The sequence below is a fragment of the Nonomuraea sp. NPDC049607 genome (assembly GCF_040675375.1).
Classification (GTDB): Bacteria; Actinomycetota; Actinomycetes; order Streptosporangiales; family Streptosporangiaceae; genus Nonomuraea.
The window spans coordinates 1-112372 of sequence record NZ_JBFAOV010000019.1 but is presented as its reverse complement, the minus strand read 5'-3'; the positions used below and the strand labels follow the sequence as shown (position 1 = coordinate 112372).

At 71.9% G+C, this 112372-nt stretch carries 109 protein-coding genes (1 of these 109 cut by a window edge); 54 read left to right on the top strand and 55 right to left on the bottom strand.

Annotated features, from left to right (window positions below; all coding sequences use genetic code 11):
* Positions 1–59, top strand: partial view of a DUF3027 domain-containing protein gene (locus tag AB0J97_RS31695; RefSeq protein WP_357696587.1) — the 3' portion only. It extends 742 nt beyond the left edge of the window; the window shows 59 of its 801 coding nt (coding positions 743–801); the start codon falls outside the window, past its left edge; it ends in the stop codon at positions 57–59.
* Between the two features lie 87 nt (positions 60–146).
* Positions 147–3179: a hypothetical protein gene (locus AB0J97_RS31690; protein ID WP_364095397.1), complete on the top strand. Its 3033-nt coding sequence runs from the start codon at positions 147–149 to the stop codon at positions 3177–3179.
* 84 nt (positions 3180–3263) lie between these two features.
* On the opposite strand, the gene AB0J97_RS31685 is transcribed toward AB0J97_RS31690, so the two are convergent.
* Together AB0J97_RS31685 and AB0J97_RS31680 are read right to left on the bottom strand one after the other, a co-directional pair.
* Positions 3264–4712 (bottom strand): alpha/beta hydrolase, encoded by a 1449-nt coding sequence (locus AB0J97_RS31685; protein WP_364095394.1) that lies wholly within the window; start codon positions 4710–4712, stop codon positions 3264–3266.
* A 104-nt stretch (positions 4713–4816) separates the two neighbouring features.
* Positions 4817–5029 carry a DUF2530 domain-containing protein gene (locus AB0J97_RS31680; RefSeq protein WP_364095392.1) on the bottom strand — a complete coding sequence of 71 codons (213 nt, stop codon included), beginning with the start codon at positions 5027–5029 and terminating at the stop codon, positions 4817–4819.
* A gap of 154 nt (positions 5030–5183) precedes the next feature.
* On the opposite strand from AB0J97_RS31680, the gene AB0J97_RS31675 reads away from it, so the two are divergent.
* The 4 genes from AB0J97_RS31675 to thpR all read left to right on the top strand — a co-directional run bounded on the left by AB0J97_RS31675 (position 5184) and on the right by thpR (position 8983).
* Entirely contained in the window at positions 5184–6557 is a 1374-nt protein-coding gene (locus AB0J97_RS31675) for an NCS2 family permease (RefSeq protein WP_364095389.1), read from the top strand.
* A gap of 126 nt (positions 6558–6683) precedes the next feature.
* Positions 6684–7130, top strand: coding sequence for a MarR family transcriptional regulator (locus tag AB0J97_RS31670; RefSeq protein WP_357696577.1), 447 nt, complete (start codon positions 6684–6686; stop codon positions 7128–7130).
* A 56-nt stretch (positions 7131–7186) separates the two neighbouring features.
* On the top strand, positions 7187–8395 hold the full coding sequence (locus AB0J97_RS31665) for an MFS transporter (protein ID WP_364095385.1): 1209 nt from the start codon (positions 7187–7189) through the stop codon (positions 8393–8395).
* Between the two features lie 30 nt (positions 8396–8425).
* Positions 8426–8983 carry an RNA 2',3'-cyclic phosphodiesterase gene (gene thpR / locus AB0J97_RS31660; RefSeq protein ID WP_357696573.1) on the top strand — a complete coding sequence of 186 codons (558 nt, stop codon included), beginning with the start codon at positions 8426–8428 and terminating at the stop codon, positions 8981–8983.
* 145 nt (positions 8984–9128) lie between these two features.
* Here thpR and AB0J97_RS31655 read toward each other — a convergent pair whose 3' ends face one another.
* On the bottom strand, positions 9129–10097 hold the full coding sequence (locus AB0J97_RS31655; protein ID WP_357696571.1) for an aldo/keto reductase: 969 nt from the start codon (positions 10095–10097) through the stop codon (positions 9129–9131).
* A 70-nt stretch (positions 10098–10167) separates the two neighbouring features.
* Between AB0J97_RS31655 and AB0J97_RS31650 the strand changes: the two genes are divergently transcribed.
* On the top strand, positions 10168–11439 hold the full coding sequence (locus AB0J97_RS31650) for an MATE family efflux transporter (protein ID WP_364095379.1): 1272 nt from the start codon (positions 10168–10170) through the stop codon (positions 11437–11439).
* 35 nt (positions 11440–11474) lie between these two features.
* Complete coding sequence (locus AB0J97_RS31645) at positions 11475–12467, top strand: hypothetical protein (protein WP_364095376.1); 993 nt, start codon at positions 11475–11477, stop codon at positions 12465–12467.
* 4 nt (positions 12468–12471) lie between these two features.
* Here the strand turns inward: AB0J97_RS31645 and AB0J97_RS31640 are convergent, their stop codons facing one another.
* Positions 12472–12843 (bottom strand): hypothetical protein, encoded by a 372-nt coding sequence (locus AB0J97_RS31640; RefSeq protein WP_357696567.1) that lies wholly within the window; start codon positions 12841–12843, stop codon positions 12472–12474.
* A gap of 72 nt (positions 12844–12915) precedes the next feature.
* Here AB0J97_RS31640 and lhgO point away from each other — a divergent pair, with 72 nt between their 5' ends.
* The 6 genes from lhgO (at position 12916) to AB0J97_RS31610 (ending at position 20560) form a co-directional block, all read left to right on the top strand.
* Complete coding sequence (lhgO, locus tag AB0J97_RS31635) at positions 12916–14106, top strand: L-2-hydroxyglutarate oxidase (RefSeq protein WP_364095372.1); 1191 nt, start codon at positions 12916–12918, stop codon at positions 14104–14106.
* A gap of 17 nt (positions 14107–14123) precedes the next feature.
* Complete coding sequence (locus AB0J97_RS31630) at positions 14124–14816, top strand: response regulator transcription factor (protein ID WP_357696563.1); 693 nt, start codon at positions 14124–14126, stop codon at positions 14814–14816.
* Entirely contained in the window at positions 14816–16228 is a 1413-nt protein-coding gene (locus tag AB0J97_RS31625) for a HAMP domain-containing sensor histidine kinase (RefSeq protein WP_364095369.1), read from the top strand. The genes AB0J97_RS31630 and AB0J97_RS31625 overlap by 1 nt, the downstream gene beginning before the upstream one ends.
* Positions 16229–16302: 74 nt before the next feature.
* The gene (locus AB0J97_RS31620; RefSeq protein WP_357696674.1) at positions 16303–16962 is read left to right on the top strand and encodes a response regulator transcription factor; all 660 of its coding nucleotides are present in this window, start codon (positions 16303–16305) and stop codon (positions 16960–16962) included.
* A 110-nt stretch (positions 16963–17072) separates the two neighbouring features.
* Positions 17073–18956 carry an ABC transporter gene (locus AB0J97_RS31615; RefSeq protein WP_364095366.1) on the top strand — a complete coding sequence of 628 codons (1884 nt, stop codon included), beginning with the start codon at positions 17073–17075 and terminating at the stop codon, positions 18954–18956.
* On the top strand, positions 18953–20560 hold the full coding sequence (locus AB0J97_RS31610) for a YfjP family GTPase (protein WP_364095363.1): 1608 nt from the start codon (positions 18953–18955) through the stop codon (positions 20558–20560). Before AB0J97_RS31615 ends, AB0J97_RS31610 begins: the two co-directional genes overlap by 4 nt.
* Positions 20561–20566: 6 nt before the next feature.
* On the opposite strand, the gene AB0J97_RS31605 is transcribed toward AB0J97_RS31610, so the two are convergent.
* From AB0J97_RS31605 to tdh, 4 genes are all read right to left on the bottom strand, one after another.
* The gene (locus tag AB0J97_RS31605; RefSeq protein WP_364095360.1) at positions 20567–21724 is read right to left on the bottom strand and encodes an MFS transporter; all 1158 of its coding nucleotides are present in this window, start codon (positions 21722–21724) and stop codon (positions 20567–20569) included.
* 123 nt (positions 21725–21847) lie between these two features.
* Positions 21848–22750, bottom strand: coding sequence for a LysR family transcriptional regulator (locus AB0J97_RS31600; RefSeq protein ID WP_364095357.1), 903 nt, complete (start codon positions 22748–22750; stop codon positions 21848–21850).
* Between the two features lie 13 nt (positions 22751–22763).
* Positions 22764–23936 carry a glycine C-acetyltransferase gene (locus tag AB0J97_RS31595; RefSeq protein WP_357696551.1) on the bottom strand — a complete coding sequence of 391 codons (1173 nt, stop codon included), beginning with the start codon at positions 23934–23936 and terminating at the stop codon, positions 22764–22766.
* Complete coding sequence (gene tdh, locus AB0J97_RS31590) at positions 23936–24964, bottom strand: L-threonine 3-dehydrogenase (protein ID WP_357696549.1); 1029 nt, start codon at positions 24962–24964, stop codon at positions 23936–23938. Before tdh ends, AB0J97_RS31595 begins: the two co-directional genes overlap by 1 nt.
* Before the next feature lie 170 nt (positions 24965–25134).
* Here tdh and AB0J97_RS31585 point away from each other — a divergent pair, with 170 nt between their 5' ends.
* From AB0J97_RS31585 to AB0J97_RS31565, 5 genes are all read left to right on the top strand, one after another.
* Positions 25135–26268, top strand: a complete 1134-nt coding sequence (locus tag AB0J97_RS31585; RefSeq protein ID WP_357696547.1) for an ROK family protein — start codon at positions 25135–25137, stop codon at positions 26266–26268.
* A gap of 154 nt (positions 26269–26422) precedes the next feature.
* On the top strand, positions 26423–27334 hold the full coding sequence (locus AB0J97_RS31580; protein ID WP_352325034.1) for an ABC transporter permease subunit: 912 nt from the start codon (positions 26423–26425) through the stop codon (positions 27332–27334).
* On the top strand, positions 27331–28212 hold the full coding sequence (locus AB0J97_RS31575; protein WP_357696545.1) for a carbohydrate ABC transporter permease: 882 nt from the start codon (positions 27331–27333) through the stop codon (positions 28210–28212). The genes AB0J97_RS31580 and AB0J97_RS31575 overlap by 4 nt, the downstream gene beginning before the upstream one ends.
* A 28-nt stretch (positions 28213–28240) precedes the next feature.
* A complete protein-coding gene (locus AB0J97_RS31570) occupies positions 28241–29851 on the top strand; it encodes a hypothetical protein (protein ID WP_364095349.1) in 1611 nt (536 codons plus the stop codon).
* 26 nt (positions 29852–29877) lie between these two features.
* Positions 29878–31047, top strand: coding sequence for a Gfo/Idh/MocA family oxidoreductase (locus AB0J97_RS31565; RefSeq protein WP_357696541.1), 1170 nt, complete (start codon positions 29878–29880; stop codon positions 31045–31047).
* A gap of 33 nt (positions 31048–31080) precedes the next feature.
* On the opposite strand, the gene AB0J97_RS31560 is transcribed toward AB0J97_RS31565, so the two are convergent.
* The 7 genes from AB0J97_RS31560 to AB0J97_RS31530 form a co-directional block, all read right to left on the bottom strand.
* The gene (locus AB0J97_RS31560; protein ID WP_364095345.1) at positions 31081–32172 is read right to left on the bottom strand and encodes an SPFH domain-containing protein; all 1092 of its coding nucleotides are present in this window, start codon (positions 32170–32172) and stop codon (positions 31081–31083) included.
* Between the two features lie 4 nt (positions 32173–32176).
* Positions 32177–32608 (bottom strand): NfeD family protein, encoded by a 432-nt coding sequence (locus AB0J97_RS31555; protein ID WP_364095342.1) that lies wholly within the window; start codon positions 32606–32608, stop codon positions 32177–32179.
* A gap of 89 nt (positions 32609–32697) precedes the next feature.
* Complete coding sequence (locus AB0J97_RS31550) at positions 32698–33849, bottom strand: Ig-like domain-containing protein (RefSeq protein ID WP_364095339.1); 1152 nt, start codon at positions 33847–33849, stop codon at positions 32698–32700.
* Positions 33850–33927: 78 nt separating this feature from the next.
* A complete protein-coding gene (gene fahA / locus AB0J97_RS31545; protein ID WP_364095337.1) occupies positions 33928–35031 on the bottom strand; it encodes a fumarylacetoacetase in 1104 nt (367 codons plus the stop codon).
* Positions 35028–35801: a hypothetical protein gene (locus tag AB0J97_RS31540; protein ID WP_364095334.1), complete on the bottom strand. Its 774-nt coding sequence runs from the start codon at positions 35799–35801 to the stop codon at positions 35028–35030. Before AB0J97_RS31540 ends, fahA begins: the two co-directional genes overlap by 4 nt.
* Complete coding sequence (locus AB0J97_RS31535; protein WP_357696529.1) at positions 35783–36952, bottom strand: homogentisate 1,2-dioxygenase domain-containing protein; 1170 nt, start codon at positions 36950–36952, stop codon at positions 35783–35785. Before AB0J97_RS31535 ends, AB0J97_RS31540 begins: the two co-directional genes overlap by 19 nt.
* Positions 36953–37029: 77 nt before the next feature.
* Complete coding sequence (locus AB0J97_RS31530; RefSeq protein WP_357696527.1) at positions 37030–37659, bottom strand: helix-turn-helix domain-containing protein; 630 nt, start codon at positions 37657–37659, stop codon at positions 37030–37032.
* Positions 37660–37750: 91 nt separating this feature from the next.
* Between AB0J97_RS31530 and AB0J97_RS31525 the strand changes: the two genes are divergently transcribed.
* From AB0J97_RS31525 to AB0J97_RS31515, 3 genes are read left to right on the top strand one after another with little or no spacing between them, the layout of a single operon-like run.
* Positions 37751–38386: a hypothetical protein gene (locus AB0J97_RS31525; protein WP_364095330.1), complete on the top strand. Its 636-nt coding sequence runs from the start codon at positions 37751–37753 to the stop codon at positions 38384–38386.
* Positions 38387–38425: 39 nt separating this feature from the next.
* A complete protein-coding gene (locus AB0J97_RS31520) occupies positions 38426–39580 on the top strand; it encodes an FAD-dependent oxidoreductase (protein WP_364095327.1) in 1155 nt (384 codons plus the stop codon).
* Between the two features lie 58 nt (positions 39581–39638).
* Positions 39639–40118 (top strand): hypothetical protein, encoded by a 480-nt coding sequence (locus AB0J97_RS31515; RefSeq protein ID WP_364095324.1) that lies wholly within the window; start codon positions 39639–39641, stop codon positions 40116–40118.
* Here AB0J97_RS31515 and AB0J97_RS31510 read toward each other — a convergent pair.
* The gene (locus AB0J97_RS31510) at positions 40110–41354 is read right to left on the bottom strand and encodes an MFS transporter (protein ID WP_364095321.1); all 1245 of its coding nucleotides are present in this window, start codon (positions 41352–41354) and stop codon (positions 40110–40112) included. The two genes, AB0J97_RS31515 and AB0J97_RS31510, sit on opposite strands and share 9 nt — an antisense overlap.
* Positions 41355–41581: 227 nt before the next feature.
* Here AB0J97_RS31510 and AB0J97_RS31505 point away from each other — a divergent pair, with 227 nt between their 5' ends.
* Positions 41582–42868, top strand: coding sequence for a hypothetical protein (locus tag AB0J97_RS31505; protein ID WP_364095318.1), 1287 nt, complete (start codon positions 41582–41584; stop codon positions 42866–42868).
* An 81-nt stretch (positions 42869–42949) separates the two neighbouring features.
* Here the strand turns inward: AB0J97_RS31505 and AB0J97_RS31500 are convergent, their stop codons facing one another.
* Together AB0J97_RS31500 and AB0J97_RS31495 are read right to left on the bottom strand one after the other, a co-directional pair.
* Positions 42950–43150: an EF-hand domain-containing protein gene (locus tag AB0J97_RS31500; RefSeq protein ID WP_364095315.1), complete on the bottom strand. Its 201-nt coding sequence runs from the start codon at positions 43148–43150 to the stop codon at positions 42950–42952.
* A 287-nt stretch (positions 43151–43437) separates the two neighbouring features.
* Complete coding sequence (locus tag AB0J97_RS31495) at positions 43438–44316, bottom strand: LysR family transcriptional regulator (protein ID WP_364095312.1); 879 nt, start codon at positions 44314–44316, stop codon at positions 43438–43440.
* 62 nt (positions 44317–44378) lie between these two features.
* Here AB0J97_RS31495 and AB0J97_RS31490 point away from each other — a divergent pair, with 62 nt between their 5' ends.
* Positions 44379–45362, top strand: a complete 984-nt coding sequence (locus tag AB0J97_RS31490) for an aldo/keto reductase (RefSeq protein WP_364095309.1) — start codon at positions 44379–44381, stop codon at positions 45360–45362.
* 4 nt (positions 45363–45366) lie between these two features.
* Here the strand turns inward: AB0J97_RS31490 and AB0J97_RS31485 are convergent, their stop codons facing one another.
* From AB0J97_RS31485 to AB0J97_RS31475, 3 genes are all read right to left on the bottom strand, one after another.
* A complete protein-coding gene (locus AB0J97_RS31485; RefSeq protein WP_364095306.1) occupies positions 45367–46770 on the bottom strand; it encodes an MFS transporter in 1404 nt (467 codons plus the stop codon).
* Positions 46771–46831: 61 nt separating this feature from the next.
* Positions 46832–47809, bottom strand: coding sequence for a sigma-70 family RNA polymerase sigma factor (locus AB0J97_RS31480; protein WP_357696505.1), 978 nt, complete (start codon positions 47807–47809; stop codon positions 46832–46834).
* Between the two features lie 35 nt (positions 47810–47844).
* Positions 47845–48252 carry an SgcJ/EcaC family oxidoreductase gene (locus AB0J97_RS31475; RefSeq protein WP_364095302.1) on the bottom strand — a complete coding sequence of 136 codons (408 nt, stop codon included), beginning with the start codon at positions 48250–48252 and terminating at the stop codon, positions 47845–47847.
* Between the two features lie 161 nt (positions 48253–48413).
* Between AB0J97_RS31475 and AB0J97_RS31470 the strand changes: the two genes are divergently transcribed.
* A complete protein-coding gene (locus tag AB0J97_RS31470; protein WP_364095299.1) occupies positions 48414–49526 on the top strand; it encodes an FAD-dependent oxidoreductase in 1113 nt (370 codons plus the stop codon).
* A gap of 13 nt (positions 49527–49539) precedes the next feature.
* On the opposite strand, the gene AB0J97_RS31465 is transcribed toward AB0J97_RS31470, so the two are convergent.
* Positions 49540–50004 carry a MarR family transcriptional regulator gene (locus AB0J97_RS31465; protein ID WP_364095294.1) on the bottom strand — a complete coding sequence of 155 codons (465 nt, stop codon included), beginning with the start codon at positions 50002–50004 and terminating at the stop codon, positions 49540–49542.
* A 192-nt stretch (positions 50005–50196) separates the two neighbouring features.
* Between AB0J97_RS31465 and AB0J97_RS31460 the strand changes: the two genes are divergently transcribed.
* On the top strand, positions 50197–51861 hold the full coding sequence (locus tag AB0J97_RS31460; RefSeq protein ID WP_364095289.1) for an alpha-amylase family protein: 1665 nt from the start codon (positions 50197–50199) through the stop codon (positions 51859–51861).
* Positions 51862–51996: 135 nt separating this feature from the next.
* Here AB0J97_RS31460 and AB0J97_RS31455 read toward each other — a convergent pair whose 3' ends face one another.
* Positions 51997–52590 carry a TetR/AcrR family transcriptional regulator gene (locus tag AB0J97_RS31455; protein WP_357696495.1) on the bottom strand — a complete coding sequence of 198 codons (594 nt, stop codon included), beginning with the start codon at positions 52588–52590 and terminating at the stop codon, positions 51997–51999.
* Between the two features lie 68 nt (positions 52591–52658).
* Between AB0J97_RS31455 and AB0J97_RS31450 the strand changes: the two genes are divergently transcribed.
* Genes AB0J97_RS31450 through AB0J97_RS31440 form a run of 3 tightly spaced genes read left to right on the top strand, consistent with a single transcriptional unit; the run spans position 52659 to position 55942 of the window.
* Positions 52659–53381, top strand: a complete 723-nt coding sequence (locus tag AB0J97_RS31450; protein WP_364095284.1) for an SDR family oxidoreductase — start codon at positions 52659–52661, stop codon at positions 53379–53381.
* Positions 53382–53391: 10 nt separating this feature from the next.
* Positions 53392–54165, top strand: coding sequence for an alpha/beta hydrolase (locus AB0J97_RS31445; protein ID WP_364095281.1), 774 nt, complete (start codon positions 53392–53394; stop codon positions 54163–54165).
* A gap of 25 nt (positions 54166–54190) precedes the next feature.
* A complete protein-coding gene (locus AB0J97_RS31440; RefSeq protein WP_364095278.1) occupies positions 54191–55942 on the top strand; it encodes a 5'-nucleotidase C-terminal domain-containing protein in 1752 nt (583 codons plus the stop codon).
* A gap of 85 nt (positions 55943–56027) precedes the next feature.
* Here the strand turns inward: AB0J97_RS31440 and AB0J97_RS31435 are convergent, their stop codons facing one another.
* The 4 genes from AB0J97_RS31435 to AB0J97_RS31420 all read right to left on the bottom strand — a co-directional run bounded on the left by AB0J97_RS31435 (position 56028) and on the right by AB0J97_RS31420 (position 59970).
* Positions 56028–56768 (bottom strand): cytochrome d ubiquinol oxidase subunit II, encoded by a 741-nt coding sequence (locus AB0J97_RS31435; protein WP_364095275.1) that lies wholly within the window; start codon positions 56766–56768, stop codon positions 56028–56030.
* Between the two features lie 66 nt (positions 56769–56834).
* Positions 56835–58085 carry a cytochrome ubiquinol oxidase subunit I gene (locus AB0J97_RS31430; RefSeq protein ID WP_364095272.1) on the bottom strand — a complete coding sequence of 417 codons (1251 nt, stop codon included), beginning with the start codon at positions 58083–58085 and terminating at the stop codon, positions 56835–56837.
* A 98-nt stretch (positions 58086–58183) separates the two neighbouring features.
* Positions 58184–58852 (bottom strand): response regulator transcription factor, encoded by a 669-nt coding sequence (locus AB0J97_RS31425; RefSeq protein ID WP_357696484.1) that lies wholly within the window; start codon positions 58850–58852, stop codon positions 58184–58186.
* Positions 58849–59970, bottom strand: a complete 1122-nt coding sequence (locus AB0J97_RS31420) for a sensor histidine kinase (protein ID WP_357696482.1) — start codon at positions 59968–59970, stop codon at positions 58849–58851. Before AB0J97_RS31420 ends, AB0J97_RS31425 begins: the two co-directional genes overlap by 4 nt.
* 47 nt (positions 59971–60017) lie before the next feature.
* Between AB0J97_RS31420 and AB0J97_RS31415 the strand changes: the two genes are divergently transcribed.
* Positions 60018–60233: a hypothetical protein gene (locus tag AB0J97_RS31415; protein ID WP_357696480.1), complete on the top strand. Its 216-nt coding sequence runs from the start codon at positions 60018–60020 to the stop codon at positions 60231–60233.
* A gap of 3 nt (positions 60234–60236) precedes the next feature.
* Here the strand turns inward: AB0J97_RS31415 and AB0J97_RS31410 are convergent, their stop codons facing one another.
* The 7 genes from AB0J97_RS31410 to AB0J97_RS31380 form a co-directional block, all read right to left on the bottom strand.
* Positions 60237–61253, bottom strand: coding sequence for an acyl-CoA desaturase (locus AB0J97_RS31410; RefSeq protein ID WP_364095262.1), 1017 nt, complete (start codon positions 61251–61253; stop codon positions 60237–60239).
* 172 nt (positions 61254–61425) lie between these two features.
* Positions 61426–64305 (bottom strand): BTAD domain-containing putative transcriptional regulator, encoded by a 2880-nt coding sequence (locus tag AB0J97_RS31405; RefSeq protein WP_364095259.1) that lies wholly within the window; start codon positions 64303–64305, stop codon positions 61426–61428.
* A 48-nt stretch (positions 64306–64353) separates the two neighbouring features.
* On the bottom strand, positions 64354–64566 hold the full coding sequence (locus AB0J97_RS31400) for a hypothetical protein (protein ID WP_357696476.1): 213 nt from the start codon (positions 64564–64566) through the stop codon (positions 64354–64356).
* An 81-nt stretch (positions 64567–64647) separates the two neighbouring features.
* Complete coding sequence (locus AB0J97_RS31395; RefSeq protein WP_357696474.1) at positions 64648–64965, bottom strand: DUF3140 domain-containing protein; 318 nt, start codon at positions 64963–64965, stop codon at positions 64648–64650.
* A 29-nt stretch (positions 64966–64994) separates the two neighbouring features.
* Positions 64995–65651 (bottom strand): response regulator transcription factor, encoded by a 657-nt coding sequence (locus AB0J97_RS31390; protein ID WP_357696472.1) that lies wholly within the window; start codon positions 65649–65651, stop codon positions 64995–64997.
* The gene (locus tag AB0J97_RS31385) at positions 65648–66817 is read right to left on the bottom strand and encodes a histidine kinase (RefSeq protein ID WP_364095252.1); all 1170 of its coding nucleotides are present in this window, start codon (positions 66815–66817) and stop codon (positions 65648–65650) included. Before AB0J97_RS31385 ends, AB0J97_RS31390 begins: the two co-directional genes overlap by 4 nt.
* A 16-nt stretch (positions 66818–66833) precedes the next feature.
* A complete protein-coding gene (locus AB0J97_RS31380) occupies positions 66834–67421 on the bottom strand; it encodes a hypothetical protein (protein ID WP_364095248.1) in 588 nt (195 codons plus the stop codon).
* Positions 67422–67667: 246 nt separating this feature from the next.
* Between AB0J97_RS31380 and AB0J97_RS31375 the strand changes: the two genes are divergently transcribed.
* On the top strand, positions 67668–68414 hold the full coding sequence (locus AB0J97_RS31375; protein ID WP_364095245.1) for an SRPBCC domain-containing protein: 747 nt from the start codon (positions 67668–67670) through the stop codon (positions 68412–68414).
* A 45-nt stretch (positions 68415–68459) separates the two neighbouring features.
* On the opposite strand, the gene AB0J97_RS31370 is transcribed toward AB0J97_RS31375, so the two are convergent.
* Positions 68460–69257, bottom strand: a complete 798-nt coding sequence (locus AB0J97_RS31370; protein WP_364095242.1) for an alpha/beta hydrolase — start codon at positions 69255–69257, stop codon at positions 68460–68462.
* 294 nt (positions 69258–69551) lie between these two features.
* Positions 69552–70745 carry an MFS transporter gene (locus AB0J97_RS31365; protein WP_364095239.1) on the bottom strand — a complete coding sequence of 398 codons (1194 nt, stop codon included), beginning with the start codon at positions 70743–70745 and terminating at the stop codon, positions 69552–69554.
* Positions 70746–70817: 72 nt separating this feature from the next.
* Between AB0J97_RS31365 and AB0J97_RS31360 the strand changes: the two genes are divergently transcribed.
* Positions 70818–71789, top strand: a complete 972-nt coding sequence (locus AB0J97_RS31360) for a helix-turn-helix domain-containing protein (protein WP_364095236.1) — start codon at positions 70818–70820, stop codon at positions 71787–71789.
* Between the two features lie 23 nt (positions 71790–71812).
* Here the strand turns inward: AB0J97_RS31360 and AB0J97_RS31355 are convergent, their stop codons facing one another.
* Positions 71813–72088 carry a sulfurtransferase TusA family protein gene (locus tag AB0J97_RS31355; RefSeq protein WP_357696458.1) on the bottom strand — a complete coding sequence of 92 codons (276 nt, stop codon included), beginning with the start codon at positions 72086–72088 and terminating at the stop codon, positions 71813–71815.
* Positions 72089–72250: 162 nt separating this feature from the next.
* On the opposite strand from AB0J97_RS31355, the gene AB0J97_RS31350 reads away from it, so the two are divergent.
* Positions 72251–74359, top strand: coding sequence for a histidine kinase (locus AB0J97_RS31350; protein WP_364095232.1), 2109 nt, complete (start codon positions 72251–72253; stop codon positions 74357–74359).
* A gap of 110 nt (positions 74360–74469) precedes the next feature.
* Positions 74470–75264, top strand: coding sequence for a hypothetical protein (locus AB0J97_RS31345; RefSeq protein WP_364095229.1), 795 nt, complete (start codon positions 74470–74472; stop codon positions 75262–75264).
* A gap of 33 nt (positions 75265–75297) precedes the next feature.
* On the opposite strand, the gene AB0J97_RS31340 is transcribed toward AB0J97_RS31345, so the two are convergent.
* The gene (locus AB0J97_RS31340; protein ID WP_357696452.1) at positions 75298–76497 is read right to left on the bottom strand and encodes a hypothetical protein; all 1200 of its coding nucleotides are present in this window, start codon (positions 76495–76497) and stop codon (positions 75298–75300) included.
* Positions 76498–76639: 142 nt separating this feature from the next.
* Between AB0J97_RS31340 and AB0J97_RS31335 the strand changes: the two genes are divergently transcribed.
* Together AB0J97_RS31335 and AB0J97_RS31330 are read left to right on the top strand one after the other, a co-directional pair.
* The gene (locus tag AB0J97_RS31335) at positions 76640–78457 is read left to right on the top strand and encodes an ABC transporter ATP-binding protein (protein ID WP_364095225.1); all 1818 of its coding nucleotides are present in this window, start codon (positions 76640–76642) and stop codon (positions 78455–78457) included.
* Positions 78457–80280 (top strand): ABC transporter ATP-binding protein, encoded by a 1824-nt coding sequence (locus AB0J97_RS31330; protein WP_364095222.1) that lies wholly within the window; start codon positions 78457–78459, stop codon positions 80278–80280. Before AB0J97_RS31335 ends, AB0J97_RS31330 begins: the two co-directional genes overlap by 1 nt.
* Positions 80281–80285: 5 nt before the next feature.
* Here AB0J97_RS31330 and AB0J97_RS31325 read toward each other — a convergent pair whose 3' ends face one another.
* Together AB0J97_RS31325 and AB0J97_RS31320 are read right to left on the bottom strand one after the other, a co-directional pair.
* The gene (locus AB0J97_RS31325; RefSeq protein WP_364095219.1) at positions 80286–81485 is read right to left on the bottom strand and encodes a PP2C family protein-serine/threonine phosphatase; all 1200 of its coding nucleotides are present in this window, start codon (positions 81483–81485) and stop codon (positions 80286–80288) included.
* Between the two features lie 164 nt (positions 81486–81649).
* Positions 81650–82774: a hypothetical protein gene (locus AB0J97_RS31320; protein ID WP_357696442.1), complete on the bottom strand. Its 1125-nt coding sequence runs from the start codon at positions 82772–82774 to the stop codon at positions 81650–81652.
* Positions 82775–83374: 600 nt separating this feature from the next.
* On the opposite strand from AB0J97_RS31320, the gene AB0J97_RS31315 reads away from it, so the two are divergent.
* Positions 83375–83671, top strand: coding sequence for a hypothetical protein (locus tag AB0J97_RS31315; RefSeq protein WP_357696440.1), 297 nt, complete (start codon positions 83375–83377; stop codon positions 83669–83671).
* A 195-nt stretch (positions 83672–83866) separates the two neighbouring features.
* Positions 83867–84181 (top strand): hypothetical protein, encoded by a 315-nt coding sequence (locus AB0J97_RS31310; protein ID WP_357696438.1) that lies wholly within the window; start codon positions 83867–83869, stop codon positions 84179–84181.
* Here the strand turns inward: AB0J97_RS31310 and AB0J97_RS31305 are convergent.
* The 3 genes from AB0J97_RS31305 to AB0J97_RS31295 are packed head-to-tail and all read right to left on the bottom strand — an operon-like array spanning position 84178 to position 86036.
* Entirely contained in the window at positions 84178–84699 is a 522-nt protein-coding gene (locus AB0J97_RS31305) for a hypothetical protein (protein WP_357696437.1), read from the bottom strand. The genes AB0J97_RS31310 and AB0J97_RS31305 overlap by 4 nt on opposite strands.
* The gene (locus AB0J97_RS31300; RefSeq protein ID WP_364095214.1) at positions 84699–85499 is read right to left on the bottom strand and encodes an alpha/beta hydrolase; all 801 of its coding nucleotides are present in this window, start codon (positions 85497–85499) and stop codon (positions 84699–84701) included. The genes AB0J97_RS31305 and AB0J97_RS31300 overlap by 1 nt, the downstream gene beginning before the upstream one ends.
* 33 nt (positions 85500–85532) lie before the next feature.
* Positions 85533–86036 carry a hypothetical protein gene (locus AB0J97_RS31295; RefSeq protein WP_364095211.1) on the bottom strand — a complete coding sequence of 168 codons (504 nt, stop codon included), beginning with the start codon at positions 86034–86036 and terminating at the stop codon, positions 85533–85535.
* Positions 86037–86072: 36 nt separating this feature from the next.
* Between AB0J97_RS31295 and AB0J97_RS31290 the strand changes: the two genes are divergently transcribed.
* Entirely contained in the window at positions 86073–86396 is a 324-nt protein-coding gene (locus AB0J97_RS31290) for a putative quinol monooxygenase (RefSeq protein WP_364095208.1), read from the top strand.
* On the opposite strand, the gene AB0J97_RS31285 is transcribed toward AB0J97_RS31290, so the two are convergent.
* The gene (locus tag AB0J97_RS31285; protein WP_364095205.1) at positions 86377–86610 is read right to left on the bottom strand and encodes a hypothetical protein; all 234 of its coding nucleotides are present in this window, start codon (positions 86608–86610) and stop codon (positions 86377–86379) included. The genes AB0J97_RS31290 and AB0J97_RS31285 overlap by 20 nt on opposite strands.
* Positions 86611–86631: 21 nt before the next feature.
* The gene (locus AB0J97_RS31280; RefSeq protein ID WP_364095202.1) at positions 86632–87543 is read right to left on the bottom strand and encodes a hypothetical protein; all 912 of its coding nucleotides are present in this window, start codon (positions 87541–87543) and stop codon (positions 86632–86634) included.
* A gap of 343 nt (positions 87544–87886) precedes the next feature.
* On the opposite strand from AB0J97_RS31280, the gene AB0J97_RS31275 reads away from it, so the two are divergent.
* The 5 genes from AB0J97_RS31275 to AB0J97_RS31255 are packed head-to-tail and all read left to right on the top strand — an operon-like array spanning position 87887 to position 92558.
* A complete protein-coding gene (locus tag AB0J97_RS31275) occupies positions 87887–88630 on the top strand; it encodes a trypsin-like peptidase domain-containing protein (RefSeq protein ID WP_364095199.1) in 744 nt (247 codons plus the stop codon).
* A gap of 35 nt (positions 88631–88665) precedes the next feature.
* The gene (locus tag AB0J97_RS31270) at positions 88666–89643 is read left to right on the top strand and encodes a MoxR family ATPase (RefSeq protein ID WP_357696421.1); all 978 of its coding nucleotides are present in this window, start codon (positions 88666–88668) and stop codon (positions 89641–89643) included.
* A 6-nt stretch (positions 89644–89649) separates the two neighbouring features.
* Complete coding sequence (locus tag AB0J97_RS31265; protein WP_357696419.1) at positions 89650–90534, top strand: DUF58 domain-containing protein; 885 nt, start codon at positions 89650–89652, stop codon at positions 90532–90534.
* The gene (locus AB0J97_RS31260; protein WP_364095194.1) at positions 90531–91505 is read left to right on the top strand and encodes a VWA domain-containing protein; all 975 of its coding nucleotides are present in this window, start codon (positions 90531–90533) and stop codon (positions 91503–91505) included. The genes AB0J97_RS31265 and AB0J97_RS31260 overlap by 4 nt, the downstream gene beginning before the upstream one ends.
* Positions 91506–92558: a VWA domain-containing protein gene (locus AB0J97_RS31255; RefSeq protein WP_364095191.1), complete on the top strand. Its 1053-nt coding sequence runs from the start codon at positions 91506–91508 to the stop codon at positions 92556–92558.
* 8 nt (positions 92559–92566) lie between these two features.
* On the opposite strand, the gene AB0J97_RS31250 is transcribed toward AB0J97_RS31255, so the two are convergent.
* Positions 92567–92995 (bottom strand): DNA-binding protein, encoded by a 429-nt coding sequence (locus tag AB0J97_RS31250; protein WP_357696413.1) that lies wholly within the window; start codon positions 92993–92995, stop codon positions 92567–92569.
* A 153-nt stretch (positions 92996–93148) separates the two neighbouring features.
* On the opposite strand from AB0J97_RS31250, the gene AB0J97_RS31245 reads away from it, so the two are divergent.
* Positions 93149–94315 (top strand): erythromycin esterase family protein, encoded by a 1167-nt coding sequence (locus tag AB0J97_RS31245; protein ID WP_364095188.1) that lies wholly within the window; start codon positions 93149–93151, stop codon positions 94313–94315.
* Positions 94316–94395: 80 nt separating this feature from the next.
* Here AB0J97_RS31245 and AB0J97_RS31240 read toward each other — a convergent pair whose 3' ends face one another.
* Positions 94396–96759: a hypothetical protein gene (locus AB0J97_RS31240; RefSeq protein WP_364095185.1), complete on the bottom strand. Its 2364-nt coding sequence runs from the start codon at positions 96757–96759 to the stop codon at positions 94396–94398.
* A 312-nt stretch (positions 96760–97071) separates the two neighbouring features.
* Between AB0J97_RS31240 and AB0J97_RS31235 the strand changes: the two genes are divergently transcribed.
* Positions 97072–98217 carry a PQQ-binding-like beta-propeller repeat protein gene (locus AB0J97_RS31235; protein ID WP_364095182.1) on the top strand — a complete coding sequence of 382 codons (1146 nt, stop codon included), beginning with the start codon at positions 97072–97074 and terminating at the stop codon, positions 98215–98217.
* A 154-nt stretch (positions 98218–98371) separates the two neighbouring features.
* On the opposite strand, the gene prfH is transcribed toward AB0J97_RS31235, so the two are convergent.
* The 3 genes from prfH to AB0J97_RS31220 all read right to left on the bottom strand — a co-directional run bounded on the left by prfH (position 98372) and on the right by AB0J97_RS31220 (position 101777).
* Positions 98372–99001, bottom strand: a complete 630-nt coding sequence (prfH, locus tag AB0J97_RS31230; RefSeq protein WP_364095179.1) for a peptide chain release factor H — start codon at positions 98999–99001, stop codon at positions 98372–98374.
* A complete protein-coding gene (locus AB0J97_RS31225) occupies positions 98998–100149 on the bottom strand; it encodes an RNA ligase RtcB family protein (protein ID WP_364095176.1) in 1152 nt (383 codons plus the stop codon). Before AB0J97_RS31225 ends, prfH begins: the two co-directional genes overlap by 4 nt.
* A 134-nt stretch (positions 100150–100283) precedes the next feature.
* Entirely contained in the window at positions 100284–101777 is a 1494-nt protein-coding gene (locus AB0J97_RS31220; RefSeq protein ID WP_364095174.1) for a carboxylesterase family protein, read from the bottom strand.
* 81 nt (positions 101778–101858) lie between these two features.
* Here AB0J97_RS31220 and AB0J97_RS31215 point away from each other — a divergent pair, with 81 nt between their 5' ends.
* Positions 101859–102455, top strand: coding sequence for a TetR family transcriptional regulator C-terminal domain-containing protein (locus AB0J97_RS31215; RefSeq protein WP_357696398.1), 597 nt, complete (start codon positions 101859–101861; stop codon positions 102453–102455).
* Here AB0J97_RS31215 and AB0J97_RS31210 read toward each other — a convergent pair.
* The 4 genes from AB0J97_RS31210 to AB0J97_RS31195 all read right to left on the bottom strand — a co-directional run bounded on the left by AB0J97_RS31210 (position 102450) and on the right by AB0J97_RS31195 (position 105476).
* Positions 102450–103658: a hypothetical protein gene (locus AB0J97_RS31210; RefSeq protein ID WP_364095170.1), complete on the bottom strand. Its 1209-nt coding sequence runs from the start codon at positions 103656–103658 to the stop codon at positions 102450–102452. The two genes, AB0J97_RS31215 and AB0J97_RS31210, sit on opposite strands and share 6 nt — an antisense overlap.
* Positions 103659–103743: 85 nt before the next feature.
* On the bottom strand, positions 103744–104442 hold the full coding sequence (locus AB0J97_RS31205) for a DivIVA domain-containing protein (protein ID WP_364095167.1): 699 nt from the start codon (positions 104440–104442) through the stop codon (positions 103744–103746).
* Between the two features lie 151 nt (positions 104443–104593).
* Positions 104594–104779: a hypothetical protein gene (locus tag AB0J97_RS31200; RefSeq protein WP_364095164.1), complete on the bottom strand. Its 186-nt coding sequence runs from the start codon at positions 104777–104779 to the stop codon at positions 104594–104596.
* Positions 104780–104858: 79 nt separating this feature from the next.
* The gene (locus tag AB0J97_RS31195) at positions 104859–105476 is read right to left on the bottom strand and encodes an SH3 domain-containing protein (protein ID WP_364095161.1); all 618 of its coding nucleotides are present in this window, start codon (positions 105474–105476) and stop codon (positions 104859–104861) included.
* 361 nt (positions 105477–105837) lie between these two features.
* Here AB0J97_RS31195 and AB0J97_RS31190 point away from each other — a divergent pair, with 361 nt between their 5' ends.
* The 7 genes from AB0J97_RS31190 (at position 105838) to AB0J97_RS31160 (ending at position 111446) form a co-directional block, all read left to right on the top strand.
* Positions 105838–106947, top strand: a complete 1110-nt coding sequence (locus tag AB0J97_RS31190) for a cation diffusion facilitator family transporter (protein ID WP_364095156.1) — start codon at positions 105838–105840, stop codon at positions 106945–106947.
* Positions 106948–107032: 85 nt separating this feature from the next.
* Complete coding sequence (locus tag AB0J97_RS31185) at positions 107033–108052, top strand: hypothetical protein (protein WP_364095154.1); 1020 nt, start codon at positions 107033–107035, stop codon at positions 108050–108052.
* A gap of 101 nt (positions 108053–108153) precedes the next feature.
* Entirely contained in the window at positions 108154–108510 is a 357-nt protein-coding gene (locus AB0J97_RS31180) for a BlaI/MecI/CopY family transcriptional regulator (protein WP_364095152.1), read from the top strand.
* Positions 108507–109442, top strand: coding sequence for a M56 family metallopeptidase (locus AB0J97_RS31175; protein ID WP_364095149.1), 936 nt, complete (start codon positions 108507–108509; stop codon positions 109440–109442). Before AB0J97_RS31180 ends, AB0J97_RS31175 begins: the two co-directional genes overlap by 4 nt.
* Positions 109443–109649: 207 nt before the next feature.
* Entirely contained in the window at positions 109650–110261 is a 612-nt protein-coding gene (locus AB0J97_RS31170; protein WP_364095146.1) for a DUF3105 domain-containing protein, read from the top strand.
* Positions 110258–110905 (top strand): DUF305 domain-containing protein, encoded by a 648-nt coding sequence (locus AB0J97_RS31165; protein WP_364095143.1) that lies wholly within the window; start codon positions 110258–110260, stop codon positions 110903–110905. Before AB0J97_RS31170 ends, AB0J97_RS31165 begins: the two co-directional genes overlap by 4 nt.
* Before the next feature lie 118 nt (positions 110906–111023).
* Positions 111024–111446, top strand: a complete 423-nt coding sequence (locus tag AB0J97_RS31160; protein ID WP_364095518.1) for a redoxin family protein — start codon at positions 111024–111026, stop codon at positions 111444–111446.
* 99 nt (positions 111447–111545) lie between these two features.
* On the opposite strand, the gene AB0J97_RS31155 is transcribed toward AB0J97_RS31160, so the two are convergent.
* The coding region (locus AB0J97_RS31155) for a cation diffusion facilitator family transporter (protein ID WP_364095140.1) at positions 111546–112372 on the bottom strand (827 nt) is incomplete at its 5' end.

The following is a 112372-nucleotide window of genomic DNA, read 5'->3' as shown; positions in this document are numbered from 1 at the left end:
TCGAGGAGGAAGAGGGCTCGGTGGACGAATCCGCCACCGAGGAGCTCGGCCACTCCTGACCGGGGCGCGAGCGCGGAACGGCGGTTTCGTCGGTCAGGGGGGCTAACCTACCCTGGCCCCCCTTCACTCGACCAGGATCGTGATCGATGACCGACACCTTTGGCACTGACCGGATGCGAGCCGCCGTCCTCTCCGCCTGGACGGCCTCGCCCGCCCGCTTCCGCGAGGACGCCAACGCCGAGGAGGACTTCGCGCTCGGCGGCTACCGCGACCGGCTGATCGTCGAACTCGCCCAGAACGCCGCCGACGCGGCGCTGCGCGCGGGGGTGCCAGGGGTGTTGCGGCTGACGTTGCGCGGCGACGTCCTGACGGCCGCCAACACCGGCGCCCCCCTCGACGCGACCGGCGTGGAGGGCCTGTCCACGCTGCGCGTGTCGGGCAAACGCGACGAGATCGGCGCGGCCGGCCGGTTCGGCGTGGGCTTCGCGGCCGTCGTCTCCGTCTGCGACGAGCCGGCCATCGGCTCGCGCGGCGGCGGCTCGGTGCGCTGGTCGCGGGCCGGCACGTCCGAGCTGGTCGCCGGCGTTCCCGTGCTGGCGGGGGAGCTGGCCGACCGGGCGGGCCACGTGCCGCTGCTCAGGCTGCCGTTCGACGCGCCGCCGATGGAGGTGCCCGACGGGTTCGACACGATCGTCCGGCTGCCGCTGCGCGACGCCGCGGCGGTCGACGCCGTCCGCGTGATGCTCGCCGAGACCAGCCCGGCGCTGCTGCTCGGCCTGCCCGCGCTGGAGGCCATCGAGATCGACCTCGACGGCGCCACCCGCACGGTCGTGGCCGACGGCTGGCACGTCGTGTCGGAGTCCGGCGAGTTCACCCCCGACGAGGTCGCCAGGCTGTTCGCCGACCGGCCGACCGAGGAGCGGGCGCGGCCCTTCTGGTCGCTGCGCTGGGCGGTGCCCGTCACCGGCACCGGCGAGCCCGGCCCGCTGCCCGCCGCCGTGCCGCCCGTCGTGCACGCCCCGACGCCCAGCGACGAGCCGATCGACCTGCCCGCGCTGCTGATCGCGTCCTTCCCCATGGCCACCGACCGGCGGCACGTCGCCAAGGGGCCGCTCACCGACTTCCTGGTCGAGCGGGTGGCCGACGCCTACGTCCGGCTGCTGGGCGAGTTGCCCCGCACGTCCAGGCTGCTCGACCTGGTGCCGTCCCTCATGGGCAAGGGCGAGCTCGACGCCCGCGTCCGGCGGGCCGTGCTCGAACGCCTGCCGTCCGCGCCGCTGCTGCCCGCGTTGTCGGCGCCCGCGCCCGCGGTCCAGACGCCGTCCTTCGCCGAGGCCGAGGTCTACGAGCCCGACGCCGAGTGGCGGGTCGAGCATCCGGCGCGCGAGCCCGAGGGCGACGGCTGGGTGGTCGCGGGCCGGGAGGCGGCCGTCGTGGCCGGCGCCACCGCCGAGCTGCTCGACACCGTGGCCGACTTCGTGCCGGGGCTGCTGCCCGCCGGGTGGCCCGCCAGGCATCCTGCCATGGTGGCCCTGGGCGTGCGCCGGGTGGAGCTGGCCGACGTGGTCGACCTGCTGTCCGGCGAGGCCGTGGAGGCGCGTGAGCCGTCCTGGTGGCGTTCCCTGTACGCGGTGCTGCCCGCCGACGACCCCGAGTCGCTGGGCGCGCTGCCGGTGCCGCTGACCGACGGCCGCGTGGTGCGCGGCCCGCGCGGCACGCTCATCCTGACCGACGGCGGGGCCGACCTGGACCTCACCCCGCTCGGGCTGCGCATCGTGCATCCGGAGGCGGCCCATCCGGCGCTGCTCAGGCTGGGCGCGGCCGAGGCGACCCCGCGTACCGTGCTGGAAGACCCGCTGACCAAGGCCGCCGTCGCGCAGTCGCTCGACAGCTCCGACCCCGAGCCGGTCGCGCGGGCCGTGTTGTCGCTGGTGGCGGCGTCCGGGCTGGTTCCCGGCGAGGCGCCGTGGCTGGCCGAGCTGGCGCTGCGCGGGGCCGACGGCGAGCTCTACCCGGCCGGTGAGCTGATGCTCGCCGACGGGGCGCTGGCCGGGCTGCTCGCCGCCGACACCCATCTCGGCGTGGCCGCGCCCGAGCTGGAGGAGACCTACGGGCCGCGGGTGCTGGCGGCGGCGGGCGTGCTCGACGGGTTCGCCGTCGCGCACGACTCCGACGTGCTGCTCGACCACGACGACTGCGACCACGACCTCGACGGCGAGGCCGACTGGCTCGACCACGTGCTCGACCTGCTGCCCGACCTCGCGGTGCCGCCGGTGGTGGCCGAGTTCGCGGCGGTGCGCGACCTTGAGCTGGTGGCCGACTGGGAGGCCGCGCTCCCGCTGCTGACCCGGCCGCCGCTGCGGGCCGCGCTGCACCCGCTGCGGGTCGAGGGCGTGGAGGTGCCCTCCTACACCGCGTGGTGGCTGGCCCACCGTCCCGTGCTCGGCGGCCGGAAGCCGCTTGAGCTGCGGCTGCCCGGCGCCGACCCGCTCCTGCAGGGCCTCTACGCCGACGCCCCGGCCGGGCTCGACGAAGCGGCGCTGTCGATGCTCGGCGTGCGCACCACGCTCACCGACCTGCTGGCCGCCCACGGCGGGCCGGAAGAACTGCTGGAGCTGATGGCCGACCCGGCGATCGAGGTCGACCGGGCCCAGCTGCGGGCGTTGTGGATCGCGCTGGCCGCCGTCGACCCGGCCCGGGTCGAGCCGCCCGCGCGGGTGCGCGCGGTGCTCGGCGGCGACATCGTGGTGGCCGCCGCCGAGGACGCGGTGGTGGTCGAGGCCCCCGACCTGCTGCAGCTCGTCACCGACCGGCCGCTGGTGCTGGCCTCCTACGACCTGGCCGAGGCGCTGTCGGAGCTGCTCGACCTGCCGCTGGCCGGTGAGCTGGCCACCGGCGAGGTGACCTCGCAGGGCGAGGTGCGCGACGTGCCGCCGCAGGTGCGCTCCCTGCTGCCGACGGCGCCCGAGACGTACGTGGAGCACGAGAAGCTGCTGGTCGACGGGGTCGCCTGCACGTGGCGGTTCTTCGAGGGCGCGGTCCACTGCACCGGCGTCGACGGGCTGGCCCGCGGGCTGGCCTGGGCCACGGGCCAGTGGAACGACCGGCTGGCCGTGGCCGCGATGTTGCGCGACCCGGAGGCGGTGCCGCTGCTGCTGGCCGAGGCCGACCTGTCCTGAGACCGGCGGGCCGCCTCCCCGTCGCGGAGGCGGCCCGCCGCTGTCAGACCGTGCGGGCGGTCCCGGCCGCGGGCATCTTCCCGTTCAGGCTGCGCAGGTGGTGCCCGCCGCGGGCACCTTCCCGGTCAGCAGGTATGTGTCCACCGTGCGCGTCACGCACCTGTCGCCGCTGAGGTAGGCGCCGTGCCCCTCGCCCTCGTACGTCATGAGCACGCCGGTCCTGAGCTTGGCGTTGAGCGCGGTGGCCCACTCGTACGGCGTGGCCGGGTCGCCCTTGCCGCCGATGACCACGATGGGCGCCGAGCCGGTGGCGTCGATGCGCTTGGCCGCGTCGTCGCCGGGCGTGGGCCAGTGGCCGCAGGCGGTGGCGGCGCCGTCCGCCGCCAGGATGGGGAAGATCTTCTTGATCCGGTCGTCGCCCCGGGCCATGTCGGCGGCGCTCGGGCGTTCGGTGGTGTCGGCGCAGGTGATGGCCTGCAGGCTGGTCATCATGGTGGAGTAGGTGCCGTCGGGGCGCCGTCCGGTGTAGGCGTCGGCCAGGGCGAGCAGGGTGGCGCCGTCGCCCCTGATCCCGGCCGCGGCGGCCTGCTCCAGCACCGGCCAGGCGGCCTTGGCGTACAGCGGGGTGATGACGGCGAGCTGGGCCAGGCCGTAGGTGAGCTGCCGGTCGCCGACCTTGAGCGGCCTGGTCCTGAGGCCGTCGAGCAGCCTCTCGACGGCGCTCTTGACGGCGGCCGGGTCCTGGCCGAGGTCGCAGGTCTGCGCCACGCAGTCCTTCGCGAACGCCTCGAAGGCGCGGGCGAAGCCGGTGGCCTGGGTGACGGCGCGCTCCTCGAACGTGACCGTGGGGTCGAAGGCGCCGTCGAGGACGAAGCGGCCGACGTTCGCGGGGAAGCGGGTGGCGTAGACGGCGCCGAGGTGGGTGCCGTAGGAGAAGCCGAAGTAGTTGAGCCGCCGGTCGCCGAGGGCGGCCCTGATGCGGTCGAGGTCTTCGGCGGCGTCCACGGTGCCCACGTGGGGCAGGATCTGGCCGGAGTCCTTCTCGCAGGCCGCGGCGAACTTCTTCGACGTCGCGTCGCCGTCGGCGCCGGTGGGCGCGGCGAGGAGGGCGTCGAGTTCGCCGCCGCACTTGACGCCGGCGCTGCGATCGACGCCGCGGGGGTCGAAGCTGACGAGGTCGTAGCGGCCGCCCAGGCTGCCGAACGCCTTCGCGACCTGGGCCAGCGTGTCGACGCCGGACGCCCCGGGCCCGCCGAAGTTGAAGACCAGCGAGCCGAGGGGCTCGCCGGTGGCCTTCACCCGGATCAACGCCAGGTCGATCTTCTGGCCGTCGGGATCGCCGTAGTCGAGGGGCACCCGCACGGCCCCGCACTGGACGGACGCGTCGGCGGGCAGCGGCTTGCCGTCGGGCCCGGTCAGCCCGGCGCACGGGCTCCAGGCGACGGCGCTCCCGGCGGGACCGGGCTGCTTCGCGGGCCCACCCGTGGTGCCGCAGCCCGCGAGAACGGCGGCTCCCACGAGCAGTGCCGACATCGCCTTCTTCATGCCGGCCGGCCTGCGGACACGGCATCGGTCCAGGTGGTGGGGAGAGACATGGGTTCCTGACGACTTCGAGGATGTGCGGAGGACGACGAACGTCACCCCCGGCGCGGACGGCTGACGAACCACATGCCGAAGAGGCCGAACCCGACCCCGGTGACGCAGGTCCAGATCCACCACGTGTTCTCGGGCGCCGGGCGGAAGATCAGCAGGACGATCAGCGCGACGGCCCACAGGGCGGTGCCGACCCCGACGGCGGCCGTGTCGTTGGTCTTGATCGGCTCGGGATCGGGGTGCCACTGCTGCTTCACGTGTCCAGCCTAGCTTCCAATCGGGTCTCGATCCGATTGCGGACACTTTTCCCAGTTCACCACTACTGTCACTCTTCGGCGCGTGAGTGACATGCGTAATGCAATAGACCGTTTCTTCGCAATCTCTGAACGAGGCTCGACGATCTCCCGTGAGGTGCGCGGCGGCCTGGCCACGTTCTTCACGATGGCCTACATCGTGGTGCTGAACCCGATCATCCTCGCCTACGGCAAGGACATCGAAGGCCAGGTCATCGGCGACGGCACGACCCCGCAGGTGCCGCTGGTCGCCGCGGGTACGGCGTTCGTGGCCGGCGTGCTGACGATCATCATGGGCGTGGTCGGCCGGGTGCCGTTCGCGATGGCCGCCGGGCTCGGGCTGAACGCGTTCGTGACCTTCAACATCGCCACGATGATGACCTGGGAGGAGGCCATGGGCCTGGTCTTCCTCGAAGGCGTCATCATCGCGATCCTGGTGCTGACCGGCCTGCGGACGGCGGTGTTCCGCGCCATCCCGGCCCAGCTCAAGACCGCCATCAGCGTCGGCATCGGCCTGTTCATCGCGCTGATCGGCTTCGTGGACGCCGGTTTCGTGCGCAAGGCCGCCGGCACGCCGCTGGAGCTGGGCATCGGCGGCCAGCTCACGTCCTGGCCGGTCCTGGTGTTCATCGTCGGCCTGCTGGCCACGGCGGCCATGGTGGCGCGGAAGGTCAAGGGCGCGATCCTGATCGGCATCGTCGTCTCGACCGTGCTGGCGGTCGTCGTCCAGGTGCTGACCAAGCTGGAGCGGGCCACGCCGGAGAGCCCCGGCGGCTGGCAGCTCAACGTTCCCGCCATCCCCGAGGCCGGCGAGATCTTCGGCTTCCACAACCCGCTGACGCTGTTCACGGAGTTCGACCCGATCGGCGCCTTCAGCCGGATCTCCGTGCTGCTGGCCGTGCTGTTCGTGTTCACCCTGCTCATCACGGACTTCTTCGACACGATGGGCACGATCGTCGGCGTCGGCCGCCAGGCGGGCCTGGTCCAGGCCGACGGCACGCTGCCGCGCACCAAGGAGATCCTGCTCGTCGACTCGATCGCCGCGGCGGCGGGCGGCGCCGGCTCGGTCTCGTCGAACACCACCTACATCGAGTCGGCCGCCGGCGTCGGGGAGGGCGCGCGGACCGGTCTGGCCAGCGTGGTCACCGGCGTGCTGTTCCTGGTGGCCATCTTCTTCGCGCCGCTGGTCGCCGTCGTGCCCTACGAGGCCGCCACGCCCGCGCTGGTCGTCGTCGGCTTCCTCATGATGACCGCCATCCGCGACATCGACTGGGACGACTACGAGATCGCCATCCCGGCCTTCCTCACCATCGTGGTCATGCCGTTCACCTACTCCATCTCGAACGGCATCGGCGCCGGCTTCATCAGCTACGTGCTGGTCAAGGTCGTACGGGGCAAGGCGCGCGAGGTGCACCCGCTGCTGTGGGGCGTCACCGCGCTGTTCGTGCTCTACTTCGCCATCGGCCCGATCCGGGCCGCGATCGGGATCTGACCTCGACATTCTCGGAGCCGCCCCGCGCATGCGGGGCGGCTTCGGGGTATCAAGGGGTGAGACGAATCTGACCTAGGGAAATATCTTGCCTTCGCATATAGTTAGCAAAGGTAATGAGACGTGCTAATGAACAACCAGCCCAAGATGGACCTGCGCAGCGACGCGGGCCTGGCCTCAGCCCTGCGCGTGTCGATGGCAAGGCTGACCAGGCGACTCCGGCGTCAGGCGGCGGCGCACTCGCTGACGCCCACCCAGTTCGCGACGCTCGCCGCCGTGGAACGGCATTCCGGGATAACCCCCGGCGAATTGGCCGAGCTAGAGAAGGTGCAACCGCCCTCGATGACGCGCGTGATCGCCGCGCTAGAGGAACGCGGCCTGGTCGCACGCACCCCGCACCCGACCGACCGGCGTCAGGTGACCGTGACCGTGACCGAGGCCGCCCAGACGTTGCTGAAGGAGGAACGCCGCCGCAAGGAGGCGTGGCTGACACAGCGGCTGAAGGAGCTCTCGCCGGAGGAGCGGTCGATCCTGCGGCAGGCGGCGCCGATCCTGGAGAAGCTCAGCAAGATATAGAACCCGAGCAACCCAAGACCGGGATGTTCCGGTCGCTCAAGGTTCGCAACTATCGCATGTTCGCGGCAGGTGGCGCCGTCTCCAACGTCGGCACCTGGCTGCAGCGCACCGCCCAGGACTGGCTGGTGCTCGACCTGACCAAGGGCCCGCACGGCGCGGGAGGCAGCGCGGCGGCCCTCGGCCTGGCGACCGCGCTGCAGTTCCTGCCGATGTTGCTGTTCGGGCTCTTCGGCGGCGTGCTCGCCGACCGCTACCCCAAGCGGCCCATCCTCATCGCCGCCCAGTCGATGATGGCGGTGCTCGCGCTCACCATCGGCGTGCTGACCATGACCGGCACCGCGCAGGTCTGGCACGTGTTCGTGATGGCTTTCCTGCTCGGCATGATCTCCTGTGTCGAGGTGCCGACCAGGCAGGCGTTCGTGGTCGAGATGGTCGGACGGCAGGACCTGCCCAACGCCATCGCCCTGAACAGCTCCATCTTCAACCTCGCCCGCGTGGTCGGCCCGGCGCTGGCCGGCATCCTGATCTCCTTGCTGGGCGGCACGGGACCGATCTTCCTGATCAACGCGCTCACCTTCGGCGCGGTGATCTCCAGTCTGATCTTCATGCGCAGCTCCGAGCTCAACCTGTCCGAGCCGGTGCCGAGGGCCAAGGGCCAGCTCCGGGAGGGGCTGCGGTACGTCCTGGGGCGCCAGGAACTGCTCATGCCGATCCTGCTGATCGCCTTCGTGTCGATGTTCTCGCAGTCGTTCTCGATGTCGATAGCGCTGATGGCCCGCGAGGTGTTCGGCGCGGGGGCGTCGTCGTTCGGGCTGGCCTCCAGCATGTTCGCGGTGGGCGCGCTGGGCGGCGCGCTGCTGGCGGCGCGGCGGGCCAGGCTCTCGCGCAAGGTGCTCTTCTCCGGGGCGATCGGGTTCGGGCTGTTCCAGGTGCTGACCGGGCTGGCCCCCTTCTACCCGGTCTATCTGCTGCTACTCATCCCGACCGGCATCGCGTTGATCACCATCAACACGGCCGCGAACGCCAGCGTGCAGATCGCCACGTCCCCTGAGATGCGGGGCCGCGTCATGGGCATCTACATGCTCGTCTTCACCGGTGGCGCGCCCGTCGGGGCGCCGCTGATCGGGTGGCTGTCGGAGCTGGGCGGGCCGCGTGCGGGGGTGCTGCTGTCGGGCGTGCTCGTCCTGGTGGGCACCGGGCTCGCGGTGCTGGTGACCAAGCTGATCGGCAACCGGATGGCCAGACCGGCGCTGGCGATGGCGTGAGCCGTCCCGGGCCGGGGACAATCGCATGACATGAGGCTCTTCGCGGCCGTGGTCCCGCCTGAGGAGGCGCTCGACGAGGTCGAGCGCGCCGTGGCGCCGTACGTCGGGCAGGTGCCGGGGCTGCGCTGGGCCGGCCGCCCCACCTGGCACATCACGCTGGCCTTCTACGGCGAGGTGCCCGAGCGGGCGCTGCCCGACCTGGAGACGCGCCTGGCGCGGGCCGCCCACCGGCACACGGTGCTCGACCTGGCCCTCGCCGGGGCCGGGGCGTTCTCCTCGGCGCGGCGGGCCAGGGTGTTGTGGGCCGGGGTCGCGGGCGACCCCCTGACCCGGCTGGCCGACTCGGCCCGCGCGGCCGGCCGTCGCGCGGGGGCCGTGCAGACCGACGAGAAACGGTTCCACCCCCACCTCACCCTGGCCAGGGCCCGGACCGACACGGACCTCAGGGAGCTGGTGGAGTCGCTGGCGGCGTTCGCCGGGACGCCCTGGCGGGCCGAGCGGCTGCACCTGTTCCGCAGCCACGGCGGCCCCCAGGTGAGGCACGAGTCACTCGGCGATTGGGCGCTCGCACCGGTGAAGCAGGGCTAGGCTCCAGGGCGTGGACCGTCCTCGCCCCTGGCTGCTGCCCCTCGTGCTGGGCCTGCTGTTCCTCATCGTCATCCTCGGCGCCCTGCTGACCTGAGCCGCCCCGAGCGGCCGGGCGTGGTCGTGCCGGGCCCGGCCGGTCGCGCTCTCACCAGGCGTAGTCCTCCGGCGCGGTGCGGTGGCCGGGGAAGATCTCGTCCAGGCGGGCCAGGGTGGCGTCGTCCAGCTCGATCTCCAGCGTGCGCATGCTGCCTTCGAGCTGCTCCAGCGTGCGCGGGCCGATGATCGGGGCGGTGACCGCGCGCTGCCTGAGCAGCCACGCCAGCGCCACGTACGCCGGGTCCTCGCCCAGCTCGTCGCAGAGCTTCTCGTACGCCTCGATCTTGTCCCGGTGCTTGTCCAGCTCCCTGACCATGGTGTCGGAGGCCGACCGGCCCTTGTCGATCTTGCGCAGGACGCCGCCGAGCAGGCCGCCGGCCAGCGGGCTCCACGGGATCACGCCGATGCCGTAGTCCTCGCAGGCGGGCAGCACCTCCAGCTCCACCGTCCGGGTGAGCAGGTTGTAGTGGCTCTGCTCGCTGGTCAGCCCGAACGTGCCGCGCCGCGCCGCCGTCTCCTGGGCCTTGGCGATGTGCCAGCCCGCGAAGTTGGACGAGCCCACGTAGATGATCTTGCCCTGCTGGCGCAGGATCTCCATGGCCTCCCAGAACTCGTCGAAAGGCGTGTTCCGGTCGACGTGGTGGGCCTGGTAGACGTCGATGTAGTCGGTCTGCATGCGCTTGAGCGAGGCGTCGCAGGCCCGGCGGATGTTCAGCGCCGACAGGCGCCGCTCGTTGGGCCAGTCGCCCATGTCGCCGTAGAGCTTGGTCGCGATGACCGTGCGCTCGCGGCGGCCACCACCCTGGGCGAACCAGCGGCCCAGGATGTTCTCCGTGATGCCCTCGCCCCTCTTCCAGCCGTAGACGTTCGCGGTGTCGAAGAAGTTGATGCCCAGGTCGTGGGCCTTGTCCATGATCGCGAAGGAGTCTTCCTCCGAGGTCAGCGGGCCGAAGTTCATCGTGCCGAGGCAGAGCGGGCTCACCTGGAGGCCGCTGCGTCCGAGGTTGACATAGTCCATGGGGTCCACACTAAATACCTGGAGTGCGCTCCAGGCCATAGGCTGAGTTCATGATCTGCGCGGAGTCGTCGTGATCGTTCTCCTCCGCGCCGCGTTGCCGATCTTCCTGGCGATGGTCACGGGCATGGTGGGCACGCTGGTGGTCACGTCCGTGCTCGGCAACCACGAGACGGTCGCGCTGGCGGCCTTCGCGGTGATGACGGCGGTGCTCAATCCCGCCACCGCCGCCGTGCAGGGCGCGTTGCGGGGGCTCGGGCCGTTCGTGGCGCCGTACCGGGACGATCCGGGCGCGGCGGTGCCCGTCGTCCGGGACGCGCGCTGGCTCAGCCTGGCCACCGGCACGCTGGGAGCGGTGGCGGTGCTCTGCGTGCCGGCGCTCGCGCGGGTGAGCGGGGTGCCCGGCGAGGTGGTCGGCGAGCTGGGCCTGCTGCCCTGGCTCCTCGCCGCCTACCTGCTGGTCTTCGCCTCCACCGGCGGCGCGAGCACGATCCTGGTGGCGCTCGGCCGCAGCCGCGACGTGTTGTGGGCGAACCTGGCCTTCGGCCTGGTGCTGAGCGCGCTGACCGCGCTGCTGGCGCCGCGGCTCGGGCTCGACGGCGTGGGCCTGGCCTGGGTGGCGGCCGGGGTGGCGGCCGCGGTCGTGGCGAGCCTCAACCTGCGCCGCACGCTCGGGCGGCCGATCGGGCAGGCGCGGCCCCGGACGGCCGAGATCGTCCGGCTGGCCAGGGTCAGCGTGCCGCTGGCGGCGACCGTGCTGATCAAGTTCGGGGTGCTCGGCGTGGTCACGTTCGCCGCGAGCACCACCGGCGCCCGCGACACCGCCGCGCACGCGGTGCTGACCACGCTCACCGGCCTCATCATGATGGCCTCGCTGTCGGTGGCGCAGGCGTCGGTGCCCGAGGTGGCCCGTGCCGGAGACCCGGCCGGGGCTCGCCGGGCCAACCGCACCGCCGCGCTGCTCGCCGTCGCCGGCACGCTGACCGCCGCCCTGGCGCTGCTGCTGTTCGGCGAGGAGGTGCTCGGGCTGTTCACCGGCGACGTGGCCGTACGCGAGCGGGCGCTCGGGCTGCTGCCGCTGATGCTGCTGTCGTCGCTGGCCGACGCCGCGCAGGCCGTGCAGGGTGTCGGGCTGACCGCGCTGAAGAGGTCCGGGGCGAGCCTGGCCTACTTCGTCCTCGGCTACGGCGCGCTCCTGGCGGCGGCCGTGCCGGTGGCGCGGACGTGGGGGATCACCGGGCTCTGGGTGGCCATGGCGGCGGCCAACGGCCTGCTGCTGGTGCTCCAAGGGGCCGGGTTCCGCCGCCACAGCGCCCGCGTGGGCACGGCCGAGGCGGTGGCCTGAGCGTCCCGGGCCGAGTCGTGGGGCATGATGGCGAGGTGGGGGTTGTCGTGTTCCGGGTGCTGGCCGCCGTGGCGGCGACGTTCGCGCTGTCGGCGGCTCCGGCGTGGGCGGACGACGACGGGCCGGAGAAGCTGTTCACGTTCAAGGACCGGAACATCACCGAGTCGAGCGGCCTGGCCGTGTCGCCCACGCACCAGAACGTCTTCTACACCCACAACGACAGCTCCGCCGCCCCCGTCTTCTACGCGGTCGGCCCCGACGGGCGTACGAAGGCCACCTTCCACCTGCGCGGCGCCGAGGCCCGGGACTGGGAGGCCATGGCCGCGACCAAGGACCCCGTCACCGGGCAGGGCACGCTCTGGTTCGCCGACATCGGCGACAACCTCGACGGCGCCTGGCCCGACGTGTCGATCTACAAGGTCGCCGAGCCGCGCACGCTCCGGGACGCCACGCTGCCGGCCACCCGCTACCGCTTCCGCTACGCCGGCGGCGGCCGCAACGCCGAGGGCATCATGATCAACCCGCGCACCGGCCGCCTCTACGTCGTGTCCAAGGAGTTCTCCGGGTCCGTCTACGCCGCGCCGAAGAAGCTCCGCACCGACAAGGTCAACGTGCTGCGCCGGGTCGCCGCGGCCCCGATCATGGCCACGGACGCCGCCTACGCCCCCGACGGCTCCTCCTACGTCATCCGCACGTACTTCTCGGCGACCCTCTACCGGCCCTCGGGGGAGACCCTCGCCAGGGTCACCATGCCGGAGCTGCGGCAGGCCGAGTCGGTCGCCTACACCGCCGACGGCAAGGCCCTGCTGGTCGGCTCCGAGGGCCCGAACAGCCCGGTCTACCGGGTGCCGCTCCCCGAGCGCGCCCAGGCCACGCCCACGCCGAAGCCCGTCGCCGCGCAGGAGAGCGCGCGCCCGTCCGACGCCGCGGAGCCGAGCGGCCTGACGGCCAAGGACGTGCTGATCTGGCTGGCCGCGGCCGCGGGGGCGACCGGCGTGATCACCTTCATCGCGCGCCGCACCCGCTGAGCCGTCAGGGGTTGCGCATGGTGGCGGTGAACATGTCGCCGCGCAGCGCGCGCTCGACCACCTCGATCGAGCGCGACAGGCGCACCAGCCGCGGCCCCTCCTGGCGGTAGGTGTCGAGCACGGCCTCGACGGCGTGCGGCGGCAGGTGGCCCTTGAGATCGACGGCCGCGCCGCGATAGCCCGCGCGGGCGGCCTCGACCGCCGCCCGGACGTGGTGCCTGGCCATGAAGGCCAGGGCCACCGGGTGCCGCCTCAGCACTTCGTAGGCCCGGTAGTCGGGCGGCACCGCGTCGAGCAGCCAGGCCACCGCCGAGGTCTCCCAGTCGGGGACGCTGGGCGGGCGGACCTCGGCGGGCCACTCTGGCGGGACGTACATGAGGTCATCGTACTCATGTTCGATTCGCCCAGGTATGGCGGCAGGGCGGCCTCTGGCAGGAAAATCGAGTGTGTGACGGAAAAGATCGGTGTCGTCGGGGCGGGGATCGTCGGGCTGGCCGTGGCGCGCGAGCTGGCCGCCGCCCGGGGCGCCGAGGTGACCGTGCTGGACAAGGAGCCGCGCGTCGGCGCCCATCAGACCGGGCACAACAGCGGCGTCGTGCACGCCGGGATCTACTACCCGCCGGGCTCGCTCAAGGCCAGGTTGTGCCGGGAGGGCGTGGCGCTGCTCAAGGCGTACTGCGCCGAGCACGGGCTGCCCTACCGCGAGGTCGGCAAGCTGGTCGTGGCCAGTACGCGGGCCGAGCGGGCGCCGCTGCGGGCGCTGGCCGAGCGGGCGCGGGCCAACGGCGTGCCCGGCCTCGCCGAGCTGGACGCCCTCGGCCTGCGCGAGATCGAGCCGCACGCGGTCGGCGTCGCCGCGATCCACTCGCCGCACACCGCCATCGCCGACTTCCCCGCCGTCGCCCGCGCGCTGGCGCTCGACGTGGCGCGGATGGGCGGCTCGGTACGCCTGTCGCACCCCGTACGGGCGATCCGCGAGACGTCGAAGGGCGTCCAGGTGCTGGCCGGCGGCCGGCGGTTCACCTTCGACCGGCTGGTGGTCTGCGGCGGGCTCGGCACGGACGCGGTCGCCAGGATGGCCGGGGCGCCGGGGGACGTGCGGATCGTGCCGTTCCGGGGCGAGTACTACGCGCTGGCCGGGGCGGCCAAGGAGCTGGTGCGCGGGCTGATCTACCCGGTGCCCGACCCGCGTTACCCGTTCCTGGGCGTGCACCTGACCAGGCACATCGACGACGAGGTGCTGGTGGGGCCGAACGCGGTGCTGGCCCTGGCCTACGAAGGCTACAGATGGCGAGATGTACGAAATTTCGGTCAAATTATGCGTTGGCCGGGAACGCTTCGCCTGGCTCGCGCCCATTGGCGTACCGGGATCAAAGAGGTCTACGGCTCCGTCGTCAAGAGCGCCTTCGTCAGGGCCGCCCGCCGGTACGTGCCCGAGCTCACCGCCGCCGACCTCGTCAGGACCGGTGGCGGCGTCCGGGCCCAGGCCGTCGCCAGGGACGGGCGGCTGGTGGACGACTTCGTGGTCGACGTCCAGGGCGGCGTGGTCCTGGTCCGCAACGCCCCTTCGCCCGCGGCGACGTCGAGTCTGGCAATTGCCCGGCATATTGCCGGAATTGTTCCAGCACTGTCCCGATGAGGGCATCCTTGGATGTGATGGAATCACGCCTGCTGATAGTCGAGGACGACCCCAACATCCTCGAACTCCTCGCCGCGAGCCTGAGGTTCGCGGGCTTCGACGTGACCACGGCCAAGAGCGGCCTCGACGCCGTCAGCGCCGTGCAACGGCACCGGCCCGACCTCGTCGTGCTCGACGTCATGCTGCCCGACCTGGACGGCTTCGAGATCGTCCGGCGGATGCGGAGCGGCGGGCTGCACACGCCCGTGGTGTTCCTGACCGCCCGCGACGAGACCGAGGACAAGATCCGCGGGCTCACGATCGGCGGCGACGACTACGTCACCAAGCCGTTCAGCCTGGAGGAGGTCGTGGCCAGGATCCACGCGGTGCTCCGGCGCACGAGCGGGGACGCGCAGGCCGCGCCGCCCAGGCTGACCTTCGCCGACATCGAGCTGGACGAGGAGAGCCACGAGGTCTGGCGCGGCGGCCACGCCGTCTCGCTCTCGCCGACCGAGTTCAAGCTGCTGCGCTACTTCATGACGAACGCCGGCCGCGTGCTGTCCAAGCCCCAGATCCTCGACCACGTATGGGACTACGACTTCAGGGGCGAGGTGGGCATCGTGGAGTCGTACGTGTCCGTCCTGCGCAGGAAGATCGACAACCGTAGCCCCCGGCTCATCCACACCCTGCGGGGTGTCGGATACGTGCTGCGCCTGCCACCGAGCCCCTGATGAGAGCCCTGCCGCTGAGGGTCAAGCTGATCGCGGTGATGCTGGCGCTGCTCGGCTGCGGCATGACCTTCGTCGGCCTGGTCAGCGTCTCGGTGCTGCACGGCTACCTCATGGACCGGGTGGACAGCCAGCTCAACCTGCTCAGCGTGCGCATGCACAAGAAGGTCATGAGTGACTGGCGTCGGGACAGGGAGACCCCCGACCGCCCGATCCTCATCGAGTCCGACGCGATCGCGCTGGTCAAGGAGCCGGGCGAGGAGTTCGTCCCGATGTTGCGCGACCGCGACGTGGACGCCAAGCCCAAGCCCGTCCTGCGCGGATCGCCCGGCGGCGACGCCTACACCGCGCCCGCCGTCGGCGGCGACGGAGAGTGGCGGGTGCTGCAGAGCGTGCTCCAGCGGCGCACGCTGGTCGTCGCCGTGGACCTGGAGGAGGTGGACGCCATCACCCGGCGGCTCGTGCTGATCGAGCTGCTCGGCGGCGGCGGCATCCTGCTCATCCTGGCGGTCGCGGGCGTCACCATCGTCCGCCGCAGCATGCGGCCGCTCGGGCAGATCGAGCGCACGGCCGAGGCCATCGCGGGTGGGGAGCTCGGCCGCCGGGTGCCGGACGCCGACCCCCGTACCGAGGTGGGCCGCCTGGCCAAGTCGCTCAACGGCATGCTGGCGCAGATCGAGACCGCCTTCGCCGCGCGCTCGGCGTCCGAGGCGGCGGCCCGCCGCTCCGAGGACCGCATGCGCCAGTTCGTCGGCGACGCGTCCCACGAGCTGCGCACCCCGCTGACCTCGATCCGCGGCTTCGCCGAGTACGCCCGCCAGAACCCCGGCGCCGACCCCGCCGAGCTGATGCAGCGCGTGGAGAAGGCCGCCGGGCGCATGAGCCTGCTGGTCGACGACCTGCTGCTGCTGGCCAGGGTGGACCAGCAGCGCCCGCTGCAGATGCGCCCGGTGGACATGCTGGCCCTGGTCGCCGATGCCGTGCACGACGCCCGGATCCTCGCGCCCGACCGTACGGTGAAGCTGGACGTGGTCGGCGGCGCGGCCCTCATCGTCTCCGGTGACGAAGTGCGCCTGCGGCAGGTCATCAGCAACCTCATGACCAACGCCATCGTGCACACCGAGCCCGGCACGCCCATCGTGGTACGCGCCGGGGCGACCGACGACACGGTCTTCACCGAGGTCGCCGACAGCGGCCCCGGCCTGCCCCCCGAGCAGGTCGAGCGGGTCTTCGAACGCTTCTACCGCGCCGACTCCGCGCGCAGCCGCCGCCGCTCCTCCGAGGACCGCGGCAGCGGGCTGGGCCTGGCCATCGTGCAGGCGCTCGTCCGGGCCCACAGCGGGACCGTGACGCTGACCAGCTCGCCGGAGGAGGGATCGACCTTCAGGGTCGAACTCCCACTCGCCTTGGAGTGAGCCTTCAGCTAACCCTCAGGTGCCTGAGCCACCCTGGAATCGTGACAAAACCCGAGGTCCGCGAGGCGTTGATCATGGTGGTGGACGACGAGCCCAGCATCAGGGACCTGCTCTCCGCCAGCCTGCGCTTCTCCGGGTTCGAGGTGCTGACCGCCGCCGACGGGCAGGAGGCCGTGGAGGTCGCCGAACGCGCCGCGCCCGACCTGGTGGTGCTCGACGTCATGCTGCCCGACCTGGACGGGTTCGAGGTGGCCAGACGGATCGACGCGCCCGTGCTGTTCCTCACCGCCCGGGACGCCACCGAGGACAAGATCGCCGGTCTCCGGGTGGGCGACGACTACGTCACCAAGCCGTTCAGCCTGGAGGAGGTGCAGGCCAGGATCCGGGCGGTGCTGCGGCGTACCAGGACCGAGGGGGCGCCGGTCAGCCGGCTCAAGGTGGCCGACCTGGAGCTGGACGAGGACGCCCGCGAGGTCTGGCGGGCCGGCCGCCAGGTCCGGCTGTCCCCGACCGAGTTCAAGCTGCTGCACTACTTCATGGTCAACGCCGGACGGGTGTTGTCGAAGGCGCAGATCCTCGACCACGTGTGGAACTACGACTTCGGCGGCGACGCCGGCGTCGTCGAGTCGTACGTCTCCTACCTGCGGCGCAAGGTGGACGACGTCGAGCCCCGCCTGATCCACACCCTGCGCAGCGTCGGGTACGTGCTCAGGGAGCCGCCGCCCGCCGGTTGATCCCCGGCCCGCGGCCACGCGCTGTGGACCGTCCCGGCGCGCTCACCGTAGCGTGGACCTGCGGGCGCGAGGTGTCGAGCGGCGTACCGCGGGAAGCGGGGTTGGCACCTATGGAGCTGCTGGGGGCGTTGGAGTCGTTGCGCCGCCCGCTCGATCGCGAGCTGTTCCCGCTGGCGATCGGCGAGGCCGCGGCGGACCGGCGTGCCCTGCGCGAGCTGACCGGCCAGCTCGACGACTACCTGCTGCCGCGGCTGCGGGCGATCGACGCGCCGCTGCTGGCCGTCGTCGGCGGGTCCACCGGGGCGGGCAAGTCCACGCTGGTCAACTCGCTGGTCGGAGCCGACGTGGCCGAGCCGGGCGTGCTGCGGCCCACCACGCTGGTGCCCACGCTCGTCGTCAGCCCGGCCGACCGCGACTGGTTCACGGGCCAGAACGTGCTGCCCGGCCTGTCCCGCGCCACCGGCGGCCCCGGGAGGCCCGGTGGTGCCAGTGGTGCCAGTGCTGCCGGCGGTGCCGGCTCGCTGCGCGTGGTCGTGTCCGACGCGCTCGGCGCCGGGCTGGCGCTGCTCGACGCCCCCGACATCGACTCCGTGGTGACCTCCAACCGGGAGCTCGCCGCGCAGCTCCTCGCCGCCGCCGACCTGTGGCTGTTCGTCACCACCGCCGCCCGGTACGCCGACGAGGTGCCCTGGAGCTTCCTGCGCTCGGCCCGCGAACGCAGCACGGCCCTGGCCGTCGTCCTCGACCGGATCGCGCCCGAGGCCGTCGAGCCCGTCTCCCGCGACCTCGACCGCCTCCTGGCGGAGAACGGCCTGTCGGGCACCCGGCTGTTCACCGTGCCGGAGGCCGCGCTGCCCGACGAGAAGGCGCGGCTGCCGGAGGAGTCGGTGCGGCCCATCGTCTCCTGGCTCACGGGGCTGGCCGCCGACGCCGCCGAACGGTCCCGGGTCGTACGCCAGACGTTGTCGGGCGCCCTGGACAGCCTGGACACCCGCGTCCCCGCGCTGGCCACGGCCGTCGAGCGCCAGCAGGCCGCCTTCGACGGGCTGCGGACGATCGTGACCGGCGCGTACGCGGGCGGCATGGCCGACTTCGACGAGGGCATGCGCGACGGCTCCCTGCTGCGCGGCGAGGTGCTGGCCCGCTGGCAGGACTTCATCGGCACCGGCGACCTCATGCGGTCCCTGGAGAGCCGGGTCGGGTGGCTGCGTGACCGGATCGTCGGCTTCTTCACCGGCCGCGCCCCCGCCGTCGAGCTCAAGGACGCCCTGGAGAGCGGCGTCGAGTCGCTGATCAGGGGCGCGGCCGACGGCGCGGCTGAACGCGCGCTCGAAGGGTGGTCGGCCGCGCCCGGCGGGGGCGGGCTGCTCGACCGGCTCGGCGCCATGGAGGCCGCGCGGCTCGGCCGGGCCTCTCCCGACCTGGGCAGGCGGGCCGAGGCGGCGGTGCGCGGCTGGCAGGAGTTCGTCCTCGACCTCGTACGGGAGGAGGGGGCGGAGAAGCGGACCACGGCGCGGCTCGCGTCGTTCGGGGTCAACGGGGCGGGGCTGCTGCTCATGCTGGCCGTGTTCGCCTCGACCGGCGGGCTCACCGGGATCGAGGTCGGCATCGCGGGCGGGACGAGCGTGTTGTCGCAGAAGCTGCTGGAGGCCGTCTTCGGCGACCAGGCCGTGCGCTCGCTGACCACGCGGGCCCGCGAGGATCTGCGGGAACGGGTGCGCGTGCTGCTGGCGGAGGAGGCCGCCCGCTTCACCGCCCGGCTGGAGACCGTCGAACCGCCCAGGGGCACGGCCGACGCGTTGCGCGCGGCGGCCCGCGCGATCCACGACCACCGCGCCGAACTCCCCACCCCCACCGCCCGCACGGCCGAACTCCCCGCCCCTGAGGCCCCGACAGCCGAGCTGCCCGCTCCCGACGGTCCGACGGCCGAGCTGCCCGCTCCCGACGGTCCCACGGCCGAGTCGCCCGCTCCCGACCGTGCGGAGGGGCCGTGAAGCTGCTGCGCCGCAAGGAGGGGCCCTCGCTCGACGCCCGGCTGGCCGCCCTGCTGGAGGCCGCCGAACTGGCCGAGGGACGCCTCCCCGAGCAGGACGTGTCCGCCGCGCGGGCCGTCGCGGAACGGGCCGGCGCACGCCGCAGCCTCTCGGTCGACCACACCGTGGCCGCGCTCGCCGGCGCGACGGGCAGCGGCAAGTCCTCCCTCTACAACGCCCTGGCCGGCGAGGAACTGGCCGCCGTGGGCGTCACCAGGCCCACGACCTCCACCGCCCAGGCCGCCCTGTGGGACGGCGAGGGCGCCGGTCCGCTGCTGGACTGGCTCGACGTCCCGCGCCGCCACTCCGCCGCCGAGGCGCCGGGGACGTCCGGTCTCGTCCTCCTCGACCTGCCCGACCACGACTCGATCCGGCTCTCCCACCGCCTTGAGGTGGACCGCCTGGTGGCGCTGGTGGACCTCCTCGTCTGGGTCGTCGACCCCCAGAAGTACGCCGACGCCGCGCTGCACGAGCGCTACCTGCGTCCGCTGGCCGGACATCGCGACGTGATGCTGGTGGTGCTCAACCAGGTGGACCGCCTGCCTCCACAGGCTGTGGAACGCTGCGTGGCCGACCTGCGCCGCCTCCTGGAGGAGGACGGGCTCGCGGGCGTTCCGGTGCTGCCGGTCTCCGCCAGGACCGGCGCCGGCCTGCCGGAGCTCCGCTCGATCCTGGCCGACCGGGTCGCCCGGCGCGAGTCGTGGGCCGCCCGCCTGGCCGCCGACGTCACCACCGCCGCCGGCCACCTGGCCGTGGCCGGCCCGCCGCCCGGCCCCGGCGCCCAGCGGGTGGCGGGGCTGGACCGGCGGCTCACGGGCGCGCTCTCCCAGGCCGCCGGGGTGCCGCTGGTCCTGGAGGCCGTGGCCAAGGGGCACCGGCACCGTGCCGTGGTCGCCACCGGCTGGCCGGTGACCCGGTGGCTGCGCAGGTTCCGGCCCGACCCGTTGCGCAGGCTCAGGATCGGGGTGGGACGGCCGGACAAGGAGATCGTGGGGCGTACGTCGGTGCCGGCGGCGTCGGCCGTACAGCGCACGCAGGTCGAGACGGCGATCAGGGACGTCGGCGAGGCGGCCGCCGCGGACCTGCCCGGCCCGTGGGCGGCGGCGGTGCGGCAGGCCGCGCGCTCGCGCTCCCCGGAACTGGCCGACGCGGTCGACCGGGCCGTGGGCCGCACCACCGCCGGGACCACCCGCAGGCCGCGGTGGTGGCGGATGGTGAACGTGTTGCAGTGGGTCGTCTTCGCCGCCATGGCGGCGGGCGCCCTGTGGCTGGGCGTGCTGTTCGGGATGGACTACCTGCGCCTGCCGCAGCCGCCGCTCCCCACCCTGGGCGCGGTGCCGTGGCCGACCGTGCTGCTGGCGGGCGGCGCGCTGGCCGGGGTGATGATCGCGCTGTTGTCCCGACTGGCCGCGTGGGCGGGCGGGCGGCGCAGGGCCGGACGTACGGCGCGAGCCCTGCGTACCGCCATCGGCGAGGTCGCCGAGAACTACGTGCTGGACCCCGTGACGGCCGAACTCGACCGCTACACCCGATTCACGGACGCCGTCACCACAGCCCGCTCCTGACCGCCGTCACGCTTTTCTCCTACCGAGCAGTGGGACCGCGAGCAGGGCGCCCAGCAGGGCGGACGCCGCGCTCACCAGGAACGGCGCCGACGCCCCGGACCACTGCCCGGCCACCCCCGCCACCCCCGATCCCGCCGCGGCGCCCATCCCCATGGCCGTGGACAACCACCCGAACGCCTCCCCCTGGGCCCCGGGCGCGAACCGGTCCACCAGCAGCGACGACGTCGTCAGCGCCGGATTCAGCACCAGCCCCCCGGCGAACAGCACCGCCCAGAACGCCGGCAACGCCCCGACCATCGCCAGCGGCGCCAGCACGACCCCGAGCACCAGCAGCAACCCCACCAGCCGCGCCGCCGGCGGGGACGCCCACGTACGGGCCCCGTACCCGGCCGCCCCGGCGATGCCGCCCAGTGAGAGCGCCGCCACGAGCAGCCCGGTGGCGGCGGGCACGTCCCGGGCGGCGGCCATCGCGGGCACCCCCACCTGCAGCGCGCCCATGGTCCCGCCGAGCAGCAGCACCACGGCCAGCAGCACCAGCATCCCGCGGTCGGCGAAGACCCGCCCGCCCTCCCGTACGGGAGCCGTCCCGTCGGCCCGCAGCGCCCGCGAGAAGGCCAGCGTGCCCGCCCCCGCGGCCACCGCCACCACCCCCAGCGCCAGCGAGGACGAGGCCGCCGCGATCACCAGCCCGAACAGCAGCGGCCCGACCAGCATGGCCAGCTCCTGCACCAGGTAGACCAGGCTGTAGACGGCCGTACGGGCGTCGTCGCCGACCTGCCGCCCCCATTCGACGCGCATGCTCACCGAGATCGGCGGCAGCCCGGCCCCGGCGACCCAGCCCAGCGCCACGAACGTCCACGCCGGCCAGCCGCCCGCCGCCGCCGCGACCAGTGCGATCAGCCCGGCGACGTGCAGGAACGCCGTCGCCGTGAGCACCGCCCGAGGGCCGCGCCGGTCCATCAGCCGCCCCTGGACGGGCCTGCCCATGCCCGCGCCCACCGAGAACGCCGCCGCGCACGTCCCGGCGAGCGCCAGCGACCCGGTCGCCGCCTGCACGACCAGGACCATCCCCACGGGCGCGACCTGCTGCGTGAGCTGGGAAAGGAAGCCGAACACGGCCTGCGCCCCGACCCCCGGCATCCTGAACAGGCCCCGATACGGCATATCCATCCCCATACGCCCACGCTAACCCCAAGATCGCCGATCTTCCCCGTCCGGAGGGCGGCAGAGCGCCGCCCCGGCCTTCCACAAGGTCGCGACGGCCCTGGGGCGGCCCTCCGGGGGTGGTCAGTCGGAGGTGAGGGAGGCGGCGACCGTGCGCAGGGCGGAGAGCAGGGGGAGGAGCAGGGGGTGTGCGTCGGAGCCCCGGCGGGTCGCGGCGAAGACCCGGCGGTCGGGCCCCGGCGTGTGGCGCACCACGACCCCCGTCAGCGCCATGTCCCGGAGCGCCAGCCGCGGGACGAGCGCCACCCCCGCCCCGGCCCCCACCAGCGCCACCACGGCCCGGAAGTCGTCGGAGCAGTGGACGACGTTGGGCGTGAAGCCCACCTGCTGGCAGGCGAAGGTGATGACGTCGTGCACGGGATTGCCCGGGTAGGGGCCGATCCAGGTGTCGGCGGCGAGCGACACCAGCGTGGCCGACCCCGCTTCCGGATGCCCCTCGGGCAGGACCAGGTCGAACGGCTCGGCGTACAGGGGGATGCGCGACAGCCGGCGGTCGGCGGCGTCGGGCCCGCCCCGGTACTCGACCGTCACCGCCAGGTCGGCCCCGCCGTCGAGCAGCATGGCCAGGCTGTGGTCGCCCTCGGCGTCGAGCACCCGGACCTTGAGAGCGGGCGCGGTCGCGCGCAGGGCGGCGATGGCGGGGGAGAGCACGGCGCTGATCGCGGTGGCGAAGCAGGCCACGGTCACCTCGCCGGCCTCGCCCGTGGTGTACGCGGCCACCTCGGCCTCGGCGCGTTCGAGCTGGGCCAGCACCTCGTTGGCGTGCCCCACCATGATCTTGCCCACGGCGGTGAGGTGCACGCCCCGGCCGTCACGCGTGAACAGCCGGTGGCCCACCTCGTGCTCCAGAGCCACGAGCTGCTGGGAGACCGCCGAAGGGGTCAGGTGGAGCGCCGCCGCGGCGGCGGTGACCGTGCCGTGGTCGGCCACCGCCCGCAGTGTGCGAAGCCGCCGCGTGTCAATCACGCAGCGAGAATACTCAACCCTGGCGAGCCTGGACGAACGCCGCCACGGCCCGGTCGACGTCCTCGGCCGAGTGGGCGGCCGAGAGCTGCACCCTGATCCTGGCCTGGCCGTGCGGGACGACCGGGTAGGAGAAGCCGATCACGTAGACGCCCAGGTCGAGGAGGCGTTCGGCCATGGCTCCCGCTTCGCCGGCGTCGCCGATCATCACGGGCACGATCGGGTGATCGCCCGGCAGGATGTCGAACCCGGCCTTGGTCATCTCGCCGCGGAAGCGCGCGGTGTTCGAGCGCAGCCGCTCGCGCGCCTCGCCGGACGTCTCCAGCAGGTCGAGGATGCGCAGCGAGGCCGCCGCGATGACGGGGGCCAGGGAGTTGGAGAACAGGTACGGCCGCGACCGCTGGCGCAGCAGTTCGCAGACCTCCTTGCGGGCCGAGACGTAGCCGCCGCTGGCCCCGCCGAGCGCCTTGCCCAGGGTGCCGGTGATGATGTCGACGCGGTCGGTCACGCCGTGCAGCTCGGGCGTGCCGCGGCCGGTGGGGCCGACGAAGCCGACGGCGTGGGAGTCGTCCACCATGACCATGGCGTCGTACCGGTCGGCCAGGTCGCAGATCTCGCGCAGCGGGGCGAGGTAGCCGTCCATGGAGAAGACGCCGTCGGTGACGATCAGCCGCCGCCGGGCGTCGGACGCCTCCTTGAGCCTGGCCTCCAGCTCGGCCATGTCACGGTTGGCGTAGCGGAAGCGCTGGGCCTTGGACAGCCGGATGCCGTCGATGATGCTCGCGTGGTTGAGCGCGTCGGAGATCACCGCGTCCTGGGCGTCGAGCAGGGTCTCGAAGACGCCGCCGTTGGCGTCGAAACACGAGCTGTAGAGGACGGTGTCCTCCATGCCCAGGAAGTCCGACAGGCGCGATTCGAGCTCCTTGTGCACCTCCTGGGTGCCGCAGATGAACCGCACGGACGCCATGCCGAAGCCCCAGCGGTCGAGCGCCTGCTTGGCCGCCTCGACCACCTCGGGGTTGTCGGCCAGGCCCAGGTAGTTGTTGGCGCAGAAGTTCAGCACCTCGCGCCCGGCCACGCCGACCTGGGAGCTCTGCGGGGTGGTGATCACCCGCTCGGGCTTGAGCAGCCCGGCCTCGGTGATCTCGTCGAGCGTCGTACGCAGCTGCTCGCGCACGTTCGTGAACATCAAGCGCTCCAATCGAGGATGACCTTGCCCGTACGGCCGCTCGCGGCCGTGTCGAAGGCGGCGTCGAAGTCGTGGTACGAAAACCGATCAGTGATCACGGGGGAGAGGTCGAGCCCCTTTTCCAGCAGGACTGACATGTTGTACCAGGTCTCGTACATCTCCCGGCCGTAAACGCCCTTGATCGTGAGCATCGAGGTCACCACGGTCGCCCAGTCGACGGCGAACTCCTCGGCGGGAAGACCGAGCATCGCGATCTTCCCTCCGTGCGTCATGTTCGCGATCATGTCTCGCATGGCCCCTGGGTTACCGGACATCTCCAGTCCGACGTCGAAGCCCTCCCGCATGTGGAGCTGGCGCACGCCCTCGCCGATCGACGCCCTGGAGACGTTGAGCGCGAGCGAGACGCCGAGCTTGCCGGCCAGGTCGAGGCGCTCGTCGCTGACGTCGGTGATCACCACGTTGCGCGCGCCGACGTGCGTGGCCACGGCCGCGGCCATGAGGCCGATCGGGCCGGCGCCGGTGATCAGCACGTCCTCGCCGACCAGGGGGAAGGACAGTGCGGTGTGCACGGCGTTGCCGAACGGGTCGAAGATGGCCGCCACGTCGGGATGAACGGGCACCCGGTGCACCCACACGTTCGAGGCGGGCAGGGTGACGAACTCGGCGAACGCGCCGTCCCGGTTCACGCCGAGGCCGACCGTGTTGCGGCACAGGTGGCGGCGTCCGGCCATGCAGTTGCGGCACTTGCCGCAGACGATGTGGCCCTCGCCGCTCACCAGGTCGCCGACGGCGATGTCCTCCACACCGGGCGCGACCTCGACCACGTGGCCGCTGAACTCGTGTCCGACGACGAGCGGGAGCTTCAGCGTGTGCCGCGCCCAGTCGTCATATTTGCGGATGTGCAGGTCGGTGCCACAGATGCCGGTACGCAGCACCCGGATCTTCACCTCGCCCGGCCGAACCTCGGGCTCCGGCACGTCCACCAGCCAAAGGCCGGGCTCGGCCTTCTGCTTGACCAGCGCTTTCATCGATTCACTTCCCCCTGTTCCGAACCTAACGCACTGTGCCCGCTCCCCTCGGAACCTGTCCATCGAGGGATTCTTAAGTGCCCCCACAGCTCAGCTTCACGCGGCAGCGGGACCAGGCACAATTACGAAATAAGCTTGTAGATGACCTGCCCGTCGACTCGGAGGTATCGGTGCGACAGCAGAGCGGCGACGCCTCGCTCCTGCGCAAGCTCAACTCGGCGGCCATCCTGCGCGTGCTGCGCGAGGCCGACGTGGCCACGCTGTCGGAGCTGGCCAGGGCGGCCCGGGTGTCCAGGCCGACGGCCGAGGTCATCGTCGACGACCTGGTCACCGAGGGCTGGGCGGAGGAGTGCGAGGAGGAGGCCGGTGACCGTCAGCGAGGGCGACCGGCCAAGCGGTTCAGGTTCCGCGCCTCGGCGGGGCACGTGCTGGGCGTCGGCATCGGCGGTTCCAGCCTGCGTGCCATGCTGGCCGACCTGAACGGCACGATCACGGTCACCCGCCGCGCGCCCAACCACCGGGACATGCCCGCCGCCGAGCGGCTGGACGAGATCGTCGAGCTCGCCTCGGCGACCGCCGCCCAGGCCGGGCTGGCGCTCGCGGACGTCACCGTCGTCGGCGTGGGCACCACCGGCACGGTCGACGGCTCCGGGCGCGTCGTGAAGAGCGTCGCCCTGTCCGACTGGACCGGCATCGACCTCCAGGGCGAGCTGTCGGCCCGCATCCCCGCGCCGGTGCTCGTCGAGAACGACATGCGCCTGGCCGTCCTCGCCGAGCACTGGCGGGGCGCCGCCCAGGGCCGCGACGACGTCGTCTACCTGTTCACCGGCGACCGCATCGGCATGGGCCTGCTCATCGGCGGCCGGCCGTACCGGGGGGCGCACGCGGCCGGCGGCGAGATCGGCGCCCAGCCGCACAACAACTGGACGGCCTTCCGGCACGTCCTGGAGTACGCGATGGCCGTCGAGCCGGGCGAGCTGCGCTCCAGCAGGCAGAGCGCCGAGTTCGCGATCGCCAGGGCCCGCGCCGGCGACGAGCGGGCGGGCCGGGCGGTCAGGGAGTTGGCGCGCGGCCTGGCCGCCGGGCTCATCACGGTGGTCAATCCGCTCGACCCGGACATGGTGGTCATCGGCGGCAGCCTGTCCTCAGCCGGAGACCTGCTGGTCGAGCCGGTGCGCGAGGTGTTCGAGGAGTACTGCCTCTATCCGCCGGAGGTGGTCGCGTCGGGGCTGGGCAGCGAGTGCATCACGCTGGGTGCTGTCCGCTTTGCCCTCGACCAGGCGAATCGGCTGCTCTTTACGTAGCTTTCTTGGTTAATTAGGTCACTGTTCTGTCACGGCCATGTCGCTGAGTGACATCGATCCAGAGGTCATGCGTAGATCTGCTCGATTTAAGCTAGTTATTTGCATAAATCGGTACTAGCCTCCAGCCAATCCCGACCCGACTGGAGGTGAGCGTGTGGCCGCTGTCACCCTGCTTGAGCGGCTGAAGCGCGACTGGACGCTGCTGGCCCTGTGCCTGCCCGGCGTCCTGTACTTCGTGGCCTTCTTCTACGTGCCGCTGCTGGGCAACGTCATCGCCTTCAAGGACTACGCGCCGTTCCTCGGCATCGCGGGCAGCCCCTGGGTGGGCCTGGACAACTTCGTGATGCTGCTGGAGGAGCCCGAGTTCTGGAGCGCGGTCGGCAACACCCTGCAGATCACGGCGCTGCAGCTCGTCCTCTACTTCCCGGCCCCGATCGCGCTCGCGCTCCTGCTGAACTCCCTGATCGGCCACCGCGTCAAGCGGTTCATCCAGACCGTCGTCTACCTGCCGCACTTCCTGTCGTGGGTGGTCGTGGTGGCGATGTTCCAGCAGGTAATCGGCGGGGCCGGCACGGTGAGCTCGTTCCTGAACTCGCACGGCGTCACCATCGGCAACCTGATGTCGAACGCCGACACCTTCAAGCTCCTCGTGACCGCCCAGGTGATCTGGAAGGACTGCGGCTGGGGCACGATCATCTTCCTGGCCGCGATCACCGCGATCGACATGAGCCAGTACGAGGCCGCCGCGATCGACGGCGCCGACTGGAAACGCCGCCTGTGGCACGTCACGCTGCCCGGCATCCGCTCGGTCATCCTCATGATGCTCATCCTGCGCCTGGGCGACATCCTGTCCGTCGGCTTCGAGCAGATGGTCCTGCAACGGGAGGCCGTGGGCGCCGGAGCGGCCGAGGTCATCGACACCTACGTCTACTACCACGGCATCCGGGACGGCGACTGGGGCATGAGCACCGCGGCCGGCCTCATGAAGGGGCTCATCGGCGCGGCGCTCATCTACGCGGCGAACAAGCTCGCGCACCGCTTCGGAGAGCAAGGGATCTATCGATGAGGCCGCCGTGGATGGAGCGCCCGACCGTCGCCGGGCGCACGCTCAAGTTCGTCGTGCTGACCGCGATCACCGTGGTCGTGCTGTACCCGTTCGGGCTGGCCGTCGGCACGAGCCTGATGGGACGCGCCGAGAGCATCGCCAACGGCGGCAGCTACGTGCTCTGGCCCTCGCACCCCACGTTCGAGGCGTACTCGCTGATCCTGTCCGGCGGCGCGGTCACCCGGTCGGTGCTGATCAGCATCGGCATCACGCTCACCGGCACCGCGCTCAGCCTGATCTGCACGGTCTTCCTCGGCTACGCGCTGTCGCGGCGCGGCATGCTCGGCGGCAAGCCGATCCTGCTCATGGTGCTGGCCACGTTCCTGTTCACGCCCGGCATGATCCCGAGCTACCTGATGGTCAAGGAACTCGGGATGATCGACACCTACCAGTCGCTCATCGTGCCGGTGCTGGTCAACGCGTTCAACGTGGTCGTGGTCAGGTCGTTCTTCCAGAACCTGCCCGAGGAGCTGTTCGAGGCCGCCCGCATGGACGGGTGCGGCGAGTTCCGCATGATGTGGCGGATCGCGCTCCCGCTGTCCAAGGCGGTGATCGCCGTCGTCGGCCTGTTCTACGCGGTCTCGTACTGGAACACGTTCTTCAACGCCATCCTCTACATCAACGACCAGACCAAGCACCCCATCCAGGTCGTGCTGCGGCAGTTCATCTTCCGCGGCACCGCGGCCACGGGCTCGGACGTCGCGATCGTGCGCGACCTGCCCGCCTCATCGGTGCAGATGGCGGTGCTCATCATCGCGCTCGTGCCGATCCTGCTCGCCTACCCCTTCCTCCAGAAGTACTTCACCAAGGGCGTCCTCACCGGCGCCATCAAGGGCTGAGAACCCGGGAGCAACCATGTCATCCATCATGTCCCGTCGTGGATTCCTCGGACTCGCGCTCGCCGGCGCCACGGTAGCCGGGCTCGCGGCCTGCGGAGGCGAGGGCGGCCCCGCGGGTGTGAAGCAGGGCGGCGCCGATCTGTCCAAGAAGCTGACGCTGCCGACGTACACCGCCGCCAAGATCCCCACGCCCGACCTGCCGATCGACGCGGGCCAGGACCCGGCGTACCTGAAGTACCCGAGCGAGCTGGTCAAGTCCGTCGCGGCCGCGCCCGGCGACGGCCAGAAGATCACCTCGCTCACCCAGACGTGGGACGTCGCGCCGCCCGCGCCCGGCCAGAACACCTACCTCCAGGAGCTGGGCAAGGCCCTGGGCTCCGAGTGGAGCATGAACATCGTGGTGGGCGACGGCTACCCCGACAAGTTCAACGCCATCATCGCCAGCGACGACCTGCCCGACCTGGTCTGGTTCCCGCCGAACCAGGGTCTGCAGCGGGTGCCCGAGCTGCTGGCGGCCAAGTTCCACGACCTGACGTCGTACCTGAGCGGCGACGCGATCAAGAAGTATCCGAACCTGGCCAACCTGGGCGACGTGACCTGGAAGTCCGCGGTCACGGACGGGAAGCTGTACGGCGTGGCGGTGGCCTACAGCCGGTTCGGGCAGGTGTTCCTGGTCAACACCGACTACTGGGAGCCGGTCGGCGGCACGGCCTTCAGCGGCGCCGACGACTTCCTGGCCAAGGCCAAGCAGCTGCTGGACGTGAAGAAGAACAAGTACCCGCTCGAACCGAGCTACTACAACCACGTGCACATGTTCAGCCACTGGTACGGCGCCCCCAACACCTGGAAGCTGGCCGGCGGCAAGCTGACCCACCAGTTCGAGACGCCCGAGTACCAGGCGGCCCTGGAGCTCGCGGTCAAGTGCTTCAAGGCCAACCTGTTCTGGCCCGACCCCGCCCTGGCCACCATCAAGGACAAGGTCGCCAACGGCCAGATCGGCGCGTACGTCGAGTCGTTCCCCGGCTTCCTCAACGACGCCAAGACCCAGAAGTACAACCTGGGCGCGATCGTGCCCTTCGCGGCCACGCCGTCGTCCAAGCCGGTCTACAACGCCGGCCTCGGCTCGGTGGGCTTCACCTCGATCAGCAAGAAGGTGGACCCCAAGCGCATCGAGACCCTGCTCGGCGTGCTCAACTACCTGGCCGCCCCGTTCGGCACGGAGGAGTACGAGCGCGTCAACTTCGGCGTCGAGGGCACCCACTTCACCAAGAAGGACGGGGACCTCGCCTTCACCGACAAGGGCGCGGCCGAGGTGCCCACCACGCAGCAGCCGCTCTCGTTCGTGATCGGCTCGCCGTCCGCGCTGTTCCTGCCCGGCCAGCCCGAGCGCACCAAGCTCATCCACGACTTCGAGACCAAGATCGCGCCTATGCTTCAGGAGCGCGTCACCACCGGCCACTTCTCCGACACCTACACGCAGAAGAACGGTGAGCTGAGCACCATGGGCAAGGACATGGTCGACGACATCGTGACCGGCCGTAAGTCGATGTCGGACTGGCCGGCCTTCGTCAAGAAGTGGCTGGGCAGGGGCGGCGAGGCGATGCGGGCCGAGTACGAGGCCTCCATCGCCAAGGGCTGACCGTTCTACCGTTTGAAAGGACACTTGTGGAAGACCTGCGCATCGGAGTCATCGGGCTCGGGCTGCGGACGAGCCTCGCTCTGGCCGCGCACCGGCCCGGCGAGGGCTCGGTCGTGGCGGCGCTGTGCGACTCCGACCCGGCAGTGCTCAAGACGAAGTCGGAGCGGTTCGAGGCGGAGTTCCTGACCGGGGAGTACCGCGAGCTGCTCGACCGGCCGGACCTCGACGCGATCATCGTCAACACCCCCGACGACACGCACGAGCGCATCGCGATCGACGCCCTCCAGGCCGGCAAGGCCGTCTACCTGGAGAAGCCGATGGCGATCACCGTCGAAGGCTGCGACAACATCCTGAGGGTCGCCCGCGAGACCGGCACCCGCCTGTACGTGGGGCACAACATGCGCCACATGGGCGTGGTGCGGCTGATGCGCGACATCATCGGCAAGGGTGTGATCGGCGAGCCCAAGACCGTGTGGGTACGCCACTTCGTGTCCTACGGCGGCGACTACTACTTCAAGGACTGGCACGCCGACCGCACCCGTACCACGGGCCTGCTGCTGCAGAAGGCGGCGCACGACCTCGACGTGATCCACTGGCTGGCCGGCGGCTACACCACCCGCGTGAACGCCCTGGGCGACCTGATGGTCTACGGCGACCTGCCGCGCCGCGAGCCCGGGACGCCCCGGCCGGAGGGCTGGCTGCGGGACTTCGACTGGCCGCCCACCGAGCGGCGGGACCTGCACCACGTGGTGGACGTCGAGGACGTGTCGGTGATGAACATGCGCCTGGACAACGGCGTCATCGCCGCCTACCAGCAGTGCCACTTCAGCCCCGACTACGTGCGCAACTACACCGTCATCGGCACCGAGGGCCGCCTGGAGAACTTCGGCGACGGCCCGGGGGACACGGTCAAGGTGTGGAACACCGGCCCCACCTCCTACCGGGACGACTGCGACATCGCCTACCAGGTGCCGGCCGCGAAGGGCACACACGGCGGGGCCGACCCGCAGATCCTGGCCGAGTTCTGCCGGTTCGTCAGGGAAGGCGGAGCGACCGACACCTCACCCGTGGCGGCCAGGATGAGCGTGGCGGCCGGCTACATGGCCACGATGTCGCTGCGCGACGGCGGCATGCCGTACGACGTGCCGCCGCTGGACCCGGAGCTGGCCGCCTACTTCGACAACGGCCAGCGCTGAGCGACGCCGGGGCCGCGCGGGCCCCGGCGGACGTCAGCGGTCGCTCTCCTTGGGGGCGCTCTCGCGCTCGCGGTCCAGGTCGGCGAACGGGGACGGCTCGTTCACGGCCTGGGCGATCTGGCGCGGCCCCTTGGGGCTCTCGGCCTGCTGCGCGTCGGCGACCGCCTCGGCCGCCGCCTCCGTGGCCGCCGCGATCTCCTTGTCCAGCTCTTCCGACGGCCGGGGCTGATCCTCGCGGGTGGCGGCCGACTTCGGCAGCGCCTCGGTGAACGCCTTCGAGACGCCCTGCAACGCCGAGGTGACCTCGCTCGGGATGACCCAGAACGTGTTGCCGTTGCCCTGGGCGAGCTGCGGCAGCACCTGAAGGTACTGGTAGGCCAGCAGCTTGGGGTCGGGGTCGTTGCGGTGGACGGCCTGGAAGACCTGGTCGATGGCGCGCGACTGGCCCTCGGCCTCCAGGATGGCGGCCGAACGCTGGCCCTCGGCCCGCAGGATGCGGCTCTGCTTGTCACCCTCGGCCGTGAGGATCTGCGACTGTCGCGCGCCCTCGGCGTTGAGGATCGCGGCCCGCTTGTCGCGCTCGGCCCGCATCTGCTTCTCCATCGCGTCCTTGATGGTCTTGGGCGGGTCGATGGCCTTGACCTCGACACGGTTGACGCGGATGCCCCACTTGCCGGTGGCCTCGTCGAGCACGCCGCGCAGCTGGCTGTTGATGGTGTCGCGCGAGGTGAGCGTCTTCTCCAGGTCCATCGAGCCGATCACGTTCCGCATGGTCGTGACGGTGAGCTGCTCTATGGCCGTGATGTAGTTGGCGATCTCGTACGCCGCCGCCCGGGGGTCGGTGACCTGGAAGTACAGGACGTTGTCGATCTCGACGACCAGGTTGTCCTCGGTGATGACCGGCTGGGGACGGAACGTCACCACCTGCTCGCGCAGGTCGATCATCGGATAGACGCGGTCGACGTACGGGATGACGAAGTTGAGGCCCGGCTTGAGCGTGCGGTGGTAGCGGCCGAGCCGCTCCACGTTGCGCGCCCGCGCCTGCGGCACGATCCGCACGGCTTTGAGCACGGTGAACGCGGCGAAAAGGATGATCAGCAGTCCGGCTATCAGCAACGGGTCCATGTGCTCACTCCCGTGGATACACGAGGGCTGTGGCGCCCTCGATCTCGATGATGTCGACGGTGGCCCCGGTGGGGATCACCAGGGTCTCGTCATATGCGCGCGCGGACCACTCCTCACCCCCGATGCGGACCCGCCCGTCGCGGCCGGTGACCTCGGCGACCACGTACGCGGGCTTGCCGACGAGGGCCTCAACGCCGAACCGCTGCAACGGCGGCTGCTGGAGGTGGCGGACGGCGAGCGGCCGGATGACCACCATCCCGGCCGCCGACGACAGGGCGAACACGAGGATCTGCAGCGGGACGGGCAGCCCGACGGCGGCGGTCAGGGCGGTCAGGAGAGCGGCCACGCCCAGGAGACCCAGCGCCGCCGTGAGAGTGAACAGTTCGGCCACACCGAGGACGACTGCGAGGATTATCCAGATGACCCATTCATCCATGCTCCGGCCCTCCTGAACCTATAACGGGCCTGTGTGTGTGACTGGTTCCCCCTTACCACCGTAATCCCCCATTCGTCCGCAGGCACCCGTCACCTGCTGGACGGCGGCGCGGGCAACGCGCTTCCCTGGAGCCATTTGTCCCACGGAAGTTGCCAGAAACCCCACCCGTTGTCCCATTCCAGCTCGCGGGCCGTGCCGGTGATCAGGACGGGGTCGCCGCGCAGCGAACCGGCGTAGAACCAGGACGCCTGGTCGGGACGCGCGTTGATGCAGCCGTGGCTGACGTTTTCCTTTCCCTGGGCCCAGACATTGTCCTTCGCGTGCACGTACTCGCCGCTGTTGGAGATGCGCACGGCGTGCTCGATCAGCAGGTCGTAGTAGCCGGGGTCGCCCTTGGAACGGCCGGGGGAGATCATGCGGACCGGGTTTCCCTTGTCCATGGTCAGGTGCATGCCGCTGGTCGTGGTGTATTCGCGGGTGGTGGCCATGCCCGCGCTGATGGCCATCTGCTGCACCACCTTGCCGTCGCGGCGCACGACCATCTGGTGAGTGCGGGTGTCGACCGTGCTGGTCTGCCTGCGGCCCACGGTGAAGGCGAAGGTGGAGTCGAGGGTGCCGTAGACGCCCGGCGCGGGGTGCACGCCGGCCAGGTGGGCGCTGACCATCACCTGCTGCCCGGAGGCCCAGAACCGGCGGGTGCGGTAGACCACCTGGGTGTCGCTGGTCCATCGCCAGGCGCCCTCGGCCGGGGTCTTCGTCGTGACCTCAAGGGAGCGCTCGACGGCCGCCTTGTCCTGGATCGGGGTGTCGAAGTCGATGACGACCGGCATGCCGACGCCGACGGTCTCGCCGGGCAGCGGCGCGGTGGCGGCCACCCCGAACGTGTGCTCGGCGGCGCGGGTGCGGAAGCGGCCCATGGAGACGGTGGACGGGCCGTTCTCGCCCGCGGCCGTGGCGGTCACCGTGTACTCGGTCGCGGGCTTGAGCGTCCAGTCGGAGCGCCACGTGGTGTGCGAGGCGTCGAGCCGGCCCGGGACGTGCTCGCCTCCCTCGTAGACCAGGACCTGGGTCAGCCGGCCGCCCCGGGCCGTGATGACCAGGCCCTTGTCGGGACGGGCCCGCTTGGAGTCGAGGGCGGGGAAGACGTGCACGACCGCGGGCGCGGCCGCGGACTCCGAGACGGGACCGCAGCCGCAGCAGGCCAGGAGGAAGCCGACACACAGGATCGCGGCACGCCGCACGTCACTCTCCGAGGGCTTTCCGAGGGAAGGGGAGCTCCCAGGTTAGCGGTGAGCGACGGTCGAAGCACCCTGAGTTACTTATCCGATGGTTCCGGACACCTCGCCCAATGTCAGGTCGCCGGCGGTGGCCCGGATCGTCACCGTGTCGCCGTCCTGGAGGAAGGTGCGGGTGTCGCCGCCGGACAGTTTGATCGGGTCGGCGCCGTTCCAGGTCAGCTCCATGAGCGAGCCGCGCTGGTCGCGTTCGGGGCCGGAGATCGTGCCGCTGGCGAACAGGTCACCGGTGCGCAGGGAGGCGCCGTTCACGGTCATGTGGGCGAGCATCTGGTCGGGCGTCCAGTACATGCTCGGGTACGGCGGCCGCGAGATCACGTCGCCGTTGAGCAGGACCTCGACGGCGATGTCCAGCCCCCAGTCGCCCTGCCTGCGCAGGTAGTCGAGTGGCTCCGGGTCCTGGGCGCGGCCGGGGATCCTGGGCAGCGCCTCCAGCGGCGTGACCCACGGCGAGACCGAGGTCGCGAACGACTTGCCCAGGAACGGGCCGAGCGGCACGTACTCCCACGCCTGGATGTCGCGCGCGCTCCAGTCGTTGACCAGCGTCACCCCGAACACATGGTCCTCGAACGCCCCCGCCGGGGAGCCCAGCTCGGACGGCACGCCGACCACGAACCCCAGCTCGGCCTCGATGTCGAGCTTGGCGCACGGCCCGTAGACCCCGGCCCTGAGCTGGCCCTGCGGCCGCCGGACCGGCGTGCCCGACACCACGACCGTGCCCGCCCTGCCGTGGTAGCCGACGGGCAGGTGCCGCCAGTTGGGCAGCAACGGCTCGGCGTCGGGACGGAAGATGCGGCCGATGTTGCTCGCGTGGTCGAGCGAGCAGTAGAAGTCGACGTAGTCGGCCACCTCGAACGGCAGATGCATCCGCACCTGGTCGAGCGGGATCAGGTGGCCCTCGGTGACCGAGGAGTCGCCGGTCAGCTTGTTCTGGATGAGGGCCCTGGTGTCGTGCCAGGCCGAGCGGCCCCGGGCCATGAACGGGTTGAGCGAGGGGGCGGCGAACACCTCGTCGTGCAGCGCCGCGGCCAGGTCGAGCACCTTGTCGCCGTACCTGACGCCCACTCTCGGCGGTTCGCCCCGGCGGGAGAACACGCCGTAGGGCAGGTTGTCCACTCCCCAGCTCACTGGATCACTCCTAGCGTCCGCAGGTCCTCGATGGGCGTGCCGGTGCTGCAGGAGCCGTAGCTGACCAGCAGCCGCCGCGCCCGCTTGGCGGTCTCCTCCGTCACGGCCCCGGCCAGCCGGACGAGGTGGCCGACGTCGGTGGTGCGCAGCACGGGTGCGGGGTCGCGCCCTTCCACAGCCTCGCAGACGGCCAGCAGCAGGTTGAGGAAGCCGTGCCGGTCGACGCCGAGCGCCGGGTCGAAGTGCCGCACCGCGTGGTGCAGCCCGGCCGTGGCCTTGAACGGGACGTCGGCGTCCACGCAGGACCGGATGAACGCCGCGAGGTGCTCGACCGGCGGGAACGCCTCGGCCTTCAGCCCGCCGCAGCGCACCTTCAGGCCCACCCCGTCGGGCACGCCGGTGACCTTCTTGTCCGGCGGGACCTCGACGAACAGCCGTACGTGCGCGGGGAGGCCGAGCCGCCGGGCCAGGCCGGCGACGGACTCGTCGGCCCCGAGCGGGATCTCCACGAAGTCAACCGGCAGGTCGCCGAACTCGGGGACCTCCGGCGTGTCCACGATCATCCCGATGCGCCGCGGCCGGTAGGCGTGCCCGCGCAGCCGGTCGAGCCGGCTGGCCGGGCAGAGGAAGCGGTGGGTGAGCACGTCGTCGCCGCGCTCCAGGTCGCGCTGGTTGCGGGTCAGCGCCTCGTCCATGTGCAGGGAGGTCGGCGGGAACAGGCCCGCGTCGTCGACCAGTTCGGTGTAGAGAGTCATCGTGCCCAGGTCCATGCGTAGCCGGGGTCCTCACAGGACAGTGCGCCCTGCCCGAGGTCGAGCGGGCGGAAGGTGTCGACCATCACGGCCATCTCGCTCGTCGTGGTGACGCCGCGGGCGACCGCGTCGATCACCGCCTCGACCGCGCCGGGCTGCGGGCCGTGCGTGAACCCGGCCGGGTGCAGCGAGACCGAGCCGACGTCGATGCCCGAGCCCTTGCGCGCGGTGTAGTCGCCACCCACGTAGAACATGAACTCGTCGGAGTCCACGTTGTGGTGGTTGTACGGGATCGGGATGGCCTCGGGGTGGTAGTCGAGCGGCCGCGGGCAGAACGAGCAGACCACGAACCCGGGCCCCTCGAACGTCTGGTGCACCGGCGGCGGCGCGTGCGTCTTCTTCACGATCGGCTCGAAGTCGTCGATGTTGAAGGCGTACGGATAGAGGTAGCCGTCCCAGCCGACCACGTCGAAGGGGTGGTTGCGGTAGACGAGCCTGGTCAGGCCGCCCCGCGTGCGGACCAGGACGGGCACCTCCTCGCCCTCGACGAGCAGGGTCTGCGAAGGGGCGCGCAGGTCGCGCTCGCAGTACGGCGCGTGCTCCAGGAACTGCCCGTACTGGGACAGGTAGCGCTTGGGCGGCCTGATGTGCCCGGACGCCTCGATGGCCAGCACGTTGACCTGGCCGTCGGGGACCCAGCGGTGGATCGTGCCGGTCGGGATGATGACGTAGTCGCCCTCGCCGGCCTCGATGACGCCGTACGTGGACTCGAAGCGGACCGAGCCGCGCTGCACGTAGACGCACTCGTCGCCCATGGAGTTGCGGTACAGCTCGCTCGGCTGGTCGCTGGTGGCGTACGACAACCGGACGTCGGCGTTGCCGGCGAGCAGGATGCGGCCGTCGACCAGGTCACCGGCGCCGGCCAGCTCCTGGGTGCGGAAATGGCGCGGGGAGAGCGGCAGGTTGGGCTCCAACCGCGTCGCCGACGTGGGCGTGACCGCCTCGGCCTTGATGATCGCGGTGGGCAGGTAGCGGTGGTAGAGCAGCGAGGAGTCGGACGAGAAACCCTCCTCGCCCATCAGCTCCTCGGCGTAGAGGCCGCCGTCCGGCCGCCTGAACTGCGTGTGCCGCTTACGTGGCACTTCCCCAACGACGCGGTAGTACGGCATCCGCCCTCCATGTTGTCCGATTACCGGACGCATGTGTCCTCTATGTGTGACTACCGTCCGCCATCGGTGTGGAGATGTCAACCCAGCGCGGCGGCCAGCTCGGCGGCCGCCGCCACCACGCGCGGCCCCGTCCCCTCCTCCAGCGGGCCGAACGTCACCACCCCCACCGAGGCCTCCAGCCACGGCAGTCCGGTCACGGGGGCGGCGATGCCCCGCGCCCCCTCCTGCAACTGCCCCTCCGTCACGAGGTATTCGTCCCGGCCCTCGCGCAGGGCCAGGATCGCCCGGCCCGCCGCGCCTTTCGCCAGCGGATGACGCGACCCCTCCCGGTAGGCCACGTGCATGTCGGTCCAGGACGGCTCCACCACCGCCACCGCCAGCCCGTCGTCGCCCTCGGCCACGGTCAGGTGGGCGGTCGCCCCCACCTCCTCGGCCAGCCGGCGCAGCGTCGGCACCGCCGCCGCCCGCAGCAACGGCTGCACGGCCTGGGCCAGCACCAGCACCCCGAACCCGAGGTGCACCCGCCCCTCGGCGTCGCGGCGGACGAACCCCTCGTTCAGCAGCGTCGTCAGCAGCCGGTAGACCACCGGCCGGCTCAGCGACAGCTCGGTGCTCAGCTCCGTGGGGGTGCGCCCGCCCTTCCCGTCGGCGAGAAGTCGCAGCAGGCGCAGCCCGCGTTCGAGCGTCTGGGCGGATTCGGCGGCCATGACTTCGATTATGGAGTGGCGGGCGACGGTGGAAGAGCAGTGAAAGAGCGCGGCGAGGGGGTACGTAGGACGAGAAGCGTCGGGGGGGAAGATGCGGCAGAGGTGGCTGTTCCTGGTTGCCGGGCTGGCTCTCTGCGCCCTGCCGCCCGCCGTCCCGTCGCTCACGACGCCGATCGCGCACATGGCGAGGGAGACCCTGATCGACCCGCCCGACCGGGCGAGCGAGCGGCTGGTGGAGGACACCTTCTACCTCACCCAGGGCATCACGGTGAGCCAGTGGCTGCTGCCGGTCGCCAAGGGGGTGGCCTTCCGCCCCGGCTACGTCGCCGTGGGGGTCAGGGTCGACGCGAGCGGGCGGCTGTACGGCACGCCCTCACGCGTGGGCACGTTCATCGCCCCGGTCGGGCTCTGCGCCGGGCAGCCGTGCGAGGAGCAGCTCGTCACTCTCGTCGTGCTCGGGAACGTTCCATGGGAGCCGCGCGAGCTGACCTTCCCCGGCCGGACAGGCGTCGCGCTCGGCGGCGAGATCGGCATCAACGGCGGCCCCCAGGGCGTGATCCCGACCTTCAGCGTGACCGACCACGCCAAGCTGCCCGCCGGCGTGACGATCGGCCCCGACGGGCACGTGGGCGGCGTGCCCCAGGCGGCCGGCATCTCCGAGGTCCCGGTGCGCGTCTGCGTGGCGGGCAACTGCGCGGGCGTCGTGGTCCGGTTGATCATCGTCTGAGCCCTTGCGCGGGCGCGGTCCTGAGGTCACGGTGGTTCCATGAAATCGGTCATTGTGGTCGGAGCCGGTATATGGGGGTCGTCGCTGGCGTTGCGGCTGGCCGAAACCGGCTGGCAGGTGACTCTGGTCGAACAGCACAAGCCCGGACACGTCCGGCAGGCCAGCGCGGGTGAGACGCGGCTCCTGCGCTGCGCCCACGGCACCGACGACTGGTACGCGCGGCTGGCCTGGGAGGCGCGGGAGGGCTGGCGGCGGCTGGGCGAGCGGGCCGGCGAGGAGCTGTTCCTGGAGTCGGGCATGGTGTGGTTCGCGGCCCGGCCGGACGGGTGGGAGCACGCCAGCGCCCAAGTGCTGAAAAATCTGGATATACCTGCTGAGGTGCTCGATCCGGCCGACGGACGGCGGTTCTTCCCCGACTACCGCGGCGACGACCTGAGCTTCCTGCTGTGGGAGCCGCACGCGGGCGTGCTCAGGGCGCGGCGGGCCACCCAGGTGACCGCCCGGCTGGCCGTGGCGGCCGGGGTACGGCTGGTCAGGGCCAAGGCGGCGCCCGTGCCGGGGCTGAGCGCGGTCGAGGTGGACGGCGAGATCCGGCGGGCCGACCGGGTCGTCTGGGCGTGCGGGGCCTGGCTGCCGGGCCTGTTCGCCGTCCCGGTCACGGTGACCAGGCAGGACACGGTGCACTTCGCCGCGCCCGCCGCCTGGTCGACCCCCGAGACGCCCGCCTGGGTGGACTACGGCTCCTCGGCCTACGGGCACGGCGACGTGGACGGGGTCGGCATGAAGGCCACCTCCGACGCCGAGGGGGAGCCGTACGAGCCGGAGGAGGGCGACCGGGTGGTGGACCCGTCCGCGGTCGAGCAGGCCCGCGGCTACCTGCGGCGCAGGTTCCCGTCGCTGGCGGACGCGCCGGTGCTGTTCAGCCAGGTCTGCCAGTACGCGCTCACCCCCGACGCCGAATGGATCATCGCCGAGGACTCGCCCGGCGTGTGGCTGCTCGGCGGCGACTCCGGGCACGGGTTCAAGCACGCCCCGGCCCTGGCCGCGTACGTGGCCGCGATCCTGGACGGCGAACGCGTCCCCGAACCGCGTTTCGGGCTCGGGCACGAGCGCGCGGCGGCCCGTGGCCTGCGGACGAGCGGTGACCTCGGGGTAGGGCCCGCCCCACCGGGATTCGGGGGACGACGGGCGTGATCCGCGCGGGCGCACGGCGCAGACTTCCCCTGTAACCGACGAACACAGGGAGCCCGCCATGACCACCGCCCTCGCCTCGCAGACCGCCCAGCCCGGTACCCCCCAGCCGCCGCCCGTCGTGCACGCCGCCACGCTGCTGTGGCTGTCGGCCGTGGCGGCGGGGGCGTTCGAGACCGTGCTCGCCGTCGGCAGGGAGTTGTACGAGGGCACGTCCGGCGTCGTGGACCTGCTGCCCGGCGCCGGGCTCCGGGTGGTCGTCTTCGTCGCCGCGGTCGTCCTGGCGCTGCGGATGCGCCGGGGTCAGAACTGGGCCAGGCTCACCTTGGCCGTCGGGCTCGGCGTGTTCGGCACGTTGTCGCTGGTCGTGGGGCCCGTCCAGTGGCTGTTGCACGGCGGCTCGATCGCCGAGGCCGCCGCGGGGGCCGACACGGTCGCCTGGCTCTTCACGATCAGCCGCGTGCTGCACCTGACGGCCGTGCTCGGGGCCGTCACGCTGATGTTCCAGCCGAGGGCCAACGTCTGGTTCCGCTCACGGTGAGACCGGCTCCGGCTCGGGGGCGCGCAGGTTGCGCACCCCCGGCGCGGCCAGCGCGGCGAGCGTGGACAGCACGACGAGGGCGGCGCAGCCGAGCAGCGCCCCCTCGGTGCCGAAGGCCACCGCCGCCGGCGCGGCCAGCATCAGCCCGATCGGCCCGAACATCAGTGACCCGAGCGCGTCGTACGAGCTGACCCGCGACAACGACTCGGCCGGGATCTCACGCTGCATCGTCGTCTGCCACAGCACGCCGAAGACGTCGAAGCACACACCCAGCACGAACGCCCCCGCCACGATCGCCCACAGCGGCGCGTCGAGCCCGAGCAGCACGTACGGCAGCGCGGTCGGCAGGCACAACAGCGTGCCGAGCAGGATCGGCCGGCGCGGGCGCAGCCGCAACGACACCAGCACCCCGGCGATCGTCCCGACGGCCTCGCCCGCGAGGAACGCCGTCCAGGCCGCCGGCCCGCCCAGAGTCTCCTTGGCCAGCAGCGGCCCGAGCACGCCGTGCCCGGCCTGGATCGCCATCACCAGCACCGAGAACTGGGCGACCACCACCCAGATCCACTGCCGCGAGCTGAACTCCCGCCACCCGTGGCGCAGGTCGGCCAGCACCGAGTGCCGCTCCGCCGCCGCGCGCTCGGCGGGGGTCGGGCGCAGCAGCGCGATCAGCACGCCGGCCAGCGCGAACATCGCGCCACTGACCAGCAGGGCCCAGCCGCCGCCGAACAGCAGCACCGTGCCGCCGCTCAGCACCACCCCGGCCACGCGCGAGGCGTTCGCGCCGAGGCCGAGCAGCGCGTTGCCGGCCTGCAGCCGCTCGGCGGGCACGACCTCGGGGATGATGCCGGTCAGCGCCGGGAACATGATCGCCGTGCCCACGCCGCAGGCGGCCGCCGCGACGCTCATCACGGGCAGCGGCGCCCAGCCGGTCAGCAGCATCGCCGCCAGCGCGAAATAGCCCAGCGCCATGAGCAGCTCGCCGACCATCATCACCCGCTGCCGCGGCAGCCGGTCCGCGATCACCCCGCCGAGCAGCATGAACACGATCATGGGCAGTGACTCGGCGGTGAGCACCACCGACAACGTCGTGGCGTTCGCGCCGGGCAGTTCGAGGATGCCGAAGGCGAGCGCCACGGGCGCGAAGGCGCTGCCGAGCATGGAGATGGTCCGCGCGGACAACAACAGGGCGAACTTGCGGTCGCGGAGCAGCCCGAGGTCGCGGAGGTAGCTGTGCACTGGGCCGGTCCCCTCAAAAACGGTCAAAGCCGAACTATTCTGCCGTCCTTGCGTGGGTGCTGTCGTCCGAATATTCGGCGTGACGGTCGTGGGGAGTCGCCGGTGGCCGGCTCGACCGAGGGGCTTGCTGGCTGTGGGGAATCGGGGTGGATCTCATTGAACGTTGTTGATCGTCCAGATATTGTGCTATCTGCCCACGATCACCCCCACATGGGAGTAAAGGCGCCATGCGACTGCGGAAGATCTTCGTCATCGGACTGGCCCTGTCGTTGCTCGGCGTCGGTGTTCCCGCCTGGTCGGAGGACGATCCACGGGGCTGCAACGACCTGATGTCCGCCGACACCCCGGCGTACGTCGTCTGCCGCTGGCTGGCCACTCCCGACGAGGCCGCCGACATCGCCCGGTTCTGGCTGGACAACGACGGCAAGAACATGATCGACTCCGGCCCGATGCGCGAGATCGTGGTCGACTGCACCGAGCCGGGCAACGAGTGCGCGACCGACTCCGAGGGCGACGGCGAGATGCACGACGTCGGCTCCCCGGACGTCGACGGCGCCGAGGACGGCGGCACGCCCGACGACTGCCAGGACGGCCAGAAGTGCTACGTCGACCCCGACGAGATCTCGGCCGCCGCGAAGACCGCCGCCGCCGAGAGCCCGGCGGGCCAGGCCGTGAAGAGCGCGGTCGGCGCCGGCCTGCGAACCTGGATCGAGACCGAGCTGGCCGACGACTACAAGGCCGGCAAGCTGGCGGAGGCCACCAAGAAGGTCGCCGCCCTGGCCGCGCAGCCGGGGGTCGTCGGGATCAGGTTCACCTCGCAGCTCGGCTACAACCAGACCTTCGCCACGGCGGAGGAGCTGGACAAGTTCGTCACCGAGACCACGACCGCGCTGCGCAACCTCGTGCCCGGCAAGAAGCTCGCGGCGCACACGGTGGTGCCGCTGTTCGGCTGTGGCGCCAACGACGCCTGCAAGGCCGAGATGACCAAGAAGTACCCGCTGCTCGACCCGGCCCGCATCGGCGCCTGGCTGTCCGGCGGCCAGATCGACCAGCTGACCCTGGACACCGGCCACATGGCCACCGAGTACGCCACCTGGAAGATCGACGCCAACGAGGCCCAGCGCAACCAGTGGATCCAGGTCCGCGCCCGCGCCTGGGACGCCTACGCCCAGATCGCCGCCGAGGACGCCGGGTTCACCGCGGCCGGGACCTCCAAGCTCACCGCCGAGCAGGCCACCCAGGCCATCACCGACCGCATCGCCGCCCCGCTCCAGGCCGACGCCGCCGAGACGGTCGTCCTGTGGAGCCGCTGGCAGGACGCGCAGGGCCAGGTCAACCGCGTGTACGGCGAGAAGTGGGCGGCGAACGCCACCTGGGACCAGCTCAAGAAGCTCGGCACCGTCCGCCCGAGGCTGGCCACCGTCTACGACTACAGCAGCCCCGAGACCGACGTCGCCACCGACATCAAGAACCTGTCCGAGGTCTTCGGCCAGGTGTACCTGCACACCGCCTGACGGAAAACCGCCCGGTTCCGCCCGCCCGCCCGCGTACGGGGGGCGGGCGGCAGGAGTTCGCCTAGCAAGGGGTCGGCTCGGTCATTTCTGCAGGAACGCGCCGAACTCGTCCACGTCGATGAGGCCGTCGCCGTCCTTGTCCAGCTTCCGCACGCCTGCCTGGGCGGCCTCCAGGGTGACGGGCTGGCCGAGCACCTCCATCAGGCGGACGAGCTCGATGGCGGAGATGCGGCCGTCCTTGTCGGCGTCGATCAGGTCGAAGGTGATGGCATGGTCGTTCATAGGGGGTGCCTTTCCTGTGTTACCGGTGCGTCGGGTCAGACCTTAGTGGCGACTTCCCGAAACAGGCCGATGAATTCGGCGTCGCTCGAAGGGGAAGCACGTACGGATGCGCATCCGTAAGGCGACCCGGGCCGAGGACGAGGACGGCGAGTCGGTCGCCGAGGTCGCCACGATCTACCTGACGCCGGAGAGCTGGGGACGAGGTGGCCAAGGTCGACGGCAGCCGGGGGTTCGTCCTCGCCGAGGTGCGTTACCGGCGTTCGCTCGCCCCTTGAGCGGTTCTCGGGTCAGACCGTGGTGGCGGCCTGTTTCAGGGCGTCGACGAAGGCGGTGACGTGGGGGCGGACGTCCTGGCGGCGCCAGGCGATGGCGAGCCGGCCCGGCGAGAGGCCGGTCACCGGGCGGTAGACCATGCCAGGACGCTTGTACAGCGCCGCGTTCCCCTCGGCCACGAGGACGACGCCCAGGCCGCTGATCACCGCCTCGAACACCTCCTCGGGCGTGTTCGCGGTGACGCCGACGACCGGGTCGTCGTCCCGCGCGTCGCGGGCGAGCCAGAAGTCGCGCAGCGGGCCGGCGGCGGCGGGCAGCGCGATGAACGGCTCGTCCCGCAGCTCGGCGAACGGGACCTCGGTCATCCCCGCCAGCCGGTGCCCGGCCGGCATCGCCACCCCACGCTCCTCGGTGACCAGCACGTGCGTCTCCAGCCCCGGCGGCACCGGCAGCCAGATGAACGCCACGTCGGAGGAGCCGTCGGCCAGGCCGCCGCTCGGATCGTCCCAGCCCACGAGCCGGAGCGAGACCTCCCATCCCGGCCGGGCCTGCCGGAACAGCCGCAGCGCCTCCTGCTGCAACCCGCGGCCGACGGCCGTCTGCATCCCGATGACCAGCGTCCCGGCGGGGGCGGCGGCGCGTGCCGTCTCCACCCCGGCGGCCCAGCGTCCGAGCAGGTCGCGGGCCACCGGCAGCAGCGCCTCGCCCTCGCGGGTCAGCGTGACGCCGCTGTGCACCCGTTCGAGCAGCGCGAAGCCGAGCTGCCGCTCCAGCACCCTGAGCTGCTTGGACAGGGCGGGCTGCGAGACGAAGAGCCGCTCGGCGGCGCGCGTCACGTTCAGTTCCTCGGCCACCGCGACGAAGTAGCGCAGCTCCCGCAGATGTACGTCCATAACCGCTGGTTATAGCAAAGGGTCTTGGACGCCGCGCGCCCTCCGGCGGCACGATCTCCGTCATGAAGACACGTGAACTCGGAACACTGCAGGTCCCCCCGCTCGGTTTCGGCGCGATGGTGCTCTCGCCCGGCGTGTACGGCGACATCGACGACACCCGGGCCGCGACGGCGTTGCGGGCGGCCCTGGACGCCGGGGCCACCCACATCGACACCAGCGACGCCTACGGGGTGGACGGTCACAACGAACGCCTGGTCGGCCGCGCCCTCAAGGGACGGAACCGGGACGAGGTCGTGGTGGCCACCAAGTTCGGCCTGACGATCCCGGACGGCGAGCCGAGCCGCCCGCACCCGGTCGGGTACGCGTTCAACGAGCTCCGCGTGAACGCCGACCCGCGCCTGGTCCGCCGCTACGCCGAACGCAGCCTGCGCAACCTGGACACCGACGTGATCGACCTCTACTACCTGCACTACCCGGACCCCGGCGTCCCGGTGGAGGAGACGGCCGGCGCGATGGCGGACCTGGTGCGCGACGGCCTGATCAGGCACATCGGCCTGTCGAACGTGACGGCGGAGCAGCTGAGGGCCGCGCACGCCGTCCATCCGGTGACGGCCGTGCAGAACGAGTGGTCGATGTGGCGGCCGGTGGAGCCCGCTCTCCTGGCCGCGGCCCGCGAGCTCGGCGTCGGCCTGGTGGCCTGGAGCCCCCTGGGCAACGGGTTCCTGACCGGCACGGTCCAGCGGCTGGACGAAGGCGACTTCCGCCACAACGCACCCCGGTTCTCGGCCGACAACCTGGCCGGCAACAACGACCGGTACGCCCCGATCCGCGCCCTGGCCACCAGCCTCGGCATCACCCCCGCCCAACTGGCCCTGTCGTGGCTGCTGCACCAGGACGAGCACGTGGTGGCGATCCCGGGCAGCCGCACCCCGGCCCACATCCGGGAGAACCTGGCCGCGGCCGACCTCACCCTGCACGCCGACACCCTGGCCAGGATCGACGAGGCGCTGGCCAGGTTCGACGTGAGCGGCGGCACCCTCCTCTGAACGCTCAGGGCGTCGCGGGGGAGTCCGCGCTCCGGCCGTTCAGGACCACCCGCAGGGCGCACAGGGCCCCGCCCGCCAGCAGGACGATGACCGCGACGACGACCCGCAGGAGACCGTCGGACGAGGAGGGCGCGGCGAAGTACACGCTGCCGAGCCCGGCGACGGCGGTCACCCCGGCGAGCACGGGCCCGGTGGCGTTCAGGGCCGAGATCGCCGAGGCCAGCCGGGGCTCGACCAGCATGGTGATGCGGGCGATCAGCGGGCTGTACCCGGCGGCGTGCCCGGCCCCGGCCAGGAGCAGCAGCGGTACGGCCACCACCGGCCGCCACTGGTCACGGCACAGGAGCACCAGCAGGCCCGCTCCGGCCGCGAAGGCGATCGGACCTACGATCGGCAGGACGCGCCGCAACCCCGGCGGATAGCGGGTCCAGCTCAGGCTGAGCGCGCCGAAGCCCAGGGCGTACGGGACGAAGGCCAGCCCCGCCTGCAACGGCGAGTACCCCAGCGCGGTCTGGAGATGGAGAGTGAGGGTGAGCAGGAAGACGGTGTAGCAGCCCATGACGGTCCAGCAGGCGGCCAGCCCCGGCTTGACCCCGCTCGGCCGTACCGAGGCCAGGTCCAGCAGCGGATGGCGCGCCCTGGTCTCATGACGGACGAACGCCACCGACAGCGCGGCGCCGCAGGCCAGCGAGATCCACACCCAGAGGGGCCCGCCCAGGTCGCGGCCGAAGATCAGCGGGACGGTGATCGCGGCCATGGCCGCGGTCAGGAGCGCCACGCCGCCCGGATCCAGGCGCGCCCGCCTGTCCTCGGGGGAGGCCGGCAGCAGGCGCGGGCCCACGGCCAGCGCGATCACGCCGATCGGGACGTTGATCAGGAAGACGGGCCGCCAGGACAGGCCGAGGAGGTCGGCGCTGACGACCAGCCCTCCGACGACCTGCCCCAAGGCGACGCCCAGGGCGAGCACCATGCTGTAGAGGCCGATCGCCCTGCGGCGCGCCACGCCCTCCCAGTGCGTCTGGATGAGGGAGAAGATCTGCGGGGTGAGCAGCGCCGCCCCCACGGCCTGCGCGACGCGCGCGAGCACCAGTACGCCCACGTCGGGGGCCAGCCCGCACAGCAGCGAGGCACCGGTGAACCAGCCCAGCCCGAGCAGGAACGCCCGCCGCTGCCCGACGACGTCACCGATGCGCGCGCAGGTCACCAGGAGCACGCCGACGGTCAGGAGATAGCCCGACACGACGAGCTGGATCGCCGTGCCGCCGGCGTGGAGGTCTTCGCTGATGCTCTGCGCGGACACCGACACGATCGAGCCGTCCATGGAGGCCATGACCTGGCCGGTGAGCAGCACGGCGAGCATCGGGCCACGGCGTACGGCCGTCGCCCGGGGAGGAGCGGAAAGGATCACGCGTCCAGCATCGGCCGCCCGCACCCGCCCGGTCTTGAAGAAATTTGCGCGCCGGCCGTGGTCATCGCGTGGCGTCGAAGCCGGCCGCCATGCCGAAGGGAGCAAAGAGCTCGGCGCCCTGGAACACCGAGTTGCGGCTGATGCCCTCGGCGGTGACGGTGAAGATCTGGAGGGTGTGGGGCTCGTACCGGTCGCCGACGCGCTGGAAGGCGCAGAACCCGGGCTGGCCGTTGGCCGTGATCGCCTCCAGCCGCCAGTCGGTGCCGGCCGCCTGGAAGACCCATTCCATGAACAGGCCGTAGTTGACGCGGCCGGCGAACCAGTTGAGCATCGGCGGCATCTCCATGATGACGTCCTCGGTGAGCAGCCGTTTGAGCCCCTCGACGTCGGCGTGCTCGAACGCCTTCATGTAGCGGTCGATCCAGCCGCGCTGTTCGGCCGCGGGCGGCTCGTCGAGCGGTTCCCGCCGGACCCCGGCCTCCTTCACCCGGGCACGCGCCCGCTGCAGGGAGCTGTTCACCGACACGACGGTGGTGCCGAGGATCTCCGCCGCCTCCGAGGCGGAGAAGCTCAGCACGTCACGCAGGATCAGCGCGCCGCGCTGCCGCGCCGACAGGTGTTGCAGGGCGGCGGCGAAGGCCAGGCGCAGGCCGCTGCGCGCGACCACGGCGCCGGCCGGGTCGCCCCCGTCCAGCATCGAGTCGGGCAGGGGTTGGAGCCAGGCGAGGTTCTCTCCCTGGACGAACGGCGCGAGCGGCTCGGACGCCGCCACCAGCCCCGACGGCAGCGGCCGCCGCCCCCGCACCTCCAGGGCGGTCAGGCAGACGTTCGTCGCGATCCGGTAGAGCCAGGTGCGCAGGGAGCTGCGCGTCTCGTCGTACTGGTCCCGGCTCCGCCACGCCCTCAGGTAGGTGTCCTGGACCAGGTCCTCGGCGTCGTGGACCGAGCCGAGCATCCGGTAGCAGTACGCCAGCAGCTCCGTCCGGAACGGTTCGATCCGGAGGTCGAAGCCCTCTTCTCCTGGCGTCACCGCGCCCACGCCCCTTTCCTCGCCCCCTGCACCTTATGGGTAGATCAGCCGGCCGCCACAGCCGGACTGTTGTGATAGGCCGCGAGCAGCCAGGCGCCGTCCCGCTTCTCCAGCACCCAGGTCGCGTGCACCATGCGCTCGGCGGGGACCTCGGTCTCGCCCGGGAACTTGACGCCGGTCTCGCTCACCGCGATGGCGGCGCTCTCGCCCAGGAAGCGGAGGCTCTGCAGCCTGTCGACGGTCGTGCTGCCCTTGAGGTAGGACGCGAAGCCTTCCGCCATGTTCCGGCGGACCTCCTCCCTCGACGTGCGCCGGCTGCCGGGCATGATCGCGGTGGCGTCCTCGGTGTAGTCCTTGACGAAGGCGTCCGCGTCGCCGGCGGCCCAGGCCTGGTACAGGTCCTCCAGCACGGCCTTGATGGCGGCCACGTCGTGCGCTCGGTTCTCGGTCATGACTGTCTCCTCATCGTTCGTGACGGTTCACGGATACATACCGGCGAGGCTCCCGGAACTCATCGCGCTCCCGGAGATCTTTTCGCGAGTTGCAGTTCGGGTTGCGAACTATTATGGTTCGTATCACGAACAAGTCGTTGTCTCGACGGGAGTTGTGCACCATGAGCCGAACTGTGGCGATCATCGGCGGGGGTTACGGCGGCGCGGCGGCCGCCAAGGCGCTGGACGAGCACGCGGACGTCGTCCTCGTCGAGCCCAAGGACGCCTTCGTGCAGAACGCCGCGGCCATGCGGGCGCTGGCCCGGCCCGAGTGGGCCGAGAAGATGTTCTTCCCCTATGACGGGTTGATGCGGCGTGGCCGGATCGTGCGGGAGCGGGCGGTCTCGGTGGACTCACGGGGTGTGCTGCTGGCGTCCGGGGAGCGGGTCGAGGCCGACTATCTCGTGCTGGCCACCGGTTCGGGGTATCCCTTCCCGTTCAAGTTCGACGACGACCTGGCCGGGCAGGCGCGGGAGCGCATCGGCGCCGTCCACGGCGAGCTGGCGGAGGCCGGCCGGGTGCTGATCGCCGGGGCCGGGCCGGTCGGGCTGGAACTGGCCGGGGAGATCAAGGCCGTGTGGCCGGGCAAGCAGGTCACGATCGTCGACCACGGGACGGAGCTGCTGCCCGGGTTCGAGCCGGCGGTCCGCGCCGATCTGCGCAGGCAGCTCGACGAGCTGGGGGTGGAGCTGCTGCTCGGCACCGCCCTGGACGCCGAGCCGCCCGCCGAGCCCGGACTCGCCGGGCCGTTCACCGTCGGGTCCACGGCGGGGGAGCTGTCGGCCGACATCTGGTTCCGCGCGTACGGCGTGCGCGTCCGGACCGGCTACCTCGGCGGGGACCTCGGCGACGCGCGCACGCCCCGCGGCCACGTACGGGTGACCGAACGGCTCAACGTCGAGGGGCACGAGCACGTCTACGCGATCGGCGACATCACCGACCTCGCCGAGGCCAAGATGGCCGGGAACGCGATGCAGCACGCCGAGGTCGTGGCGGCGAACATCATCGCCCAGGTGCGCGGCGAGCAGCCCTCCTCGGTGTACCGGCCCTCGCCGCTGCCGTTCGTCCTGCTGCCGCTGGGGGCCGAGGGGGGCGTCGGCCAGCTGCCCTCGCCCGAGGGGCCGATCGTGCTGCCGGCCGAGTCCGTCGCCGACTACAAGGGCAGGGACCTGTTCACCGGACGGTTCGCGGAGCTGTTCGGGATCGCCGGGGAGCCGGCGACGGCGGGGGTCTGACCCCGGCCGGAGGTCAGGAGGCCTCGGCGGCGCGCTCGATGAAGACCGTAGGGGCGTTGTTGTCCCGCACCAGCCGGGAGAGCAGGTCGGCGAGCGTGGCGCGCTCGCTCTCGTCGAGCCCCGACGGGAGCTCGTCGATGCGCCGGCAGGCCTCGGTGTAGAACTCGTCGGCGAGCTTGGCGCCCTGCTCGGTCAGCGTGACCTGGACCGCGCGACGGTCGCGGGGATTGGGCTCGCGGCGGACCATGCCGCGCTGCGCGGTGCGGTCGACCAGCTCGGTGAGGCTGGACTTGGCCAGGCGCAACATCGAGCCCAGCTCGCTCATCCCGTACGGCTGGGCCATCAGCACGCACAGGAGCTGGCCCTGCTGCGAGGTCAGGCCGTACTCGCGGGCGGACTCGGCGTAGACGGCGTTGACCAGGAAGGTCGACCGCACCAGGGCGGAGACGACTCCCAGCTGCTCCTCGGGCTTGGCCATAAGATCAGTCTAACATCAGTTCGGCTACCGAACTATTGGCTCGGACGAAGCGCGCCGGGAACCGCTCGAAGACAGGATCCGCGCGCAGGCCGGGGTTTGGCCATGCCGTCGTCGCCCGAGGTCAGGCGATCAGAACCGGACGGAGACCACCAAAGGGACATTTCTTCTGGGCGGGTGGGTAGCAGGGCCGCCATGCGACTGACGTACACCTCCGACGTCTGGTGGAAGAACGCCGTCGTGTACTGCCTGGACGTCGAGACGTTCAAGGACGGTAACGGCGACGGCGTGGGCGACTTCCGCGGCTTGACCCAGCAGATCGACTATCTCGCGGGCCTCGGCGTGACATGTCTCTGGTTGATGCCGTTCTTCCCCACCCCCAACCGGGACGACGGCTACGACATCACCGACTTCTACAGCATCGACCCCCGGCTGGGGACCTTGGGCGACTTCGTGGAGTTCATGCGGACGGCCAACGACCGGGGCCTGCGAGTGATCGCGGACCTGGTCGTCAACCACACCTCGGACCAGCACCCATGGTTCAAGGAGTCGCGCAAGAGCAAGGACTCGCCGATGCGCGACTGGTACGTCTGGTCCGACACCCCCGAGCCGGACGACCCGAAGCAGGTGGTCTTCCCCGACAAGGAGGACTCGATCTGGCAGTACGACAAGGGCAGCGGCCAGTACTACCTGCACAGCTTCTACCGTCACCAGCCGGACCTGAACGTCGGCAACCCCGAGGTCAGGGACGAGATCACCCGCATCCTCGGCTTCTGGATGGAGCTCGGGCTGTCGGGCTTCCGCGTGGACGCGGTGCCGTTCCTCATCGAGAACGTCAGCCCCAAGCTGGCCGACCCGCACGAGTTCCTGGCCGACCTGCGGGCCTTCATGACCAGGCGCAAGGGCGGCTCGATCCTGCTGGGCGAGGTCAACGTGCCCTACAAGGAGTTACTGCGGTACTTCGGTGAAGGGCTCGGTGACCAGATCACCATGTGCTTCGACTTCATCGGCATGCAGAGCAGCTGGCTCTCCTTCGCCCGCAACAGCGCCCGCCCCCTGATGGACGCCCTGCGCGAACGCCCCCGGGCCCCCAAGGACTGCCAATGGGCGATGTTCCTCCGCAACCACGACGAGCTGACCCTCGACAAGCTCACCGACGCCGAACGCCAGGAGGTCTTCGAGGCGTTCGGCCCCCGTAAGGACATGCAGATCTTCGGCCGCGGGCTGCGACGGCGGCTGCCCACGATGTTCGGCGGCGACCTGCGGCGCATCAAGATGGCCTACAGCCTGCTGTTCTCCCTGCCCGGCACTCCCGTGGTCTTCTACGGCGAGGAGATCGGCATGGGGGAGAACCTGGACGAAGAGGGGCGGATGGCCGTCCGCATCCCCATGCAGTGGTCCGAGGACGGCGGCTTCAGCCAGACGGAGGACACGGTCCGCGAGATCCCGGAGGGCTCCTTCGCGCCCGACCGGGTCAACGTGGCCGACCAGAAGCGGGACACCGACTCGCTGCTGCGCTGGTTCCAGCTCCTCATCGAGCGGTACCGCGAGTGCCCGGAGCTGGCGTGGGGGCAGTACACCGTGCTGGACACCGGCGACGACGCGATCTTCTCGCACCGCTGCGACGCCGACGGCGCGACGGTCGTGGTCGCCCACAACCTGTGCGACACGGCCAAGGACGTCGAGCTGCGGCTGGACGGCCTGGAGCACTGCGACCTCACGGACCTGCTGGTGGACGGCACGATCAAGGTGTCGGCCGACGGCACGGCCAAGCTCGCGCTGGGACCGCACGGTTGCCGCTGGCTGCGCGCGTCGCCCCCCGAGCTGCCCCCGGAGGACGCGAGCGTCATGTCGCAATGACCCGTGCGGCCGCGCAGGATCGAACCACCCTGATCCGCGCCACCGCACGGCCGGCGCCCTCTGCGGCGGCCCAGCTGTCGTGCGGCGGGTGAGTTGCCGCGCGGTGGTCAAGGCGGGTGAGTCGCCGTGCGGTGGTCAAGGCGTGGGGGGCGGGTAGGCGGTCATCGCGAGTTCGGCGACCTTCAGCAGGTCGGCGTAGGGGGCGCCGTCGCGTGACTGCGTGGACATGCCCTGGATCACCGACGCGTAGAAGGTGGCCAGGGCTCCCGTGTCGGTGCCGGGAGCCAGCCGCCCGGCCGCCACGTCGTCGTCGACGCGCCTCCTGATCGCCGCCTTCGCCTCCTCCCTGAACCCCCGCAGCAGCTCTTCCACCTCGGCGGACTCGGGCCCGCAGTTGACCGCGGCGCTGATGATCAGGCAGCCGCGCGGGTGGTCCGCGCTCGCGTACTCGGCGGCCGACTCGCGCAGCACGCGCTCGACCGCCTGCCGGCCGGTGGGCTCCTCGGTGAGCGCCCTGGTGGTGAAGGCGCCGTAGGTGAGCTGGTAGCGGCGCACCGCCTCCTCGAACAGCCGCCGTTTGTCGCCGAAGGCCGCGTACAGGCTGGGGGGCCTGATGCCCATGGCGGCGGTCAGCTCGGCGATCGAGGTCGCCTCGTAGCCGTGGGTCCAGAACGCGCGCAGCGCGCTCTCCAGTGCCGTGTCCCTGTCGAATGCCCGTTGCCTCGCCATGCCGCCATTCTATAGCGATCGCTATGTTATGGTTTTCTGTATCGATCGCTAAAGAAAGGATTCGAGCGATGAGGACTGCCCTGGTCACGGGAGCCGGCAGAGGCATCGGCCGGGCCATCGCGCTGCGCCTGGCCGAAGACGGGTTCCGGGTGATCGTGAACTACGCGAGGGACGCGGACGCCGCCGAGGAGGTCGTCCGGACGATCGGGGCGCACGCCGTGGCCGTACAGGCCGACCTGGGCGTACCGGAGGACGTGGACCGGCTCGCCCGGCGGGTGGCCGACGAGACGGACGTGCTCGACGTGCTGGTCAACAACGCGGGCATCGGCATGTCCAGGCCCATCGCGCAGGAGACGGAGGAGGGCTACGACCGGGTGTTCGCGGTCAACGTCAAGGGCCTGTTCTTCCTCACCCGGCAACTGCTGCCGCTGATCCCGGACGGCGGCCGCATCGTGAACATCACCTCCGGCGTGGCCCGCATCGCCTTCCCCGAGGGCATCGCGTACTCGATGACCAAGGGCGCGGTCCAGGTGTTCACGCTGGCCCTGGCCAAGGAGCTGGGGCCGCGTGGCATCACGGTCAACAACGTCGCGCCCGGCATCATCGACACCGACGTCAACGCGGGCTGGCTGCAGGACCCCGACGCCCGCGCGTACGCCGCGAGCAGGCACGCGCTCAACCGCATCGGCGAGCCCGGCGAGATCGCGAACGTGGTCGCGTTCGCCGTCTCGCCCGAGGCGAGCTTCATCACCGGCACCACCCTCGACGCCACCGGCGGCGGAAACCTCTAGGAGTCACCTCATGCCCACGGTCATCCACGACGGCGGACACGTGCACTTCGACCGGGCGGGCAGCGGCCCCGGTCTGGTCATGGTCCACGGCACCGGCGGCGACGCCGCCGGCAACTACGGCCACCTCGTCCAGAACTTCACCGACATCCGCACGGTGATCACCCCCGACTACGCGGGCAGCGGCGAGACCACCGACCCCGGCGGGGACCTCACGCTCGACCTGCTGATCGAGCAGGTGGCGGCGACCTTCCCCGAAAGCGGCCCGTCCGACCTGGTCGGGTTCTCGCTGGGAGCGGTGGTCGCGGCCGGGGTCGCGGCCCGGTATCCCGAGCTGGTCAGGCGGCTGGTGCTGATCGCCGGCTGGACGCACGCCGGCGACCCGCGTCTGCGGCTCGGCCTGCGTACCTGGGCCCGGCTGGCGGCCGCCGACCCCGAGAGCTTCGCGGCGTACGGCCCGCTGGTCGGCTTCAGCCCGGCCTTCGTGAGCGGCCTGGGCGAGGAGGGCGTGAAGGCCATGATGGCCGGCGACCCGCCGCCCGGCACCGTACGCCAGATCGAGCTGGACCTGCGGACCGACATCAGGGACCTGCTCCCGAACATCACCGCCCCCACGCTGGTGATCGGCTGCACCCAGGACCACCTCGTCCCGGTCGAGCACGCCCGCGCCCTGCACGCCGCGCTGCCCGGCAGCCGGTACGCCGAGCTCGACAGCGGTCACGTGGTGCTGCACGAACGTCCAGAAGAGGTGACAGCCCTCATCCGCGATTTCGTAACCAACGAGTAATTTGTCCTAGTTACTCTCCAGGCACATGCAGACCAAGAAGCTCGCCGCCACCGGGGCCGCCGCGCTGACCGCGCTGGCCCTGGGGGCGCTCCCCGCCCACGCGAGCGGGGACAAGAGCGTCACCGTCACCGTGATGGGGACGTCGGACATCCACAGCAACGTCCTCAACTGGGACTACTTCAAGGACGCCGCCTACTCCGACAAGCAGGGCAACACTATCGGCCTGGCCCAGGTGTCGTCGCTGGTCAACAAGGTCAGGGCCGAGCGCGGGGCGGACCACACGCTGCTGTTCGACTCGGGTGACACGATCCAGGGCACGCCGCTGGCGTACTACTACGCCAAGGTCGAGCCGATCACCGAGACCGGGCAGACCCACCCGATGGCCAAGGCCATGAACGCCATCGGCTACGACGCCGTCACCCTCGGGAACCACGAGTTCAACTACGGTCTGCCGCTGCTGGCCACCTGGATCAAGCAGATGAAGGCCCCGGTGCTGGGCGCGAACGCCGTGCACGCCGGGAGCGGGAAGCCGGCGTACGAGCCGTTCGTGATCAAGACCATGAAGGTCAAGGGCGAGAAGCCGATCAAGGTCGGGGTGCTCGGCCTGACCAACCCGGGCGTGGCCATCTGGGACAAGGCGAACGTCGAGGGCAAGCTGCGCTTCACCGACCTGGTCGAGTCGGCCAGGAAGTGGGTGCCGGTCATCCGCGGCCTCGGCGCGGACGTGGTCGTCGTGACCGCGCACGCGGGCGACAGCGGCATCTCCTCCTACGGCACCGACCTGCCCGTCGAGAACGCCTCGGCGATGGTCGCCGAACAGGTGCCGGGCATCGACGCGGTGCTGTTCGGGCACGCGCACAACGAGGTCGCCCAGCGCTTCGTGACCAACAAGGCCACCGGGCAGCAGGTGCTGCTCACCGAGCCGGGCAAGTGGGGCCAGCGCCTGTCGCGGCTCGACTTCACCCTCGCCAAGCAGCGCGGCAAGTGGGTCGTCACCGGGAAGACCTCCGCCACGCTCAACACCAACACGGTCACCGAGGACCCGAAGATCGTCTCGCTGCTCAAGCCGCAGCACGACACCACGGTCGGCTACGTCAACAAGGTCGTCGCCAAGTCGGCCGAGGAGCTGTCGGCGGCCGAGTCGCCGTACAAGGACACGCCGATCCTGGACTACATCCAGCAGGTGCAGACCGAGACCGTGAAGGCCGCCCTGCCGGGCAACACGCTGCCGGTGTTGTCCATCGCCGCGCCGTTCAGCCGCACCGCCGTCTTCCCCGCCGGGGACGTACGGGTCAGGGACGTGGCCGGGCTCTACGTCTACGACAACACGCTGCTGGCGATCAAGCTGTCCGGCGCCCAGATCAAGGACTATCTGGAGTACTCGGCCCGCTACTTCAACCAGCTCAACCCGGGCGATCCGGTGGACGTCACCAAGCTGACGAACGCCGCCAACACCCCGGACTACAACTACGACCAGCTCTCGGGCGTCTCGTACGACATCGACGTGGCCAAGCCCGCCGGGCAGCGGATCGCCAACCTCACCTTCGAGGGCGCGCCGATCCCGGCCGACAAGGAGTTCGTGGTCGCGATCAACAACTACCGCCAGTCGGGCGGCGGCGGGTTCCCGCACGTCACCACGGCCCCGGTGCTGTACAACGCCCAGGTGGAGATCCGCCAGGCGCTGATCGAGTACGCCACCGCCAAGGGCACGATCAACCCCGCCGACTTCGCCTCCGCCAACTGGAAGCTGACCCGCGACGGGGCTCCGCTGTTCTGACCTGACACAGGGCGGGCGCGCCATGAAGGCCGCCCGCCTTGTCACAGGCAGCGGTCCTCAGGTGGCAGAACCGGCGCCCGCCTTGTCACAGGTAGGACGGGCCGGTCACGCGGTGCCTGAACGTCCACCACACCCACCCCTGCGAGGCCACCAGCAGCGGGATCAGGACGAGGATCACCGGCGTCAGCAACGCGCCCGACGACCCCGCCGTCAGCGGCAGCCGCAGCCCGGCCAGCACCCCGACCATCAGCATCGCGCCGGCCGTCAGCGCGTACGTGCGGCCCTCGCCGGCCTCGCCGGACAGCAGCCCGGCCCGCTCCCGCAGCGATCCGCGCAGCCGCAGCGCCGCGAACGCCAGCCCGTGCACCGCGAACAGCGCCGCCACCACCAGCGCGGCCAGCAGCACGAGCGGCCCGCGCATGCCGAGCAGCACTTCGGCGAGCAGCAGCCCCCAGGTCAGCGCCAGCCCCCAGCTCCCGGCCACGATCCCGCCGTCCCAGAACGCCTGCCACCGCGCGCCGGGCACCCGCCCCCGCAGCCACAGGCCCATGTCCCGGACCACCCACGAGACGAGCAGCGCGACGACCACCGCGTAGTTGCCGCTCAGGAGGTGGCCCTCCAACTCGGGGAAGAGCCCGGCGAGCACCCCGGCCGAGGCCACCAGCCACACCTCGTTGCCGAGGAAGAACGGCGCGATCGCGGCGATCACCTCGCGCCGCTCGCCCGCCGACCGCCCGAGGTACGGCAGCGCCATGCCGACCCCGATGTCGGCCCCGCCCAGCACGAGATAGCCGAGCGCGAAGAAGGCCAGGACGAAGATTTCCATGTTCGCTTCCTAGAAGGCGAGGAGGGGAGGGGCGAAGGCGGGGACGGGCTGGAAGGCGGGGACCGGTCAGAAGGCGGGGACCGGGACCGGCGTCTCGGTCGGGAGGGCGCCGAGCGCGACCGCGTCGGGCCCGCGCCGGGCCGCCCTGGCCAGCAGCCAGTAGTTGACCGCGATCAGCACCGTGAACACCGTCACGAACGCCGTCAGCGACAACCGCATCTGGCCCGCCGTCACCGGCGACATGGCGTCGGACGTCCGCAACAGCCCGTAGACCACCCACGGCTGGCGGCCCATCTCCCGGAACGTCCACCCGGCGAGCATGGTGACGAACGGTACGGGGATCATCAGCGTCAGCAGCCAGTGCCAGGCCCGGAACCCGCGCACGACCGGCGGGAAGAACATCAGCAGCAGGCTCAGCCCCGCCACGATCGTCATCACCACCCAGAGGATCATCATCGTGATGCCGGCCCCCTGCACCCAGCCGGTCGCGGGCAGGTAGTCGCCCGGCCCGAACCGGGCCGCCATGTCCGCCTGCACGGCGGCCAGCCGGTCGGCCTGGCCGGTCCAGGCCGCGGCCTTGGACGGCTGCAGGGTCTGGAACCCGAGCCCGCCGAACGTCACCGTGAAGAACGAGGCCGGCAGCGCGACGCCGACACCGATGCGCAGCGACTTCCTGAACAGGGCCTGCTCGGCCGTTCGCCTGCGCAGGTGGTAGGCGCTCACCCCGGCCATGAAGAACCCGCCGACGATCATCGCGCCGCCCATGACGTGCCCGAACGCGATCTGCGCGGCCGGGTTGGCGACCATCGCGCCGAAGTCCGTGAGCCGCAGCCTGCCGCCGTCGAGGGCGTAGCCGACCGGGTTCTGCAGGAAGCCGTTGGAGATCATGATCCAGAACGCCGACGCGTACGCGGTCAGCGTGACGACCCAGATCAGCGCCAGGTGCGCCCAGCGGTTCAGCCGGTTCCAGCCGAAGATCCACAGGCCCAGGAACGTGGCCTCGACGAAGAAGGCCACCAGCGTCTCGATCGCCAGCGAGGCGCCGAAGACGTTGCCCGCGTAGTCGGTCAGCCCGCTCCACGACAGGCCGAGCTGGAACTCCATGACCAGGCCGGTGACGATGCCCATGGCGTAGTTGATGATGTAGAGCTGCCCCCAGAACCTCGTCATCCGCAGATGGACGGGGTCGCCGCTGAAGGTGGCCCGGGTCTGGACGACGGCCACCAGCGTCGCCAGGCCGAGCGTCAGCGCGACGAAGAGGAAGTGCGCGCCCGCGGTGAACGCGAACTGCAGGCGGGCGAGGTCCACGGTGTCCATGCCGGAAAGCTTCGCGTTACGGCGTGCTCCGCCGCGTCATGCCGGGGTCTGCAATCCGGCGTACAACCCCGGGCGGAAGATCACTTTGGACGTACGACTCAAGTTGTAAGCCAGCCCGGCGTGATCATCCCGGCCTCGTAGGCGAGCACCACGAGCTGGGCCCTGTCGCGCACGGCGAGCTTGGTCATGATGCGGCTGACGTGCGTCTTCGCCGTGGCGGGGCTGAGCACGAGGCGGGCGGCGATCTCGTCGTTGGACAGCCCGGCCGCCACCAGGCCCATGACCTCCCGCTCCCGCTCGGTGAGCGCGTTGAGCTCGGGGCCCGGCTCCGGCCGCTTGACCCGGCCCGCGAACTCCGCGATCAGCCGCCGCGTCACCGACGGCGAGATCAGCGCGTCGCCCCTGGCCACGACCCTGACCGCGTGGATCAGCTCGGCCGGCTCGGTGTCCTTGACCAGGAACCCGCCCGCGCCCGCGCGCAGCGCGCCGTAGACGTAGTCGTCGAGGTCGAAGGTGGTCAGGATGATGACCTTGACGCCGTCGAGCCGCGGGTCGCCCGCGATGCGCCGGGTGGCCTCCAGGCCGTCGAGCTCGGGCATGCGGATGTCCATGAGCACGACGTCGGGCCGGTGCTCGTGGGCGCCCGCCACGGCCGCCGCGCCGGTGCCGGCCTCGCCGACGACCTCGATGTCGTCCTCGTCGGACAGTATGGACCGGAACCCGGCGCGTACCAGGGTCTGGTCGTCGGCGAGCAGTACGCGGATCATCGGGCTCCGTTCAGTGGCAGGCGGGCGACGACGCGGAAACCGCCCTCGGGGCGCGGGCCGGCCTCCAGGTCGCCGCCGAGCGCGGTGGCGCGCTCGCGCATGCCCTGCAGGCCGAAGCCGCTGCCTTCGGTGTACGTGACACCCGGGCCGTCGTCATCGACCCGGATCAGGATATTTCCGGATGAGTTGCTGACCGCGAGGGTGGCCTTCGTCGTGCCGGAATGGCGGGCGACGTTGGTCAGCGACTCCCTGATGATGCGCGCAGCGGCCAGGTCGACCTCGGTCGGCACGTCGTCCAGCGGGCCGGACAGCTCGGTGGCCACCTCCAGCCCCGACGCCGCGACCAGGTCCGGCAGCCGCGTGAGACTGCCCGCGGGGGCGGTCGGCGCGTCCTCGTCCACCTGGCGCAGCACCCCGAGCGTGGTGCGCAGCTCGCGCAACGTCTCCTTGCTGGTCTCCTTGATGGTCCGCAGCGCGGCCTCGGCCTTCTCCGGGCGCCTGGCGAGCCCGTGCAGCGCGGCCGACGCCTGCACGTTGATCATGGAGATGTTGTGCCCGAGCACGTCGTGCAGCTCCCTGGCGATGCGCAGCCGTTCCTCGCTCTCGCGCCGCCTGGCCTCCTCCTCCTTGGAGCGCTCGGCGTCCAGCGCGCGCTGCTGCGCCTCCAGCAGGTACGCCCGGCGGTTCCTGGTGACCCCGCCGAACGCGATCGCGGCCACCACCCAGCCGGTGATCGCGCCGAACATGCTGTCGTCCACGTGCCTGACCCCGTGGGCCTCGCCGAATCCCATGGCCAGCAGGACGGCGGCCCCGGTGGCGATGGCCGCGACCAGCCGGCCCTGGTCGGCGGCGGTGTACAGGGCCACGAACACCAGCACGATCAGCGGCCCGTCGAGCCGGGCGAGCGGGTAGTAGACGGACACCGCCGCGACGACCACGATCAGCGACGCGACGGGGAGGCGCCGCCGCAGCATCAGCGCGCCGCACGACACGATCGGCAGCACCACGTCAAGGACGTTGGGAGGCTGCACGCTCCGGAACGCGGCGACCACAGTGCCGGCGAGCGCGACGGCGACCACCAAGAGGGACACCGTGGTGCTCGCCTGCAATCTGCGCATGTGCTCCATTTTGTATGGTCATGCGGGTCATGGGGTAGTTGAGCGGGATGACGACTAAGGATGAGCTCCGGCAGGTCGAAGAGGACCTCGCCCGGCTTAAGGCGGAGAACCAGGAGCTGCGCGACCAGGTGGGCGACATCGGCGCGACCGACCAGATCGAGACCTCGGCCATGATCGCCCAGGCCGACGAGCAGTCCGAGCTGATCGCCGACCTCGAACGGCGCCGTGCCGACCTGGAGAGACGGGTCGAGGAGGAGGGTTGAGGCTCAGCGGCGCAGCGGGGCGCCCACCTCGTGGAGGTGGCGCAGGGCCTGGCCGTAGGAGGCGACGAGCCCGGTCTGCAGGTAGCTGACGCCGACCTCGGCGCAGTAGCTCTCGACGATGGGCTGGGCCTTGCGCAGGTTGGGCGCGGGCATGTTCGGGAACAGGTGGTGCTCGATCTGGTAGTTGAGCTGGCCGAGCGCCACGTCGGTGAACAGGCCGCCCCTGACGTTGCGGGAGGTCAGCACCTGCTTGCGAAGGAAGTCCAGCTTGTCGTCCTTGGTCAGGACGGGCATGCCCTTGTGGTTGGGCGCGAACGTCGACCCCAGGTAGAGACCGAACAGCCCCTGATGCACGACCAGGAACACCAGGGCCTTGCCGAACGGCAGCACGGTGAAGACCGCGCCGAAGTAGAGCACGAAGTGGCCGGTCAGCAGCGCCAGCTCCGCCCACGGCCGCTTGGCCGACGGTGCGAGCAGCGCCTTGAAGCTGGCCACGTGCAGGTGCCAGGCCTCAAGAGTGAGCAGCGGGAAGAACCAGAACGCCTGGTACTTGGCGACGAAACGGGGCAGGCCGACGCTCCGCGCCACCTGGTCGTCCGACCAGACGAGGACGGCGGGCGAGACGTCCGGGTCGTGGTCCTCGTGGTTGGGGTTGGCGTGGTGGCGGTTGTGCTTGGTGGTCCACCACCCCCAGCCCAGGCCGATGCCGAGGTTCCCGAGGAGGAGACCGGTCACGTCGCTCGGCCGCCGCGTCCTGAACACCTGGCGGTGGCCCAGGTCGTGGGAGACGAAACCGAACTGGGCGAAGACCACGGCCAGTGCGACCGCGACGAGGAGCTGCCACCACGAGTCGCCCACCCAGGCGAACAGCGCCCAGCAGCCAAGATACGCGGCGACGACGATGCTGAGCCGCACCGCGTAATAGACGGGACGCCGGTCGAGGAGACCGGCGTCCGAGATTCGGCGGGCTAGTCGGGCGAAGTCACTGCCCCGGGTGTCGACCACACTTGGACTGGCCACAGATCTCCTCACATTGCGGTGGAAAGTTGCCACAACCCTGGCGTATCCGCCGCAAATCCGGAAGGTGTTCCGTGGTCATCCGGGGAGCGGTGGAGCAGGGGGCTCGTCGTCGGTTCCGTGGCCTCTCCCCAGACCATATGGTGCGACACCCCGTGCCGCGCACGCGACGGGCTCAGCCCAGCAGGAAGAGCGCGTGCCGTTCGGGGTCAGGCAGCGCTGCTCCCCTGGTCAGGGCCTCGTGGAAGGCGTCGGCGCCGAGCATGGAGCGGCACCGCCCGTCGAGGGCGACGACGAGGGGATCGGCGGAGCCGTCGATGCCGCGCAGCGCGCGGGCGGCGCCCAGCAGTTCGGCCGCCGCCCGGGGCGGCAGGTGCTCGGCCGCGCCTTCGAGCACGGCCGCGCGGGCCGTCCGGTCGCCGCAGGTCTCCATCAGCTCCAGGGCGGTGCGCAGCGACGGCTCCGGCGCGGCCACGCGGGCCAGCTCGACGTGCATGAACGCCCTGAACTGCGCGGGCCCCTCCCCGCTGCCGAGCGCCAGCGCGCGGACGAGCAGCCGGGCCGCCCCGGTCCGGTCGCCGGTGCGCCGGGCCAGCTCGGCGCGGGCGTGCAGAACCCTGGCCTGGGTCACCGCGTCCTCGGCCCGCAGCGCCGACCGCCACGCCTCCTCCAGCGTGACCGCGGCCCCCTCGTGGTCGCCCGCCCGCGCCTTGAGCTGTCCGAGCCGGAGCAGGTACGTCATCGGGCCGAGCGGCGCGTCCAGCCCCGACAGCTCCTCGGCCAGGCGGCCGGGCTCCTCGGCGCGGGCCAGCGCGGCGGCGAAGTCGCCCCGGTTCTCGGCGACCAGCGACAGCCAGTAGAGCGAGGCCCACTGGCCCCAGCGGTCGCCGGTGCGGCGGAAGCCGTCGAGGGCCGGGCCGAGCAGGTCCTCGGCGCCCGCGACCGTGCCGTACTCGAACCGGACGATGCCGCCGAGCAGCAGCGCGGCCGAGCGCGTCCACAGGTCGGGGGAGTCGCGCAGGCGCTCGACGGTGTCCTCGGTCAGCTCGACGACTTCGGCGGGCGGGCGTCGCGCGCCGCTCATGGCCCAGAAGTTGAGCGCGGCGGGATGGCCGGAGCCCAGCACCGCCGGGGTCGGCTCGCCGCCCGTCAGCACCCGGCACAGCCCGTGTGCCAGCTCGCGCCCCGGCGGCGGTACGTCGCCGACCCGGCGCAGCACGGCCGCCGCCCGCTCGCTCATCTCACGCCGTCGCCCACGCATGATCCACGGCCAGAACCGGGGCAGGATCAGCCTGAGCGGGTCGTCGGAGTGGCGCAGCGCGGCGTCGAGGTTGTCCTGCTCGGCGTCCAGCACCTCCAGGCAGGCGAGCTGCTCGCCGGTACGCAGGAGGGGCTCGGCGTCCTCGGCCAGCCGGGTGTAGTAGTGGGCGTGGGCCTGCCGGAGCGCGGGCAGGTCGGCGGCGGCGTACTGCCTGATGGTGGCCAGCATCGAGTAACGGTCGCCGGAGACCGACACGAGCGACTTGTCCACGAGGGAGGCGAGGTCGTCCGGGTCGCCGCCGCACACCTCCGCGACGGCCTCGTACGTCGCGCCGCCGGAGAAGACCGTCAGCCCGCGCAGCAGCTCGCGCTCGGACGCGGACAGCAGGTTCCAGCTCCAGTCGATGACGTCGCGCAGCGTACGGTGGCGCGGCTCCGACGTGCGGCCGCCGCGGAAGGTCAGCCGGTCACCGAGCTGCCGGACCAGCACGGACACCGGCATCGTGCGCAGCCGGGCGGCGGCCAGCTCGATCGCCAGCGGGATGCCGTCGAGCTCGCGGCAGATGCGCTCGGCGTCCGCCGCGCCCACCTCCAGGCCGGGCCTGGCCGCCGCGGCCCGCGCCAGGAACAGCTCGGCGGCCTCGGGCAGTGGGAGGACGGGGTGCAGGTTCTCGCCGGGGACGTCGAGCGGCTCCCTGCTGGTCGCCAGGACGCGCAGCCCGGCCACCTCCGACAGCAGCCACCGCGCGACCAGGGCGGCCTCCTCGACGACGTGCTCGCAGTTGTCCAGCACGATGAGCGGCGACGTGCCGCGCAGCGTGCGGACCACGTCGGTCGTCCTCAGCACGCTCTCCACCGCGGCCCGCACGCCGGTGGCGGAGGCCAGCTCGACCAGCCACACCCCGTCCGGCACGTCGAGCCCCGAGGCGGTCTCCAGCGCCAGGCGGGTCTTGCCCACGCCGCCGGGGCCGACGAGCGTGACCAGCCGCTCGTCCTGGCCGTCCAGCAGCGCGCGCAGCCGGGCGACGTCGCCCTTCCGGCCGACGAAGCCGGTGAGCCGGGCGGGCAGGTTGCCCCTCGGCGCGGGGGCCGGGTCGCGCAAGGCCGCCATGTGGGCCGCGCGCAGCTCGGGGCCGGGATCGACGCCCAGCTCGCCGGCCAGGTCGGCCCTGATCCGCTCGAAGACCTCCAGCGCCTCGCCCCGCCGCCCGCGCGCCACCAGCGCCCGCATGAGCAGGGCGTGGAACGGCTCCCGCAGCCGATGCGCCGCCACCAGCCCCTCCAGCTCGGCCACCAGCCCCTCCAACTCCGCCACGACCCCGGGCCCGGGGCTCCCGGCCGCCGGGTCGGCTGACAGGTCGGCGGCCATCGCGGTGGCGAGGGCGGTGAGGTGTAGTTCCTCCAGGCGGGCGGCCGGGGCGGCGGCGAACTGCAGGCCGGCCGCGTCCGCCAGCGCGGGCCCGCGCCACAGCGCCAGCGCGCCGCGCGGGTCACCGGCCCGCACCAGCCGCTCGAACGCCGACGCGTCCACCTCGCCGGGCGGCACGTCCAGCAGGTAGCCGGCCGGGTGGGAGGAGATCAGCCCCGGCGCCTGCCGGCGGGCCCGCGACACCAGGGACTGCAGCGCCGCCGCCGGATGCGCGGGCGGCTCGCCGGGCCACAGGTCGTCGATCAGCCGGTCGGCGGTCACCACCCGGCCGGGGTCGAGCGCCAGGCGGACGAGCAGGGCGCGTACGCGGGCGCCGCCGATCTCGGCCCCAGCCACCTGGAGCGGCCCCAGAACCCCGATCCGCATGCCCCCACCGTACGCACCGGCGGCACCGGGCAGGCCGGCACGGGCGGCTCAGCCGGCCGCGAGCTGGTCGAAGAGGTCGAGCGCGGCCTGGCGCACCTCCGCCGGGGACAACCCGTCGAGGGCCTGCCGCGCGTCGGTGATGTCACGTGTCGTGGCCAGCGTGATGGCCACGGACGACGCCGCGGCGCGATCGATCGATCCCGTCGGGGCGGCGTCGGCCAGCTGCTGGGCGCTCGCGGCGAGGTCGAGGTTGTCTCTCAACGGATCTCCTCGGACGAAGTCTGCTTCGCACATTTCATCACTTTGCGTCGCCCCACATCCACCATTTGTTGAATTCGGAGGTTATGCCCTGAGCGGGTCGTGCCCGACGGACATGAGCTCGCGCCGCGAGTCGTCGTCCGTCCGGTCGCCCATGGTCTCGACCAGCTCGACCACCTGGCGCATCACGTCCAGGTCGGTCTTGGTCAGGTCGCCCTTCCGCTTGCTCAGGACGTGCAGCACGCCCCGGCCCAGCTCGTCGATGCCCATGTCGGGGTCGGGAGGGAAGCCCTCCTCGTCCGAGGCGTCGGCCAGCAGGTAGCCGCGCAGCTCCTCGGAGTTCATGTTGACCACCCGATGGAACTCCTGCCAGAGCGTGTCCGTATCGAAACCCTCAGTCATATGGGCCGCCTACCCGCCTGATCCTCCCGTTACGCCCCGGGAACGGTCAGCCCCGACTCGTAGGCGGCGATCACGGCCTGCACGCGGTCCCGCAGGCCCAGTTTGCTCAGCACGTTGCTGACGTGCGTCTTCACGGTGTGCTCGCTGACCACCATGCTCTCGGCGATCTCCGCGTTGGACAGCCCGCGCGCGATCAGCTGCAACGTCTCGCGCTCGCGGGCGGTCAGCGACTCCAGCGTCCGGGCGGGGGTGGCCGCGGCCGCGGGGCGGGAGGTGAACTCGGCGATCAGCCTCCGGGTCACCGTGGGGGCGAGCAGCGACTCGCCCGCGGCCACGACGCGGACCGCGGTCACCAGGTCGTCGCGCCGCACGTCCTTCAGCAGGAAGCCGCTGGCGCCCGCCCGCAGCGCGTCGAACACGTAGTCGTCCAGGTCGAACGTGGTCAGGATCAGCACCCGGCAGCCGGTCTCGGCGCACACGATCCTGGCCGCCTCGATGCCGTCCATCCTGGGCATGCGGATGTCGAGCAGCAGGACATCGGGCTCGTGGGCCCGTACGGCGGCCACGGCCTCGATCCCGTCGCTCGCCTCGGCCACCACCGAGATGTCGGGCTGGGCGTCGAGGATCATCGCGAACCCGCCCCTGACCAGCTCCTGGTCGTCGGCCACCACGACGCGCACGCTCATCGGCCGGCCTCCAGCGGCAGCCGCGCCGACACCGCGAAGCCGGGGCCGTCGGCGCGCGGGCCGGCGGTCACGCTGCCGCCGCAGGCCGCCGCCCGCTCGCGCATGCCGATCAGCCCGTTGCCACCCGAGGGCAGCGCGGGGCCGCCGCCGCGCCCGTTGTCCGTGACGTCGATCATGAGGTGGTCGTCCTCCCAGGTGAGCCGGATCTCGGCGCGGTCGGCGCCGGAGTGCTTGACGATGTTGGTGAGCGCTTCCTGCGTGATCCGGTAGGCGGCCAGCGCGCTGTCGGGCCCGATCGGGCGCGGCTCGCCGACCTCGGCGAAGTTCACCTCCAGGCCGGTCCCCGCCACCTGGCCGGCCAGCGTGGGCAGGTCCGCGAGGGTCGGCTGCGGCGCCCTCGGCGCCTCGGGCTCGTCCTCCTTCAGTACGCCGAGCATACGGCGGAGCTGCACCATCGCGTCCCGGCCCGCCGCGGCGATGGCGTCGAAGGCGGCCTCGGCCCTGGCCGGGTTGCTGCGCACCACCACGGGCCCCGCCTCGGCCTGGACCACCATGAGGCTGACCGCATGGGCCAGGATGTCGTGCATGTCGCGGGCGATCCTGGCCCGCTCGCGTTCGGCCGCGCGCTCGGCTTCCAACTGACGCTCCCTTTCGAGCCGGGCCGCGCGCTCGGCCAGCTCGGCGGCATGGGCGCGGGACGTGGCCGCCGCCCGGCCGATGGCGTACGCGGCGGAGAACAGGGCGACCCCGCGCATCGCGGTCTCCCACGAGCCGACGGAGGACAGGCCGCCGACGAGGGTCACGACGAGCATGACGACCCGGGGCAGGCGGGGGGAGTAGGCGGCGACCGTGTAGAAGATGACGAGGGCGCCGTACCAGATGGGCTGGCGGGCGACGTTGTCGGAGAAGTCGTAGAGCGCGCCCACGAGCAGGCTGACGATCAGCATGGTCACCGGCCACCTGCGCCGCCAGACGACGGGGAGCGAGGCGCCGATCGCGACCACGTACCCCCACGCGTCCCACCTGCCGCCGGACGGGTCATGACTGGAGATCAGCGGCCATGCCTGGACGACGGCGATCAACAGGGCGAGCGCCCCGTCCACCCAGAGGTGGGGGAGCGCTCGAAGCCTACGGCGAAGGACGTTGACCAGCGTCAAATCGGACACAGGATCCCATTGTTCCTCACGCATGGACGAGCGTGTGCCGGGCGGCGGGCTGGACCTGGCGCCGGGCCAGCGGCCAGAACGACACCAGCATGCACAGGGCGCCGAGCGGGATGAGGTCCTTCTCGATGATCGGGATGGCGAAGTCGAGCATGACGAGGACGGGCGTCCAGAGCTTGAGCTGACGGCGCGCGGCGAGCTGGATGACCAGGGCGAGCTGGGCGATGTAGAACAGCATCGGCCCGACCTGGTAGACCGCGAGGGACACTCCCGGGATCGCCTGGACCTGGTCGAACAGCGGGGACATCGCGTCGTGGTCGGCGGACATGAACCCGACGGCGATGTCGATCACGAACTGCGCGGACGCGCACGCGATGCCCACCAGGCCGACCACGAGGCTGGTGGTGGCGATGCGGTTGCGGTCCAGCATCCGCCACATATCCCGAAATATCACGATGAACAGGCCGAGAGCGGCAAGAAACGCGAGATGGCCGGTTGTCCAGGCCAGTCCGGGCCCTCGGGTTCCGTCGAAGCCGTCGGCGATTCGGATGAGGCCGTACGCCAGGACGAGCAGCGGGGCGGCGACGAAGGCGATTCGGGTGTTCATCGGGGTTCTCCTCAGCGGGTGGGGCGATGCACTTATCCTGCGGTTTTCCGCTCCGAATGTGATCACCGGGACGGGCGATCCCGCGCCTCGCTCTCAAGAGGGAGGCCCCTCACTCGCAAGGGCGTCCCCCGCCGGACGACCAGGTTTCCCCGAGACGCACTACCGACAAGACGAGTCGGCTTGACAAGCGATATTGTCGGTGCGATCCTCGGCCGCACTGCCCGAGGCCGTGACAGGGAGACAGTCATGCCGCACGAGTTCGAGATCCGCCACGAGATCCCCCTGGACGCAGCCCCGGACGTCGTCTGGCGGGCCATCGCGGAGGGACCCGGCATCGACTCGTGGTTCATGGGCCGTACCGAGCTCGAACCCCGTGAGGGCGGCAGGGGCACGCAGACCTTCGGCGCCGACGTCCCCACCGAGACCGTGGTGACCGCCTGGGAGCCGGGCGAACGCCTGGCCTACCGGGGCGTGGAGAACCCCGACGGCACGTTCATGGCCTTCGAGTACCTGCTGGAAGGCCGCGGTTCGGCCGGCACGGTGCTCCGTTTCGTCCACAGCGGCTTCCTCGGCGACGACTGGGAGTCCGAGTACGACGACCTTGAGCGCGGCGACCTCCAGTACCTGTACAAGCTGGCCGTCTACCTCAGGCACTTCCCCGGCCGGATCTCCACCCACAACCTGTTCCTGGTCGCCCCGCGCGCGTCCGAGGAGGAGTTCTGGGCCGCGCTGGAGACCGCCCTCGGCCTCGCCGGACGTCCGGCGGCGGGGGAGAAGGTGACGGTCGCGATCGAGGGGCGGGCGCCGGAGCAGGGCGTCGTGGAGTGGGTGACCGCCCCCGGCACCTTCGTGGCGGTCCGTACGGACGACGGTCTGTACATGTTCGTCCAGGGGCGGGGCATGGCGGTGGTGGAGCACCACGCGTACACGCCGGTGGACGGCGCGGCCCTGGAGGTCGCCTGGACCCGCTGGCTCGCCACCGCCTTCGCCTGACCGAGCCCTCGAACCAGCCCGGACGGGCCCCCGTGGCGGTGGACCTCAGGCGAAGAACTCCTTGAGCACCGGCGCCAGCGCCTCCGGCTTGACGATGTGGGTCTGCCCGTCGAGCGTGCGGTAGTCGGCCGCGGGCAGCGCCTTCGCCAGCGCGCCGACGGAGTTGCGCATCCACTGCGGGCTCTTCCCGCCGTCGGCGACGAGCGTCGGTACGGTCACCGACGCCCACGCCTCCTCGGGCAACGACTCTCCCCGCTGGTAGGGGGCGACGAGCGCGGTGTCGTACGGCAGGGTGTGGGCCACGGCCTTGAGCTTGGCCCACGCGGGCATGAACCGCATCATCGCCACCACGAACCCCGGCAGGCCGACGCCCTCGCGCATGAACAGCTTGACCGCCTCGGCCCGGCGGTCGGCGGCCACCAGTGCCTCCAGCCGCCGTACGTAGTCGTCGCCGAGCGAGGGCCGGGTGCCGTCGACGATGAACGGCGGCTCGTACAGGGCCAGGCGCTCGACGGGTAGGCCGTTCGCGACCGCGGCCAGGGCGAGCGCGGCGCCGGACGAGGTGCCGTACAGGCGGATCGGGCCGCCGGCCGCCTCGGCGAGCGCGGCCAGGTCCTCGAATTCCCGCTGCGGGGTGGTCGGGGTGGTGTCGCCGCTCTCGCCCCGGCCGCGCCGGTCGTAGGTGTAGACCGTGAAGTCGGGGGCGAGCGCCTCGGCGAGGCCGCCGTTGATGCTGGAGCCGCGGAAGCTGAGTGCGCCGTCCACGAGGATGACCGCCGGGCCCTGACCTGCGCGTTCGTACGCGATGGGAGTGCCATCCGTGGAGTTGATCATGCTGCTCATGGTGTTCCTCCGTTTCGTGAGGCCCACGATGTCACCGACAAAAATATTTGTCAAGAAAAACTTCGGGTGGGGATGTACTGATGCGGGCTCCTTTGCGCTCTTACCTGGTGGAGTCGTCCTGAGCGCGGGGGACGCTGGGGCGGCTCCCACGTCGCGTGCCGCGAACAGGAGGGGACGGCACGTGCCGCGGACGGGGGCGGGCGGTCTGCCAGCCGCACGCCCCGGCCCGCGGCACGTGCCGTGGGCGACGACGCCGCGACCCTCGAACCTGCCCGCCGCCCGCATGTGGACGAACTACGCCGCGACCGTGACCGGCCCGCCCTCGGAGAGCGGCGACCTCCGACCGAGCCGCCGGACCGGCCCGATCACCAGCAGCGCCGTCACCACGCCGACCGTCACCACGGCCGACACCAGCATGAAGTCACGCGGCTCGACCAGCGCGCTGACCGGGCCGGCCAGCGCCTGCCCGACCGCCATGCCCGCGACCGACCCCGCCACCTGGTAGGCGTTGACCCGGTTCATCACGTCGGGGGCGACCTGCGTCTGCACGGTGGTCGACCACATCACCGACCAGAACGCCATCGCGCACCCCCCGATCAGGTGCCCGGCCATCAGCAGCGGCAGCGGCAGCCCGAGCGCGACCGACAGCGGCACGGGGACGTACCCGATCAGCGCCACCGCTCCCGCCGCCAGCGGCCTGCGCGGCCTCAGCCTGATCGCCACCAGCCCGCCGAGCACGGTCCCGAGGCCGAGCGCCGCCATCACCCACCCGTAGTCGGCCCCGATGACCTGGGACGACAGCGGCACGTACGGCCCCACCACCAGGACGCCCCAGAACACCCAGACCAGGATGACCGACCACATCCAGTTCCTGGCCTTGAACTCCTCCCAGCCCCGGCGCAGGTCGCTCAGCACGTCGGACGGCTCCGGCTTCGGCACGGCGACCCGGACCAGCAGCAGGCACACCGCGCTGACCAGGAACGTCGCGGCGTCCACGGTGTAGACGAAGACCGGCCCGGTGGCCACGATGAGGATCCCGGCCAGCGCGGGCCCGGCGAGCTGGGTGACCGCCTCGGCGATCTTCAGCGTCGCGTTGGCCCGCTGCGGATCCTCGGCGACCAGCGGGACCATGCCGTTGACGCACGGCTCGAACACCCCGGCGGCCATGCCCGACAGGCACGCCATCGCCAGCAGCAGGACGAACGGCGGAGCGCCGTCGAGGAAGGCGACGGCCACGACGCCCTGGGTGACGATCCTGACCACGTCCGCGCCGATCATCAGGCGCCGGGGCCCGATCCGGTCGGCGACCACCCCGCCGAACAACATGACCAGCACGGCCGACGCGGTCCACAGCGCGAGCACGAAGCCGACACCGGCGATCCCGTAGACTTTGCCGATCGCCAGCGCCGAGGCCACGGGCATCATCGCGTCGCCGAGCAGCGAGATCGTGCGGGCCCCGAAGTACAGGGCGAAACTCCTCGTCCACATGAGGCCCAATTCTGGATTTTTCCAGTTCAAAGCACTGGTGTCCCAAATGACATCATTGGGTACATTTGCGCCATGGTCCTGGACTGCCCGGAGACGCCCCCGGCCCCGCCGAGCCCGCATCGCGTGGTCGCCCTGGTCGCGCCGCACCAGGAGCTCTATCCCGTGACCTCCGCCTCGGCGGTCTTCGGCTACCAGGGCTCCGACATCCCCCAGCACTACAGCTTCCGTCTGTGCGCCGAGCAACCCGGCTCGCTGCCCACCACGCTCGGCGTCCCCATGCAGGTGGACAGCGACCTCGAAGCCATCGACGACGCCGACACCGTGATCGTCGCGGGCTGGACCCTCGTCCCTTCGCCGGCCGTGCTCGACGCGGTGTCCCGAGCCCATGCCCGGGGCGCGCGGATCGTCGCCGTCTGCGCCGGGATCTTCATCCCCGCCGCCCTGGGCCTCCTGGACGGCCGCCGCGCGTCCGTCCACTGGGAGCTGTCCGGCGAGCTGGCCGCCCGCCACCCCCTCGTCATCCCCGACGACACCGTCATCTACGTCGACCACGGCGACGTCGCCACCGCCGGGGCCTCGGCCGCCACCCTCGACCTCTGCCTGCACCAGGTCCTCCAGGACCACGGCGCGGCCCACGCCATGCGCATCGGCCGCCAGCTCGCCGCCGGTCCGCACCGCGAGGGCTGCCAGCGCCAGTATCCGCCGCTGCCCACGGCGGGGCCCATGCCGGACTCCCTGGCCCCGCTGCTCGAATGGCTCCTCGGCCGGCTGCCCGACCAGGTCAGCGTGGAGGACATGGCCGCCTATTCGGGGGTCTCGACCCGTACGCTGACCCGCCAGTTCGCCGACCAGCTCGGCGTGCCGCCCGCCCGCTGGCTGCTGGAACGCCGGCTGGCCGCCACCCGGGCCCTGCTGGAGGAGACCGACCTGCCGGTCGAGACCATCGCCACCCGCGTCGGCCTCTCCTCGGCCGTCAACCTCCGGCGCCGCTTCCACACCGCCCTGCGCACCACCCCAGCCGCCTACCGCCGCTCCTTCCGCTGACGGGTCCGCGCCCGTCGCCGTCGCTAGGCCGCGTGCCAGGGACGGGTGGGCTCGGTCTGCCTGGCGGCGTCCGCGACCCGCAGCGCGTACGTCGGGCGCTCGGCGCCGGGCACCGGCCCGAGATAGGCGTGGCCGGTCAGATGGCACCAGGCGGGCAGGTCGTAGGGCGCGGCGGGGTCGGTGGCGATCAGGTGGATCACGGCGCCGGGACCGGCGCGCAGCACGTGCCCGCGCAGCTCGATGAGCAGTTGGACGCACATCTTGTCGCCGCCGTCGATCAGGAGATCAGGTTCGGGCATGCGTCCAGGAAACCATGCGGCGACGTCGAGTAGGTTGAGGCCTGTCCTGGCCCGTGAGGTGACAGGGCGGGCGTCGCACGGTAACGGCCCGGACACAACGGGCGGATTATCCCAGTAAAAGGGCCATAATCCTGTTCAAGTGTTGGGGAAGGCGGTGATGAGATGACCGGGTTCACCGAGATCGCCGAAGAGGTCGGGCCCGCCGACGGCCCCGGAACCGAGCGCGGGCGTGGCTCCGCAGGTCGGGGCGCCAGGCTCGCGCGGATCGCGGCGGTCGTCATGGGGGTGGCGTCCCCGGTCCTCACGGTCGCCGCGCTGCTCGTCTTCGCCCACCTGCCGGAGGCGTGGATCCCGCTGCGGACCGCCACGCCCCAGACGGCCGCCGCCCTGACCTTCCCGGCGGTCGGCGCGTTCCTGATCTTCCACCGGCCCCGGCTGAACATGGCCTGGCTGATGGTCGCGGGCGGGCTCGCGGCCGCCGTCAGCGACCTGTCCAGCGCGCTGATGTTCCGGCTGGCCGCCGACGGCGACCTGGTCACGGCCGGGTTCCTGCGCTTCCCCGCGCAGGTGGGCTGGGCGGTGTGCGGGCTGACGCTCACCATGCTGCTGCCGCTCTACTCGCCCGACGGACGGCTGCCCTCGCCGCGCTGGCGCTGGGTGCTGCTGCTGGGCGCGTTCTCGCTCGGGCTCGACCTGACCCGCGCGGTGTTCCGGCCCGACCCGCCGGCCGGGAGCTATCCGTACCCGGCCGTCATCCCCAATCCGGTCCAGATCCGCGCGCTCGGGCCGTACCTGGAGGCCGTCTCCACGGTCGCCTGGACCGGCATCTACGTCGCGATGGCGCTGACGGCGCTCTCCCTGGCGCTCCGGCTGCGCCGGGCCGACCCGGTGGGCAGGCGGCAGATCGGGTGGCCGCTGTTCGCGTTCGCGGGCTATGTCGTGTTCCTGATCGCGGCCGCGTTCGAGCCGGCGTTCCTGTGGACGAGCGTCGGGTGGGCGGCGCTCATCCCGATCGCCGTCGCGTTCTCGGTGACCCGCTACCGGCTCTACGGCATCGACACGGTGATCAGCCGGGCCTTCGTCGCGGCCGGGCTGGTGGCCGTGGTGAGCGCGGTCTACTTCGGCGCGGGCGCGCTGTCCAGCCTCGTGGTCTCCGGTTACGACGAGATCGCCGGCGTCGCCGCCGCCCTGTTCGCGGGCGCGTTCTTCCAGCCGCTGCGGCGGGTGCTGCAACGCGCCGTCGACCGCCTGCTGTACGGCAGCGTCGGCGACCCCGCCGTGCTGGCCGAACGCCTGACCCAGGCCGTCCGGCGCGGCGACCCGGCCAAGGCGCTGACGTCCGTGGTGAGCGTGCTGCGCGACGGGCTCGCGGTCGAGGGTGTGGCCGTGGAGGTCGCCGACGGCGAGCCGCGGTACGTCGAGAGCGGCCGGGTCGGCTCCGAGCCCCGCCAGGTGCCGCTGGTGTGGCACGGTGAACGCGTCGGCCGCCTGTTCGTCGGGCCGCCCGGCCCGCGCCGATTCCCGGCGGCGCACAACGAGCGCGTGCTCGCCACGCTCACCCCGTACGCCGCCGACGTGGCGCACGCCGTGCGCATGGCCGCCGACCTCCAGCGGTCCAGGGAACGCATCCTGACCGCCAGGGAGGAGGAGCGCCGCCGCCTGCGCCGCGACCTGCACGACGGGCTCGGCCAGACCCTCTCGGCCATGGCCATGACCATCAACATGGCCAGGATGAGCCTGAAGAAGTCCCCCGACGCCGCCGACGAACTGCTGCGCGAGCTGCACGCCGGCATGGGCGCGGTCACCGACGACATCCGCGAGCTGGTGTACGGCCTGCGCCCGCCCGCGCTCGACGACCTCGGCCTGGCCAGGGCGGTCCGCGAGCTGGCCGGGCAGTCGTCCCCGGACACCGAGATCGAGGTGGAGGTCGAGGGGAGCATGGCCGACCTGCCCGCCGCCGTCGAGGTGGCCGTCTACCGGATCGTCCAGGAGGCGCTGACCAACATCCGGCGGCACGCCAGGGCCTCCCGCGCCCGCATCGTGCTCCAGCGGGACTCGGTGCTCCGCGTGATGGTCTCCGACGACGGCCGGGGGCTGCCCGCGTCGTACAGCGCGGGGGTGGGGCTCGGCTCGATGCGGGAACGGGCGGCCGAGCTCGGCGGCATCTGCGTCGTCAACAGCGGGCCGGACGCCGGGACGCGGGTCGAGGTCATGCTGCCCTTGGGCACGGCCGCGAAGGAACCGGTGCGCCCGCCGCGGGCGGGCCGCTGATCACCAGCCTCCAGGCCGGTGCCGGGTAAAATTAACTGATCGTAGTTTTAATCTTACCCATCGTGCGGAACATGGTGAAGTATCACCTCATTCTTCACGGAGGACGTGCATTGCCCCAGCACACACCCCGCCTGGTGATGTACTACCGGACCCACTGCGACTGCGGCCTCTACGTCTCCCCGCTGCCCCTGATCGAACGGCGTACCGGCCTCACCCACCTGGTCGTCGCCACCGTACGGACCGGCGAGGACGGCGTCGTCCGGCTCAACGGCGCCTCGCCCGACTCCCCGGACCTGGCCCAGATGTGGGACGACGTGCAGGTCGCCCAGGTGTACGGCGTACGCGCCCTGGCCATGATCGACGATCTCGCCCGGCTCGACGACGACTTCGAGACCTGCTACCCGCCCCTGCGCCGCCTTCTCGCCCGTCGCCGCCTCGACGGCGCGGACCTCCACCTGACCGAGCCCGTGTCACCGTCCGGCCTCGCACGCCTCCTCGACCGGCTGCGCGCCGACTTCGGCCCCGCCTTCCTCCTCACGCTCACCCCGTCCGCCGGCGTCGACCACGACCAGGTCTTCCGCGAGCGGGGCGCTGATCTCGCCTGGCTCAACCTGCCGATGTACGGCGGCCCGAGGAGCCTGGCCGACCCGTGCGACTACGACGCCGTGCTCGCCGAGGGGCAGGTGCCGGCGGCCAAGCTGGTGGCCGGCGCGGTCACCAGCCCCGACAACGCGGGCGGCGGCTACGTCGAGGTCGACCGCCTGGCCGCCACCGTCGCCGAGCTGCTGTACCGGCATCCGGGGATGGGCGGGGTGAGCGGCTGGGAGTACTTCAACGCCCTGCCCGGCGGCACGGACGCCCCATGGCAGTGGGCCGAACGCATCGGCGCCGCACTCAAACTCTGACCCCGCACCTGTCTGCCCGTCCCATCCGGCGTGTCAGCGCCGCCGTCGTTTCTGTGCGCCCGCCTGCTTGCGCGGCTTGCGGGGCTTCCTGGGCAGACGCCCGCGCTCACCCGGCGGCCGTACGTGCACCCCGCGCCAGCGCTGCAACGTCAGGCGCGCGGCCGAGGCGACCCGGGGCGCCGGATGGTGCTCGATGAGGAAGCGCAGCATCGGGGTGGTGTAGGGATGGTCGCTGCACGTCATCATGCCGAGCATGCTCAGCACGTCCTCGACGTCGAGGTTGCCGGAGAGCTGGAGCACCGACTCGGCGGGCCCGCCGATCTCCATGGCGGCCACGGTCATGTCGGCGTACACCCAGGCCACGTCCACGGGGGCGGGCGGGAGGCCGTGGTCCTCCTTCTCGCGTGCCCGGATGAGCGCCCCCAGCCGGGGCACCTCGCGCAGCGCGGCGGCGATCTCCAGGCCCGGCCCGCCGAGGTCCTCCAGCAGCACGGTCAGGCCGACGGCCCGGCTCAGCGGGCTGACGTCGAGCAGGACGCCGGCGATCTCCTCGGCGGCCCGCGCCGGATCCCGGCCGCCCAGCCAGACGCGCACCTCCTCGGCGCGCTCCTCGTCGTCGTACGTGCGCAGCGCCCGCAGCAGCGTGGGGGCGTCGACGCCGGCCGTGCCGCCGTGGACCGGGATGTCCTGGCCGATGAGGGTCTTGAACAGGTCGAGCGCGCTCCACGTGCCGAGCGGGGTCAGCGACACCGACGAGCCCTCGCGCCGGATCAGCCGCAGCCAGGCCAGCTCGTCGGCCGCCTCGTCGGTCAGCTCGGGGATCTCCGTCAGCAGCAGGGCGTCGCGGTGGCTGAGCAGCATCAGCAGGGTGCTCGTGCCGGCGTCGAGCGCCGCCGCGTCGGCCTCGGGGGAGAACAGCGAGTAGAGGATGTCGCCCCACGTGTCCAGCACGTCGTCGGCGGGCCCCGAGGTCAGGGTCTCGACCGCCGGGCCGGCCGTGGCGGCCCCGTCGCGCACGTCGATGAGCCTGCTGTCCTCCGCCACGCTCCACAACCGCCCGGACTCCGGCCGCGCCGCCCCAGGATCACCGGCGGCGGAGGCGAGTCGGAGCAGGTCGTGGACGATCGGCGTAGCCCGCACCACGGCCGCGAGGTCGTCGGCCGGGAGGAGGCGCACCGGTGGCTGGAGGGTCACTGGCGGCAGCAGGTCCGCCTGATGGAGGAAAGAGTCCACGGTGCGTAAGGTTACTGTTTCATTGTGTGACGTTGCCTGCTCTTTGCCTGCATCGGGTGGCCGGAAAACGCGTGGGATTCTGTCGGTGGCCGGTGATACAAACGGTCCGACGTTCACCCGCCCTCGGCCAAGGGGTTTCACCGTGACCACCGGCAGTTCGGAGTTCTCCGTCGAAGGCGGCCCCCGCTACAACCGGCGGGGGCCGGTCCGCTGGCTCTGGTCCCACCTGCGCCACCACCCGCTCCCCCTGACCGGCTTCCTCGGCGGTTCGCTGGTGATGGTGGTGCTCAACGCGCTGGTCCCGCAGCTCACCGGCGCGGCCTTCGACGCGGTGCTGGGCGGCCGGGGCGAGCCCGCCGCCGCGCTGGGCCTGGTCGCCCTGTCGCTGCTGGCGGTGGTGTCGGCCCGCGGCCTGCTCGACCTCGTCGCCAGGCTGAGCAGCGAGACCCTGGCCAAGCGGCTTGAGCGCGACGCCCGCGACGAGCTCTACGTCGGCCTGCTCGGCAAGAGCCAGACCTTCCACAACCGGCAGCGGGTGGGCGACCTGATGGCGCGGGCGGCCAACGACATCCGCCAGCTCTCCATCATGATCAGCCCGGGGGTCGACCTGATCGTCGACTCCGGGCTCACCGGCCTGGTGCCCCTGTTCTTCATCGCCGCGATCGACCCCCGGCTGCTGCTGGTGCCCGTGGTGTTCGCGGTCATGTTCGCGTTCGCGCTGCGCCACTACATGGGGCAGCTCAACCCGGTGGCCACCCGCATGCGCGACGAGTTCGGCGACCTCAACGCCGGGCTGAGCCAGGCGGTGCGCGGCATCGAGGTGATCAAGGTGACCGCGCAGGAGGAGCAGGAGCGGCTGCGCTTCCGCGCCCACGCCCGGCGCTACCGCGACTCCTTCGTGCGCAACGGCCTGGTCCAGGCCCGTTACCTGCCCACGTTGCTGTTCGCGGCCGCCATGGCCGGGGCGCTGTGGCACGGGCTCCAGCTCCAGGCCGCCGGCGCGATCACGATCGGCGACCTGGTGGCCTTCATGGGGCTGATGGGCATGCTCGGCTTCCCGACCCAGATCTCGATCTTCACGTTCTCGCTGGTGCAGATCGGCATCGTGTCCTCGCGCCGCATCCTCGACATCGTCAACGCCGAGACCGAGCTGGCGCAGCCGTCCGCCGGCCACGCCGCGTCCGTCGAGGGTGAGATCGTCTTCGACGACGTCACGTTCGGCTACGGCTCGGGCGAGCCCGTCCTGCGCGGGGTGTCGTTCACCGTGCGGCCGGGCGAGACGGTGGCGATCGTCGGCGAGACCGGGGCGGGCAAGAGCACGCTGACGAAGCTGGTGCCCCGCATCTACGACGTCACCTCGGGCCGCATCCTGGTCGACGGCGTCGACGTCCGCGAGTGGGACCTCGACTCGCTGCGCTCCCAGATCTCCACCATCGAGCAGGACATCGTGCTGTTCTCGCGGTCCGTGGCCGAGAACATCGCCTTCGGCCTCGGCCAGCGGGCCGACCGCGCGGCCGTGGTCAGGGCGGCGGAGGACGCGCAGGCCGCCGAGTTCGTGGCCGAGCTCGACGACGGCTACGACACCGTCATCGGCGAGCGCGGCCTCACGCTGTCCGGCGGCCAGCGCCAGCGGCTGGCCATCGCGCGGGCGCTGCTGACCGACCCGGCGATCCTCGTCCTCGACGACTCCACCAGCGCCATCGACTCCGCCACGGAAGACCGGATCCAGCAGGCCATCGGCCGCATCCAGGAAGGGCGCACGACCCTGCTGATCACCCACCGGCTCTCCCAGATCCGCTGGGCCGACAAGATCCTGCTGCTGCGGCGCGGCGAGGTGGCCGGCTTCGGCACCCACGACGAGCTGATCGCCGGCAGCCCCCTCTACCGCCGCATCTTCTCCCACTACGACGAGGTCCCGGTCGGCGAGGGCGCGCTCGACGAGCAGGAAAGGGTCCACTGATGGGCTTCATCATGGACGGCCTCGACGCCGAAGACTACGACCGCAGCTACGACGACCGTGACCTGATGCGCCGGATCCTCGCCTACTTCCGCCCCAAGCTGGGCGCGATGCTCCTGGTGGCGACCATGATCGTGCTGGTCTCGGCGGCGCAGGCGGTCCTGCCGCTGCTGGCCAGCCAGGGCGTCGACGCCATCCAGGACGGCACGATCGGCCACGTCGGCCCGTTCCTCGTCGTCGGCATCCTGCTCGCCGGAGCGCTGAGCTGGGCCTTCAACTTCGTCCGCCAGTGGTACAGCGCGCGGGTGACCGGCGACGTCGTGCTCCGCCTGCGCGAGGACGCCTTCGACGCCGTGCTCCAGCGCGACCTGTCGTTCTACGACGAGACCCCCTCGGGCCGCATCGTCAGCCGCGTCACCTCCGACACCGACGACTTCGCCACAGTCTCCGCCCTGACGATGGACCTGATCAGCCAGGTGCTGATGGTGGGCTTCGTCACCGTCCTGCTGTTCCTGCGCAGTGTCGAGCTGGCGTTGCTGACCCTGCTGGTGGCGCCGATCGTGATGGGCCTCGCGCTGGTGTTCCGGCGGCTGGCCAGGTCCAGCACGCGCCGCGCCCAGCGCTCGCTGGGCCGGGTCAACGCCAACCTCCAGGAGACCATGGGCGGCATCGCCGTCGCCAAGAACTTCCGCCAGGAGCGGCAGGTCTACGACGAGTTCCGGCCCATCAACGAGCAGAGCTACCGGGTGACGCTGCGGCAGGGCTTCGTCTTCTCGGCCATCTTCCCCCTGCTGTTCCTCGTGGCCGGGCTCGCGACGGTCGCGCTGGTCCAGCTCGGCGGCACGTCGGTGCTGGGCCACGGCCTGTCGGCGGGCGACTGGTACCTGTTCCTGCAAGGCGTCTCGCTCTTCTGGATGCCGCTGACCTCGATCGCCGCCTTCTGGTCGCAGTTCCAGCAGGGCCTGTCGGCCTCCGAGCGGGTCTTCGCCCTGATCGACGCCCCGCCCCGGGTCGTGCAGACGGGCTCGGCCGACCCCGGCAGGCTGGCCGGGCGCATCGAGTTCGACGACGTCACCTTCGGCTACGACGCGGCCCACCCCGTCCTGCGGAACTTCGACCTGGTCATCGAGGCGGGCGAGACCGTCGCGCTGGTCGGCCACACCGGCGCCGGGAAGTCCACGCTGAGCAAGCTGATCACGAGGTTCTACGAGTTCCAGGAAGGCCGCCTGCAGATCGACGGCCACGACATCCGCTCACTCGACCTCGGCGCCTACCGGCGGCAGATCGGCGCGGTGCCGCAGGCGCCGTTCCTGTTCAGCGGCACGGTCGCCGACAACATCCGCTACCCGCGGCCCACGGCGGGCGACGACGAGGTGCTGGCCGCGGCGGCCGCGGTCGGCGGCGGCGACTGGATCGAGGCCCTGCCCGACGGCCTGCTCACCGACGTGGGCGAGCACGGCCGGGCCCTGTCCATGGGCCAGCGGCAGCTCGTCGCGCTGGCCCGCCTGCTCATCCAGGACCCGGCGATCGTCGTCCTCGACGAGGCCACCGCCAGCGTCGACCCGCTGACCGAGGCCCAGATCCAGGAGGGGCTCGACGTGGTGCTGGCCGGCCGCACCTCGATCGTCATCGCCCACCGGCTGTCCACGATCGAGCACGTCGACCGGATCATCGTGCTCGACCACGGGCAGATCGTGGAGGAAGGCGGCCACGCCGAGCTGCTGGCCCGTGGCGGCCGCTACTGCCAGGTCTACAACACCTACTTCCGCCACCAGTCGCCCAACTACCGCCCCGACAGCGGGTTCGTCGCCGTCGGCGACACCTGACGGCCTCACATGATGAGCCGCTGGTGCCTGCTGCTGCGCCACTCCACCATGAGCACGGTCGCGTCGTCCTGGAGCCGCCCGTGCTGGTGCTCCAGGATGGCCTGCACCAGCCGGCGCAGCGTCTCGGGGGCCGACAGGCCGTCGGCCTCCTGCCGGAGGATGAAGTCGATGAAGCGCTCCAGCCCGAACAGCTCGCCGTCCGGGCTCTGCGCCTCGATGATCCCGTCGGTGTAGAACAGCAGCCGGTCGCCGGGCTGGATCTGGTACTGAAGCTCCCCGGTGCACGGCTGCAGCGAGAAGCCCATCGGCGGGTCGGGCTCGCCGGACAGCGTGGCGACCTGCTGGCCCTCGCGGACCACGAGCGGCGGATGATGCCCCCGGTTCACCCAGGTCAGCCAGCCGGTGCGCAGGTTGAGCTCGGCCAGGATGCCGGTGGTGAAGCGGCCGGTGAACTGCTCGGCGATGGCGGCGTCGATCGCCTGGGCCGTGCCGACGAGATCGGCGCCCTGCCGCCGGCTGTTCCGGCTCGCCCCGACGGCGATGGTGGCCGTCAGCCCGGCGGAGGTGTCGTGGCCCATCGAGTCGAAGATCGACACGTGCAGCGTGTCGCCGGCGATGGCGTAGTCGAAGGCGTCGCCGCCCACCTCGTACGCGGGTTCCAGCACGGCGCTGACGACCACCTCGTCGTTGGCGAACGTCCCGGGCGGCAGCAGGGGCAGCAGCACCTCGGCCGACAGGGTCATCGGCTGGGCGCGGACCAGCCGCGAGTAGGAGTCGCTGTGCGGGCGCTTGCTGATCACCAGCAGCGCGACCAGCGACGCGAGCTGCTTGGCCCGCCACTCGGCCACCTCGTCGTCCTCCTGCACCGTCACCCCGAGCACGCCCATGCGTTCGGTGCCGTCGAGGAGCGGCAGCCACAGCCTGGTCGCACCGCCGGGCACCCGGACGACCTCGGCGTTGCGGAAGGCGACACCGGCGAGCGTGCCGTCGATCCGCAGGACCGCCGGCGGCTCGCCGGACACGTCCTGCTGCTGCGGGATCGGGATGAGCTGCTGTTGTTGCAGGTCGGTGACGTAGACCACGGTGTCGGAGAAGCCCGCCATCGCGGCGTGCCGGGCGACCATGTGCGGCAGCTCCTCCATCGCGGTCAGATGGTTGGCGGACAGCATGCCGCCCAGCATCAGCTCTCCGCCACTGCGCCGCATCGGCCCCCCTCCCTGAGGTCCGTCCGGGAACCTACCCATTTCAAGTGGCCCGTTTCTGCCCCGACGGCCGTCGCTGACACATCCGCACGGTCCGGGCCGGAGGTGTCCCCTCAGCCGTCCGCCTGTTCTTCCGCCAGCGGTCACAGCCGCGAATGCCGCGCCGCCTACAGCAGGCGCGAACGGTTCGAGGCCGCCCTCTTGCGCACCTCGGTGAAGAACACCTCCGTGTGGCGGTGGTGGCGTCGTGTACGGCTGGGCTCCCGGCCGGGCGCAGTGTCCGCGTGCTGGGAGAAGGTCAGCCAGCAGCTGCGGATGCCGTAGAGGAGGTTCTCCAGCAGGTCGAGGGCCGGGCGGCCGGGGTTGAGCGGGGTGATGGGCAGGTAGACCGTGCTGGGGCCGAGGCCGAGCTCGGGATGGTCGGTGCGGGCCTGGGCGATCAGCTCCTCGGCCACGCCGATGCGGTGCTTGGCCTCGGTGACGCCGTAGAGGTGGCCCTCGGCGACGTGCAGGGCGTTGCGGATCATGGGCATGACCGCGTGCCGGGGCGAGCCGCCGCCGCTCATCGCGGAGATGACCTCGGTGAGGCTCTCCTGGGCGGGGGCCTTGATGTTGTCGACCTCGGAGATCGTCTGCATCGGGTGCAGGCCGGTGTGGCGGGCGCTGACGGTCGCGGCGGCGTAGAGCCAGTGGGCCGCCGCGATCGCGGCCGCCGTCGGGTCGATCTTCGTGAACAGCGCCTCCGTGCCGAACGGATGCTGGTGCAGCAGGCTGTCGGCCTGGGCCACCTGAAGGGGCGAGGCGTCCTCCCGGCTGAGCATGACGGCCTGCTGGGCGCGCGCGGTCAGGTCGCCGAGCTCGGCGTTCTCGATGGCGGCCAGCTCCGCGGTGACGTCGGTGGCGACACGGCCGGACAGCCGGGCGAGGTTGATCGTGGCCAGCGTACGGCCGACGCGATGGGCGACCTCCTCCACCCGCGTGGAGTAGAGCGTCAGCGCGCCGTTGGCCGGCCGGACGGGCGCCAGCAGGGCCGGGATGACCGAGGCGAACGCGTCGCGCTCGGCCTGGCGCTGCCAGCCGACGCTGTTCGGGCCGTGCTGGTCGGCGGCGCTGGACGGATGGGTGTAGCAGCGCCAGCAGGCGTGGGACAGCTCCGTGAGGCTGGTGGCCAGGCGGAGGGTGTCCGGGCTCGATGGCACTTCTTCCGCCACGGTGGTGGCGATGTCGCCGATCCCCGTACCCCATGTGGCGATGAGCGCGTGGCGGGTGTGGTCGACGGCGAACCGGGTCACGGAGGCTCCTTAAAACGGGGGGTGTGGGGGAGCGTGATGACATGCTCAGGATGCTTGATCCAGGGTGGGCGTGTAGGGAAATTCGCATTGTTGTCGGTCCCTGATCTGCGGATTTGCCGTGAAATGCGCCAGAAGATTTTTCCGGAGGATGGGCTAGTGGGAGGCCGCTGAGCGGAGGAGTCGCGTTTTATGGGGATATGTCGGCTCCTGGTAGGCATACGGGAGAGGGTCGGCGGGCGCACCCGTGCGGGCGGGGCGGTGCGCCCGTGCGGGCAGGGCGGTGTGCCCATGCGGGCGGTGGCGGTGCGCCCGTGCGGGCGGGGCGGTGTGTTCGTGCGGGCGGTGGCGGTGTGCCCGTGCGGGCGGTGCGCCGTCTCTAGCCGCGTTCCTCCGGGCTGGACCTGTTTCGGTCCGTCACTTTCGGTGGCCAATATCCGCTGGCAGAAAAGAAACGTGGGCGCCGGTGTAATGGAACTCCACCCGGCGAAATCGTGATCATCCCCATGTGGCCGAGCAGTGTGTCACCGTTTTCTCATCCCCGGGGCTCCCGCCCGCCCGTCCGGTGCGGGCCCCTTCCAAGCTGCGCAAAGGCAGGAATGTGTGGACCTAGAAACGCAGATCCTCAGGTTGCTGTTGCGCCTGCGGAAGCTCAAGGCAGGCAGGCCCACCGGCGACCTCACGGCGACCACGACCGGCATCACGCGGATGCAGGCCGACATCGCCGACATCCGGACGGAGATGCGACAGGACTTCGCCGCCCTCGGCGACGAGCTGGCAGCCCTCCGACGCCACATGAACGACCATTTCACCGCCGACCGGTCGCGCTGCTGCAAGGGCCCGGTTCCCGGCTGCCCGCAGGGCGCGTCGGCGTTCGACGCAGGCCCGATCGGATCCTGACCGGCTCCGCTCCAGGCTCAGCCTGAGGCCGTCGCGGCGCCAGGCTGAGCCCCTCCGGGACCCCCGCACCCGTTGCTTCCCGGCCGTCGTGTCGGGTATACACGGGTTGCCACCATGTGCTTACAGCAAGTGGGACCCGGCCGCCCTCCTCCACCGGGCCGGTTCCCTACCTACTACCGGTGAAGGTAGGAGTAAGTGGATGTAGAGGCGGAGATCCTGGACATCAAGCTTCGCGTCCAGGCGCTGGAGGCGACGCTGTGCGCCGAGGCCGACTGTTCGGAGGCGGTGCTCGCCTTCGCCGAGATGAGGGCCGACCTCGCCGAGACCCGGAGCGAGGTGGGCCAGGACGTGACGGCCCTGACCGACGAGCTGCTCGGCCTCCACGGGCAGACCGACGAACACTTCCAGGCGGTCCGGTCGAAGATCCGCCGCCGGCTCGACCTCCTGCGCTGCGAGACCCTCGACCTGGCCATCAGGCTCGACCGCCTGCTGGAGAGGGGCGACTCCTAGCGTGCGCGGGCCCGTCCCTGGGTGAGCAGGGTCCGCATGGTCGCCGGCGGGCGCGCGGCGAGGTCGGCGGCGAAGTGCTCGAAGATGTTGAGTATCGTCCCCTCGGGCAGGCTCTGGAGCTCGCGTTCCCGGCGCACGAACGGCCCGAGCGCGTGCCACATCTCGACGTACCGGCGGTGCAGCAGGGAGCTCACGAACTGCTTGTCGATGATGTCGAGGTGGGCCAGGATCGCGTAGAGCTGGAAGAAGTAGCCGATGTCGTAGATCTTGCGCTGCACGTCGTCGTCCAGGCCCGAGATGCCCTTGTCGCTGGGGAGTTTGGGCAGCTCGTCGCGGATGAAGGCGTAGCTGCGGTGGAACTCCAGCGACCGGAACTCCTTGAGCAGGTCGATCAGCGGTTCGACGTGGTTGCCGTGCCGCTGCGCCCTGAACTGGTTGCGCGCGATGCGCGAGGAGGCCACCACCGCCGAGATGGAGACGATCACGGCCCCGACATTGATCAGCACTGAGACGTCCATCAGGCCTCCTCGGTCAGCTCGGCCACGAAAGCGTGGATCACGTCGTTGACCACGTCCGGACACTGGAGTTGCGGCCAGTGCCCCAGGCAGCGCGGTCGGAGGTCCACCACGGAGATCAGCGGGTTCAGCGAGCGCAGGACCGCGAGGTCGGTGTCCCGGCGGCTACGTACGTAGAGCATCGGCACCGGGCAGCGCCTGCACAGGTCCGTGGGGTCGTACCGCAGGATGTCGTGCCACAGGGGCCGTACGACCTGCTCGGGGGTGCGTTCCAGCGCCCGGAAGACCTCCGCGCGCCCGTCGTGGCCGCCGTCGGGCCCCCAGGCGTCGCTCATGGTGGCCAGGTAGTGGCCGCGCCAGTCGCCCGCCTCGGACTCGCGCGCCCGGGCCGCGTTCGCCCGCCTGTCGGCGGCGGTGACCGCGAAGTTGCTGTCCAGCACCACGACGCCGGAGACGAGCTCGGGCCGGGTCGCGGCGATCATCGCCGCGATCAGGCCCCCGGCGCTGTGACCGGCCAGGACGACCCCGCTCAGCCCCCGCGCGCGCAGCTCACCCGCGACGGCCTCCGCCATGGCCCCGACCGAGTACGCGCCGCCCGCCAGCCCGGGCGACCCGCCGTGCCCGGGAAGATCGAGCCCCAGCAACCCCAGCTCCGGCCTGAGCCCCTGCCACTGCCGGACGAACTGCCCCCGCTCGCACCCCAGCCCGTGCAACAACACGATCGTGGGCCCGCCGGGCAGCTCGGACGGCGGCCGCTCGGACGCGGCGAGACGAAGAGGTGGATTCCCGGTGATGTTCGGCATCGCAGTGACCTCGCAGAAGACGTCACTTCAGGGTTACCCGGCCAACGCCCCGTCCTCCCCGGAGGTTCCCGGCCTGGCGACGTCGAGGAAGGCGGGGCGGGTCCAGGTGGACAGGAGGCGGAGGGCGGTCTGGGTGGGGGAGCCTTCCTCGGCGGTGTGGGCGATCAACGCCTGGTCGGGGTCGTCGGGAAGGCGGAGGGTCTCGAAGCCGAGGTCGAGCCTGCCGACCACCGGGTGCTGGTAGACGTAACGTCCGTGGGTCTTGTCCTTGAGCCGGTGTTCGGCCCAGAGCTCGCGGAACTCCGGGCAGGCCGCGGACAGCTCCTCCACCAGGGCCGCCGTCCGCGGGTCCCCGGGGTGGCGGCCCGCGTCGAGGCGCAGGTAGGCGACCACGTCGGCGGCCTTGGCGGGCCAGTCGGCGTACAGGTCGCGCATGCCCTCGTCCAGGAACACCAGGCGGGCCAGGTTGCGCTGCCGGGGCGGCAGCACGCCGAAGTCGGTGATCAGCGCCGCCGCGAGGTGGTTCCAGGCCAGCACGCCGGCCCGTCCCCAGGCGTGAGGAGGGCACGGGAGATGTCGCTCGTCGTCGTGGCCCAGTGCCTGGCCGCGCCCGGACAGGAGGACCGGCTGCGGACCGCCCTCGAAGCGATGATCGAACCGTCCCTGGACGAGCCCGGCTGCCTGGCCTACCGCGCCTACGCCGACCCCAACCATCCTGCGAGCATGGTGGTGATCGAGGAGTGGGCCAGTGCGCGGGCGCGGCTGGAACACCTCGCCACCCCGCATCACCGCCATGCGGCACAGGTGCTGGCCCTCGTCCTGGCCGAGCCGATGACCCTCCGCACGCTCGTGACCGCCTCCGGTGCGGGTGGGGAGGTCAGCAGCGTTGACCGTTGACGTGGTCGATCGACGGGCTGTGCGTCACCGTCTGGCAGAAGTAGCTGCCGGACGGGATGGTGATCGTGCCGTAGGTGCCGCTCGCGACGATGACGTACCCGATCAGGTCGGAGATGTGAATGCGGGAGCCGCTGGTGCACGTGCAGGAGGCGTCCGTGGCGGCGGCCGGCGCGACGGGCCCGGCCGGGACCGACCGGTCCTGTGGTGTCCGCAAGCGGTCGATGTCGGGCACCCGTCACCGGACGGCGGTGAGGTCGACGACCACGAAGTCGCCGCCGCGGCGGAAGACCGCGAGGCCGCTGCCCGCCGGCGCCCTGAAGCGGACCTGCGGGTCGATGTCCCGCAGCTCGGCGGTGACGCCTGATCGCAGGTCGTGGACCAGTGCGCGGTCGGGCAGCTGGGCGGTGAGAAATCGGTCCTGCTGTAATGGTTGCGGCCCGACCCCTGACACGTCCACGTCGCGTCGTCCTCGCCCGTCCCGGTCCTGGACGTGGGCGATGGACGTCCGGTCCGGGCGGGTCACGCAGATCGTGACGCCGCAGGCCATGACGTCGTTCCGGGTGTGCTTCTCGCCGGTCTCGACGTTCGTGACGGACCGGAAGGGGGTCTCGGTGTCGCCGAACGTCCCGGGTGAGCCGATCCAGGGCCAGCTCAGGATGTGCTGACCACGCGTGCCTTCGACGCGCCGCGGCCGGCCGCCTTCGAGGCCCACGGTGAAGACGCCGTCGTCGCCGGTCGACCAGGCGAGGCGGTCCGGGGTGACGGCGATGCCCGTGACCATGCCCGTGACCATGCCCGTGACCATGCCCGTGACCATGCCCGTGACCATGCCCGTGACCATGCCCGTGACGCGGCCGGCGGGGGAGGCCGGGGGCAGCGGAGCCGAGGTGAGCCGGCGCGGTTCGCCGCCGTCCGCCGGGACGGTCCACAGGTCGGCGGTTCTCCTGTCGCCGTCCCCGCGCGCCGTCCACCAGGCGATCCGGCCCTGGCCCGCGGTGAAGCCGTCGGGGAAGAGGGTGGTGCCGGAGGGGCGGGGGAGGGCGGCGAGCCTGGTCGCCTTGGCGGTGTTCACGTCGTAGGCGTAGAGGCCGCCGGGCTTTCCCGATCCCGCCGCGGCGGTCAGGAGGAGCCTGGTGGCGTCCAGCATCAGGCGTGGCCGGACCTTTCTGCCGTCGGGTAATTCGGCCGGTAACACGTGCACTGCTCCGGGCCACACCTTCTCCACGGGTTCCGGAGCCGAGAGGACGGGTGCGCCCGGCTTTCCGCCACTTTTCGGCCCGGACAGAACGTGAATTGTGGCAGCCGAAATGGCTGCCACCGCCACGGTGGAGACGATCGCCGTGATGAGACCGCGGCGGGGCCGGGCAAATGTGTTGGTCATTTACGAGTCCTTCTTTATAGCGGTTTTCGGTGCGATTCATGAGTATGGGGGCATGGAGTGCGTGCCGCAGGAGGGCGGTGCGGCCGAGGCTCGGGGAACCGGGAGAGCCGTGGCCGCTCGGCGGGTCGTCGTCGGGGGCGGGGTGCTGGTCGTGGCGGTGCTGGCGTACTGGCTGGGCGGCGGCGGTGGTGGCAGGGAGAGCGCCGGAGGAAGGCCCGGCGTGACGCCGACGCCCAGCGCGACGCCCGCGGTGCCGGACGTCTTCCGGAAGGTCGGGCCGTCGGTGGTGGTCGTCCGGGCGGGGAAGTCGTTCGGCACGGGGGTGATCGCGGCCGAGGACGGGACGGTCCTGACGGCGCATCACGTGGTCAAGGGCTCGAAGAACGTCGATCTCACGTTCGCCGACGGGACCAGGGCGAAGGCCGTCGTGGCCGCGGCGAACCCCAAGCGGGACGTCGCCGTGCTCAAGCCGGCGAAGCTGCCGGAGATCGTCGTGCCGGCGACGCTCGGCGGCGCCGTGGACGTCGGGGCGCCGGTCGTGGCGATCGGCAATCCGCTCGGCCTGACCTACAGCGTCTCCACCGGCGTGGTGTCGGGCCTCGACCGGACCACCGGCGGGACCGCCGAGGACGGCGGCCTGAACGGGCTGATCCAGTTCGACGCCTCCGTCAACCCGGGGAGCTCCGGCGGGCCGCTTCTGGACGCCCGCGGACTGGTCGTCGGGATCGTCGTCTCGATCGCCGACCCCGGGGGCGACGACGCGTTCGCGGGCATCGCGTTCGCGGTGCCGATCGGCGTGGCCCTGGGCGGCGACGAAGGCGACGGACCGCCGGGCGACGGACCACAGATCTGACCCACCTTGCGCGTAGCGTCGAGAGAAGGGACACCATGACCCCACCCCCGTCTCATCCGCTCGAACAGGTCCTGTTCGAGGTCAAGCGCACCATCGTCGGCCAGGACGTCCTGCTCGAACGCATGGCCGTGGCCCTGATCGCCGACGGTCACCTGCTGGTGGAAGGCGTACCGGGCCTGGCCAAGACCTTGGCGGTCCGGTCCCTGGCGGCGGCGATCACGGGCGGTTTCCAGCGCGTCCAGTTCACCCCCGACCTGGTCCCCGCCGACCTCGTGGGCACGCGGGTCTACCACCAGCACTCCGGCGAGTTCAGGACGGAGCTCGGCCCGGTGTTCACCAACCTCCTGCTCGCCGACGAGATCAACCGCGCCCCCGCCAAGGTGCAGAGCGCCCTGCTGGAGGTGATGCAGGAGCACCAGGTGACGATCGGCCGGGAGACGTTCCAGGTGCCGGAGCCGTTCCTGGTCATGGCCACGGAGAACCCGATCGAGTCGGAGGGCACCTACCCGCTCCCGGAGGCGCAGGTCGACCGGTTCATGATGAAGGTGGTCGTCGGCTACCCCGCCCAGAACGAGGAACAGGCGATCGTCGAACGCGCGCTGCGCCCACCGGACCCACCGCAGCCGACGGTCACGACCGCCGAGCTGATGGAGATGCGGGCCCGCGCCCGGCAGGTGTACGTCGATCCGTCGATCGTCGACTACGCCGTACGCCTGGTCGCCGTGACCCGTTCGCCGGGCACGGCCGGGCTGGGCGAGCTGGAACGGTACGTCACGTACGGGGCCAGCCCGCGCGCGTCCATCGCGCTCGTGACGGGTGCCCGCGCGCTGGCCTTCCTGCGCGGCCGCGACTACGTCCTGCCGGACGACCTGTCCGAACTGGCCCTCGACGTGCTGCGTCACCGTCTGGTGCTGTCGTACGAGGCCCTGGCCGACGACGTGGACGCCGACACGATCATCACCCGGGTGCTCGGGGCCGTCCGCGCGCCCGACGTCGTCCTGCGGAACCGCTGAGCCGTCATGGCCACCGCCCCCGAGAAACTGCTGCTCCGCCTGGAGTGGAAGGTCGTCCGCAGGCTGGACGGCCGCCTCCAGGGCGCCCACCGCACCGCCCACCGCGGCTCCGGCGTCGACTTCACCGGCCTGCGCCCCTACACCGGCGGCGACGACGCCCGGCACATCGACTGGAACGTCACCGCCCGCCTGGACGAACCCCACCTGCGCGTGTTCACCGAGGACCGCGAGCTGACCGTGTGGCTGGTGCTCGACCGTTCGGCCTCGATGGCGGCCGGACGGCCGGGACGCGGCAAGCACGACGTGCTGGCCGAGCTGGCGCTCGTCCTCGCCCGGCTGTTCGGGCGGGGCGGCAACCGCGTCGGCGCGCTGCTGTTCGACAACGGGATGTCGCGCGTCGTGCCGCCGGGCGCCTCCCGGCGGCACACGCTGCGGATCGGCGCCGAGCTGGACCGCACCGCCGGCGCGCGCGCCGGCGCCACCACCGACCTGGCCCGGATGCTCGACGCGGCCGGACGGCTGGCGCGCCGCCGCTCGCTCGTCGTCGTCCTGTCGGACTTCATCGGCGACGGCGACTGGGAACATTCGCTCCGGCGCCTGGCCCGGCGGCACGAGGTCGTCGCCCTGCGGATCGTGGACACGGCCGACGACGTGCTGCCCGAGGCCGGGCTGATCGTGGTCGAGGACGCCGAGACCGGCGAGCAGCTCGTCGTCGACTCCGCCGACCCGCTGCTGCGGATCCGCTTCCGCGAGGCCGTGGACGCCCGCGACGCCCGGCTCGCGGCGGGCATGCGCCGGGCCGGGGTGCCGGTCCACCGCGTCGGCACCGACCGTGACCTGGTCGAGGCGCTGGTCGAGGTCGTCGCCCGGACCGGGGACCGGTCGCCGTGACGGGGATCATCGGTGATCGCCTGACCCTGTCGTCCCCGCTGCTGCTGGCCGCCGGGCTGCTCGTGACGGCGGCGCTGGCCTGGGCGGCCGTCGTCTCGGCCCGCCGCCGCAGGTCGGCGCTCGCCGCGGCCGGGTTCGCCGGGGCGGGCGGGCGCGGGGCGTACCTAGGGACCGGCCTGACGGTCGCCGGCGTCGGCGTGCTCGCGCTGGCCACCGCGGGGCCGGCGGCGATGGTGCCGGTGCCGCGGACGGCGGGCACCGTCGTCCTCGCCGTGGACGTCTCCAACAGCATGGGCGCCGACGACGTCGCGCCGACCAGGCTGGCGGCCGCGCAGCGGGCGGCCCGCGCGTTCGTGTCGGCGCAGCCCGACAGCGTGGACATCGGGGTCGTCGCGTTCGAACGGGGCGCGCTCACCACCGCGCGGCCCGCCGCCGACCACTCCGTCGCGCTCAAGGCCATCGACCGGCTGAAGGTCACCGGCGGCACCTCGCTCGGGGCGGCCATCACCGCCTCGCTGACGGCCATCACCGGCAGGCAGGTGGTCGTCGGCCGCGACGGCGCGCCGCCCGACGTCGGCTACTGGCCGTCGGCGACGATCGTGATGTTCTCCGACGGCCAGAACCAGGGCGGCGACGTCGAGCGGGCCGCCGCCGCGGCGCAGAAGGCGGGCGTGCGCATCCACACCGTCGGGATCGGCACCACGGCCGGGACGGCGGTGCGGGTCGACGGCTACCACCTGCAGACCGCGCTCGACGAGGACACCCTCACCACGATCGCGCGGACCACCGGCGGCGGCTACCATCCGGCCGCCGACGCCACGCGGCTCGACGGCGTCGCCGACACGATCGACCTGCGGCTCACCGTCTCCGACGAGCCGCTGCCCCTCGCCGGCGGGCTGATCGGGCTCGCCCTCGTGCTGCTCGCCGCGGGCGCGGCGCTCACCGTGCTGCGGTCCGGACGGGTGATCTGAATGTCGATGTCATGGCCCTGGGCGCTGCTGTCCGCGCTGGTCATCCCGTTGATCTTCGCGATCCGCTGGTGGGCGTTCCGCCGCCGGCGGCGGAACGCCGTGCGCGTCACCTCGATCGCGCTCGTACGGGCCGCTCTTCCCGGGCGTACGCGCTGGACGCGGCGGATCCCGGTGGCGCTCTTCGTCGCCGGGCTCGCGCTGCTCGCGGTCGGGGCGGCGCGGCCGCAGGCGTCGGTGCCGGTGCCGACGCGGTCGACGACGATCCTGCTCGCGCTCGACACCTCCGGCTCCATGTGCTCCACGGACGTCGACCCCAACCGCATCACCGCCGCCCGGAAGGCCGCCGCCGGCTTCATCGAGTCGCAGCGCGGCGGACCGCGCATCGGCCTGGTCACCTTCGCCGGCACCGCGGGCCTGCTCGTCCCGCCCACCGACGACACCGACACCCTGATCGAGGCGCTGGACGGGCTCACCGTCGCCCGCGGCACCGCGATCGGGCAGGCCATGCTCACCTCGATCGACGCGATCGCCGAGGTGGACCCGTCGGTCGCGGCCACCTCGGCCACCCCTCCCGCCGCCGGCTCGGGGTACGCGGGCGCCGCCATCGTCGTGCTCACCGACGGCGCCAACACCCAGGGCGTCGAGCCGCAGCGGGCCGCCCAGGAGGCGGCGCTGCGCCGCGTACGGGTGTTCACCATCGGCTTCGGCACCACGAACCCGGCGGCGATGGTGTGCGACAACTCGCAGTTCGACGGTCGTGGCTTCCGCGGATGGGGAAGCGGGTTCGGCGGCGGTGGGGGCTTCGACCGGGGTCGCAACCCCCAGGTCATCGACGAGCCCGCACTCCGCGAGATCGCCCGGACGACCGGCGGCTCCTACCACCGCGCCGAGAACGCCGACCAGCTCGAAACCGCCCTGGACGCCCTTCCCGGCGCCTTCACCGTCGTCCGGGAACGGGTGGACGCGGCCGCCGTGTTCGCCGGGGCCGGCGCCCTGCTCGTCGTCGCGGCGCTGTCGCTCTCCCTCTGGTGGAACCGCCCGCGCCGCACCTGAGCGCCCGGCTAGTCGGACGCGGTCTCCGTCCGTTCGGTGAGGCGTTCGTGGCGCTGCCGGGCGGCCTGCGCGGTGCCCAGCCCGAGCCCGAAGGCGATCTCCTGCCAGGTCATCCCGCGCCCCCGGGCCATGCCCAGCAGCGCGGCCTCCAGCGCGTCCAGCTCCCCGCGGACCAGCGGGACGAGGCTCAACGCGGCGGTGATGTCGGCCTGGTCCACCTCCGGCTCGCCGTCGTCCAACTTCGCGGCCCCGCTGAGCAGGAACGACACCAGCCGGACGGCCTCGTGCGGACCGATGACCGACGGGTGCGCCTGCCGGCTCCGCTGCTCGTCGGTGGCGGCATGCCGCTCGGCGATCCGGAACAGGGAGGCGTGCACCCGCTGAAGGCGCGCCTGCTCGGCGTCCGGCGGGGAGAAGGGGTGGTCAGTGCTCGACATGGAGGTAACAATGCCGTCCGACGCAATCTGATGTCAACAGCCTGTTTTGAACGACTTGTTCAAGATGACTCGGCCGGTTGAGGGTTTCAGGCGAGGGGAGCCGTCGTTGAAGCGCAAAGGTTACACCGAAAGTTCAACGATAGCGTTGAAGGCATGGACATCAAGGACATCGCCTGGCCGGTGGACGGCGCGGGTGTTTCGGCGTTCCTGCGGTCGCTTCCCGCCGAGCCGCTGCTGCTCGGTCTCGGCGAGGCGCGGCACTTCGTGGGGGAACTGGGCGAGGTGCGGAACGAGATCTTCCGGCACCTGGTCGAGAACGAGGGGTACCGGTCGTTCGCCATCGAGAGCGACTGTCTCAAGGGCCTGCTGGTGGACGACCACGTCACGACCGGCGCCGGCACGCTCGACGACGTCATGGAACGCGGCTTCAGCCACGATTTCGGCGCCTCGGCGGCCAACCGGGAGCTCGTGCGGTGGATGCGCGCCTACAACGAGGAGCATGACGAGAAACTGCGCTTCTTCGGGGTCGACGGCCCTCTGGAGTACTGGGCGGCGAGCCCGCGCGAGGCGCTCACCGGCCTGTACGACCTCCTCGACGGCCCGCTGCTCACGAGCGTGGTCACCAGGGAGACCCTCGACACGCTGCTGGGCCCGGACGAGCGATGGTCGGACGAGGCCACGGCCATGGATCCGTCGAAGTCGATCGGCCAGTCCGCCGACGCCCAGCGGCTCCGGGTGATCGCCGACGATCTGGCGGCCCTGCTCGACACGCAGTCCCCGCAGCTCGGCGCGCGGGACAGGGAACGGGCGGAGCTGTACGCGCGCACCGCCACCGGCCTGCTGCGCTACCACCACTGGATGGCCGACGCCTCCCCGGAACGGTGGACCCGGCTGTCGGCCCTGCGGGACGCGATGATGGCGGCCAACCTGCGGGCCGTCGCCCGGCGCGGCCCGGCCCTGGTCTTCTCCTCCAACCTCCACCTCCAGCGCGACCGGACGTCCATGCAGTTCGGCGACCAGCGGCTGGAGTGGTGGAGCGCGGGGGCCATCGCCGCCACCCGGCTGGGCGACCGGTACGCCTACCTGGCCTCGGCCTTCGGCACCACCGGCGACGTCACCCCGCCGCCGGACACCGTCGAGGGCATCCTGTCCGCGCTCCCTGGGGATCATTCGGTGATCGACGCCCGCCGCCTGGCCGACCTCGTCACGGACCCCGCGAAGCGCGTCTCGCACGATTTCGCCTACTTCCCGCTGGACCCGTCCCAGCTCGGCGCGATCGACGGCATCGTCTTCCTCAAGAAGGTCGGCGGCTGGGGCTGACCGCCTGAGGCCGGACAGCACGATGGTCCCTCCCCGCAGGGAGGGACCATCAGGTCGACACGGATGGAAGGCGGGAGGACCTAGTAGGAGGTCTCCCAAGGCATCGCCATGTCATCCACCTCCGCGTACGGGTTGTCCGTGTCCATGTTCTCCATCTCGTCCTCGCGCTGAGGCTCGGAGAACTCGTCCATCGGACGGCCCATGTCCTGCTCGGGCCTCTCCTCGTGGATGGGAGCGCATCCCCACTTCGAGGTCTGCATCATCCCGGGCGGGCACTGGCGACCGTGGTCGTACCTGTGGTCGACCTTGTGGTCGAACCTGTGGTCATGGCCGGGGTGGTGCGGCTTCTTCCCGGGCCGGCAGTGGTCGTTCTTCTTCCAGGGCCGGCACGGGCGGTGCGGGGGCTGCTGCTTCTGCGTCACCCGGATCCTGGCCGTCGCCGGTGCGGAGGTCAGGCCGTCCGCCCTGGCCACGGCCGTGTTGGTGATGGTGAAGTTGCAGCCCTTGCGGCAGTCCTTGCCGCCGCCGGGACGGCCCGGCACGACGAAGATACCCGTGCAGGTCGTGCTCTCGCCCGGCGCCAGCGTGGTGGCCCGGCAGACGATGTTCGTCACCCGGTTGTCGTCGATCCTGAGGTTCCGCACGGTCTCGTCGGAGGTGTTCCTGACGACGTAGCGGTAGGTGACGCGGTCCCCGGGCCGGTACGTGCGCGTGTCGTCGACGCTCTTGTCCAGCAGCAGCTTCCCGCGCTCGCCCACGACCTCGATCGTGGCCTCGGACGGCGGCGAGGACACCTCGACGTCCTCCACCATGCCCACCGCGGTGGCGGTGTTGGTGACCGAGCCGCGAGCCGCGTCCTCCTCGGTGACCGCGTACGTGCCCGTGCAGGTCGTGGCGTCGCCCGGGTCCAGGGTGGTGGTCTCGCAGGTGATGTCCGTCACCCGGTCGTCGTCGATCCGCAGGTCGGTCACGGTCTCGTCGAAGGTGTTCCGCACGAGGTAGCGGTAGGTGACGCGGTCCCCGGGACGGTAGGTGCGGGAGTCGTCGACGGTCTTCTCCAGCTCCAGCATCCCGCGCTCGTCCGTGACGCCGATGGTCACCTCGGACGGCGGTGAGGTGACCTCAGTGTCGTCCGCCCGGCCCGTCGCGACGGCGGTGTTGGTGACCGAGCCGCGCTCGGCGTCCTCCTCCGTGACCGTGTAGAAGCCGCGGCAGATGACCCGCTCGCCCACGTTCAAGGTGGTCCGCGGGCAGACGACCTCATCGACGACGTCGTCGTCCACCACCAGGTCGGTGATGTTCATGTTGCCGGTGTTGGTGACCACGTACTCGTAGGGCACCTCGGTGCCGACCGGCACCGGATCGGGCAGCTCGGCGTCGTCGTCGATGCGCTTGGTGAGCCTCAGCTCCGGCCGCTCGGCCACCGGCCGCACGACCACGTTCCGGATCAGGTGCACATCGCTGAACAGGCCGGTGGAAGCACCGAACCCGAACTTGTACGTCTCCGGGACCGGCTGCGGCGCGGGCAGGGACAGCACTTCCTGCATCCCGTTGCCGTCGTTGAAGTCGATCGAAACGGTGATCTCAGGGTTCGGCGCCGGGGTGATCCGGACGTTGACCGTGCGCTTGGACTCCTCAAGCGCCTCCTGTGCCGCCCGCGGGTCGCTGGGCACGGACCGCGTGGGCCCCTGCAGGGTGCCCGGCAGCGTCGACGGCCACGGTCCCGTGGTGGTGAAGTTGCTGGTGGTGGCGGTCAGGAAGCAGTACCCGGCGGTGCCGTTCCCCGGGCCGCGCACCGTGACCATGTTCGGGCCCGGAGCCGGGACGCGGAACCCCGTGCCGGCCGGTGAGCGCTCGGCGCAGGTGCGGCCGCGCTGCTCCCAGTCCCCGAAGTAGTTGCCGAGGACGTCCAGCCCGACGCCGACGTAGCCCTGGTTGACCCCGGGCTCGAACGGGTTCGCCGGGTCGTCGTCGGGCAGCTTCTGGGCGTAGCCGAGGCTGCCGCCGAACGCGCCGGGGCGGTCCAGCGTGGCCTCCCCGTTGATCAGGAAGAAGGAGATGCCGTCAGCCGGCACCGCCGTGGTGTTGCCGTACTGCCACTGCTCGAACGTCACGTCCAGGCCCTCTTCGGCCGGGATCGGCGAGTTGTAGAGGGCGGCCGCCGTCTGGTCGAGATCGGCGCTGGTGAGCTGGAGGTAGCCGAACGGCGCTCCCCCGGTCGGCGGGACGGGACCCGCCGCGTTGGCGGGACAACCTCCGAGCGGATGGTCGCCCGGCCCGGCGGGCGGGGCCGCCGGCGCGCCCGTCAGACAGGCCGATCCCACACCGATGAACTCGGGAATCGCGGTGGCTCCGGTGAAGTCCTCCTCGACCAGCGGCACCGGTTGCGCGGCCGCGGGCTGGGCGGGCTGGAGCGCGACCGATACCGCGCTCAGAAGGAGCATTGTGGAAACGGCCGCACGTCTTGGGCCAGATGAGCTGGTTACCGGCCCCGTAGGGCCAGATCGTATCTTCACGAATACCGAAGGTAGCCATGCGCACTTGTGAACAGCCCGATTGACATAGCAAACGATCTCCCACGAATGAGACCTTCCCTCTTTACGGGAACTTCGGTTTTCGCCATCAGCGCGGCCATTTCTGGAGGAAGTTCAACATTCGCCCCGTTCATTTCGCCGCGAATACGGTTTTATGGGTTACGGGCGCTTTTTCGGCTTACAGTTCCTTTGTGGGCCGGGGGTGCGAGAGGATGCGGGGCCATGGCCGAGCGTTCGCGGGGGGTGCGCGCGGCGGTCGTGGTGCTGGTCGGCGTCGCCGTCCTGTCCGTCGTGGGATGGCCGGGGGAGGTCGTCACGGTGACGGCCGGTCCTGTGGCGGGGCCCTGGAGTCCGCCGGGGCGTGGCACGCCGTCCATCGACGTCCTGGGTGACGTCCCGTCCGGCGCCGAGTTGTTCGGTGACGTCGCGGTGAGCGTGAGCCGCCGGGGGGTGGCCGCCGTACGGGTCGGCGGCGGTGGGCGGTGGACGTACCAGCGGTTGTGGGGCGACGACCTCGTGGACTGGGTCAGGGTCGACGACCGGCGCGGGGCGGCCGTCTGGCGCGACGGCCGGGTCACCCTCGTCGACGTGCCGACCGGCCGCGTCGTCTGGCGGACGGACCTGCCCGCCGGGCCGTTCGCCGCGGCCGGCCGGACCCTCGACGGCGAGTGGCGGTCGATGTGGACGCTGTCCGTCGCCCGGCCCGGCATGCTGGTGATCCTGCACGACGGCCGCCTCGACGTCCTGGACGGCCGGACCGGCGCCACCCGCTGGACGCGCCCGGCCGCCTCCTGCGGACCCGTCGACGAGGCCCGCGCCCTGGGCGACGTCGTGCTGACCGCCCGGCGCTGCCCCGGGTACGCGGGGGCCGCCCTCGGCGCCGAGGACGGCGAGCCGCGCTGGACGTTCGCCGACGCCGGGCCGTACGACGCCCGTGACCTGGGCGCGGGACGGGCGGTGACGGTGGAGGACGGAGGGCTCGTGGTCCGCCGGACCGCGGACTGGCGGGTCGTGTGGCGCCTCCCGCGCGCGGGACTGCGTCCCAACCCCTCCGCCGGCTCCCTCGGCGTGACGGCCGACCTGGTGATCGCCGACACCGCTTCGGGGATCGTCGCCTACCGCGTCGCCGACGGCGGCCTCGCCTGGCGCCGGCCGCTGGAACGTCCGGCCGGGACGTCGCAGGACGTGCTGACGGACGGGCGGGTCGTCTACGTCGCGGCCGACGAGCGGACCGTGCTCGCACTCGACGCCCGGACCGGGGCGGTCATCGACCGGCGCGGCTTCGACGACCGGATCGACCTGCGCTCGATGCGGTCCGACCTGGCCGTGGTCACGGTGGGCGCCGCCAGGGATCAGGTGCTCGCCTGACGGCGATGCCGGTCCAAGAAGAAGGACGTTCCTGGACGCCACCCCGCTCCGGGACGCGTACCGTGCCCTGCTGGACGGCCCCCACGCCGCACGCGAGAGCACCCCGGCCCGCAACGGGTCCCGAGGCTTTCCTGAGGGGAGCCGGGACCGCGGGTCAGCGCGTCTGGTTCGGTGGTTCCGGGCGTTCGGTGCGCGTGGGGTTGCCGCGTACGAGCTCGTCGTGGACGCGCCAGCGGGCAGTGGTGACGGCGCGCTCGGCCGCCTGGTCGCCGTGTTCCAGACGTTCCCGCAGCAGCCGCATGGCGATGCGGCGGTTCAGGCTGAACTGCCGCTCGGTGTCGACCACGACGACGGTCCCGGTGGGCCGGTGGGTCGCCCGTACGGCGGTGCTGGCCTTGTTGCGGTGCTGGCCGCCGGGGCCGCCGGTGCGGCAGGCGACGACGTCGACATCGGCTTCGGCGAACGTCGTCCGGGGGGTGTCGACCTGGCACGGATGGGCGATGACGTACCAGTTCTTCCGGCCGGTGGCGGTCCGGTAGGGGCTGGGGGCCTGCCAGCACAGGGTTCCGGTCCAGGAGGCGGCGAACGTCTCGGAGTCGTCACCGTCGATCTGGACGAGGACCGACCGGTAGGTGCCGGGCCGGTCGCCGGGGACGGTGTGCGCCCGGCGGGTTTCCAGGCCCTGCCGGGCGGCGTCGCGTTCCAGGCGGTGCAGCAGCTGGGCCAGCGCCCAGGCGCACTCCTGCGGGCCGCGCCCGGCCGACAGGAGCAGGTGGACGCTCACGGCCGGCCCCTCCCGCGCCGCCGGTTCCTCTGGGCCGCCGGCCCGAGGTCGGCCGTCTTGTAGGTGACCAGGGGGATCGTGGTGGCCACGGGCGTGGCCAGGTCGTGGGCGACGAGGTCGGCGATCACCTGCTCGATGCGCTTGTAGGCCGTCGGCGCCTCCTCGAAGAGGAGCTGGCGGTCGCCGCACACCACCAGCGACCCGACCGGGGTGCGGCGCAGCTCTTCGACCGTGTGCTTGGCCCGGCCGCGGCGAAGGGCGTCCGCGCGGGACATCTTGCGGCCCGCGCCGTGGGCGACGGAGTGGCCGGCGTCCGGCCCGGCGTGGGCGGCCACGAGGTAGGACGGGGTGCCGCGCGTGCCGGCGATGAGCACGTCGCGGCCGTCGCCCGGCGCCGCTCCCTTGCGGTGCAGGTAGCTCCCGTCGCGGCGCTCGACCAGGTTGTGGCACTGGTCGAGGATCGGCTCGGCGGCCTCGAACCCCAGCGCGTGGGCGACCCGGGCGGCCAGCAGCCGCCGGTTGAGCGCCCCCCAGCGTACGGCCTCGTCGTGCATGGCCAGGTAAGCGTCGGGATCGGGGGCGGGGCCCGCGCCGTGGACGGCGGTGTGCTCGCGCAGGATGCGTTCGCCCAGCCCCCGGGAGCCGCTGTGGACGACGAGGACCAGGTCGCCGGCGTCGACGCCGAGGCGGGTGGCGTGGTCGGGCGCGAGGACGGTTCCGACCCTGGCCAGCTCGACGAAGTGGTTGCCCCGGCCGACCGTGCCGAGCCCCTCGGCGTGACCTGCGGGGATGTCGTCCTTCATGACGGCCCAGGCGGGGTCGTCGGCATCCCGCTCAGGGTCCAGCGCGCGGTCGAGGTCGGGGAACCGGGCGGCGAGCTTCTCGGGTACGGCGCGCTTGAGCCTGACGGGGAACACGGCGATCCCGCAGCCGATGTCGGAGCCCACCAGGAACGGGTACAGGACGGCCGACGTCATGGCGGCGCCGATGGGCGCGCCCTTCCCGGGGTGCAGGTCCGGCATGGCGGCGACGTGCGTCATGCCGTCGAGGGCGGCCACCTGGTGGCACTGCGCGACGGCGTCGGACTCGATCCAGCTGGTGGGGGAGGCGAACACGGTGACGGTGGCCGAAGTGTGTCGCTGAGACAAGGACGCTCTCTTCGCTGAAAAAGGGTATGGGCGGGCGGCATCTCGAAGTGGCGGGGTGCTGTCGTCAGAGCCTCATGGAGCTCACGATCTCGGAGCGCCACCCTGCCGGGCAAACGATTTTCGCCCCGCACGCCCTACGGGAGGTCGAAGGGCGTGGGTGAGTGGCCGTCCCAGATCCGGAGTGAGGCCTGTTCGGGGTAGGGCATGGTCTCCGACTCGGCGTCCAGGACGCGGGTGAGCCGCCGGTCGGGCCGGTAGGCGGCCCATCCCGCGTCGCCGGTGGTGACGAAACGGACCCATGCCTCCCTGAGCTCGTGGGCGAGCGCGACGGCCTCGGGGTCGGGCTCGTCGCCGATGAGCTGCGCGCCGACGGGACTGTCCAATGTGCCGAACGCCAGGGGCACGTCGAGGCTGTGGCAGGCGCCCAGGGTGCCGCCGAGGGCCGGGGCGGGCCAGCGCAGTTCGAACAGGTACGAAGTGCCCCCGGCCGCGGCGTTCGCCTCGGCCAGCTTCTGCGACGGCATGCGGAACAGGGCGTCGGAGTACACCGTCTCCACCAGCTCCTCCGGCCCGGCCTGCGGGAACGCGGCCCGGTACGCCTCCGCCCCGCGCGGACGGGGAGCGAGCAGTTCCAGGGCCGTGCGGGCGTCGCGGTCGGTGAAGGTGCCCCGGCGTCCGCTCATGACGCTGAACAGCCGGAACTCGTCCCTGGTGTGGCCGACGAGCAGCTCGATCCCGCTCGCGCGTCCGCCGGTCAGCGCGGACCAGGGCGTCTCGGGCAGCACCTCGCCGTCGACGACGGGACACAGGGCGGTGCCGGTCGCGGTGAGCCGTCCCCAGCTCTCCCGGTGCGCGTGGAGGCCGGCGTTGAAGGAGGTGAGCTCGGCGGCCAGCCGCCAGGGGTCGATGTCGCGCAGGGCCGCGGCGGTGGGGGCCGTCGCGCCGAGCCGGTCCGCGAGCGCGGCGGTGACCTGCCGGGCCAGCGCGGGGGTGCTGTGCAGCCCCGGCACCGAGTGGGCGACGGCCCGCCGGAACAGGTCGCGCGCCGGCTTCATCGTCAGGAGGGCGGCGACCGACCCCGCCCCGGCGGACTGCCCGGCCACGGTGACCTGGCCGGGATCGCCGCCGAACGCGGCGATGTTCCGCCGCACCCACTCCAGCGCCGCGATCTGGTCGAGGAAGCCGCGGTTGGGCGGCGCGTCGTCGAGGAACGCGAAACCCTCGGCGCCCACGCGGCAGTTGACGGTCACCACGACGAGCCCCGCCTCGGCCAGCACCGCCGGGTCGTACATCGGGTCGCTCGACGCCGCCGAGACGTAGCCGCCCACGGGCAGCCACACCAGCACCGGCAGTCCGGCCGCCCCCGGATCCGGAGTGCCGACGTTGAGCGTCAGCCAGTCCGTGCCCTGCGGCGGGCCCACGTCGACCGGCAGGGACAGCGGTACCGCGGGGCCGAACTCCGTCGCCTGCCTCGTTCCGTCCCAGCGCGGCGGCGGGGCGGGCGCGGCGAAGCGCAGCGCTCCGACCGGGGGCAGGGCATAGGGAATGCCGCGGAACACCGCGTGCCCCCGCCGCCGGCGTCCCTGCACCACACCTTCCGCGGTCCGCACCTTCGGCTCTTCATGCACGACGCTTCCCTCCTCGAACAGTTGTAAGTCAACTGTATTATGTCAATCGTATGGGAAAGACGTCGAGGGAGAGGTCCGCAGATGCCGAAACAGGTGGATCACCGCGAACGCCGCGAAGCGATCGCCCGTGCGTTGTGGCGGGTGGTGGAGCGGCGCGGCGTCACGCACCTGACGACGCGGGTGGTGGCGCAGGAGGCGGGCATGTCCCTCGGGCAGTTGCAGCACTACTTCGCCACCCGGGCCGCCATGCTCGCCTTCGCCGTGGACTTCGCCGCCGAACAGACCTCGCTGCGCGTCGAGCAGGGCCTGCGAGAGCTCGGCGACCGTCCGCACCCCCGCGACGTGCTCCGGCTGACGCTCGCCGAGATGCTCCCCCTGCACGCCGACGCCCGTGCGACCAGCCGGATGAGCGCCGCCTACGTCCTGGAGGCGCTGCACGACGAGGCCGTCCACGAGCAGGCGCGCCGTGGCCTCGTCCGCGGACGGGCCCTCGTCGAGCAACTGGTCCGCCGAGCGATCGCCGACGGGCACATCCACTCCGACCGCGACCCGGCGACCGAGACCAACCTGCTCCTCGCCCTCACCGGCCTCACCCCCCTGATCGAACTGGACGTGATCGAACCCCAGGACGCCCTCACCGCGATCGACCTGCACCTGGACCGGCTCTTCAGCTCATGACCTCGGGGTGGGCAGCGCGTCGCTGAGGGACGTGAGCAGGAGGTGGCGCTGGAGCAGGGTGAGCTCGCCGACGCTGGTGCCGGGATCGATCCCGGCCTGCCGCAGGGTCCGGGTGATCTGGTCGGACGTGTGCTCGGGCAGGGCGCGCAGCAGGGTGGTGGCGTCGGCGGCGATGGTGGTGGCGTCCCTGCGCGCCAGAAGTTGTTCGAGGGTGAGTTGCCTGGCGGTGACGGCGGCGCGTAGCTGGGCCTCCGACAGCTGCCGAGGCGCCGCGGCGGACGAGGATGCCGGGCCGGCGCCGCGACCGGCGGCGACCGGCGAGGAGGAGTGCGGCGGACCGTCGGCCAGCAGAGTCTGCGTGGCGACCAGCAGGCCGCCGATGGCGGCCACGGCGGAGGCGGCGACGACGAGGTGACGGCGGGTCAGGCGGCGGCTGTCACGGGCGATGGTGAGCCCGATGACGCCGGTGCGCAGCAGCACGCCGGTGACCATGCCGAGCAGGATCGGCACGCTCTGGGCGGGCAGCGGCCCCACCGTCGCCAGCACGACGCCGGCGGCCGGGGCCAGGCAGGACAGGGCCAGCCAGGGCGCGGCCGGTCTGCGTGCCAGGTCGAGCATGGCGGTCAGGGCGAGCCCCTCGCTGGCCGAGTGGATCACCAGGGCGGCCACCACGACGGCCGAGGCGGCCAGCGCCAGGGTGGCGCCCTCGATCATGCGGTGCAGGGACAGCGCGGCGGCGGTGCCCACGCCGCCGTAGACGGCGGCGCTGACCGCCTGCTTGACCCGGCGGTGCAGGCCGGGCGCGTGCCGCCCGCCACCGGCCTTGTCGCCGTGACCGTGCCCGCAGCCCTTACGGGTGAAGAAGGTGATGACCAGGAAACCGAACGCGCCGGCCAGCCCCACCACCCACAGCGGCACACCGGTGGCGTCGGCCTCGTGCCAGGCGTCGGGCAGCAGGTCGACCAGGGCGGTGATGAGCATCAGCGCCGACGCGACGGCCAGCCAGACGCTGATCGTGGCGTTCTTGCGGCGCGCCAGGGAGGCGCCGACCAGCGTGGACAGCGCCACCAGGACCACGGCGGCCCACGTCGTCCAGGCCGGCAGGGCGGTGTCGACGGGGGTGTCTGCCACATTCAGCTCGAACAGGGTCAGGACGTGCGGGGGCGGTGACAGCGGCGTCGATCCCCCGAGCGGCACGGACATGACACGGCCTTTCCGGCGTGGGTGCGGGACTGGTGAGCGGTCGTCGCGTGGTGACACCGCGACGACGGACGGGACAGGCCGTTCGTCAGTGACCGGCGGCCGGGTCGCGGGGGGAGGGGAGCAGCCGTTCGGGGAACGGCCGCGGCGATGCGGCCTCATGGGCGCCGTGGCTGGGCGGAGGGCCGTGCGTGTCCAGGTCGGCCAGCGCGGCGCGCAGGTGACCGAGCTGGGTGTGCAGGTTGTGCTGGAGGTTCCGGCCCTGCTCGGTGATGGCGCGTTCGAGCCGGCCGAGCTGGTCGTCGAGAGCCTGGCGGGTGGCGTGGGTCAGCGCGTCGGCGGCCGACGCGGCCTCGCGGCGCAGGCGTTCGGCGTCGGCGTGGGCCTCGGCGAGGATCCGGCGGGCTTCCTGCTGGGCGGACTCAAGGGCTTCCTGGGCGCTGCGGTGTGCCGCCGCGAGCACGCCGGCCTCGGTGGGCGTGCTCGCGGAAGGGGCGGCGCCGAGGCGTTCGCGCAGTTGGGCGTTGTCCTGCCAGAGCAGGCTGAGTGTGGTCTCCACCTGGGCCAGGAAGGCGTCCACCTCGGCCAGGTCGTAGCCGGAGCGCAGGCGGACGACGGTGAAGACCTGGTGGTGCACCGCGGAGGAGGTCAGCAGGGCGAGCCGCCCGGCCGGGCCTGTTTGGAACGGGGGAGAGGTGGCGCCGTCCTGGGCGGCGTGGCTGTGCGGGAGGTGGGGGCCACGCTCGTGGCCGCTCTCGTGGTCGTGGTCTTCGTGCTCGGCGTGCATGAGGAACTGATCCAGCCTTTCACCGTCGTCTCGATGTCGTGACTCGGCGGGGCGCGGGGCGCTCCGGCGTCGCCCATGGACGAGCCGGAGCGGGATCGGCCGCGCGAGCGGGGGGTGACGGCCTGACCGCCGAGGTGCGGGCCGCCGTGTGCTAGGGCGCGGTCGGGTCGTGATCGTCGTGGCAGTGTCCGGCGCCGCAGTCCGGGCCCTGCCCGGTCGCCGCGGTGTGGTCGTCGGCGCAGCCGGTCTCGTCGCCGGAGGCGTGGTCGTGGCCGCTCTCGTGGTCGTGGCCCTCGTGGTGATGGTGGTGGTGCGGGTGGTCGTGGGGCTCGGTCACCGGTGTTCCTTTCGCTCGGTGGTTCCACGTCTGACGCGGGAGGCCAGAGCAGGGCGACGGGAGACGGAGGTGGGGGGTGTCACCTGGTGGAGGTGGTCTTGCGCAGGTAGCCGTTCCAGGCCCAGCCGTGTGCGCCGGTGGACGTGGTGACCTGGAGCCAGCCGCGCCTGCCGGCGCACGCCCCGGTGACGGCATGGCCGTTGGGGTGCAGTACGGCGATCGGGCGGTGACCGAAGCCGGCGCCGGATCGTACGTTGAGATGACTGGACGGGCGGATGCCCCACACGGTGTAGCGGCAGCCCGGCGTCCAGGAACCGGCTCGCGGAGTGAAGGAACGGGTCCCCGCGGGCAGCCTGCGCAGGTGGTGCGCCGATGCCCAGCCCCAGGCCCCGGTCGGCGTGGCGACCTGCAGCCAGCCGCTCTTCGCGGCGCATCCCCCGGTGACGGCACGGCCGCCGGGAGCGAGCTTGCCGAGCACGCGTTGCCCCCGGCGAGGGGCGGCGAGGACGGCGATGGTCTCGCCGCGCTTGAGGTGGTCGAACTGGTAGCGGCACGAACTGACGGGCCGTGCGGTGGACGCCCGGATGGACGCCGGGCCGGCCGAGGGGGAGACGGCCTGCGCGGGCGATGCGGTCAGCGTCAGCCAGCCGCTGGTGATCATCAGGATCGCGGCGGCGGAGGTGTGGACGGTTCTCATGTGGCGAGCCCTTCCTGTGCGTGTGGCTGCACCGGTGCGGGGGAACCTGTAGAGCGCGACCAGGTCCTGGGGCTCCGGACCGGCGAACTTCTACGGTGTGTAGTTGACGCATTACCGAAAGTTTAAACATCTGATCAGATGTTCATGAGTAAAGCCTGTTTTCGGCGATCATCCGTCGCGGGCTCTTGACCTCCGGGGCTACAGCGGCAAGCATCTGTACATATGAACACCCAGTCAGATGTAGCGGATCATCGGGTCGCGCGGGTACGCCCGGCCTGCTCCCGGCCGTCGGCCGCCGACGTGCACAGCCGCCTGCGTCTGGCCATCACCCACGTCACCCACCCTCCGAGGAGCTCCAGGCATGTCTGAGCACGGGCACGATCATGGGCACGGTCATGGGCACGGGCATGCGGTGAGCGCGGACGCCGACCGGCGCTACCTGCGCGGGGCGCTCGCGCTGATCGCCGGCTTCATGGCCGTGGAGGTGGTGGTCGGCGTGATCGCCGGTTCGCTGGCGCTGATCTCCGACGCCGGGCACATGCTCACCGACGCCATGGCGATCATGCTGGCGCTGGTCGCGATGCGGATCGCGGCCCGGCCGCCGCGCGGCGGCTTCACCTACGGCCTGAAGCGCGCCGAGATCATCTCCGCCCAGGTCAACGGCATCACCCTGCTGCTGCTCGCGGCGTACTTCACCTTCGAGGGCGTCCGCCGCCTGATCGTGCCGCCCGAGGTCGAGGGCCTGTTCGTGGTGGTGACCGGGCTGGCCGGCATCGCCGTGAACGTGGCCGCCACCTGGCTGCTGTCGAAGGCCAACCGCTCCAGCCTCAACGTCGAAGGCGCCTTCCAGCACATCCTCAACGACCTGTACGCCTTCATCGCCACCACCCTCGCCGGCCTGGTCGTCTGGCTGACCGGCTGGTACCGCGCCGATGCCATCGCCGCCCTCGTGGTCGCCGCCCTGATGCTGAAGGCCGGCTGGGGCCTGGTCCGCGACGCGGGAAGGGTGTTCATGGAGGCCGCCCCCGCGCGGCTGGACCCGGCCGAGGTGGGCCGCCAGATCGCCGCGATCGACACCGTGGTCGAGGTGCATGACCTGCACATCTGGGAGGTCACGTCCGGCTATCCCGCGCTGTCGGCACACGTGCTGGTCGTTCCCGGGGCCGACTGCCACGCCGCCCGCCTGGCCGTCGAACGGCTGCTGCGCGAACGCCACGACATCGAGCACACCACGCTTCAGGTCGACCACGCCATGCCCGGCGGCCACGCCTTCGACGAGGACGGCGGCCTGCGACGCCTGACGCCGCACTGTCCCGACCCGCACGGCCCCACCCATCACGCCCCGCGGCCCGACACCGCCACGGTCGCGGCCACCGCTGTCGCGCCCGCCGCCGCCCCCGTCCGCGCCGCTGCCGACGAGCCGGCCGCGAACTGGGCCGCCACCTGCCATGACGGCGACCAGGGCGCGTGACCTGTCGCGCGCGGCTCGCCGCCGGCGATGGGGTCCCTCGCGGAACCTGCCGGCGTCCGCCCGTACCCGTGGGCGGGGCGATCCGATGACTCCTCAGCCGTCCCGTCGCGAGGCGCTGCGTTCGGGGGCGATCGCCACGCTGGTCGCCGCGATGGATCTCACACCGGCCAGGCCGCCCGCCGCCCTGGCGCTCCCGTCGGCGGCCGACTCGCGTAGCCTCGCCTCGACCGGCCGGATCCTGCTGCGGGACGGGCGGCTGCTGCACGGCACCGTCCTGCAGTCCTTCGCCTTCGACGAACGCAACGGTCACCTGTACGCCCTCCAGCTCATGCAGGGCGGCGTCCGCCTGGACGGAGAACGCCGCTCCCGCACCCACGCCGAACGCGCCCGGCGCGGCGACCTGTGCCTCAACCGCCTGTCCCGGGACGGCACCCTCACCGGCGCGATGTACCTGCTGGGTTTCGGCCATGGCGGCGCCCTGGGCGTTCAACGGACCACGGGCCCCGGCACCGTGGTGTGGACCGAATGGGACGCCAGCCCGGCCTCCGGCTACGGCCGCGGCATCTGCCGCTTCTCCTTCGTCGACGGCGCCGTGCTGACCCCCGGCAGCCGGTTCCTGACCACCTGCCGGCCGCTGCCCGGCTCGACCAGCAACGCCCCCACCCTCGATCCCGACTCCGGCCGGTTGCTGCTGCGCTACAAGCTCGCCGGCGAGCCGCGCCTCCGGCTCCTGGACCTGCGCCGCCTGGCCTCCGGCGACCTCCGCCCGCTCGCCGACCTCCCGCAGCCCGGCGCCGCCCTCGGGCTGCCGTTCCAGGGCATGGCCCTGCGCGCCGACCACGCCTACCAGCTGCTCGGCAGCGCCTACGGCCCCGCCAACCCCGTCTCCTCGCCGGGGAACATCCGCCTCTACCGCATCCACCTGCCCAGCGGGAAGGTGGAGCAGCAGATCCTGGACCGCACGGCCAGGAACCTCGTCCCCCGCGAACCCGAAGGGCTCGCCGTCCTCGCGTCGTCCGGCGCCGGGCCGCTGCTGTGCATGGGCCTGACCCAAGGTCCCACAGGGGACAAGTCCTTCTCCCTCTACGCTCGGCCCTTCGGATGAGCCACGGCGCGCCCTGCCTGCACGTCACCGTCCTGCCTACGCCCCGTGTGGCGGGCATCACGGTAGCCTCTTTCCGGTTGGAGCCCGCAAGGAGGGTCAGGATGCAGCTCGGCAACCTTGAACGTTCGATCATGGAAGCCCTGTGGCGGCATCCTGAGGGCATGTTCGCCCACGACCTCGCGGCCGGTCTGCCCTCCGGTCCCGCCGTCACGACGGTGCTGACCGTGCTGATGCGCCTGGCGAACAAGGGCATGGTGGCCCGCGAGCGCGTCGGGCGGGCCCATCTCTACAAGGCGACCGCGGGCAAGGACGCCTTCGTCGCCGAGGCCATGCGCGCGGCGCTGGAGGAGGCCGGCGACGTGGTGGCGGCGGTGCAGCGGTTCGTCGGCACGGTGACGCCCGAGGTGGCCGCGGCGCTGCGCGACGCGCTGGACGAGGAGATCGGAACGGCTCGGTGATCGGCTGGCTCGCCGCCGCCGGGGTGGCGTTGCTCCCGGTGACGCTGGGCGATCGCGCCGCCCGCGCCCTTGCCCGGGCGGCCTGGGCCGTGCGCTGCCCCCGTGCGGCGCTCGCGCTGTGGCAGGCCCTCGGGGTCGGGGCGGGGCTGGGCGCGGTCGCCCTCGGGCTGGTGGCCGCGGTCGCGCCGCTGGCGGCCGTGTTCCCGCACGGGATGCACACGCTGGCCCGCCAGCTCCTCGGCGGGCACGGGCTCGACGGCCTCGGGCCCGTGCACGTCCTGGCCCTGGCCTGGTCGGTGGGGCTGCTGGGCTGGCTTTCCGTCCACACGGCGCGCGTCCTGGCCGGGACGATCCGGCAGCAGCGGCGGCAGCGCCTGCTGGTCGACGTCGTGGCCGAGCATCTGCCGGCCTACGACGCCTATGTGCTGCCGGTGGCCGGGCGCGTGGCCTACTGCGTACCGGGCAGGCGCCGGCGGATCGTGCTGAGCCAGGGCGCCTTGGACGCGCTGACGCCGGTGGAGCTGGAGGCCGTCCTGCGGCATGAGCAGGCGCACGCCCGCGGCCGCCATGACCTCGCCCTGCTGCCTTTCGTGGCGTTGTCGCACGCGTTCTCGTGGCTGCCCGCCGTGCGGACCGGGCAGCGGGCGGTGACCGTGCTGCTGGAGATGATCGCCGACGATCACGCCTGTCGCGCGCACGGCGAGCTGCCGCTGGCGCGGGCCCTGGTGCGTATGGCGGCCGTCGGGCAGGACCCGGGCACGGCCGCCACGTTCGCGCTGGCCGACGCCGGTGTGGTGGAACGGTTGCAGCGCCTGCTCCATGGGCGCGGCGAACCGGGCTGGGTCCCGGTGGTGGCCTACGCGGCGGCCGTCCTGCAACTGGGCGGGCCCCTGGCCGTGCTGATCGCCCCCTTGGTGTGCGTCACGGTCTGACCGGATGCCCGGCGGGCGGCGACGCCGTACACTCCCTTTAGTTTCTACGTTCCGTAGAAGCGGGACACCCGGCTGCGCGAGGAGCGGCGCAAGGCCGAGAAGCTCATTGCCACGATCATCGCACGGGGACGTCGGCTTACGGCATTCATATTCTACGTACTGTAGAAGTTCTACGTACGGTAGAAGAACGTCGTCGGAGGTAGGCGGATGGGCAAGAACGCCGAAGGCACGCTCAAGGAGCGGCTTTCCGCGCTGCAGGCCGAGCAGCGGCGCGCGGAGCGCCGGCGCCGGGTCGTCATGATCAGTGTCTCGGTGGTCGTCGCCGGCGGGCTGGCCGTGGCGGCCACGGCCTTCGTCCAGGCCGACCGGGCCGGCCGGTCGCTGGACGCGGTCCAGACGATCAACGTGAGCGCCCGGAACCACACCGACAAGGCCGTCAGCTATCCGCAGGCCCCGCCGGTCGGCGGCGACCACGCGCCGGAGTGGCAGAACTGCGGCATCTACACCAAGCCGCTGCGCAACGAGAACGTCGTCCACAGCCAGGAGCACGGAGCCGTCTGGGTCGCCTTCCGGCCGGGGCTGCCCAAGGAGCAACTGGACATCCTGCTCAAGCAGGCCCAGGGACGTGACTTCGTCGTGCTGTCGCCGTACACGGGCCTGTCGGCGCCGGTCGTGCTCAGCTCCTGGGGCAAGCAGCTCAAGCTCGACCGCGCCGACGACCCGCGGCTGACGGCGTTCCTGCGCGCCAACATCAACGGCCCCGGGACGCCCGAGCCGGGCGCGTCCTGCAGCGGTGGGGTCGGGGAGCCGTCGGTATGAGGTTCCCGCCCCTCCTGCGGCGGCGCGGGGTCCTGGTGGCGGTGACCGTCGTGCTGACGCTCGCGCTGTCCGGGCTCGGGTTCCGCCTCTGGTACGCGGGCCCGCCCGGGGACGCGTCGCTGGAGGCCGGCTTCGCCCGGGACATGCAGGCCCATCACGCGCAGGCGGTGCAGATGGCACTGATCATCCGCGACCGGACCACAGACCGCCAGGTCAGGACGCTCGCCTACGACATCGCGACCACCCAGCAGCAGCAGATCGGGCAGATGTACGCCTGGCTCGACATGTGGGGCCTGCCGCAGGCGTCGCTGGAGCCCCGCATGGCCTGGATGCGGCAGGGCCACCAGAACATGCCCGGCATGGGACAGCAGACCGCCCAGATGCCCGGCATGGCCACGCGGGAGCAGCTCAAGCAGCTGGAACAGGCGAGCGGCAAGGAGGCGGAGACTCTTTTCCTGCGCCTGATGATCCCGCATCACCAGGGCGGCGTGCAGATGGCCCAGGCGGCCCAGGGGAGCGGCCAGCCGCAGGTGAAGCGGATGGCGAGCTCGATCCTGGCCGCCCAGCAGGCGGAGATCGAGCTGATGCGCGGCATGCTCGCCGCCCGCGGCGCGGCCGAGACGTCGCCTCCGGCTGCCGGCTGAAGCATGTCGACGAACCTGAAGATCGCCGTCGCCGTCGCCGTCGTGACGGTCCTGATCCTGGCCATGATCGCCGCCGTGGCCGCCCTGGGCGGCGGCTGACCGGCCCGCGCTCGTCGGGCTGGCACTCACGGCGGGCTGCGTCGGCTCCGCGCAGGAGCAGTCACCCGCGGGGTCCACGCGGTTCGTCGCCGAGGACGGCAAGGTCGCGATCTTCCCCGCCGAGCGGCGCCGCCCCGCACCCGTCGTACGCGGCGAGCGGCTCGGCGACGGCTCCGCGCTGATCGCCTCGTACGCCGGATCCGTCACGGTGCTGAACTTCTGGGCGTCCTGGTGCGCTCCCTGCCGGGCCGAGGCGCCCGTCCTGAGGGGCGCCGCCGCCCTGACGAAGGCCGGCGGCGTGCGCTTCCTCGGCGTGAACATCAAGGACGACAAGGCCCAGGCCCTGGCCTTCGAGCGCAACGCCGCCGCTGCCGGCTGTCCTACCCCTGGCTTTTCGGGCCGCTCGGGGCTCTGGCCATCCTGTCGAGCAGCTTCGCCCTGACCATCGTGCTGTGCCTGCCGCAGACCCGCGACCTCTTCAAGTGGGTGCTCGAACCCCGCCTGACCTGGCTCTACCGGCGGCCGTCGAAGGAGACCCCGGCTACCAGCCGACCTCGTCGCAGCCGATGTGGCCGTCCGGCTCCACCTGAAGGGTCGCGTGTGCGACGCCATGACGGGTGCGCAGCAGGTCGCGGGCCTGATCGAGGACGGAGTGGTTGTCGCTCTGGTCGCCCGTGACGAGGTGGGCGGTGGCGACGTTCATGCCGGAGGTGAGCGTCCACAGGTGCAGGTCGTGCACGTCGCGCACGCCCTCGATGGCCGCCAGGTCGGCTGCCACGGTGGCGGCGTCCATGCCCTCGGGCACGTGCTGGCCGAGCACCGCGAAGACCTGCCGTCCGAGCGAGATCGCGCGTACGGCGACGAACACGCCGATGGCCAGTGCGATGACCGTGTCCCAGAACACCTGGCCGGTCGCCGTGATCAGCCAGCCCGCCGCGATGACGCCGACCGAGCCGGCGGTGTCGGCCACCACCTCCAGGTAGGCGCCCTTGACGTTGAGGCTCTCGCTCGCGCCTGACCGCAGCAGGAAAAGGGCGATCAGGTTGACCAACAGGCCGAGCGCGCCCACCACGAGCATCGGCCCGGAGGAGACCTCGGCCGGGCCGCCGATCCTGCCGATCGCCTCGGCGACCACGTAGACGGCGACGCCCAGCATGAGCAGCACGGCCAGCAGGGAGGCGAACACCTCGGCCCGGTAGGAGCCGTAGCTGCGCCGGCCGGTGGTGTCGGGGCGGCCGGCGATCCTGGTGGCGACCAGGGCCGCGCCGAGGGCGACGACGTCGGCGGCCATGTGCCCGGCGTCCGACATCAGGGCCAGCGACCCGGAGATCAGGCCGTAGGCCAGCTCGACCAGGAAGAATCCGCCGA

Bases quoted from the DNA above. Each gene is read 5' to 3' on its own strand.
- AB0J97_RS31395 (WP_357696474.1), bottom strand. From the start codon at position 64,965: ATGACTGAGGGTTTCGATACGGACACGCTCTGGCAGGAGTTCCATCGG.
- AB0J97_RS31505 (WP_364095318.1), top strand. From the start codon at position 41,582: ATGCGACTGCGGAAGATCTTCGTCATCGGACTGGCCCTGTCGTTGCTC.
- AB0J97_RS31355 (WP_357696458.1), bottom strand. From the start codon at position 72,088: ATGCCCGAACCTGATCTCCTGATCGACGGCGGCGACAAGATGTGCGTC.
- AB0J97_RS31330 (WP_364095222.1), top strand. From the start codon at position 78,457: ATGGGCTTCATCATGGACGGCCTCGACGCCGAAGACTACGACCGCAGC.
- AB0J97_RS31280 (WP_364095202.1), bottom strand. From the start codon at position 87,543: ATGCTGGACGCCACCAGGCTCCTCCTGACCGCCGCGGCGGGATCGGGA.
- AB0J97_RS31215 (WP_357696398.1), top strand. From the start codon at position 101,859: ATGCCGAAACAGGTGGATCACCGCGAACGCCGCGAAGCGATCGCCCGT.
- AB0J97_RS31240 (WP_364095185.1), bottom strand. From the start codon at position 96,759: ATGCTCCTTCTGAGCGCGGTATCGGTCGCGCTCCAGCCCGCCCAGCCC.
- AB0J97_RS31195 (WP_364095161.1), bottom strand. From the start codon at position 105,476: ATGAGAACCGTCCACACCTCCGCCGCCGCGATCCTGATGATCACCAGC.
- thpR (WP_357696573.1), top strand. From the start codon at position 8,426: ATGAGGCTCTTCGCGGCCGTGGTCCCGCCTGAGGAGGCGCTCGACGAG.
- AB0J97_RS31605 (WP_364095360.1), bottom strand. From the start codon at position 21,724: ATGCCGTATCGGGGCCTGTTCAGGATGCCGGGGGTCGGGGCGCAGGCC.
- AB0J97_RS31640 (WP_357696567.1), bottom strand. From the start codon at position 12,843: ATGTACGTCCCGCCAGAGTGGCCCGCCGAGGTCCGCCCGCCCAGCGTC.
- AB0J97_RS31665 (WP_364095385.1), top strand. From the start codon at position 7,187: ATGTTCGCGGCAGGTGGCGCCGTCTCCAACGTCGGCACCTGGCTGCAG.
- AB0J97_RS31455 (WP_357696495.1), bottom strand. From the start codon at position 52,590: ATGGCGAGGCAACGGGCATTCGACAGGGACACGGCACTGGAGAGCGCG.
- AB0J97_RS31670 (WP_357696577.1), top strand. From the start codon at position 6,684: ATGAACAACCAGCCCAAGATGGACCTGCGCAGCGACGCGGGCCTGGCC.
- AB0J97_RS31430 (WP_364095272.1), bottom strand. From the start codon at position 58,085: ATGGACACCGTGGACCTCGCCCGCCTGCAGTTCGCGTTCACCGCGGGC.
- AB0J97_RS31415 (WP_357696480.1), top strand. From the start codon at position 60,018: ATGACGACTAAGGATGAGCTCCGGCAGGTCGAAGAGGACCTCGCCCGG.
- AB0J97_RS31460 (WP_364095289.1), top strand. From the start codon at position 50,197: ATGCGACTGACGTACACCTCCGACGTCTGGTGGAAGAACGCCGTCGTG.
- AB0J97_RS31245 (WP_364095188.1), top strand. From the start codon at position 93,149: ATGGACATCAAGGACATCGCCTGGCCGGTGGACGGCGCGGGTGTTTCG.
- AB0J97_RS31250 (WP_357696413.1), bottom strand. From the start codon at position 92,995: ATGTCGAGCACTGACCACCCCTTCTCCCCGCCGGACGCCGAGCAGGCG.
- AB0J97_RS31555 (WP_364095342.1), bottom strand. From the start codon at position 32,608: ATGGATGAATGGGTCATCTGGATAATCCTCGCAGTCGTCCTCGGTGTG.
- AB0J97_RS31445 (WP_364095281.1), top strand. From the start codon at position 53,392: ATGCCCACGGTCATCCACGACGGCGGACACGTGCACTTCGACCGGGCG.
- AB0J97_RS31270 (WP_357696421.1), top strand. From the start codon at position 88,666: ATGACCCCACCCCCGTCTCATCCGCTCGAACAGGTCCTGTTCGAGGTC.
- AB0J97_RS31375 (WP_364095245.1), top strand. From the start codon at position 67,668: ATGCCGCACGAGTTCGAGATCCGCCACGAGATCCCCCTGGACGCAGCC.
- AB0J97_RS31595 (WP_357696551.1), bottom strand. From the start codon at position 23,936: ATGTTCACGAACGTGCGCGAGCAGCTGCGTACGACGCTCGACGAGATC.
- AB0J97_RS31655 (WP_357696571.1), bottom strand. From the start codon at position 10,097: ATGGACTATGTCAACCTCGGACGCAGCGGCCTCCAGGTGAGCCCGCTC.
- AB0J97_RS31500 (WP_364095315.1), bottom strand. From the start codon at position 43,150: ATGAACGACCATGCCATCACCTTCGACCTGATCGACGCCGACAAGGAC.
- AB0J97_RS31380 (WP_364095248.1), bottom strand. From the start codon at position 67,421: ATGAACACCCGAATCGCCTTCGTCGCCGCCCCGCTGCTCGTCCTGGCG.
- AB0J97_RS31630 (WP_357696563.1), top strand. From the start codon at position 14,124: ATGGAATCACGCCTGCTGATAGTCGAGGACGACCCCAACATCCTCGAA.
- AB0J97_RS31180 (WP_364095152.1), top strand. From the start codon at position 108,154: ATGCAGCTCGGCAACCTTGAACGTTCGATCATGGAAGCCCTGTGGCGG.
- AB0J97_RS31475 (WP_364095302.1), bottom strand. From the start codon at position 48,252: ATGACCGAGAACCGAGCGCACGACGTGGCCGCCATCAAGGCCGTGCTG.
- AB0J97_RS31165 (WP_364095143.1), top strand. From the start codon at position 110,258: ATGAGGTTCCCGCCCCTCCTGCGGCGGCGCGGGGTCCTGGTGGCGGTG.
- AB0J97_RS31570 (WP_364095349.1), top strand. From the start codon at position 28,241: ATGTCCCGTCGTGGATTCCTCGGACTCGCGCTCGCCGGCGCCACGGTA.
- AB0J97_RS31255 (WP_364095191.1), top strand. From the start codon at position 91,506: ATGTCGATGTCATGGCCCTGGGCGCTGCTGTCCGCGCTGGTCATCCCG.
- AB0J97_RS31185 (WP_364095154.1), top strand. From the start codon at position 107,033: ATGACTCCTCAGCCGTCCCGTCGCGAGGCGCTGCGTTCGGGGGCGATC.
- AB0J97_RS31520 (WP_364095327.1), top strand. From the start codon at position 38,426: ATGAAATCGGTCATTGTGGTCGGAGCCGGTATATGGGGGTCGTCGCTG.
- AB0J97_RS31300 (WP_364095214.1), bottom strand. From the start codon at position 85,499: ATGCCGAACATCACCGGGAATCCACCTCTTCGTCTCGCCGCGTCCGAG.
- AB0J97_RS31525 (WP_364095330.1), top strand. From the start codon at position 37,751: ATGCGGCAGAGGTGGCTGTTCCTGGTTGCCGGGCTGGCTCTCTGCGCC.
- AB0J97_RS31205 (WP_364095167.1), bottom strand. From the start codon at position 104,442: ATGCACGCCGAGCACGAAGACCACGACCACGAGAGCGGCCACGAGCGT.
- AB0J97_RS31235 (WP_364095182.1), top strand. From the start codon at position 97,072: ATGGCCGAGCGTTCGCGGGGGGTGCGCGCGGCGGTCGTGGTGCTGGTC.
- AB0J97_RS31690 (WP_364095397.1), top strand. From the start codon at position 147: ATGACCGACACCTTTGGCACTGACCGGATGCGAGCCGCCGTCCTCTCC.
- AB0J97_RS31360 (WP_364095236.1), top strand. From the start codon at position 70,818: ATGGTCCTGGACTGCCCGGAGACGCCCCCGGCCCCGCCGAGCCCGCAT.
- AB0J97_RS31365 (WP_364095239.1), bottom strand. From the start codon at position 70,745: ATGTGGACGAGGAGTTTCGCCCTGTACTTCGGGGCCCGCACGATCTCG.
- AB0J97_RS31265 (WP_357696419.1), top strand. From the start codon at position 89,650: ATGGCCACCGCCCCCGAGAAACTGCTGCTCCGCCTGGAGTGGAAGGTC.
- AB0J97_RS31170 (WP_364095146.1), top strand. From the start codon at position 109,650: ATGGGCAAGAACGCCGAAGGCACGCTCAAGGAGCGGCTTTCCGCGCTG.
- AB0J97_RS31620 (WP_357696674.1), top strand. From the start codon at position 16,303: ATGGTGGTGGACGACGAGCCCAGCATCAGGGACCTGCTCTCCGCCAGC.
- AB0J97_RS31530 (WP_357696527.1), bottom strand. From the start codon at position 37,659: ATGGCCGCCGAATCCGCCCAGACGCTCGAACGCGGGCTGCGCCTGCTG.
- AB0J97_RS31685 (WP_364095394.1), bottom strand. From the start codon at position 4,712: ATGTCGGCACTGCTCGTGGGAGCCGCCGTTCTCGCGGGCTGCGGCACC.
- AB0J97_RS31305 (WP_357696437.1), bottom strand. From the start codon at position 84,699: ATGGACGTCTCAGTGCTGATCAATGTCGGGGCCGTGATCGTCTCCATC.
- tdh (WP_357696549.1), bottom strand. From the start codon at position 24,964: ATGAAAGCGCTGGTCAAGCAGAAGGCCGAGCCCGGCCTTTGGCTGGTG.
- AB0J97_RS31425 (WP_357696484.1), bottom strand. From the start codon at position 58,852: ATGATCCGCGTACTGCTCGCCGACGACCAGACCCTGGTACGCGCCGGG.
- AB0J97_RS31625 (WP_364095369.1), top strand. From the start codon at position 14,816: ATGAGAGCCCTGCCGCTGAGGGTCAAGCTGATCGCGGTGATGCTGGCG.
- AB0J97_RS31350 (WP_364095232.1), top strand. From the start codon at position 72,251: ATGACCGGGTTCACCGAGATCGCCGAAGAGGTCGGGCCCGCCGACGGC.
- AB0J97_RS31370 (WP_364095242.1), bottom strand. From the start codon at position 69,257: ATGAGCAGCATGATCAACTCCACGGATGGCACTCCCATCGCGTACGAA.
- AB0J97_RS31470 (WP_364095299.1), top strand. From the start codon at position 48,414: ATGAGCCGAACTGTGGCGATCATCGGCGGGGGTTACGGCGGCGCGGCG.
- AB0J97_RS31515 (WP_364095324.1), top strand. From the start codon at position 39,639: ATGACCACCGCCCTCGCCTCGCAGACCGCCCAGCCCGGTACCCCCCAG.
- AB0J97_RS31560 (WP_364095345.1), bottom strand. From the start codon at position 32,172: ATGGACCCGTTGCTGATAGCCGGACTGCTGATCATCCTTTTCGCCGCG.
- AB0J97_RS31325 (WP_364095219.1), bottom strand. From the start codon at position 81,485: ATGCGGCGCAGTGGCGGAGAGCTGATGCTGGGCGGCATGCTGTCCGCC.
- AB0J97_RS31210 (WP_364095170.1), bottom strand. From the start codon at position 103,658: ATGTCCGTGCCGCTCGGGGGATCGACGCCGCTGTCACCGCCCCCGCAC.
- AB0J97_RS31465 (WP_364095294.1), bottom strand. From the start codon at position 50,004: ATGGCCAAGCCCGAGGAGCAGCTGGGAGTCGTCTCCGCCCTGGTGCGG.
- AB0J97_RS31450 (WP_364095284.1), top strand. From the start codon at position 52,659: ATGAGGACTGCCCTGGTCACGGGAGCCGGCAGAGGCATCGGCCGGGCC.
- AB0J97_RS31495 (WP_364095312.1), bottom strand. From the start codon at position 44,316: ATGGACGTACATCTGCGGGAGCTGCGCTACTTCGTCGCGGTGGCCGAG.
- AB0J97_RS31405 (WP_364095259.1), bottom strand. From the start codon at position 64,305: ATGCGGATCGGGGTTCTGGGGCCGCTCCAGGTGGCTGGGGCCGAGATC.
- AB0J97_RS31435 (WP_364095275.1), bottom strand. From the start codon at position 56,768: ATGGAAATCTTCGTCCTGGCCTTCTTCGCGCTCGGCTATCTCGTGCTG.
- AB0J97_RS31190 (WP_364095156.1), top strand. From the start codon at position 105,838: ATGTCTGAGCACGGGCACGATCATGGGCACGGTCATGGGCACGGGCAT.
- AB0J97_RS31535 (WP_357696529.1), bottom strand. From the start codon at position 36,952: ATGCCGTACTACCGCGTCGTTGGGGAAGTGCCACGTAAGCGGCACACG.
- AB0J97_RS31540 (WP_364095334.1), bottom strand. From the start codon at position 35,801: ATGGACCTGGGCACGATGACTCTCTACACCGAACTGGTCGACGACGCG.
- AB0J97_RS31420 (WP_357696482.1), bottom strand. From the start codon at position 59,970: ATGCGCAGATTGCAGGCGAGCACCACGGTGTCCCTCTTGGTGGTCGCC.
- AB0J97_RS31615 (WP_364095366.1), top strand. From the start codon at position 17,073: ATGGAGCTGCTGGGGGCGTTGGAGTCGTTGCGCCGCCCGCTCGATCGC.
- AB0J97_RS31390 (WP_357696472.1), bottom strand. From the start codon at position 65,651: ATGAGCGTGCGCGTCGTGGTGGCCGACGACCAGGAGCTGGTCAGGGGC.
- AB0J97_RS31290 (WP_364095208.1), top strand. From the start codon at position 86,073: ATGTCGCTCGTCGTCGTGGCCCAGTGCCTGGCCGCGCCCGGACAGGAG.
- AB0J97_RS31575 (WP_357696545.1), top strand. From the start codon at position 27,331: ATGAGGCCGCCGTGGATGGAGCGCCCGACCGTCGCCGGGCGCACGCTC.
- AB0J97_RS31490 (WP_364095309.1), top strand. From the start codon at position 44,379: ATGAAGACACGTGAACTCGGAACACTGCAGGTCCCCCCGCTCGGTTTC.
- AB0J97_RS31440 (WP_364095278.1), top strand. From the start codon at position 54,191: ATGCAGACCAAGAAGCTCGCCGCCACCGGGGCCGCCGCGCTGACCGCG.